Here is a 108,490-nt window from a genome sequence, read left to right on the forward strand (position 1 = left end):
ATGCGCCGCCTGCCATGGCGAGAAGCTGCAGGGGATCGCTACGGCGGGCGCGGCGGCGCTGGTCGGCGGCCGCGGCACGCTCGCGACGCCAAAGCCCGTGAAGACGGTCGAGAGCTACTGGCCCTACGCCACCACGCTCTACGACTATGTCTGGCGGGCGATGCCCTTCAGCGACCCCGGCTCGCTGACCCCCGACGAGGTCTACGCCGTCACCGCCTTCATCCTCGCCAAAGGCGGCGTCATCCCCGAAGACGCGACCCTGGACGCCAAGAGCCTCCCCAAGGTCGAAATGCCGAACGCGCGAAACTTCTACGACGGACGAGGCCCGGAGCTGGAAAGCTACCGACACGCCGAGAGGCGCTAGCTCCGCACCGTTCCGGAGGTCGGCTGCCGAGGCCTCCGGGAACCGCCGCGGCGGCGCGGGTTCGCCCCTGCGCCGCCGCGGCTCCCCTCGCGGGACATGACGACCGGCGCGATTCAGCTCGACGCGAACTGCGCTTCGTGCAGACGGCGGTAGACCCCGCCGCTCGCGACCAGCTCCTTATGCGCGCCCTGCTCCACGATGCCGGCGTCGTCGACGACGACGATCCGGTCGGCGTCGCGGATGGTCGCGAGCCGGTGCGCGATGACCAGCGTGGTGCGCCCTTTCGAAAGCTCCGCAAGGGCCTGCTGGATCGCGCGCTCGGTCTCGGTGTCGAGCGCAGACGTCGCCTCGTCGAGGATCAGGATCGGCGGGTTCTTCAGGAACATGCGGGCGATGGCGAGCCGCTGCTTCTGCCCGCCCGACAGCTTGACGCCGCGCTCCCCGATGATCGTGTCGAGGCCGTTCGGCACCCGCGACACCATCTCTTCGAGGCGCGCGCGCCGGACCGCCTCCTCGATGTCCGCCTCCGGCGCGTCGAGCCGGCCATAGGCCACGTTCTCGCGGATCGTGCCGGCGAACAGGAACACGTCCTGCTGCACGATGCCGATCTGACGACGGAGCGACGCCAGCGTCATGTCGCGGACGTCGACGCCGTCGATCGTGATGCGGCCCTCGGTCACTTCGTAGAAGCGCGGCAGCAGCGAGCAGATCGTCGTCTTGCCCGCGCCGGACGGCCCCACGAAGGCGACGGTCTCGCCTGCCCGGATCCTGAGATCGACGCCGTTCAGCACCCGCTTGTCCGCCGCGTAGCCGAAGCTCACGCCCTCATAGGCGATCTCGCCCTTGAGCCCCGAAATCTCGGTCGCGCCCGGACGGTCGACGATGTCAGGCTCGGTCGCGAGAAACTCCTCATAGCGGCCGAAGCCGGCCATGCCCTTGGGGTAGACCTCGATCACCGCGTTGATCTTCTCGACCGGCCGGAAGAACACGCCGATCAGCAGCAGGAAGCCGACGAAGCCGCCATGGCTGAGCTCCCCGGTGATCACGAAATAGCTGCCGGCGACCATCACGATCACCTGCGTCAGGCGCATGCTGAGATAGCTGAGCGAGGTGCTCGCCGCCATGATCCGGTAGGCCGCAAGCTTGGTCGTGCGGTAGCCGCGATTGGCTTCGGCGAACAGGCTGCGCTCGTGGTCCTCATTGGCGAAGGCCTGCACGACGCGGATTCCGCCGACATTTTCCTCGATGCGCGCGTTGAACGCGCCGACCCGGCCGTAGAGGTCGTGCCAGTTGCGCGTCATGCGCGCGCCATAGCGGCTGGTGAGCCACCCCGTCAGCGGCACCACCGCCGCGGTGATCAGCGCGAGCTCGACATTGACCGAGAACATCAACGCGAAGGCGCCGATCAGCGTCATGATGGCGATGAACAGGTCTTCCGGCCCGTGATGAGCGACCTCGCCGATCTCCTCGAGATCCTTGGTCAGCCGGCCGACGAGATGGCCGGTCTTCTGGTTGTCGAAGAAGCCGAAGGAGAGCTTCTGCAGATGGTCGAACGCCTTGCGGCGCATCTCGGTCTCGATGTTGATCCCGAGCATGTGCCCCCAATAGGTGACCACCACCATCAGCCCGGTGTTCGCGACATAGATCGCGACGAGGGCGATCGAGGCGAGGATCACCAGCGTCCAGTCCTGGCTCGGCAGCAGTTCGTCGACGAACAGCTTCACCGCCATGGGGAAGCCGAGCTCGAGCAGCCCGGACAGCACGGCGCAGCCGAAATCCAGCAGGAACAGACCGCGGTGCGGCCGGTAATAGGCGAAGAAGCGCTTGAGCATGGGTCCCGAGGGGGTGCGGCCTTCGTCGGAGCGGGGCGCCGGGAAGGGAGGAATGGCCCGTGTCGGGCGGGGCGTCAACGACCGCGCCCGTCCGACGGCCCGGTCTCGCCCGCGAGGCGCGGAGAACGCGGCGTCCCGCACGGCGATCCAGCCAGATTCAGGCGGCGGCCGTCTTGTCTTTTTTTGGCCGCGCGGTCGGCGACGGGCATAGTCGCCCGTCCTTGATGCGAAGGGAGCAACGGATCGCCATGCTGTACGCCATACTTTGCTACCACTCCGAAGCCGTCGTCGGCGCCTGGTCCAAGGCCGAGGACGAGGCCGTCATGGCGAAGATCATGGTGGTGAAGGAGAAGCTCGCGGCGCAGGGCAAGCTCGGCCCGAGCCTCAGGCTGCTGCCGACCACGACCGCGACGACGCTGCGCAAGGATGTCGACCCGCCGCTGGTGCTCGACGGTCCCTTCGCGGAGACCAAGGAGCAGTTGCTCGGCTTTTACATCCTCGATGTCGCCTCGCTCGACGAGGCGCTTGCGGCCGCGCGCGAGCTCGGCGCCGCCAATCCCGGCGGCTCCTACGAGATCCGCCCCGTCGGCTATTACGACCCGGTGAGCCTCGCGCCATGACCGACATCGCCTGGATCGACAAGGCGCTGGTCTCCGCCCGCCCCCAGGCGGTGGCGGCGCTGCTGCGGTATTTCCGCGATCTCGACGCGGCGGAGGAAGCGTTCCAGGAGGCCTGCCTGCGGGCGCTCAAGACCTGGCCTGCCAACGGCCCTCCCCGCGACCCGGCGGCTTGGCTGATCTTCGTGGGCCGCAATGTCGCGCTCGACGCGCTGCGCCGACGGGCGAAGCAGACGGAGCTGCCGGACGAAGACCAGCTCTCCGATTTGGGCGACGCCGAGGCCGACATCGCCGAACGGCTCGACCAGGCCGACTACCGCGACGACATCCTGCGCCTGCTGTTCGTCTGCTGCCACAGGGACCTGCCGTCGACCCAGCAGATCGCGCTGGCGCTCCGGATCGTCTCGGGGCTGACGGTGAAGCAGATCGCGCGCGCGTTCCTCGTGTCCGAGGCGGCGATGGAGCAGCGCATCACGCGCGCGAAGGCCCGGATCGGCGCGGGCGACGCGCCGTTCGAGGCGCCGGGCCCCGTCGAGCGCGCCGAGCGCCTCTCCACCGTCGTCGCGATGGTCTATCTCGTGTTCAACGAGGGCTATTCCGCGAGCGGGGACGACACGGCGATGCGCGCCCCGCTCTGCGAGGAGGCGATCCGGCTTGCGCGCCTCCTGATCACGCTCTTCCCCGCAGAGCCGGAGGTCATGGGCCTCGCCGCGCTCATGCTGCTCCAGCACGCGCGCGCGGCCGCGCGCTTCGACGCCTCGGGCGCGATCGTCCTGCTCGAAGATCAGGACCGTTCGCTCTGGAGCCGCCCGATGATCGCGGAAGGGCTTGCGCTCATTGACAAGGCCATGCGCCACCGCCGACCCGGACCTTATCTCGTGCAGGCCGCGATCGCCGCGATGCACGCCCGCGCGGCGCGGTTCGCCGACACCGACTGGGCCGAGATCAACGCCCTTTACGGCGCGCTGGAGCGCTTGGCCCCCTCGCCCGTGGTGACGCTGAACCGGGCCGTCGCCCTATCGAAGCTGCACGGGCCGGAAGCCGCGCTCGCGCTCATCGATCCGCTCGGCGAGCGTCTGTCGAACTATTTCTATTTCCACGGAGCGCGGGGGGCGCTCTATCTCGAGCTTGGACGCACGCGCGAGGCCCGGGAGGCGTTCGACCGGGCGATCGGACTCGCGACCAGCCCTGCCGAGGCCGCCCATATCCGCGCTCATCTCGACCGGCTGGCCAAGGACGGCGCAGACGCGCGCCCCCAGCCCGCATCCTGAGCCTATAGAAGGGCTTGAGATCAGCGCTTTTCGTTGCGCGCGTTCTTCAGCTCGTCGATCAGGGTCGACGCCTCCGCCTTTGTCAGGTCCGGCGTGTAGGCGGCGCTGCCTGTCTCTTCCGACAGGGTCTTCAGGTAGGACGCCTGCGCGCCCGTCATGGGCTCGCCGCCGGAGACCCAGTCGGACGGGTCCTTCTCGGCGTTGCTCTCGGGGTCCGGCGCGGTTTTCGGATTGGGATCGACGTGACGCGCGGCTTCGCCAGGATTGGGGGCGTCGGGGTCTGCGGCGCGACGGGCGTCCGTGCGGCTTTCAGGCGTGCTCTTGTCGGTCATGTCCCGTCCTTCGTTCTTCATTCGTTCGTCGTTGAAGAACGTTCGCGCCAGCCGGAGGTTCCTGGCGGGCCGAGAACGAAAAACCCCGGCGCTGAGGCCGGGGTTCGAAGGTCGGTCGCGACAGGGCGTCGCGAACCGTCAGGGGCAATAGGCGATCCGGCCGGGCGACGGGACATAGGTGCCGGTCCGGGGATTGTAGGTGCGATAGCGCTGGGCGCACCACTCGCGCGTCCGGTAGCCGGGGCGCGCCGAGCTTGCGATCGCTGAACCGATCACGAGTCCAGCCACGCCTGCGGCGACCGCGCCGCCGTAATTGCGGCCGTGACGGTAGCGGCGACCGCCATAGTAGCGCCGGCCATAATAGCGTCGGTTGCCGTAACGACGCCCGCCGCTCCAGCCGCGGCGGCCATAGTGGCGGCCGCCGCCATACGATCCGCGGCCACGGTATTTGCCCCGGCCGCGCTTGCCCACCTGCTCAACGTCGCCGGAGGCGAGCGCAGCCATCGCGCCGTCCCGCACCTGGTCCAGGCTCGAGGGCTTCGACGCCGCTTCGGCCGCGGAGGCAGGCGACATGCCCTCGGTCATTCCGACCACGCCGACGGCGGTCGACAAGGCTATGACGAACATACGGTTCATTTCGAACTCCTCGCGCAAAGGGGAGCCGCGTCGGGCTCCCGTTCATCCGCTCCCCTTCTCAACAAACGAAACGTGCACTCGTTGCAACAAATCCCACATGGGCGATCACGAAAGCGCACATCGTGGTGAAGCGATTGGCGCCGCGGCGGCACATTCACGAGGGCGTCCGATACGCGATCGGCGCGGCCGCCCACAGGCCGCCGCGCCGATCGGTTGCTCTGGGGCGGCCGATCCGGCCGCCGTGGTCAGTAGATGCCGAAGTAGATTCCCGGGCGATAGTGCCGGCGGTGGTAGTATCGCGGACCGTAGTAAGGCCGACGGTAGCCGTAGCGGCGGCCATAATACCGTCGACCGCCATAGTAACGATGGCCGTAGTGACGCCGTCCACGGTAATAGCGTCGCCCGCCGCCATAGTAGCGGCCGCTGAACGGGCCCTGGCTGTGGAAGCCGCGGCGATGTCCGCGCGATCCGCGATGGCGATAGCCGCGGTGGCCGACGGTCTGGACGTCGCCGGCGCTCAGGCTCCGAAGCGCGCTGGCGCGCACCTGCTCGACGGACGCCGGCTTCGCGGCCGACGCCGCCGCTGCGGGCGCGACGCCTTCCGACAGCCCGACCAAGCCGACGGCCGCCGACAGCGCGATGGCGTAAAGTTTTCTCATTGTGGTCTCCTTGGGTGGCGGCGAAGACGCTGAACCACGCCCCGCCCGTGAAGCCCCTCCCTCAGGCGCAGTCTAGTTCACACGAATGCGAACGCGCGGCCCGGCTTCCATATGCCGAACGTGCGATCACGTTTCCGTGACCGTGGGACCTCGAAATAAACGAGATGACGCTGTAGGTAGTCCTCGCCACCACCCGCAGGAGCCGCGATGCGACGACGAGTTCTCCTGATCGCGAGCTGGATCGCTGCTGCGACGTTCGGCGGCGCGGCGCCTGCCGTGGCGACCGACGTGACGTTCGAAAAATGGACGGCGTCCTGCGCTCAGCCGGAGAGTCAGTCGGACTGCCGGATCTTCACCGAGGCCCCCGCCTCCGGGGCGGACGCCGTGCGCGTCACGGTCATGAGGGAGGCGGCGAAGGACGCCGTGGCGCGCCTTATCGTGACGCTTTTGGCGCCCGCGAGCGCGGCGCCCCGCCCCCGTCTCGCGATCACGCTCGACGGCGGGCCGCCCGTGCGGCTCGCGTCGGGATCGGACCTGTCGAGCGGCCCGGGGAGCGACGCCCGGTCGGTCGACATCCGCCTGTCGGACGCCGCGACGAAGCGACTGTTGCCGTTCCTGCGGCGGGGCAGGACGCTCGACGTCATGGTCACCGGCGAAGGCGGCGAGCAGGTGTCCTCCGCTCTGCCGATCGCGGGTTTTGGGCCGGCGGTCAGCTTCATCGACATGCGTCAGGGTCGCGCAGATCGTCAGGACGCGCTCAGCGCCCTGATCGGAGGACAGACCCCGGCCGCCCGCGCCGGCCGCATCCGCGACGTCTCGCGCGACGCGGCGCCCGAGCCCTTGCGCAAGACGATGATCGAGCGCGATTGCCCCGTCTGGGACCAGAACGAGGGCGACCCTTCGTTCCTCGCCGAACAATCCTTCGCCGCCGAGCTCGGAGGCGGGCGCACGCTCTGGGCGATCGTGTGCGCCTCGGGATCCTACAACGCCGACTTCGCGATGTTCGTCGAGGACCCCTCCAAGGCCGCCAACCGGTTCGAACCGCTGCTGTTCGCAAACTTCGTGGAATCGATCGGCTGGACCGGCGTCGACACGCTCGCCAACGCGGAATACGACCCGGAAACCAAGCAGCTCACGGCCTTCGACAAGGGCCGCGGCGCCGGCGACTGCGGAACCTACGGGATCTGGGAATGGGTCGGCGCGGCGTTCCGCATGATCGAATACCGATCCAAGGAGGAATGCGACGGGGTCGGCGACAAGGCCAAGTTCCCGATCGTGTTCCGCGGCGAGCGGTAGGCGCTTCAGGCCATGCCGCGCCGCGGCTCTGTCGCGGCGAAGCCTTCGAGCCCCTCCACGGTTTCGAACGGCGTCGCGACCTCCACGAACTCGTCGGGATAAAAGCCGTTGAAGCGGGTGCGCAGCGCCAGGCTGTAGGCGCCGATATGGCCGATCTCGATCCAGTCGCCGGTGTCGACCGTGTCCGGCAGCCAGAACGGCCGGGACAGCACGTCGACGCTGTCGCAGGTCGCGCCGTACACGCGGAAGGGCGTGAGCTTCGGCTCCGACGTCCGCGTCGCCCGCCGGCGGGCGGGGTCGGGAATGAGCGTCGCCGGCAGCGTGATCTTTCCGGTCCAGGCGTCCGACAGCGAGCTCCAGATGCCGTCATTGATGTAGAGCCGCTGGCCCTTCTTGAGCATCACCCGGACGATGACGGAGAGCGAGCGCGCCACGATCACCCGGCCGGGCTCCGCGATCAGCGGCAGGTCGCCGAGCCCCCATTCGTCGACCTCGGTCTGCACGCGGGACACGAGCTCCCCGACTTCGGGCGTCGGCGGACCCGGCCGTTTCGGGTCGCGGCCGTAGGCGGCGGGAAAGCCGCCGCCGATGTCGAGGGCCGCGAGCTCCACGCCTGAGCGGCCCCGCACCCACGCCGCCGAGGCGACGCCGCGCTCATAGGTGGAGAGGTCCTCGACCTGGCTGCCGACATGGAACGCGAGGCCTGAGCGGAAGCCGACGCGGTCGATCCGCTGGAGCAGCTCCACGGCGGCCGAGGGCGTCGCTCCGAATTTCTTCGACAGCTCGTAAGCGGCGTGCCCCTTGGTGGCGAGGCGGACGAACAGAGTCACGTCCTCGGGGTCCAGATCCTGAGCGCGCACGATCCTGAGGATCTTCGCCACCTCGTCCTCATGATCGAGCGCGAGCGCGCGAATGCCGTAGGTCTCCAACGCCAACCGGATGTCGGACTGCGCCTTGACCGGGTGCATGTAGAACTGCCGGGCGCTGGCCGACGCCGCGCGGGCCGCCGCGAACTCCGCCGGGCTCGCGACGTCGAAGGCGTCGACCCCGGCGGCGACCAGCGTCTTCAAAACCATTGGCTCGCCATTGGTCTTGACGGCGTAGGCGGTCGTTCCGCGGAAGGCGGAGAGGAAGGCTTTGGCGTCGCTTTCGAGCGTCGCGGGACGGAACGCGTAGACCGGCCGGTCCGGCCGCAAGGCGAGCGCCGCCTCGCGCGCCGTATCGAAACGCTGCATTCTCGGATGAACTCCTGGGTCGGACGAAGCGATCGTCGGGACCGGAGACGCTATCGCCCCCGTGCGGCGATCCCAAGACGCAGGCGCCTGCCGTGTCTGGTCCGCGAGGCGCTCTCGGCCGGGAGGCTTTCAACCATGTCCGCGAAGCGCGCTTGATTTGGAGAGCCGACCGATCGATTGTCGCCGCAACCCACGCACAGCGGAGCGTTCGCCATGAGTCTCGGTCGAATCACGATCGGTCGGATCGCCTGCGCCGTCGCGGCAGGGCTTGGACTGGCGGCGTCCGGCGCGGCGGAGGCCGCGGACTACCGGGGGACCCGCGCCCAGGTCGTCGCGACCCACGGGCAGGGTTCGGCGCTCAACCGCGGCTATTCCGGCCGGCTGCCCTCCTGCGCCGATCCACGCGTGCACGGCACGATCGCGGGCTATTTCGCTCGCCGCGAGCGGGAATATTGGGGCTCGTCGCTCGAGCTCACCGCCTTCACGCGGCCGACTGAGCTCGGCTACGCCTCCTGGGGCGGCGAGTTCATTCCCCGCCGCTTCTGCTCCGCGCACACGGTGACGACGGACGGGCGCCGCCGCCAAATCTACTGGGTGATCGCGGAGGGCATGGCGCCCGGCAGCGTCGGACCCGGCTTCGACTGGTGCGTCACCGGCCTCGACCGCCACTACGCCTTCGCGCCGGACTGCAAGATGGCCCGTCCGTGAAGGGTCTCGGCGCGGCGCTGCTCGGCCTCGCGCTGATGGCCTCCCCCGGCCCCGCCGCCGCGCAGGGCGGCGACCGGCCGGGCGAATTCGATTTCTACGTCCTATCGCTGTCCTGGTCGCCGACCTATTGCGCCACCACAGGGCAGCGCCGCGGCGACGAACGACAGTGCGGCGCCGGTAAGGCGCACGGCTTCGTCGTGCACGGCCTGTGGCCGCAATATGAACGCGGCTTTCCAAGCGACTGCCGCGTCACTGGCCGCACCCCCACGCGCGCCCAGGTGCACGCCATGCTCGACCTGATGCCGAGCCCCGGCCTCGTCCGCCACGAATGGCGCAAGCACGGAACCTGTTCCGGGCTGGATCCCCAGAGCTACTTCGCCTTGGCGCGCAAGGCCGCCCGGTCGGTCGCGATCCCCGAGGCGTTCCAATCCGCCAGAGACGACCGCAGCACCTCTCCGGCCGACGTGGAGCGCGCCTTCATCGCGGCCAATCCGCGGCTACGGCCGTCCATGATCGCGGTCGGGTGCAGCGGCAGGATGCTGAGCGAGGTGCGGATCTGCATGACGAAGGACCTCGCCTTCCGCCCTTGCGCCGAGGTCGACCGCCGCGCCTGCCGGGCCGATCGGCTCGAGGCGCCCGCGCCAAGAGGACGATGAACCGATGACGGACGAGATCGATCCCGCGATGCGCCTCCATCGCCTCGACGTCGTGACCACGGAGCCGATCGTCGACGCCCCGCCGCCCGAGCGCGTCGTCGAGGGCGATCCCACCTTTCGCACGCAGGTCCATTACGAATCGCCGGACGGGCGGCTGGTCACGGGCCTTTGGGAGGCGACGCCCGGCGCATGGCGCGTCGCCTATGACGAGTGGGAGTGGTTCCGGATGCGATCCGGCCGCTGCGTCCTGACGCCAGACGGCGGCGAACCGGTGGCGCTCGGGCCCGGCGACGCGCTGGTGCTCGAGCCGGGATTCACCGGCGTCTGGGCCGTGCTCGAGCCCTGCGCGAAGGATTTCGTCGTGATGCTGCCGCCGCCGCCCGACGCCGAGTGACGCCCTCTTCCTCCCCGGCCGGCCGATGAACTACCGCCACGCCTTCCATGCCGGCAATTTCGCCGACGTGCTCAAGCACGTCGTGCTCGCGAAATGCGTCGAGCACCTCAACCTGAAGCCTGCGCCCTGGAGCTATCTCGACACCCATGCCGGCGTCGGCGTCTACGATCTCGCCGGCGACGAGGCGACGCGCACCGGCGAATGGCGCAACGGGGTCGGGCGCCTAAAAGGACGCCGGCTAAGCGAGGCCGCGGAGGCCCTGCTCGCTCCCTGGCGCGCCGCGCTCGCCGCGTTCGAGGACGGCGAGGCGCCCGGCCTGTATCCGGGATCTCCTGAGATCGTGCGCCGTCTCGCACGCGCGGGCGACCGGCTGCGGCTCTGCGAGATGCACCCGAAGGACCACAAGGCGCTGGTCGCCGCGATGGACCGCGATTCCCGCGTGAAGGCGGTCGAGATCGACGGCTGGACGGCGCTCGGCGCCTGGCTTCCGCCGCGGGAGAAGCGCGGGCTGGTCCTGATCGACCCGCCTTTCGAGCAGCCGGACGAGTTGGCGCGCATGGCGGCCGCCGCGGCGAAGGCCTACGCGGTGTGGCCCACTGGGACCTATCTCCTGTGGTTTCCGATCAAGACGGGACAGGAGGGGCGCACCCTGCTCACGCCGCTGCTCTCCGCCGGCCTCGGCAAGCTGTTGCGGGTCGAACTGCTGGTCCGGGCGGCCGGCGATCCGGGCGTTCTCGCGGGCTCCGGCCTGATCGTCGTCAATCCGCCGTGGACGCTGGCGGGCGGGCTGGCGGAGGGACTGCCGCACCTCGCCCAGGCGCTCGCCCAAACGGACGGCGCGCGAGCCGTCGTGGAGCCGATCGGCGACGCCTAGAAATGCGGCTGAAACGCCTCGAAACCTGCCTTTATTTCGCCTTGCCAGACGATCGCAGATGTATTTACCAAAGAGACGGCTCGATCGGCAGCGCGGCCGGCGAGAATGCCTTCGCGCGGATTGCCTGGCGAAGGCGTCCGGTCCAGCTCCTCGGTTCCCGCTTGCGCGACGGGCGGCCGCCGAGGGTCGGGGAGCATCTGGGGGACTGGCATGGCGCAGAGCGGAACCGTCAAGTTTTTCAACTCGGAGAAGGGCTACGGCTTCATCAAGCCCGATGACGGCGGCGCCGACATTTTCGTCCATGTCTCGGCCGTGACCCGATCCGGCCTGGCCACGTTGTCCGAAGGCCAGCACGTCTCCTTCGACGTCGAGCCCGACCGCAAGGGCAAGGGTCCCAAAGCCGTCAACATCCAGGTCGACTGAGGCCGAGCGGGCGTCCTTGCGCGCGCCGGCGGAACGAGCCACGTCCCGCTTTCCGACGCGGTCCCGGCGCTCGGGACGTTGCGGACGCCGGCCGGGATGATCTAGACAGCGGGCGTCGCGGGCTCCGCCCGCTGTGTTTCGAGGTCTCGCCCATGCTGATCCTGCGCTCGTCGCCCGCGTCGCCCTTCGGTCGCAAGGTGAAGATCGCGGCGCGCGTGCTTGGGCTCGACGACCGCATCGAGATCGTAAAAACCGACACGACCGCCGCCGACGACCCGATCCGGACCGTCAATCCGCTCGGCAAGATCCCCGCCCTCGAACTGGAAGACGGGACGACGCTGTTCGACAGCCGGGTGATCGTGGACTATCTCGACCATCTCGCTGGCGGCGGCCGGCTGATCCCCGCCGAGCCGAAGGCGCGCTTCGCGGCGCTTCGGCTCCAGGCGCTGGCCGACGGCCTGATGGATGCGGCGCTGCTGACGGTCTACGAGGGCCGCTTCCGGGACGAGGCGATGCGGTCGCAGACATGGCTCGCGCTGCAGGCCGGAAAGATCGACCGCGCCCTCGCGGCGCTCGAGGCGGAGCCTCCCAGCCGCGCCGTGGACGTAGGAGCGATCGCCGTCGCCTGCGCGCTTGGCTATCTCGACCTCCGGTTCCAGGGGACGTGGCGCGCGACGCATCCTCGCCTCGCCGCCTGGCTCGCGGATTTCGAAAAGGCCGTCCCCGCTTACGACGCGACGCGCCCGCACTGACGCGCGCGTCGCTCGTCCGGCTGGATCAGCCGGGGATGCGGAGCACCTGGCCGGGATAGATTTTGTCGGGGTGCTTCAGCATCGGCTTGTTCGCCTCGAAGATCTCGTTGTAGCGGCCGGCCTTGCCGAGCTGCGCCTGCGCGATCGCCGACAGGGTGTCGCCCTTCTTGACGGTGTAGAACTTCGACGGCGCCTCGTCGCTCGGGACCTTGATGTCCTCCTCGACCTTGGACGTTCCGAGCGTGTTGCCGGCGGCGAGGATGATCTTCTCGCGGATCTCGTTCGACGGCGCCGTGCCGGTGATCTTGATCGTGTCGCCGGAGACGTTGACCTCAAGATCCTTGGCGTCGAGCCCGTGCTTGAGAATTTCCTCCTTGACCTTGTCGGCGGGGGCCGCCTGGGCCTCGCTCGCGCCGAACAGCTTTTCGCCGACGTCCTTAATGAAGTCGAACACGCCCATGTCAGTTCCTTCCGTCGATGCCCCGTGCCCGTCGGTTTATAGCGCGGGCGGCGGCGGCAAACAGGAGACGGCGGAGGAGAGGCGTCAGAACCGGTAATTGAGCCCGACGCGAGCAAGCCCGCCTGACGGCGCGAAGGACGCGCCGCCGGCGGCGTCGAACCGGGCGCGGTCGAGATCGACATAGACATATTCGAGCCGCGCGCTGACGCCGCCCGCCAGCGCGACCTCGAGGCCGGCCCCCACCGTCCAGCCGAAATGCGTCTCGCGGTCGCTGTCCCCGGCGCGGGCGAACTCCGCGGACGCGAAGGCGACGCCGGCCGCGCCATAGGCGACGAAACGGTCGAAGGCGTATCCGATGCGCGCCCGAATGGCGCCCAAGGCCTCGACCTCGTAACGACCGCCGAAGCGCCGCGCATCGACGCCGCCGCCTGCGATTTCGCCGTCGACCCCGAGCACGACGCGGTCGAACTGGAACGTGTAGCCCGCGGCGACGCCGAGGAACGGCTCGTCTCCGGCGAGATCGCCGAGGCCGGTCTGAAGGCCGATCCACGGCCCGCTCCAGTCGAGAGCCGCGGAATCGACCGCGACGTCGCCCGCGCTTGCCGTCCCGACGCCGGCGGTCCACAGGAGCGCCGGCAGGACCAGTGAGGCGATCGAACGTCTCATGGGCGCGTCATGGGCGGGAAAACACTCTGGCGCGTCGGGCGGGTCCCGACCTATTCCGGCGTTTAACGCTATGGGACCGAGGCGCCGGGACGGTTAAGGAAACCTCTCCGCCCGACCTAAAAGTGCGCGCAGTCAACAAATCCTTAATGACGCGCGCACGACGAAAAAACCCCGCGGCCGTGAGGCCGCGGGGTCGTCGTCAGCATCGGTCTTGGAGCGTCGCGCTCAGAAGCCGCTGAACTTGTAGGCCACGCCGGCGGTGACGCGATTCTCGGTCAGGTCGGACTTCACGGTTCCGCCACCGACCTTGAATTTCTCCGTGCCGTAATCGTTGTAGCGATAGTCGACGCGGGCGGTCAGATTCTCGGACACGAGCGCCTCGACGCCGCCGCCGGCGGTCCAGCCGACGGCCGTCTTGCTGTCGGAGCCCGAGGCCGGCCCGACGCGCGCCGAGACCTTCTCTCCCGCGTAGGCGACGCCACCGGCGCCATAGACCATCACGCGGTCCATCGCATAGCCGATCTTGCCGCGGGTCGCTCCGGACCAGGTTTGCTCGTTCTTGATGCGCGCCGTGCCGCCCGCAAAGTTCCGCTTTGCGTCGGCGGTGTCGTAGTTGATGTCGGTGTCGACGCCGACGACGACCGGCGAATTGTCGAACTGCATGTTGTAGCCGGCGTAAGCGCCGACGGTCGGGCCGTCCGGATGGGTCTTGGGCGCGCCCGACTTGTTGTGGGCGTGGCCCCAGGAGTAGCCGGCCTGGGCGCCGACATAGCCGCCGGTCCAGGGCGACGACGCCGGGGCGGGCGCGGCGTAGGCCGGAGCCGGCTCGTACATCGGCAGGTCGGCGGCGAAAGCGGCGGGGGCGGCCAGAACGACGGCGGCGACGGCCGTGGAGGCGACGAGAAGGTTACGCATCACAGAAGTCCTCGATACTCAACAGCCCGGACGGGGGCATCCGGTACGCGACACAGGGGCGGTTTCAGACGCCGGCCGTCCTGCCCGGGGCGGCCATCGGCGTTGACGACGACCTTAGCGGGGGGAGTCTTAGCAAGACGTAAAGGTTGATCGACCCTAAAGAAAAACCCCGCGATTTTCATCGCGGGGTTCTTCCGTTCAACTAATTCGTCCCGAAGGACGAGTCGTCGCCTCAGAACGGCGAGTTGAACTTGTAGGCGACGCCGCCCATGATGCGGTGCTCGGTCGCGCCCGACTTGTAGGACACGCCGCTGACGTCGAACTTGTCCTTGCCGTAGTCGTTGTAGCGGTATTCCGCGCGAACCGTGACGTTGTCGGTCACAGCCGACTCGACGCCGCCGCCGACCGTCCAGCCGACCGCAGTCTTGCTGTCCTTGTCGCCGAAGCGCTTGAACTCACGGTCGGCGTAGGCGATGCCGCCGGCGCCGTACACGAGGAAGCGGCCGAAGGCGTAGCCGACGCGGGCGCGGGTGGCGCCGTTCCAGTCGCTGTTCAGCTTGGTCGTGAAGCCACGACGGCGAGCGTCGCCGTCGATGTCGGCGAAGTTCAGGTCCGTCTCGATGCCGAACACGACCGGCGAGTTGTCGAGCTGGACGTTGTAGCCGAGATAGCCGCCGACCATCCAACCGTTGTTCTTCATGTCGGACGCGCGACCCCAGCCGTAGCCGGCCTGGGCGCCGATGTAGGGGCCGGTCCAGGAGAAGGACGGCACCGGAGCGGCGATGGCGGGAGCCGGCTCGTAGGCCGGGAGATCCGCAGCCTGCGCAGCCGGGACGGAGAGAGCGAGAGCGGCGACCGAAGCAGCCCCGAGAACGATTTTGCGGATCATGACGTAAACCTCAATTCCTGTTTCTGGCCCCGATGTAACGCGTGAGCCGCGTACTCGATAGATGCGGATCGCTCTTAAGCCTGTTAAGTGACTTATCAGTCACACCCTTACTTAAGCGTGAACCCACATTTTGGCCACGATTACTAACCGCGACCTAAGAGATCACAAACCCGTGCGATCTCTCGACTCCCAGACAACTGACGCGCCGCGCTCACGCGAACGCGATCACCAGCCTGTTGAGAATTTATACCCGAGCCCCAGCAGAACCCGGTTGTCCGTGACGTCGGACTTCACGCGGCTGCCGGCCACGCTGAAGGAGTCGGTCCCGAAATCGGAATAGCGATACTCGACGCGCGCGCTGACATTGTCGGTGAGCGCCGCTTCGACGCCGCCTCCGATCGTCCAGCCTACGGCGATGGTGTCGTCCGAACCGCCGACGCCTTTGCCCTTGATCTCGTGCTCGGCGTAAGCGAGCCCGCCCGCGCCGTAGACCAGGAAGCGGTCGAAGGCGTAGCCGAGGCGGCCGCGCACGGCGCCGTTCCAGCCGATGTCGTTTTCGATGCCCGCCCCGCCGAAGGCGCGCGTGCCGCGGTCCGCCTTGGCGTCGGAATAGTTGATGTCGGCTTCGACGCCGAGAACGATCGGAGAGTTGTCGAACTGGTGGTTGTAGCCGGCGTAGCCGCCGATGGAGAACCCGTTCGGCTTGGTCCCGGGCGAGAAGCCGCCGACCTTGTTGTCCGCCTCGTACCAGTCATAGCCAGCCTGGACGCCCGCATAGGGACCGCTCCAGCTGAAGGACGGAACGGCGGCCGCGGGCGCAGGCTCATACGCCGACAGGTCGGCGGCCGAAGCCGTCCCTGCCGCCGTCAGCGCGATCGCCGCGCTCAAGAGCCACAATCCCCGTGTCATAACTCGACTCCCACAAACCGCCTGAAGCGGTCGGACCCCCAACGTCGGTCGGACGTCAAACGCGGATCCGCTGCGATTGGTTCCCGCGGTTGCGCGAAGCTTCCCGGTCACGTCGCAGTGAGCCCAATAACGGGGCGTTTCGCGCAGCAATGTGGCGACGCCTCGTTTGAAATATGGCCTGGCCGCGCGTGATCAATTGGCAACACCGGCCCGCAGCCCGTCGAGGACCGGCGCCGTGCTAGGATCGCCGTCCCCGCTCCTCCAGTGGTTTCCGCCCTTGCCGACAGACGTCGACGCGCCGATCCGCCAGCCCGGCGCAGCCCCCTCGAAGGCCGCTCTGGTCACCGGCGGCGGGCTGCGGATAGGGGCCGCGATCGCGCGCGCTCTCGGGCGCGCGGGCTATGCGGTCGCCGTTCATCGCCACGGTTCCGAGGCCGCCGCGGAGGCTGTGGCGGCGGCCATCGTCGCAGGCGGCGGACATGCGGTGGTGGTCCAGGCGGACCTCGCCGATCCCGAGGCGCCGGCGCGCCTGCTGGAGGACGCCGCGGCCGCCGTCGGGCCGCTCACGGCGCTGATCAATAACGCAGCTGTGTTCGAGCATGACGCCGTCGGCCGCCTCGACGCGGCGCTTTGGGACCGCCACATGGCGGTCAATCTGAGGGCGCCGGTGTTCCTGGCGGAGGCCTTCGCGGCGGCCCTGCCGGCGCAGGCGCGCGGCTGCGTCGTCAACGTGATCGACCAGCGGGTCCTGAAGCCGACCCCGCAGTTCCTGTCCTACACGGTGGCGAAGTCCGCTTTGCTCGCGGCGACCATGACCCTGGCGCAGGCGCTCAGCCCGCGCATTCGCGTGGTCGGCGTCGGGCCAGGCCCGACCCTGCCCAGTCGGCGGCAGAGCGCGGACGACTTCGCCCGCCAGTCGGCCGCCGTTCCCCTCGGCCGCGGCCCGACGCCCGAGGAGATCGCGGCCGCCGTCCTGTTCCTGCTCGAGGCCGAGAGCGTGACCGGAGTGATGCTGCCGGTCGACGGCGGACAACACCTCGCCTGGGCGACGCCCGACGTGGACGGCGTCGGCGAATGACCGCCCGGCGCCTCGCGAAGCGGCGCGCGCGCCCCTAGATTGGCGCGCGGCGACCGTGATTCCGGATCGCCGCCAGGGACCCATGACCGAACGCGACAGCCCGCCGTCCGCCACGGACGAGCCCGACGACATCAATGATCTCGAGACCGTCCTTCCCGACCCGGAGAACGACGGCGACGCCGCGCCCGAAGCGCTGAGGCGGGGGGTCGCGGCGATCCGCGCCCAGCTGAAGCACCTTCCGAACGGACCGGGCGTCTACCGGATGTTCGACGTCAAAGGCGACGTTCTCTATGTCGGCAAGGCGCGGTCGCTGAAGAAGCGCGTCACCTCCTACGCCCGAGGCCTCGGCCACAACACCCGCATCGCGCGGATGATCGCCGAAACCGCCTCGATGGAGTTCGTCTCGACCGAGACGGAGACCGAGGCGCTGCTGCTCGAGGCGAACCTCATCAAGCGGCTCAGGCCCCGCTTCAACGTGCTGATGCGGGACGACAAATCGTTCCCCTACATCCTGCTCGCGACCGACCATCCGGCGCCCCAGGTCGTCAAGCACCGCGGCGCGCGGACGCGGAAAGGCGACTATTACGGTCCCTTCGCCTCGGCCGGCGCGGTCGGCCGCACGATCGACGCGCTCGAGCGCGCCTTCCTGCTGCGCTCCTGCTCCGACAGCTATTATGAGGGCCGCGCCCGCCCCTGCCTGCTGTTCCAGATCAAGCGCTGCTCCGCGCCCTGCACCGGCGAGATCGCGCTCGACGACTACGCCGAGCTGGTGGCCGAGGCGCGCGACTTCCTGTCCGGCAAGAGCGGCAAGGTGAAGGACGAGCTGAACGAGGCCATGGCGGCGGCCTCCGACGCGCTCGATTTCGAGCGCGCGGCGGTCTATCGCGACCGCCTGGCCGCGCTGGCCGCCATCCAGTCGCACCAGGGGATCAACCCGCGCACGGTCGAGGAGGCCGACGTCTTCGCGATCCACGCCGAAGGCGGGCAGTCCTGCGTAGAAGCGTTCTTCTTCCGGTCGTTCCAGAACTGGGGCGCGCGCGCCTATTTTCCGAAGGCGGACAGGTCCCTGGAGCCGCGGGAGATCCTCGGGGCCTTTCTCGGGCAGTTCTACGACGACAACCCTCCGCCGCGTCTCGTGCTGCTCTCGGAGGAGACGGAGGACCGGGCGCTTCTCGCCGAAGCTCTCACGATCAAGTCCGGCCGCCGCGTCGAGGTCAGCGTCCCCATGCGCGGCGAGAAGCGGGATCTCGTCCTCCGGGCCCACGCCAACGCCCGGGAGGCGCTCGGCCGCCGGCTTGCGGAGAGTTCGAGCCAAAGCAAGCTGCTCGCGGGCGTCGCCGAGGCGTTCGGCCTCCCCGCCCCGCCTCAGCGGATCGAGGTCTACGACAACAGCCACATCATGGGGACGGCGGCGGTCGGCGGCATGATCGTCGCCGGTCCGGAGGGCTTCACCAAGAACCAGTATCGCAAGTTCAACATCCGGCCGGAGGATCTGACCCCGGGCGACGACACCGCCATGATGCGACAGGTGATGCGCCGGCGATTCGCCCGGCTGCAGAGGGAGTCGCCGCGCGACGCCGAAGGCCGGGCGGCGGGCGACGCCGCGCCCTGGCCGGACCTCGTGCTGATCGACGGCGGCGAAGGCCAGCTGAAGGTGGCGCGCGAGGCGCTGGCCGAGCTCGGGATCGAGGGCGTGCCGCTCGTCGGCGTCGCCAAGGGCATGGACCGCGAGGCCGGCCGCGAGACCTTCTTCGTCGCAGGCAGGTCGCCGTTCCGGCTGCCGCCGCGCGACCCCGTGCTGTACTATCTCCAGCGCCTGCGCGACGAGGCGCATCGCTTCGCGATCGGCGCCCACCGGGCCAAGCGCTCGAAGGAGTTCGTCGCCAACCCCCTCGACGAGGTGCCGGGAATCGGCCCGACCCGCAAGCGCGCGCTGCTCGGCCATTTCGGAACCGCAAAGGCGGTGGCGCGGGCCGGCTTGACCGATCTCGAGAAAGCGCCCGGCGTCAGCAAGACGATGGCGAAGGCGATCTACGACTTCTTCCACGAGCGCGGGTCGTGACGCGCGGCCGCCGCCGCCCGGTTCTCAAGGCGTCGTGCGTGGGGCTTGGCCGCGGCGGCCGCGGCGTTGCGCGATCTCGTGTTGACGCGCGGAGGGTCGCGTGGTCACGTCGCGCGGACTTGACCGCAGTGACGCGACTGAGCCCCGCATGAGCTCCGAGAGCCATCTCGAACCGATCGGCGGCCGCCGCATGAGGCGCGCGCCAAATCCGTCACGCGTCCATGCGCTGAGCCTGCCGAACATACTGACCTACGGCCGGATTTTCATCGTGCCGCTGGTGTGCGGCTGCCTGTTCGTGGGCGGCGACACGGCGCGCTGGACCGCGCTCGGCCTGTTCACGGTCGCCGCCGTCACCGATTTCCTCGATGGGTATCTTGCGCGCATCTGGGCGCAGTCCTCGCCGCTCGGACGCATGCTCGACCCGATCGCCGACAAGCTGCTGGTCTCCGCCTGCCTGCTGATGCTCTGCGCGGTGAACACCATCACCGGCTGGTCGCTGTGGGCCGCCGTGGTGATTCTCTGTCGCGAGGTTCTGGTCTCGGGGCTCCGCGAGTTCCTGGCGGAGCTGCGCGTCAGCGTGCCGGTCACCCAGCTCGCCAAATGGAAGACCACGGCGCAGCTGGTCTCGATCGGCTTCCTGCTGGCGGGGCCTGCGGGAGACGGCGTGCTGCCGCACAACACCGACATCGGCCTCGCGCTGCTGTGGTTCTCCGCCCTCCTTACGCTTTACACCGGCTATGATTATTTCCGGGCGGGCCTGCGCTACGTGCTCGAGGATCCGCCGGAATGAAGCTCAAATATTTCGCCTGGGTGCGCGAGCGGGTCGGCCGCGCCGAGGAGGAGACCGAGGCGCCGGCGACGGTGACGACGGTCGCCGACCTGGTCGCATGGCTCCGGACCCGGGGTCCCGAATATGAGCACGCCTTCGAGGCCGGCCCCTCGATCCGCGCCGCGATCGACAAGCGGCACGCCCGGCCGGACCAGCCGATCGCCGGCGCCGGCGAGATCGCCTTCTTTCCGCCAATGACCGGGGGCTGAGCGCCCCATGGCCGTGAGGCTGCAGCGCGAACCGTTCGATCTCGGCGCCGAAGTCGCCGCGCTGACGAACGGGCGGACCGACGCGGGCGCCGTCGTCACATTCTCCGGGCTCTGCCGCGACCGCGCCGATTCCGGCGCGAAGCTCATCGCCCTGACGCTCGAGCACTATCCCGGCATGGTCGAGGACGAGCTCGGCCGCATCGAGGCGGAGGCGCGCGTGCGCTGGCCGCTCGCCGATCTCCTCGTCATCCATCGCCATGGACGCATTCTGCCCGGCGAGCCGATCGTCCTCGTGGTCGCGCTGTCGGCCCACCGCGCCGCGGCCTTCGAGGCGGCGTCCTTCATGATGGACTACCTCAAGAGCTCCGCGCCGTTCTGGAAGAGCGAGGAGACCGAAGAGGGCGCCGCCTGGGTGGCCGCGAAAGGCTCCGACGATGAGGCGGTCAAGCGGTGGGCCCACGACTGACGCGTGTGGCGGCGAACACCACGCCAACCGTTAACCCTAACGAAACATCAACGTCGCCGCGGCGCCCGCTCCGCCCTAGGATCGCGCAATGAGCCGCGGATTCACGTTCCGGACGACCACTGGCCTGATCGTCGGCGCTTACGCGGTGATCGCGGCCGTGCTGGTGGTCGGGGCGGGACGCGACCTCAGCCAGGTCGTCGGGGCCTACGCTCCTCAGGTGTCCTGGCTGATGCAGGGAACGACCGACGCGCGGGTCGAAGCTCTGCTGGGCGCCGGCCGGCCCGAGACCGCCTCGCTCTACGCCTTCGTGGTCGCGATCTCCTGGAGCATGATCTCGGCGCTGACGGCGGCGGGCTTCGCCTGGGGCGTGCTGAACAAGGGCGCGACCGAGCTCGGCGTCGACAAGGCGATGAACTACCTGACGGCGCTTGCGGGTCTCTACGCGCTCGCGACCTGCACCGAGATCGCCCTGCACGCGCTGCATCTCAACATCCCGCAGGCCGGGCTGCACGCCATTCCCGGCGTCTGGTTCGGGACGATGATCCCGAGCGCCGCGATCCTGGCGCGCATCGGCGCGCTGATCGCGCATGACGCCGGTTCGCTGATCGCGATCGCGATCGCCGCCGAGCCGAAGCGGCTCGCCGAACTCGTCGCGAACGCCGAAGCCGTCCGCGGCGCCGAGAGCATGGAAGCCCGCCTCGCCCGGCTCATCGCGGCCCGGAGACGGCCGGGCTGACGGCGCGGCGCCAACCGCAGCCGCTTTCCCCCGACGCCCGTTCCGACGGCGCTTTTACGCCGACCCCGCGTCAGGCCGCGGCGACTTCCGCGGTTTTGGCCGGCGGACGCACGGCCGCGGCATAGTCGTTCATGAGAGTCTTGGTGATCTCGCCGACGGTGAAGCGCCACTGAGCGATCTCGGAGACCGGGGTGACCTCGGCGGCCGTGCCGCAGATGAAGCACTCCTCAAAGGAGGAGAGCTCCTCAGGCAGGATCGCGCGCTCGATCACCTCGATCCCGCGGGCCTTGGCGAGGCCGATCACCGTGCGGCGCGTGATGCCGTCGAGGAAGCAATCCGGCGTCGGCGTGTGCAGCTTGCCGTCCTTCACGAAGAACACGTTGGCGCCGGTGCATTCCGCGACCTGGCCGCGCCAGTCGAGCATCAGCGCGTCGGCATAGCCCTTCCGCTCGGCGGCGTGCTTCGACAGCGTGCAGATCATGTAGAGGCCGGTCGCCTTGGCCTTGGAGGGCGCGGTCCGCGGGTCGGGCCGGCGCCACTCGGCGAGGTCGATCCGGATGCCTTTCAGGCGCTCGGCCGGGTCGAAATAGCTCGGCCACTGCCACACCGCGATCGCGAGGTGGATCGTGTTGTTCTGGGCCGCGACGCCCATCATCTCGCTGCCGCGCCATGCGATGGGTCGAACATAGGCGTCCTCGAAGCCCTGCTTCGCCAGCGTCTCGACGCAGGCCCGGTCGATCTCCTCGACCGTGTAGGGAATGTCGAAGCCGAGCAGCTTGCCGGAGTCGATCAGGCGCTGATTGTGCTCGCGCATCTTGAAGATGACGCCGCCATAGGCCCGCTCGCCTTCGAACACCGCGCTCGCATAGTGCAGGCCGTGCGTCAGGACATGCACCTTGGCGTCAGCCCAGGGCGTGAACGCCCCGTCGAACCAGATGAACCCGTCGCGCTGGTCGAAGGGCTGGGCGGCGTCGGCCATTTTCGGCTCCTGAAAGCTTCGGCGCCGGAAGCGGGCTTCCGACGCGGCGTGATGTCCAATGGCGTCTTGCGCCTACGATCCAGCGATCGCGGGACGGACGCAACCGCGCAGTGCGTTTTGCGTCGCCGCCCCGGAGCCGGTATCGTCCCGGCTCGACGTCGGGGCTTGCGCGGACGATTCCGCGCATCTCCCGCGCCGACCGACGCGCGAGCGGCCGGCACTGTGACGACAGGATCGAATTAAGTCAACATGACTGACGTAATTTCGGTTGACGCCCGCATGGCTCGCCCGAATGGCGAGGCGAATCCGGACGAGGAGGCGGCCGCTCCCGCCTTCGACGTCATCGAGCTCCTGTTCTTCGCCTATCGCGACTTTGTCCGCGACCCGGACGAGGCGCTGATCGGCTACGGCTTCGGCCGGGCGCACCACCGAGTGCTGCATTTCGTGGACCGCAATCCCGGCCTCCGGGTCACCGAGCTGCTCGACATCCTGAAGATCACCAAGCAGAGCCTCGGCCGCGTGTTGCGCGAGCTCGTCGAAAAGGACTTCATCGTGCAGCGCGAAGGCGCCGCCGACCGCCGGCAGCGGCTGCTCTACGTGACCGAGCGCGGCGATCGTCTCGCCCGGCAATTGGCGCAGCTGCAGACCCGTCGCGTCTCCCGAGCGTTGGCGCATTGCGACAAGCAGGAGGCCGACGCGATCCGCCGATTCCTGTTCGAGATCATCGACCCCGAGGAGCGCCCCAAGGTCGCGAGGCTGACCGGCGCGCGCCCGCCGACCGGGCGGAGCTGAGCCGATGGCGCTCGCCGCCGCCAGCATGCAGCCGCTCGCCGACGACGCGCCGCATCTCCTCGTCGTCGACGACGACAGCCGCATCCGCACGCTGCTGCACAAGTTTCTGGGCTCGAACGGCTACCGCGTGACGGTGGCGGCCTCGGCCGCGGAGGCGCGTCAGAAGCTCGACCAGCTCGCCTTCGACCTGCTGGTGCTCGACGTCATGATGCCGGGCGAGAACGGCCTCGACCTCGCGCGCGCGGTGCGGGCGCGTTCGCCGGTGCCGATCCTGATGCTGACGGCGCGGACCGAGACCGACGACCGCATCGCAGGTCTCGAGAGCGGCGCGGACGACTATCTCGCCAAGCCCTTCAACCCGCGCGAGCTGCTGCTGCGGGTCGGCGGCATCCTGCGCCGGGCGGGCGCGGGACCTTCGGGCGCCGCGTCCGCGCCGGAGGTCCGCTTCGGCCCCTTCAGCTTCCACCGCGGGCGCGGCGAGCTGAAGCGCGGCGACGAGGTGGTGCGGCTCACAGACCGCGAACGCGACCTGCTGGCGGCCCTCGCCGAGCGACCGGGCCAGACCGTGCCGCGCTCGGCGATCGCCGGAGACGACGCCGCCCCCGGCGATCGCGCGGTCGACGTGGTCGTGACCAGGCTTCGCCGCAAGATCGAGGCGGACCCGGCGAACCCGATCCTGCTGCAGACCATGCGCGGGCTCGGCTATCGCCTGCTCGCCGACGAATGAACCTGCCCAAGACCGGTCCGATCGGCTGGCTGCGCCGCCGGATTCCCCGCGGGCTCTACACGCAGTCGCTGATCATCATCATCGCGCCGATGGTGCTGCTGCAGGGCATCCTCGCCTTCGTGTTCATGGAGCGGCACTACGAGCAGGTGACCAAGCGCCTCTCGACCGCCGTGGGTCAGGACATCGCCGCGCTCATCGAGCTGAGGCTCGCGAACCGCTCGGCGGAGAACGAGGCGCAGCTCGTGCGCATCGCCCGCGAGCGACTGTCGCTGAACGTCGAGTTTCTGCCGGGACAGACGCTGCCGCCCGCCCGTCCCCGCCCGTTCTTCTCGATCCTCGACGAGCAGCTTTCGAAGCAGATCTCCGACGAGGTGAAACGGCCGTTTTGGATCGACACGGTCGGCCGCTCCAATTTCGTCGAGATCCGCATCCAGCTCGACGACGCCGTCATGAAGGTGCTCGCCAAGCGCAACCAGACCTACGCCTCCAACAGCCACATCTTCATCCTCTGGATGGTCGGCGCCTCGCTCGTGCTGATCGTGATCGCGATCCTCTTCCTGCGCGCGCAGATGAGGCCGATCCTCGCGCTCGCCGACGCGGCCGACGCCTTCGGCAAGGGCCGCGAAGGGCCGGAGTTCCAGGTGCGCGGCGCGCGCGAGGTGCGGCTCGCCGCTGCCTCCTTCATCGCCATGCGCGACCGCATCGAACGCTCGATCGAGCAGCGCACCACCATGCTCGCCGGCGTCAGCCACGATCTCAGGACCATTCTGACCCGCTTCCAGCTCGAGCTCGCGCTGCTCGGCGACGGACCGGAGGTCGCGGATCTCAACAGCGACGTCGAGGAGATGTCGCGGATGCTGGAGGCCTACATCGCCTTCGTGCGCGGCGACGCCGGCGAGGCGGCGGAGCCGACCGACGTGCCGCAGCTTCTCGAAGACCTGAAGCGCGCGGCCGAGACCCACGGCGCGACCGCGAGCGTCGAGGCTCATGGCGAGCCGCTCGCCATCGTGCGCCCCCAGGCCTTTCGCCGCTGCCTGCAGAACCTCGTCGCCAACGCCTCCCGTTACGCCACCCGCATCGTCATCACCGCGATCCATGACGGCCGCAGACTGGAGATCCGCATCGACGACGACGGGCCGGGCATTCCCGCCGACAAGCGCGAGGAGGCGTTCCGCCCCTTCCTGCGTCTCGACGAGGCCCGCAGCCAGGACAAGCATGGCGGCTCGTCGGGCCTCGGCCTCGCCATCACCCGCGACATCGCCCGCAGCCATGGCGGCGACGTCACGCTGGAATCGAGTCCGCTGGGAGGATTGCGCGCGGTGGTGTCCGTCCCGGCGTGAGCGTCCGCAAGCGCGGCGCCCCGCCCCCTTTCCGTCATCCTGGGCTTGTCCCAGGATCCATAAACGCCTCGCGCCAGGTCGATCGCCCGCGGCGGCAATGGGTTCCGGGACGAGCCCGGAACGACGGCGCGTCTCAGAACATCCGCCCTCCGGCCGGAACCTCGAGGGTCGGGGACAGCAGGACCACCTCGCCGTCGGAATCGGGCACGCCGAGCGTCAGCACCTCGGACATGAACTTGCCGATCTGCCGCGGCGGGAAATTCACGACCGCCACGACCTGTTTTCCGACCAGCGTCTCCGGCGCGTAGTGCTTCGTGATCTGCGCGGAGGACCGCTTCACCCCGATCTCCGGGCCGAAATCGATCCTGAGCTTGAGCGCGGGTTTGCGCGCCTCGGGGTAAGGCTCCGCCTCGACCACCACGCCGACGCGGATGTCGACCTTCAGGAAATCGTCGAAGCCTATGGGCGCGACGGGGCCAGCCTCGCTCATGCGGCGGTCGCGACGTCGTCGTCCGGCGTCGAGCGCCGCCCGGTCGCGCGGCCGAAGACGCGCCCGACGGCGTCGCGGAACGGAGCGGTCATTCGCTCGACGTCGCCTGCGGCGCGCGCCACGCGTTCGGCCGTGCGCAGCTCCTCGTCGAGCGCCTTCATCGTCCGGGCGAGGCCCTCGTCGTCGTCGTTCAGGAACGTCTCGAAGACGCGCGCAGTCACGAGCACCAGCCCCTGCGCCCGCGCCGTCCCGAGCGGCCCGGCTTCCGGCACGCCGGCTGCGGCCAGCATCCACTGCATCGAGGACACCGCGACCTGGTTCATCGCGGCCGCGCCCATCGGGTCCATGCGCAGACCGCTTCGGATCGACCTCAGCGCGTCGCGATAGGGGGCGAGCGCCTCGAACCGCCGCATCAGCACGTCGAACAGGCGCTCGCGCGCCGGCTCGTCCGCCATGTCCTTGACGTCGTGGCTGAGCACGTCGAGGTCGATCTTGCGGACGAAGCCCGCCACGATCGCGCCCTTGGACGGAAACAGCCCGCGGAGCTCGGCGAGCGACACGCCGGCCCGCTCCGCGATGTCGAACAGCCCGATCTCCGACCAGCGCCGCTCGGCGAGCAGCGCGAGCAGCGCGTCGACGATCGCGTCGCGCGGATCGCCGGCCGCGGCCTTCGCCGCCTTGGGGGCGGCGGCCGCCGCGGAGGGCTTGGGCTCGTCGGCGTCGGAGACGGCGGCTTTGGGCGGGCGCGGCGCCATGGCGGAGCTCCTCGGAACGATGGGCGTGGCGTCGAAGAAGATAGGGCGCAAACGGCGTCGCTTCCAAGGCGAGTCGCGTCGCGACGCGGGCGGCGTCAGCCTGCGAGCTCGCGCGCCCGTTTGGTGGCGGCCGCGACGGCGCGAGACATGAGGGGCCCGAGCCCGTCCTCGGCCATCAGCACGTCGAGCGCCGCGGCGGTCGTGCCGTTGGGCGAGGTGACGTTGCGGCGCAGGATCGCCGGCGGCTCGGCCGATCGCCGCAGCAGCTCCCCCGAGCCCTCGACGGTCTTGCGGGCGAGCGTCTCGGCGAGCTCGGCGGGAAGGCCGGCGGCGACCCCCGCCTTAGCCAACTCCTCGACGAGCAGAAAAACATAGGCCGGGCCGGAGCCGGACACGCCGGTGACCGCGTCGATCAGCTCCTCGCGATCGACCCAGATCACGTCGCCGGCGGCCTTGAGCAGGCGCTCGGCCAGGGACCGCTGCGCCTCGGTCGTCGCCGGACCGGCGAAGCAGCCGGTGACTCCGCGGCCGATCGCGGCCGGCGTGTTCGGCATCGCCCGGACGATCGCCTGACCCTCAGGGAACGCCGCGCCGAGAGTGGCGAGCGTCGTGCCGGCCATGATGGAGATGACGACCGTCTTCGGTCCCGCGAAGGCCGCGGCCGGCGGCAGCGCGGCGTCCGCCATCTGCGGCTTGACCGCGAGCACGATCGCGGCGGGGCCGGAGAGGTCGCCGGACTGGGGTCCGAGCGTGCAGCCGATCTTCCGGAGCCTGTCGACGCTCGGGTCCGGCAGCGCGGGATCGATGACGAAGACGGATTTCGGATCGAGCCCGCTCGCGAGCCAGCCGTCGAGCAGCGCGCCGCCCATCTTGCCCGCGCCGATCAGCAGAACCGGGCCGCCCGCCTCGAGCGGCCCGGAGTAATGCGCGTTCACTTAGGGTTCGTGGTCGTCACGCCTCCCCCACCGTTTCGAAGGCCACCACCTCCATGGCCTCCTTTGCGGTCTTGCCCGCCCAGACCACGAACTGGAACGCCTGGTAATGGCGTTCGCAGGCCTCGATGGCGGCCTCGAGCAGCGCTTCGCATTGCGGGGCGCTCGCCTCCGCGCCGCCGGACAGCAGAAGGGTATGGCGATACGCGATCACCCCCTCCTGGCTCCACAGATCGAAGTGACCGAGCCACATCTGCTCGTTCACAAGCGTCAGCAGTTGAAGAACCTCCGGTTTGCGGCGATCGGGGACTTTGAGATCGAAGGCGCAGGCGAGGTGAAGGGACTCCAGGTCGCCCATCCACGTGAGAGACACGTGGTAGTCGGACCATGACCCGTCGACGGAGATCGTGATCTCGTCGTCGCCCGACCGGTCGAAGGACCAGTCGTTCAACGTCGCGATGCGTTCGATCGTGTCGACAGGATGGGCCTGGCGATCGGCGTCCACGTCGATGAGAGCCATGAGCTCCTCCCGGGGTGAGGCCCGCTGCGCGGGCGTGGGAACGACGTTACGCGTGACGGACGGGCCAGGACGGCCCGCCAACCGCGGCTCCGAGGCGCGCCGGGTCAGAGTCCCGGCGATTCGAGCCGCCACATTCAGTATAGGGCGCGAATTGCCGCGCTGCACACCGGGGATTTGTGGCCCCGGCGCAACTAATCCCCGACCGTGTCATCAAATCCCTTCGGGGCCCCGTCCGGAGCGGGCTCCTGCGCCGGTTCGGCGGCGTCGAGCCGCGCCTCGAGCGCCGCGATGCGGGCTTCGAGACGCTCGTTCTCTTCCCGGGCGCGGCTCGCCATCGCCTTGACGGCCTCGAACTCGTCGCGCCGGACCAGATCGAGATCGGCGATGATCCGGGCGACCTGCTGGCGGCCCAGGGTCTCGATCTCGCGCCGGACGCCGGCGGCTGCGCCCGCGGCGTCCGTCATCAGGCGTCCGAGTTCGTCGAACACGCGGCCGCGGGTCTCGGTCATCGGTGTCTCCGGAGTTGCCAAATTCACGGCTTTGAGATGGCGCCCCCGGAGGCCGGGCGCAAGCGCGGCCGAGCGGGACGCTCACGGTCCGATCAAACTGAATTGAGGCCATGGAACAATCAAATACCGCCCGCGCGTCCTTAGCTGAACGCTCGACCGCCGCGACATGCGCGGCTTTGCAGCCTCACAGGAGCACGACAATGAAGACTTTGATCGCAGTCGCCGGCGCGCTGGCGCTCACGGCGAGCGTCGCTCAGGCCGAGACCATGTACCGGACCACCGAGCCCGCCCCGGTGCGGATGGACGCGATGGGCGCGGCCGCCCCTTCCTCCGCCGGCTACAGTCCGTCCGCGAGCTACTACGAGAGCCCGAGCGCCGGCACGGCCCATCCGGCCCTCGGCGAGAGCCCGGCGGCGGGCTTCGAATATCAGAATTCGACCGAGGCGCGCGACAGGACGCCGAACATCGGCGCAGGCACGAGCCGCTCGTCGGACGCCAACAACGGCTGATCGCCGTCAAGTTGGCGGCGGGGGGCCGAGCCGCTCCCGCCCTCGTGGCGTCGCTCATAATCCGCCTGTCTCCGGAAGTTCCGTGCGCGACGCGCAGGGCAGCGAGCTTGAAACGTCCGGTTCTCCGCGGCGATGCACGTCACATCTGTACCGTCACCGAAGGACGCTGCATTCCTGCAACGCCCATCCTTGATGGGAGACGGATATGAAGACGCTCATCTACGCCGTCGGCGCGCTCGCGCTGGCCGCCACCGCCGCCGAAGCGGCCCCGGTCGACAAGTACACGATCACCGGCTACGCCGCCGCGTCGGCCGTTGAGCGCGGCGTGCCGCTGGAGCAGTCCAGGGCGCCGCAGGACGCGGGCTATGTGGCGGCCGTCGCGGGCGGCGCCGACGTCTATCGCGGCCGTGGCGCGAACGTTCGCGATCGCGCGACCAACCAGGGCGCCGGCTCCAGTCGCAGCAGCGACGCCAACCAGGGCTGACGCCGGGCCGATCGGCCGCCGATCTGAAAGAGCGCCGGGGCCCGTCCCCGGCGCTTTTTTGTGTGGCGGCGCCCTGCCCGGTCGCCATGCGTCAGGCGGCGACGCTTGACACCCCTTCCCCCTCCGCCCATCACGCCGCGGCCCGTCCGGAGCCGCAGATGCCCCTGTTCGCGATCCCGTTTCCCATCGTCGACCCGGTCGCCGTCGCCATCGGGCCGCTCGCGATCCGGTGGTACGCGCTCGCCTACATCGCCGGGCTGCTGATCGGATGGTGGCTCGCCAAACGGATCGCCGGCGCCGACGCGCTCTGGGGTCCGGTCCGTCGGCCCGAGCCGGTCGCGATCGACGACCTCATCATGTGGGTCGCCTTCGGCGTCATCCTCGGCGGACGCCTCGGCTACGTGCTGTTCTACGACCCCGCGCACTACCTCGCCGAACCAGTCGAAGCTCTGAAGGTCTGGCACGGCGGCATGAGCTTCCATGGCGGCTTTCTCGGCGCGGCGCTGGGCGTCGCCCTGTTCGCGCGGTCGCGGCGGCTTCCGGCCCTGCCGATCTTCGACATCGCCTGCGCGGTCGCGCCGGTCGGCCTGTTCTTCGGGCGGATCGCGAACTTCATCAATGGCGAGCTGTTCGGCCGGGCGAGCGACGTCCCCTGGGCCATGGTCTTCCCGGCCGGCGGCTCGGAGCCGCGCCACCCGAGCCAGCTCTATCAGGCCGCGCTCGAAGGCCTCGTGCTGTTCGTCCTCGTGCAGATCGTCGTGCGCGGCGGAGGGCTGAAGCGGCCGGGGCTGGTCTCGGGCGTCTTCGTCGCGGGCTACGGCGTGGCGCGGATCGTGGGCGAGCGGTTCCGGGAGCCCGACGCGCAGATCGGCTTCCTCGCCGGCGGGCTCACCATGGGCATGCTGCTGTCGATCCCGATGGTTCTGATCGGCCTCGCGCTGATCGGGCTCGCGCTCCGGCGTCGCAGCGCGGGATGACCCCGCTCGGGCGCGAGATCGCGTCTCTGATCGCGGTCGAAGGACCGATCTCCGTCGCCCGCTACATGGCGCTCTGCCTCGGCCATCCGACGCTCGGCTATTACGCGACCCGCGATCCGTTCGGCGCCGACGGCGACTTCACGACCGCGCCCGAGATCAGCCAGATGTTCGGCGAGCTGATCGGCCTGTGGTGCGCCGAGGCTTGGGCGGCGATGGGCGCGCCGCCGCGGGTCGTTCTGGTCGAACTCGGCCCCGGCCGCGGCACGCTGATGGCCGATTTGCTCCGCGCCGCCCGCGCGGCGCCCGGCTTTCGCGAAGCGCTCGACGTGACGCTGGTCGAGACCAGCCCGACGCTGCGCGCCGTCCAGGCACGGACGCTGGAGGGGGCGGGCGTTCCTGTCCGCTGGGCGGACTCGGTCCATGAGTCGCTGGACGCCGCCCCCCCCGAGGGCAAGCGCCCCCTCCCCCTCCTCGTGGTCGCGAACGAGTTCTTCGACGCCCTGCCTGTCCGCCAGTTCGTGCGCATCGCCGACGGCTGGCGCGAGCGGGTGGTGGGGCTCGGCCCCGGCGGCGAGCTCGGCTTGGGGCTCGCGCCGGATGCGCCGACCGACGTCGCCCTGCCGGATTGCCCGGAGGGCGACCTGCGCGAGCTCTGCGCGCCGGCGCTCGACATCGTGGCGAGCCTTGCGGACCATATGGCGCGCCATGGCGGCGCGGGGCTCGTCGTCGACTACGGCTATGTCTCCGGCGCCGGCGACACGCTGCAGGCGATGGCGCGCCACGCCTTCGTCGATCCGCTGGCGGCGCCCGGCGAGGCCGACCTCACCGCCCATGTCGATTTCGCGGCGCTCGCGCTTGCGGCGCGTGGTCGCGGCGCGGCCGTGAGCCGCCCGATCGCGCAGGCCGATCTGCTCGAGCGGCTCGGCCTCGCCGCCCGCGCGGAGCGGCTCTCGGCGCAGGCGACGGCCGACCAGCGCGCAGGAATCGCCGCCGCCGTCGCGCGCCTGACGGACCGCGCGCCGACCGGCATGGGCGCCCTGTTCAAGGCGCTCGCCTTCGCCGATCCTCGCCTCGGCGCGCCGCCCGCCTTCGACCTCGCCGACCCGCGCCCCGCCTGAGCCCAAGGAGACGCCCGATGGACGCCGCGACCCCGACCGTGCCCGTCGTCGAATCGGCCGCCCTCGCCGCCCTGCCCGGCGTCGCGCACGCCTTCTTCACGCGGCAGGGCGGCGTGTCGCAGGGCCTCTACGCCAGCCTGAACGGCGGATTGGGATCGCGGGACGATCCGGAGGCCGTGCGCGAAAACCGGCGGCGGATGCTGGCGGCGCTCGGGCTCGCGCCCGGCCGGTTCGCGATTCCCTGGCAGGTGCACTCCGCCGACGTCGCGGTCGCGACCGGCCCCTGGACGCGCGACGACAGCCCGCATGTCGACGCCGTCGTCACCGCGACGCGCGGGCTCGCCGCCGCCGTCACGGTCGCCGATTGCGCGCCGGTGCTGTTCGCGGACGTCAACGCCGGCGTCGTCGGCGCGGCGCATGCCGGCTGGAAGGGCGCGTTCGGCGGGGTGCTGGAGGCGACGCTGGACGCCATGGAGCGGCTCGGCGCGCGCCGGGGGGACGTGGTCGCGGCGCTCGGGCCCTGCATCCGGCAGCCGAGCTACGAGGTCGGGCCGGAATTCGCCGCCCGCTTCACCGCCGCCGACCCTGACAACGCCCGCTTCTTCGCGCCCTCGGCGCGGCCCGGCCATGCGCTGTTCGACCTCGGCGGCTACGTCGTCGCGCGGCTTGAGGGCGCCGGCGTCGGAACCGTCGACGATCTCGGCCTCGACACCTATTCCGACGAGGCGCGGTTCTTCAGCTTCCGCCGCGCGACCCACCGCGCCGAGCCGGACTATGGGCGGCTGATCGCAGCCGTCGCGTTGACCGAACCTTAGGCTTGAATCCGGTCCGCGCCGCCGCGAGGGCCGTCGTTAATCCGTCGCTTAACGCCTCGGCCGCCATGTTGAGGCTCATTTGAATCGCTGTTAAGAGCGCAGCGCTCCGGGCCGGACCTTACGCCTCCTCCCCGCCCTGGACCTACGGGACACGTCGCATGAAGGTCGTCGCCGGCAACTCCAACCGCGCGCTCGCGGAGGCGATCGCCGCCTATCTCGCGACGCCGCTGACCCGCTGCAACGTGCGGCGCTTCGCGGATATGGAGGTGTTCGTCGAGATCCTCGAAAACGTCCGCGGCGAGGACGTGTTCGTGGTGCAGTCGACGTCGTTCCCCGCGAACGACCATCTGATGGAGCTGCTGATCATCATCGACGCGCTGCGCCGCTCCTCGGCGCGGCGGATCACCGCGGTGATGCCCTATTTCGGCTACGCCCGTCAGGACCGGCGCTCCTCCGGCCGCACGCCGATCTCGGCCAAGCTCGTCGCGAACATGATCACCCAGGCCGGCGCCGACCGGGTGCTGACGCTCGACCTGCACGCCGGCCAGATCCAGGGCTTCTTCGACATCCCGACCGACAATTTGTTCGCCGCCCCCGTGATGGTGCGCGACATCCAGGAGCGGCTGCCGCTCGACAACGTCATGGTGGTGTCGCCCGACGTCGGCGGCGTGGTGCGCGCGCGCGCGATCGCGAAGCGCATCGGCGCCCAGCTTGCGATCGTCGACAAGCGCCGCGAGCGCGCCGGCGAGAGCGAGGTGATGAACGTCATCGGCGACGTCGAGGGCCATTCCTGCATCCTCGTCGACGACATCGTCGATTCCGGCGGCACGCTGGTGAACGCCGCCGAGGCGCTGATCGCGCAGGGCGCGAGCGACGTCTACGCCTATCTCACCCACGGGGTGCTGTCGGGCGGCGCGGTCGCGCGCATCACCGCGAGCCGCATCAAGGAGCTGATCATCACGGATTCGATCCAGCCGACGGAGGCGGTCCGCGTCGCCCGCAACATCCGGGTGATCTCGATCGCGACCCTGATCGGCGAGGCGATCGCCCGCACGTCGAGCGAAGAGAGCGTGTCGAGCCTGTTCGACTGAGACAGAGCGCTCGGGGGCTCGCCCCTCAACGCGCGCGCTCCACGTCTGTCATCCCGGGCTCGTCCCGGGATCCATTCCCGCTCACGCCGCCCTGCCCTGCGACACGCCGAGGCAATGGGTTCCGGGACACGCCCGGAACGACGGCCGCGGCGGTCCGGGCGCCATCACCCTCCCCCGTCATCCCGGGCCCGTCCCGGGATCCATTCCCGCTCACGCCGCCATGCCCTGCGATACGCCGAGGCAATGGGTTCCGGGACACGCCCGGAACGACGGCCGCGGCGGTCCGCCCGCCCTCACCCCTCCGCGATCTTCGCGCGCAGGCGCTCCTCCTGGCTGGCGAGCTCGGGCGTGAAGGCCTCGCCGAAATCCTCGGCCTCGAACACCGGCCGAATCTCGATCTCGCTCGGCCCCGGCATCGGGTTCGGGCAGCGCCTCGCCCATGCGACCGCCTCGTCCATGTCCTTCACCCGCCAGAGCCAGAAGCCCGCGATCAGCTCCTTGGTCTCCGTGAACGGCCCGTCGGTCACGACGCGCGAGGCGCCGTCGAAGGCGACGCGCTTGCCCTTCGAGGAGGGATGCAGCCCCTCGCCGGCGAGCATGATCCCGGCCTCGACCAGCAATTCGTTGTACTTGCCCATCGCCTCGAGCAGCTCGGTCGAAGGCATCGCCCCCGCCTCGCTGTCGGCGGTCGCCTTCACGATCACCATCACGCGCATGTCAGTCCCTCCGATCGAACGGGCCGTGTGCGGCCGTTTCCGATCCTAGGACGAACGGGAGGGCGGGGAGCCGACAAGGGGAGACGACGCCCTCACGCGTTCTGTGACGCGCACTGCGCGGTGCCTCCGTCGCGCCGGCTCAAGACGGGCGCGTCATGCCGCCTTCATGGGCATCCAGACTTGGCCTCAGTAGGAAGGTCCGCTGCCGCCAAGCAATTCGCCGCGCCTGTGGCGGCCGCGGATGCTTGATGGATCTCGACGTCGATTCCATCGCACCGTCACCCTCTCTTTGCGACATTATCCGCCCCCCAGTCGCCAAGAACTGAGGGCCCGCGTTCGACGAAAGTGGCCTGGGGGCTACCATGCCGCTGGCCAGCGATGGTCGTGCTGCAGCTTTGGCCGACACCACTTTAACGAGTTAGCGCACACAAGTATGGGACCATTTGTGGGATGCTTCGTTACAGAATAGCGAGCTGATAAGCAGTTGTACTTATAGCGACAGATGCACCTATACGCAATAATAACTCGGCGGCTTGGTTGCCTTGGATGAGATAATGCGGACGCTCTCGGTCGCTACAGTGCTAATGATGGGCATCGCGGGGCAGTCTGCGACGTCTACGGATGCTTCGGCTCAGACTATCCCAAACGCCCCGCCCTGTAACGCGCCGAACATTCAAACTGGTCATGTCGTTCCTGTCCAAATGATGATTGGACCCTCTCCTTTCTACGCCCACGCAAGTTGGACGTCGTTCGGGCACCCCGTAATAACATTTGGACAAACGTACTTTATGCTGCCACCGCTAATCCAGTTGTTTACTGCATCACATGAGTGTGGGCACCTCGTACTCCAGAACGGTAACGAATTTATGGCGAACTGCTTCGCGCTTAATTCGTTACAACTTCCTATTCCTATTATAATGCAAATTGCACAGCATCACATCAACATCGGCCCACTCCCGCCTCAGTATGGTGGAAGCGGACTTGCTTTTTGGAACGGGACACGGGCGCAATGCCCAGCGCTAGTGCCATGACGATGCGTCTTTATTCGATTCTCGCATTAGCTTTTGCACTCGCGGCGTCCCCGGCGTTAGCGCAGGAACCGGTAGATCGGCCAGGTAAAGGTGACTGGTGTTACAATCCCGTCCGCTCACCAAGTCGTGCCGATCGAATAGCTTTCATCAAGGACATTTCTCCGGGGGCTATTAGAGCAGAACGAAGGTGGGGCGTCCCGGCTCCTATCATTGCGGCAATGGGCATCGTTGAGTCTGGCTTCGGAACGACACGGATAGCCATAAAGTCGAATAATATATTTGCCTATAAATGGCCTGGCGCCACAATAGCTGCAGGGCTTCAGCGGTTTGTTCTTTGGTGTCAGCCGGATTGGGACAAAGGAAATGTATATCCGGCGTTTAAGACACGTGCGGACGCTGTCGAATTTGTCGGATCTCGTCTTCGCAAGTCTAAATATTATTCACGAGCGACGAAGTCATACATGTCTGATATTGTTGATGGAAAGGACAGAAAAAACGCTGCCCTATCATGGCTTGCCACGATAGCGCCGACGTATAATCATAATGGCAAGGAATACTTTAAGGTAGTAGCCGCCTTTGCTGACAATCCCGTCGGCGATTACAGCATGTCTCTATGGGACCTAAAGCCATGAATTCAGCGGCTCGGCTCTTCGCGGCAGTTACATTGACTTTCTCTTCTTACATTCTTGAGACGAGAGCGGCGTCTGCGGAATTCAGTTGCAGTCCGAACGGGATCAACTTGCAAGTCAGTTCCGATTTATTGGTGACTTCGGAAGCCTTGATCTGGTCCAATACAACTCGTCGCCGCTATCTTGAGGGTAATGGAGACTGCGAGAATGTGACTGTAAAGGAATACGAAGAGTATCCTGTCAAGAAATGCACCTATAGAAGTAAAGATGCGGGCGTGGAAAACTTGTCCGCTCAAGTCGCACTTCTCAATCCTTCTGCGATGCAATTGTCGAACTGGGCAGTAGATGCATGCAAGGTGAACGGCGCACGTGGAAGCAAAATGGCCTCGTGTGCCGCAAAGGTTCGCAAGTATGTAATCGGCGCGAATGGAGCTCAATTCCCGGTGGCCGGCAGTGTCGTCGAGAGCTACTGTAACTCTTCGCGCAAGTATAAACCTTGTAAGACACTTCCGTTGACAGATCCAGGTCGTAAAGCTCGTAATACATGGTTTCGGGATGGGATCTCTGTTGACTACAAGCCATATATAGACGTCCGGTGGGATTCCCGCGAGTATAGCAATGCTAAGTATACGGAAATATTTGACGTTGAAAGATCAGATATCGGGCTGCAAACTACGTATTCGAGTTCCCGGGTCTCAGGAGCGAGCCCTGCCGACTGGCTCGCTTGGTATAACAGAGGTGTGGAGCGTGAAGGTGGAGCTAGGCGGACGTTTGCGCCCAAGAACGGGGAGTGGCGAGAAATTTCCAGAAAAGCTCATAAAGATGCTTGCTCGGGCACATCCCATGAGCTTTTTAGAGCTCTGATTTTTAGACAAAAATGGGCTCTATAGTATCACAATGTAACATTCCCGTCCACATGGTACACATTCGCTAGAGGTATAAGCTAATTTTTGGGGGACGAATTTTAAGAGCGCTTCTGAGCGCCTAGCAGGGATCAACTTCCACTCTACCGACTCGAGCACGACCAATGATCGGAATAAATTCCTTGACATCCGCCCCTCTGCGTGCCAGCCTCCCCTCACCTTCCCCCGTGAGGGAGGCGTGGCCGGACCGGCCGACCGCGCGGGGGTTAAGGGCGGCGCCTGCGCCGTGGGCCTCCGGCGGTCCGCGTCCCGGGACGTCGGTCACGGGCGGGACGATCGAGCACGGCCGATGAGGCCGGAGGCGGTCGTCCCGTAACAACCGCCCGTCCCGCATTACGACGGGGCTGCGCCTTCGGGGCGCCTTAAGGCGGCGGATCGGGCTCTGCGGGGTCCGGGCGCGTTCGGGCTTTTCGGTCCGGAACGCTCGGCTCCCAAGCGGTCCGAGGGCCTGACGCGGGCGGCGCCGCCCCCGCATGAGGTCCGCCCGCCGGCCGGAGAGCGGTTCCGCGACCGTCGCGAAAACGCCGCGCGCGGGGCGCCGGGCGACCGGTTGCCGCTGATACGGCTGACAGGTCTCCCGGCGCCCCCGCCTCCCGACCGCAGTCTTCTTGCCCCAAAACTTCGCGCGGGCGGCCGCGGCGGGACGCTTTCGCGCGCGCCGCTCGCGGCGCCTGCCCCCGGCCGAAGGAGCCGCCATGATCGAGATCGTCACCGGCGTCATTCCGCAGTTCCGCGCCTCGCCCGCGGGGCGCAAGACCCGCCCTCCGCGCAGGGTCGCGCCGCCCGAGGCGGCGCCCCCGCCCTGCGGGGCGCAGGCTGACGCCGATGCGCCGGACGTGCCCCCGGCGGAGACGCGGCCCGCGGGGGCTAGGTTCATTTCGACCGACGCCGTGCCGGCGCCGGGCTCGCCGCACCGCCTCATGTTCGAAGCGGTCTCGCCGGAAGGGCTGGTCGCGCGCCGGAAGCTCGCGAACGCGGCGGGACTTTCGGAAATCTGCGGCCTCGCCTCCTGCCGCCGGGCGCGCGCCTGCCGCGGCGTGCACGGCGCGATCTGCCTGCTCGAGCACCGCGAGCGGGCGCGCGAGGTGTTTCTCAAGCTGGTCGCAGCGCTTGCGCCCGGCGAGGGCGAGGAGGACTGAGGGCGGAGAGATTGTCGGGATGGGAGGCGTCGCATTTGCCTCGCCGCGGGCTTTCGGCTATACGCGCTCCGCGCCGGCGTCCCACACCCCTGGAGGGGTTCGCCGCGGCAGGCCGCCCATGACGGGCGGCCGTTTCATTTCGGAGAACGAACCCATGTCCGCGACCAAGGCTCTCAAGGCCGAGGCGCGCGAGAAGGCCGGTAAGGGGGCCGCCCGCGCGCTACGCCGTGAAGGAAAGATTCCAGCCGTCATCTATGGCGGCAAGAAGCCGCCTGTCGGCATCGCGCTCGACCGGCGCGAGCTGTCCCTGCTGCTGCACGCCGGCGGCTTCAAGACCACCGTGTTCGAGATCGACGCCGGCGGCGCCGTCGAGCGCGTCATCCCGCGCGACTACCAGCGCGACCCGGTCAAGGACACGCTGATCCACATCGACTTCTTCCGCGTGACCGCGAAATCCGTGGTCGACGTCGAGGTGCCCGTGCACTTCGTCAACGAGGAGAAGGCGCCCGGCCTCGTGCGCGGCGGCGTGCTGAACGTCGTGCGCCACACGGTCGAGGTCTCGGCCGGCGTCGACAACATGCCGGACAGCATCGAGGTCGACCTCACGGGTCTCCAGATCGGCGACATCGTGCACGCCTCGGCCGTCAAGCTGCCGAAGGGCGTCGAGTTCACGATCGAGGACCGCGACTTCACGATCGCGACCATCGCCGCGCCGACCGTCGTCGCCGAAGAGCAGGCCGAGGAGCAGGCGGGAGCCGAAGCCGAGAACCGCGGCGAGACCGTGGAGCCGGACGAGGGCGCCGAAAGCGAGGCCGCGGAGGCCGACGCTTCCGACGAGGCCGACGCCAAGCAGGACGAGGACAAGAAGTCCGAGAGCCGCAAGTCTCAGGACTGAATTCCGCGTTTCGGAGCGACCGCGATGCTGCTCCTGGTCGGCCTCGGCAATCCGGGGCCGAAATACGCCGGAAACCGGCACAATATCGGTTTCATGGCCGTCGACCGCATCGCCGCCCGCCACGGCTTTTCGCCCTGGCGGGCGCGCTTCCAGGGCGCGGTCGCCGAAGGGTCGCTCGGCGGCGTGAAGACGCTGCTGCTGAAGCCCGGCACGTATATGAACGAGAGCGGCCGCGCGGTCGCGGAGGCCGCGCGCTTCTTCAAGATCGCGCTTGCCGACGTCGTCGCCTTCCACGACGAGCTCGACCTCGCGCCCGGCAAGCTTCGGGTGAAGGTCGGCGGCGGCGACGCCGGGCACAACGGGCTGCGGTCCATCACGGCGCATATGGGCGCGGGCTACAAGCGGGTGCGGCTCGGCATCGGCCATCCCGGCCGCGACGCCGTGCTGTCCTATGTGCTGAACGACTTCGCCAAATCCGAGCAGCCCTGGGTCGACACGCTGGTCGACGCCGTCGCGGAGGCCGCCGACCTGCTCGGAAAAGCGGAGGACGCGAGCTTCCAGAACAAGGTTCATCTCAGGATGGAGGCGGCAGGCTTCGGCGACCCGCCCCGCGTCGGCGAGGCTCGCCCCTGATCCGGCGCGCGTGCTAGAAGCCCGCGCGATCCCTAATCTCCTGCGACGGACACTTTCACGCCATGGGCTTCAAATGCGGCATCGTCGGCCTGCCGAACGTCGGCAAGTCGACGCTTTTCAACGCGCTCACGCAGACGGCTGCGGCCCAGGCCGCGAACTATCCGTTCTGCACGATCGAGCCCAATGTCGGCGAAGTCGCGGTGCCCGATCCGCGGCTGTCCGCGCTCGCCGCCATCGCCGGATCGAAGGAGATCATCCCGACGCGCCTGACCTTCGTCGACATCGCAGGCCTGGTGCGGGGGGCGTCGAAGGGCGAAGGACTCGGCAACCAGTTTCTCGCCCACATCCGCGAGGTCGACGCGGTGGCCTATGTGCTGCGCTGCTTCGAGGACGACGACGTCACGCATGTCGAGGGCCGGGTCGACCCGCTCGCCGACGCCGAGACGGTCGAGACCGAGCTCATGATCGCCGATCTTGAGAGCCTCGAGAAGCGCGTCGTCGCGCTGGAGAAGCGGGCGCGGGGAAACGACAAGGAGGCAAAGGAGCAGCTCGAGATCGTCAATCGCACGCTGCCCCTGCTGCGCGAGGGAAAGCCCGCGCGGCTGGCGAAGATTTCCGACGACGAGCGGGAGGCCTTCGACGCGCTGAACCTGCTGACCTCGAAGCCCGTGCTCTACGTCGCGAACGTCGACGAGGCGTCGGCCGCGACCGGCAACGCCTATTCGGCCGAGGTGGAGCGGCGCGCGAAGGAGGAAGGCGCGGTCGCGGTCGTGATTTCCGCAAAGATCGAATCGGAGGTGGCGACTCTGCCTCCGGAGGAGCGCGCCGAATATCTCGACGCCCTCGGCCTGCACGAGACCGGGCTCGACCGGCTGATCAACGCCGGCTACCGCCTGCTCGGCCTCGTGACGTACTTCACCGTCGGCCCGAAGGAAGCGCGCGCCTGGACCATCGAGCGCGGCACCAAGGCCCCCAAGGCGGCGGGCGTGATCCATAGCGATTTCGAGAAGGGCTTCATCCGCTCGGAGACGATCGCCTACTCCGACTTTGTCGCGCTGAAGGGCGAGACGGGGGCGAAGGACGCCGGCAAGATGCGGCTGGAAGGCAAGGAATACGTCGTGGCCGACGGCGACGTGCTGCATTTCCGCTTCGCGAACTGAGAGACGCGCCGTGGCCGACCCCCGCTTCATGTTTGAGGATTTCAAGCCCGGCGATCTGCTCGACTATGGCGGCATGGTCGTCGACCGCGACGACATGGTCGCCTTCGCGCGCGAATACGATCCGCAGCCGATGCATCTCTCGGAAGCCGCGGCGCAGGGCAGCATGCTGGGGGAGTTGATCGCCTCGGGCTGGTACACTGCGGCGCTGCTGATGCGGATGAGCTGCGATCACATGATGGTCGACTCCTCCTCGCTCGGATCGCCAGGGGTCGAGCGCCTCGAATGGCGCGCGCCGGTGCGCGCGGGTGACATCCTGAGGGTCCGGGGCGAAGTGCTCGACGCCCGCGTCTCGAAGAGCCGGCCCGAGATCGGGATCGTTTCGTTCCGCTTCGAGGTTCGGAACCAGGACGACGTCGTCGTGATGCGGCAGGAAAATGCGGTCATGTTCGGCCGCCGCAGCGGCGGAGCGAGCTGATGCATCTCGAGGATTACGAGATCGGCCTCAAGGTCGAACTGGGTTCGCACAGCTTCACGGCCGAAGAGATCGTGCGCTTCGCGTCGAAATACGATCCGCAGCCGTTCCATCTTTCGGAGGAAGGCGGCAGGGCCGGCCCGTTCAAAGGGCTCGCCGCCTCCGGCTGGCACACCTGCGCAGTCTGGATGAAGCTGATGATCGCCTTTCAGATCCGCACGGCGAAGGAGCGTATGACCGCGGGATTGCCCGTCGGCCGCGCCGGGCCGTCGCCGGGCTTCGAAAAGCTGAAGTGGAAGCGTCCGGTCTACGCCGGCGACACGCTGACCTACTTCGCGGAGGCGATCGAAGCCCGGCCCAGCGAGAAGCGCCCGGCCTGGGGCGTGCTGCGCGCCCACAACACCGCCCTCAATCAGGAGGGCGTGGAGGTGTTCGAGTTCACGAGCGCGGTGCTTGTCGAGCGCCGCCCGACGACCTGAGAGGGGTCTGCCCGCAGCGGTCGAGGGCCTGGACATGCGGGCGAACGCGGACGGGTGGACGCCCGCCACGCGCAGCTTCCGCGGCCCTTTCATCGCCGCCGGCGCTTTTCGTCAGCTGCTGAGCTTGAGACGGGGTGGCGCTCCCCTACCCTTCTTGCGGAAGCGAGGGGCCTCGCCGCTGGAGCTACATGATGCCTGCACCTGCTCTGTCCACCACCTTCCTGTCGCTGTCCACGCTGCAAACGCTCAGGCTTGAGGCGCAGTTCGCCGCCTCCGCCTATTCTGACGGGACCGTCCCCGCGGGATATCGCGACGTCGACCTCACCAAGATCGGCATCGACGACGACCACATCAGCGGCGCCTTCTACGACAACGGCGACGCCGGCGCCCGGCTGATGCGCAAGGGCGACGACTTCTACCTTGCGTTCCGGGGCACGGATTCGAACGACGACCTCGTCGACTACCTCCGCGACGGAGACGACTACATCGACCGGTTCGACGATCTGCTCGACGCCGTCTCCCAGCTCGACGGCCGGGTCTTCGTCACCGGCCACAGCCTCGGCGGCGCGGCGGTGCACCAGCTGCGCGACTCCATCTCGGACTATGGCGGCACGTTCCGCTCGGCCAAGTTCTACTCTTTCGCGTCGCCGATCTTCGAGCAGGCGTCTCAGGTCGCCTCCTTCGGCTACGCCAACGACCAGATCTACGGGCTGCAGGAGGACGGCAGCCCGCCCTTCGTCGACAACGTGTTCTGGTACACGTCCGACAACGGCATCGACCGGCCGGACGATCTGGACTTCGAGGACACCGAGGCTCACGCCATCCTCAACCAGATCGAAGGCCTCGGCCGGATGACGCGCGCCGACGTGTTCAAGCCGGATTACGGGCTCGTCGACGAGCGCGGGATCAACCTCTCCGACAACGTGATCCTCAGCGGGGTCTACAAGACGCTTAACGTCGACGACGACGTCTCAGGGCGAACCGTCGTGCTCGGCGTCGACGGACGCCTGCCCGGCGAGGCGGCTCTCAACAACAGCGACCGCATCATCGGTCGCGACGGCGCAAGCGCGGACTGGATGGACGGCATGCGCGGCGACGACGTGCTGATCGGGCTTGGCGGCAGTGACCGGCTCATCGGCGGCGCCGGCTATGACACGCTCGGCGGCGGCGACGGCGCGGACGTGCTCTACGGCGGCAATCTCCGCGACGAGCTCAAGGGCGGCGCGGGCGTGGACCGCTTCGTCTTCGCGGATCCGGCGGGCCGACCGGATCTCGTGCTGGACTTCCACGCCATCGCCGATACGAGCGTCGCCAGCCAGCGCGATAAGATCGCGATCGACGCCTCGGCGTTTGGAGTGGGTGCGAATGAGGAGTTCGACGTCATCAGCGGCGCGAGGCCGCCCGTCGCGGAGCGCGTTGGCGTCGCCACCGTCCTCTATTCCAGCAACAGCGGCTATCTCTTCTTCGACGCCGACGGACGAGGCGGAGACGACGCAGTGACGATCGCGCGGCTGGGAACCACGCCCTCCGAAATCCGCGAAAACGACGTCACGCTGATCTGAGCGGCCTCATGGCGCGCCGAGGACGCGCCCCGCGACCGCGTCGAGCTTGGCGACCAGCGCCGGGTCGCGCTCGTTCGGCGCGGTGACGAGGGCGAACTCGAGCGCGCGATCCGAGCCGATCGGACAGGGCTCATGCTCGGCCGGAAAGTCTGCCGCAAGCCGAGCCACGAGCCGGCTCGCGGCGTCGCCGTTGGCCCGCATCACGGCGAGGATCGCCGGCACTTCCGCCCCTCCTTCATGCGGCCGCCAGGCGTCGTAGTCGGTGACCATGGCGACGCTCGCGTAGGAGATCTCGGCCTCGCGGGCGAGCTTCGCCTCGGGCATGTTCGTCATCCCGACCACCGACGCCCCCATCGCCTTGTAGGCGACCGACTCCGCCCGCGTCGAGAACTGCGGCCCCTCCATGCAGACATAGGTCCCGCCGACGACGTGCGGCACGCCTTCCGCTTCCGCAGCCTGCCTGAGGCGCTCCACGAGCCGGGGAGCGACAGGGTCCGAGAAGCCCACATGAGCCACGCAGCCGGCGCCAAAAAACGAGGTCTCTCGACGGAATGTGCGGTCGATGAACTGATCGACCAGCACGAATGTCCCCGGCGGCAAGTCCTCGCGGTAGGATCCGCAGGCCGACAATGAGACGAGATCCGTAACCCCCGCCCGCTTGAGCGCGTCGATGTTGGCGCGATAATCGATGTCGGAGGGCGCCAAGCGGTGACCCGCCCCATGCCGCGGCAGAAAGAGCACGCGGGTCTCACTGATCCAACCCTCTCTCAACGACGCCGACACGCTCCCCCAAGGGCTCGTGATCGCAAGGTCTCGGGCGTCTTTAAGGCCCGGCAGGTCGTAGATCCCGGATCCGCCGATCACGCCGAGCGTCGCTGTCGTCACGCGTGCCTCCATATGAAAACGGCGGGCCCGAAGCCCGCCGTCGCAGTGTATCCGGCATTCGACCGCCGGCCTCTAGGCCGGGATGTGCTTGGCTTGCTCCCAGACGCGCTTCTTCGTCGCATACATCATGCCGGCAAACACGACGAGGAAGAAGATCACCACGAAGCCCATGCGCTTGCGCTCGGTGAGATGAGGCTCAGCCGCCCACATCATGAAGGCCGCGACATCCTTGCCGTATTGATCGACGGTGGTGGGAGATCCGTCGGGATACTCGACCTGGCCGTCCTGGATCGGCTGGGCCATCCCGATCCAGTGGCCGGGGAAGTAGGCGTTGTAGTGCAGGCCTTCGCGCGGCGGCTTGTCGCCATGCTCCGGCTCCTTGTAGCCGCCAAGCAGCGCGTGGATGTAGTCCGGCCCCTGTTCCTGATACTGGCCGAAGATGTCCACCAGAAACAGAGGGAAGCCACGCTCGTAGGTGCGCGCCTTGGCCAGGGTCGAGAAGTCAGGCGGATAGGCTCCGCCGTTCGCGGCGCGGGCCGCCTCCTCATTCGCGAACGGGCTAGGAAAATAGTCCGAGAGCCGTCCCTTGCGCTCGAACATGTCGCCGCTCTCGTTCGGCCCGTCCTTGACCATGTATTCGGAGGCGACGACCTCGGCCTGATCTTCGCTGTATCCGGGGCCGCCCTTCTCGGCGAGATTGCGGAAGGCGACCATCGAAAGCGCATGGCAGTTCGCGCAGACCTCGCGATAGACCTTGAGGCCACGCTGGAGCTGACCGGCGTCGAACTTTCCAAACGGGCCCCAGAAGGACCAGCTCTGCCGCGGCGGGTGAACCTGTTCCGCCGCCGACGCTCGGCCAATGTCGGCCGCCGCGATTCCGAGACCCACGCCGGCGATCAGCGCCGCCGCGCGGGCGGCGCGGGCGATCGCGCCAATCATCCTGCCGTCCGCGAACCGGATCATCGCCGTCTCGATCATCCGCGTGACTCCGGAGACGCCGCCGCAGCGGGCGGCGCGAGGCCCGGATTGCCGGGAACCGAACTTTTCGCGAGCCCGAGAACGGAGTCCGCGATCGAGGCGGGCAGAGGCCTCGTCTTTTCGAACCGGCCGAGCAACGGCAGGATCACAAGAAAGTGGATAAAGTAGTAGGCCGTCGCGAGCCGCGACAGGATCACGTAGACGCCTTCCGGCGGCTTGGAGCCGAGCCAGCCGAGCAGGATGCACACGGCGACGAACACCCAGAAAAACTGCCGGAACAACGGCCGATAGTTGCCGGAGCGTACGCGCGAGGAGTCGAGCCAGGGCAGCACGAACAGCACGGCGATCGCGCCGAACATGAACAGCACGCCGCCGAGCTTGGAGGGGATGGCGCGCAAGATCGCGTAGAATGGCAGGAAGTACCATTCCGGCACGATGTGCGCCGGCGTCACCAGCGGATTCGCCTGAATGTAGTTGTCGGCGTGACCGAGATAGTTCGGAATGTAGAACACGAAATAGGCGAACACGACGAGGAAGCAGATCAGCCCGACCGCGTCCTTCAGCGTCGCGTAGGGGGTGAAGGGCACCGTGTCCTTCCGGATGTCCTTGACTTCGACGCCCGTCGGATTGTTCTGGCCGACATGGTGCAGCGCCCAGATGTGCAGTCCGACCACGCCCGCGATCATGAACGGCAGGAGATAGTGAAGCGAGAAGAAGTGCTTCAGCGTCGCGTCGTCGACTGAGAAGCCCCCCCACAGCCACGTCACGATCGACGGCCCGACCAGCGGGATCGCCGAGAACAGGTTGGTGATGACGGTCGCGCCCCAGAACGACATCTGACCCCAGGGAAGAACGTAGCCCATGAAGGCGGTCGCCATCATCAAAAGCAGGATGAGCACGCCGAGGATCCACAGCACTTCCCGGGGCGCCTTGTAGGACCCGTAATACATGCCGCGGAACATGTGGATATAGACCGCGATGAAGAACATCGACGCGCCGTTGGCGTGCAGGTAGCGCAACAGCCAGCCGTAGTTCACGTCGCGCATGATCTTCTCGACCGACTCGAACGCCTTGGTCGCATCGGGCACGTAGTGCATCACGAGCACCACGCCGGTCAGGATCTGGGCCACGAGCATGAAGGTGAGAATGCCGCCGAAGGTCCAGAAGTAGTTCAGGTTGCGCGGCACCGGGTAGGCGACGGCGGAGGAGTGGAGCAGCCCCACGATGGGCAACCGGTCCTCCAGCCATTTCGCGACGCCGCCCTTAGGCTGGTACGTCGAATGTCCCTGCATGCGTTCGTCTCCCGGGCGCCCGTTAGGCTATGATCGTCGGCTGAGCCGATCTTGATCTTGTCAGTCGCGCCGGCTTGGGCCGGCGCCAGTCGCGTCGAAGCGTCAGCCGATCTTGATCTTGGTGTCGGAATCGAAGGCGTAGGGGGGCACCGGGAGATTCTCCGGCGCCGGTCCGCGGCGGATGCGCCCGGAGCTGTCGTAATGGGAGCCATGGCAGGGGCAGAGCCACCCGCCGAAATCACCGGAATTCGAGATCGGCACGCAGCCGAGATGCGTGCAGACGCCCACGACGACGAGCCAGTTCTCCTTGCCCTTGGCCGCACGATTAACGTCGGAGGCGTCGGCGCCGGGCATGTTCTCGTTGCGAGCCTGTTTATCCGGCAGGTCGGAGAGCGGGACGCTCTTGGCGGTTTCGACCTGATCCTTGGTGCGGTTCCAGACGAACACCGGCTTGCCCCGCCACTTCACCGTGACGACCTGGCCTTCGGCGATCTGCGAGAGGTCGACCTCGCTGGACGCGAGCGCGAGCGCGGCCCTGTCCGGGTTCATCTGCGCGATGAAAGGCCAGGCGAGGAAGCCAGCTCCTATGGCCGCCGTCGCGCCCGTCGCGATGTACAGAAAATCGCGCCTGGACGGCTCTTGAGCGTCATGGGTCGCTGTCACGTCGGCGTCTCCCCCATATGGGTTGCGCCGGCCGTTCCCGGCGCCGTGGCTGAGCCCTTTGGAATGGCTCTTAAACCAACGGCTACTTCGCACCCGACTTTTGGACTGTCCACCCGTCCGCCGCGATTAAGACACGATGTCGCATCGCGGTACGGTCAAAGAAATTTGTGATCGACTGCCGAAGCCATGCGCCTTGCCCTCTATCAGCCTGACATTCCCCAGAACGCCGGCACGCTGCTGCGGCTTGCCGCCTGCCTCGGGATCGCCGTGGACATCATAGAGCCTGCGGGCTTTCCCGTGACGGACCGCGCCTTCCGTCGGGCAGCGCTCGACTATCTCGATCATGTCGCGATCGAACGTCACGTCTCCTTCGCAGCCTTCGATTCCAATCGCCTGTCCGCCGGCCGACGGCTCGTTCTGCTGTCCGCGAGGGGCGCGACGCGTCATCTCGACGTCGTTTTCGAAGATCGCGACGTGCTGATGCTCGGCCGCGAATCGGCTGGCGTACCCGCGCAGGTCCACGATGCCGCGGATCTGCGCGTCGCCGTGCCGATGCGCCCCGAATTCCGCTCTCTCAACGTGGCGGTCGCCGGGGCGATCGTGTTGGGCGAAGCGCTCAGGCAGACCGACGGATTTCCCAAGGCGCCCGGAACCGCTTAGACGGATCGTCCGCTTCGCCCGGAAGGCCGACAATGATCCCGTCACTCGTCGACATCGACGGCAAGAAAGCCGCCGCAAAAGCATGGTTCGAGACGTTGCGCGACCGCCTTCACCGGGCGTTCGAGGCGATCGAGGCCGAGGCCGGGGGCGACGCGCCCCCCGGCCGCTTCGAGCGCACGCCATGGAGCCGGACCGATCACGCGGGCGGCGACGGCGGAGGCGGCGTCATGGGGCTCATGAAGGGTCGCGTGTTCGAGAAGGTCGGCGTCCATGTCTCGACCGTGTTCGGGGAGTTTGCGCCCGAATTCCGCAAGGATATTCCGGGCGCTATGGACGCGCCGGGCTTCTGGGCCTCCGGGATTTCGCTGATCGCTCATCCCCTGAACCCGAACTGCCCCACAGTTCACATGAACACGCGCTTCGTGGTCACGAGCCGCGCGTGGTTCGGCGGGGGCGCCGACCTTACCCCCGTCCTAGACCGGCGCCGCACGCAGGAGGATTCCGACGCCAAGGCCTTCCACGCCGCGATGGCGCGGGCCTGCGAGGGCCACCCGGTGGCGGACTATCCGAAATACAAGGCTTGGTGCGACGAGTACTTCCATCTCAAGCACCGCAACGAGCCGCGCGGAATTGGCGGGATCTTCTACGATTGGCTGGATAGCGGCGACTTCGACGCCGATTTCGCCTTCACCCGCTCGGTCGGCGAGACGTTTTGCGACGTCTATCCCGAAATCCTGCGGTCGAACCTCGCGACGCCCTGGACCGAAGCCGATCGCGCTGAGCAACTCGTGCGCCGCGGCCGCTATGTCGAGTTCAATCTGCTCTACGACCGCGGCACGATCTTCGGGCTGAAGACCGGGGGGAACGTCGCCTCAATCCTGTCCTCGCTGCCGCCGCACGCGGCGTGGCCGTGAGATTACTCGGCGCCTGAAATCGCCCCCTCGATCAACTTGTTCAGCGACCCGGGGTCGTCCGGAAAACCGGCCGCGATCCACGCCGCCTCGATCGCCCTGAGCGTTCGTCCCATTCGCGGGCCGGCGGGCACGCCACGCTTCAGCAGCTCCGCCGCGCTGACCGGCTGCTTCGGCCTGGACCATCGGTCGGGAAGCGTCAGCAATTCCTGCCAGGAGTTATCGTCTGATCCGGCGCCATCCTCGGCCCATCCCAGCCGGACCCGATCGCGGAACGCTTCAGCCCCAAGAACGTAGATTTGCCGTCGCGCCGCCGCCTCTTCCGTCGCCGGCGAGAGAAACGGCGTCCGATCGCCGATCGCGTCGAGGCGTCGGCCCTCGGCGTTGGAGAGCCGCAACCGCTTCCGCAGCCGCGCCGCGTCCTCTGAAGTCGCCTGTGCGAGCGCTGAGAGGCGCAGCAGCGCGTCGGGCGCGGCGCCGTCCCGCGCGACGAAAGCGGCGAACCGGCTGGGCCGCGGCACGCCGCCGATCAGAATGGCGAACAGGCCGGCGCCGGCCATCGTCTCGACGGTCTCGGCCGCACGAGGCGCGACCAACAGTTTCAGGAGCTCGGCGCGAACGCGCTCCGCCGACAGCGTCGCCAGGCCGTCTCGCTCGGCGATGGCCGCGGCGAAGCCCTGGCGATCAATGGGTCCCTCTGCGTAGCGGGCGTGGAACCGGAAGAAGCGGAGCGCTCGGAGATAGTCCTCGCGGATTCGCTCGCGAGCGTCGCCGATAAAACGAACGCGGCCTGCGCGAAGATCCGCGAGGCCGCCGACATGATCGTAGACGCGGCCTTCGCGATCGGCGAACAGGCCGTTGATCGTGAGGTCGCGCCGTCGGGCGTCCTCTGCCCAATCGCGGGTGAAGGCGATGGTCGCGCGCCGCCCGTGGGTGGCGACGTCGCGGCGCAGCGTCGTCACCTCGAACGGTCGGCCGGAGATCACCACGGTCACGGTGCCGTGGTCGATCCCGGTTGGGACCGTCCTCCAGCCGGCGGCGGCTGCGCGGGCGACCACGACATCGGGGGTCGCGGTCGTCGCGAGATCGACGTCGCCGCGTGGCAGTCCCAGCAACGCGTCACGTACGGAGCCGCCGTTGATCCGGGTCTCCTCGCCGCCGCCGTCGAGCGTTGCCAGAAGGGCCGATAACGGGGGTTCGGCGAGCCAGTCGACGTCGGGAAGACGGGCGACGATCGCCGTCATTTCGGTTCGGGTTCGTACAGTCTGCCCGGCACGAAAACGCCGTTCTCCATATGCGCGGGCTCATAGATCGCTCTCGTCGATCCGCCGGTCGTGAGCGCGAGCGCGGCGAGGCTCGCCAGCGTCAGCGCGCCGCCGGCTACGAACAGCCAGATCAGAGGTATGCCCCGCCAATGCTCGGGAGCCCGCCAGCCGCGCGCGGTCAGATGCAGCCACACTGCGTAGAGCGCGAAGGGCAGCAGAAACAGTAGCAGCTGAAACGCGATGCGGCTCATGAGGCGTACAGCCTGTCGTAGAGGTTCATCAGCAATCCTGCGGTCACGCCCCAGATATGGCGATCCTGCCAAGGCATGTGATGAATTTCGCGCATCCCTCCCTGCCATTCCCGCATCTCGACGCGATGGTTCTCCGTCCGCATCAAAAAGTCGAGCGGGACCTCAAAAGCGTCGGCGACCTCCCCCGGCGACAACGTCAGCTGGTAGCCGGGATCGATTTCGGCGACCACGCCGATGATGCCGAAGCCGGAATTGGTCACGTAGAGGTCGAGATAGCCGAGCGGGCGGACGAGCGCTCGGTCGAGTCCGACCTCCTCCTCAGCCTCCCTCAGGGCGGCGTCCAACGGGGAGGCGTCGAAGGCCTCGCGCTTGCCGCCGGGAAAAGAAACCTGGCCGGCGTGGACGGGCAGGTCCTCGGCGCGCCTGGTGAATAGGAGGCGCGGCTCGTCGCGCGCCACCACGCCGACCAGCACCGCCGCCTCGCGCGGGACATGATCGGGGGCGAGCAACGCATATTCCCCGACCACTACCGTCTCGGGGTCATCCGGATGAGGCGGTGACTTCAGCAGCCCAGCCGCCGCCCGGCGGCGGAAGTCGACGAGCGACGTCGCACGTTCCGCGATCTGCGCGTCGCTGGTCTTCATCAGCTGCGCCACGCCGCGGCCTCGCCCATTGGGAAGAAGACGCCCCCCGCCCACACACCGAACACGCCGGGGCGACGCTCCTCGCCGAGATCGACGAGATCGTAGACCGCCGAGCGCGCCACCAGCGCCCAGAGGTCGGATCGAACATGCAGGTAGGGCCGGAAACCGCCCGCGGCGTCCTCTTCGAACCTCAGGGGATGTTCAGGGCCGACGTCGACCACCTCGTCGACGTTGGTGCGAAACCGCAAAGAGCGTTCGGCGCCGTCGCCCTCGCTCGCCATCTCGACGGCGACGAAGGGCGCGTCCTCAACGGTGATGGAGAGCTTTTCGGCGGGCGTCACGAGCACATAGCCTTCGCGATCGCGCCGAAGCACCGTCGAGAACAGCTTGACCAGCGCCGGGCGACCGATCGGCGTTCCCTCATAGAGCCAGGTCCCGTCCGCCTTGATCACGAGATCGAGCGCGCCGCAACGTTCGGGTTTCCAGAGATGGACGGGAGCTGGGCCCCGTGCGCACGCTTCGCTCGCCGCCGCCGCGAGGGCGCTCATGCGATTGCCGGCAGGCTCGGCTGCGGGCCCCGTGTCAGCCTCGTCGGACATGGCGTCGGGGAAACTCCTTCGATCCGGTCGCAGCAGGGCCATCGTCTCGCCCCTTTGTGCACTTTGCGTGATCCAGCAGGGCCGATCGAACTTATGGCGTCCGACGGGCGGGGATAAGGGCTGCGATTCACCGTCTTCGGCGGCGGGTCGGGGCCTGCGACTTGCATCGCACGTCATACGGTCGTCCGATGCGCCCTAGTCCTGAGATCGCGCGTCGCGCCTCGAGGAGAAATGGAATGACCCAGGCTGCGAACGAAACCGCCACCGATCTCGACGCCGCCATCGTGCGCGGGGCCGAGGCGATCGGCGGTCACGTCGCGTCCGCGCGCGCCGCCATCGGCGAGATCATCTTCGGGCAGGACAAGGTGGTCGACCAGGCGCTCCTGACCATCCTCTGCGGCGGGCACGCCCTGCTCGTCGGCTTGCCTGGCCTCGCGAAGACCAAACTCGTCGAAACCATGGGCACGGTTCTCGGTCTCGATGCGAAGCGGGTCCAGTTCACGCCCGACCTGATGCCGTCCGACATTCTCGGCTCCGAGGTGCTGGAAGAGGACGCGCACGGCAAGCGCTCGTTCCGCTTCATCTCGGGCCCAGTCTTCGCGCAGTTGCTGATGGCCGACGAGATTAACCGCGCGAGCCCACGCACCCAGTCGGCGCTGCTGCAGGCGATGCAGGAATACCATGTTACGGTCGCCGGCCAGCGCCACGACCTACCGCGCCCGTTCCACGTGCTCGCCACCCAGAATCCGCTGGAGCAGGAGGGCACCTATCCCCTGCCTGAAGCCCAGCTCGACCGCTTCCTGCTGCAGATCGACGTCGACTATCCGTCGCGCGACGCGGAGCGCCGTATTCTGCTCGCGACCACCGGCTCGGAGGAGATCAAGGCGCGCCAGGCCATGACCTCCGACGACCTCATGAGCGCCCAGCGTCTGGTCCGGCGGCTGCCCGTCGGCGAATCCGTAGTCGAGGCGATCCTCGACCTCGTGCGCTCCGCCCGCCCCGAGACGGCCGAGACCTCGGTCGCCGAGAAGATCGCCTGGGGGCCGGGTCCCCGCGCCAGCCAGTCGCTCATGCTCGCCGTGCGCGCCCGCGCGCTGCTTGACGGGCGATTTGCGCCGTCGATCGACGATGTCGCCGCGCTGGCCGCCCCCGTCCTGAAGCACCGCATGGCGCTGACCTTCTCCGCGCGCTCCTCCGGGGACACCCTGGAAGGCGTCGTGGCGAAGCTCGTCGAGCGGCTCGGCTGATCCGGATGGCGGTTCGCGCCGAGTTGATCGAATCAGACGACACGCGAGTTTCCGCGCGCCACGAGGAAGCGGCGCTCGATCTCGCCGGCTCGCTGCCACGCCTACTCGTGGCCGCCCGCCGGGCGTCGGCGACAGTCGTCCACGGTCTCCACGGACGCCGTCGCTCCGGCGTCGGAGAGAACTTCTGGCAGTTTCGCCGCTTCGACATGGGCGACGCGGCAGCGCGGGTGGATTGGCGGCGTTCGGCCCGGGACGATCATCTCTACGTCCGTGAGCAGGAATGGGAGGCGGCGCACACCGTCTGGATCTGGATCGACCGCTCCCGCAGCATGGCGTTCCGCTCGAGCCTCGCGGAGACTCCGAAGATCGAGCGCGCCGTTGTGCTTGGGCTTGCGCTCGCCGACCTGCTCGTGCGCGGCGGCGAACGCGTCGGGCTGCTCGGCGTAACGCGGCCGACCGCGAGCCGCCTCGCCATTGAGAGGCTCGCGGAGTCTCTGGCTTTCGCAGGGAGAGACGACAGCCACCTCCCACCCGCCGATGCGCCGATCGCCCGCCTCGCCGAAGCGGTGCTGATCGGCGACTTGCTGGCGCCGGAGGAGGAGACCGCGAAGGTGGTCGCAAGCCTCGCGGCGCGCGGCGGCCGAGGCCACATGGTGATGATCACCGACCCCATCGAAGAGAGCTTCCCCTTCACCGGACGCACCGAATTCCTTGACCCCGACGGCGGCATGACGATCACGGCCGGCCGCGCTCAAGACTGGCGTCAGGGCTACGCCGAGCGACTCGCCCGCCATCGCGCGGCGCTCGCTGAAACCGCTCGCCGTCACGGCTGGAGCTTCATCATTCACCGCACCGACCGCCCGGCGACCGAGCCCCTGCTCGCGCTCCACCAGCGCCTGGGCGAGGCTCTCCGATGAGCGCGCTGCCGCTGGCGTTTCTGAGCCCCTGGCTGCTGACGGCGCTGCTTGCGCTGCCGGCCCTGTGGCTTCTGTTGAGGATCGTGCCTCCGCGGCCGCGCAAAGTCCCGTTTCCGCCGATGCGACTGCTGCTCGATGTCGTCGCCAAGCGCGAGACGCCGGTCAAGACGCCGTGGTGGCTTTTGCTGCTGCGCCTGGCGCTCGCCGCTTTGATCATCGTGGCGCTGGCCAAACCGGTCTGGAATCCGACGCTCAGGACGACGGAAGGCTCCGGACCCTTGCTGGTCGTCCTCGACAATGGCTGGGCGTCGGCTCCGGACTGGGAAGCGCGACGCGACGCCGCCGACGCCGCGATCGCCGCCGCGCGCGACGCCGAGCGTCCGGTCGCGGTCGTCGCCTCCAGCGACCGCCCGCGCGACATCGGGCTCTCGACCGCCGAAGACGCGCGCGCGCGTCTTCGCGTCATCCAGCCCGAACCCTATGCGCCGGAGCGCCGCCCGCTGCTTGCGCCGATCGAGGCGTTCCTCAGGGCGAACCCGCAGGCCGAGGCCCTCTGGATCGCCGACGGTCTGGCGCAGGGCGACGCGCGCGCCTTCGCGGAAGGTCTGAAGGCGTCGCTCGGCTCCCGGCCGCTCGCCGTTCGCATCGATCCGAGCCGCACCGCGCGCGGCCTCGCCGCCGCCGAGAACGCCGCCGCCGGCCTGACGGTCAAAGCCCTTCGCGCCGAGGCGGCCGGCGCCGAGCCGTTTCGCGTTCGCGCCTCCGATCTGCGGGGCCGGCCGCTCGCGGAGGTCGACGCCGGTTTCAGCCTCGGCGAACGGGAGGCGGTGGCCACGTTCGACCTGCCCGTGGAGCTTCGCAACGACATCGCACGGCTCGAAATCGCCGGAGCGACCACCGCCGGCGCGGTGCAATTGCTCGACCAGCGATCGCGGCGGCGGACGGTCGGCCTCGTGACAGGCGCGACCACCGATGTCGCCCAGCCCCTGTTGTCGCCGACCTTCTACGTCGCCCGCGCGCTGAAGCCCTTCGCGGATGTCCGGGAGGCGCGGGCCCAGGGTGCGAGCCAGGCGGTCGAAGCCTTCGTGGCCGACAAGTTGCCCGTAATCGTGCTCGCCGACGTCGGCGCGCTTACTGCGGAGGCGCATGGCAAGCTCGCCGAATGGGTCAGGAACGGCGGCGTGCTCATCCGCTTCGCAGGGCCACGCCTCGCTGGCGCGCCGGAGGATGACCTGTCGCCTGTGCGCCTCAGGCAGGGGGGCCGCATCCTGGGCGGAGCGCTCGCTTGGGAGACGCCTCAGCCGCTCGCAAGCTTTGCCGCCTCCGGCCCCTTCGCGCCGCTCGCCGCCCCCAAGGACGTGCTGGTCAACCGTCAAGTGCTAGCCGAGCCCGACGCCGACCTGCCAGATCGGGTCTGGGCGACGCTCGGAGACGGCACGCCGCTCGTCACGGGAGCGCGGCAGGGCAAGGGAATATCCGTGCTCTTCCACGTGACGTCCGACACCCGCTGGTCGAACCTTCCTCTGTCGGGCGTATTCGTCGATATGCTGAAACGCGTCGTCGATCTGTCGGGATCGGGACCCGCGCCGAAATCCTCTGAAGGATCGAGCGCGAGCGAGGCCGGCGCGCCGACCGGGAAGCCCGCCACAGCGTCTCCGACCCGCACGCTCGACGGCTTCGGCGCGTTCCGCAGCCCGCCGGCGACCGCTCGTCCCGCGCCGTCCGAAGGTCGGCCCGCGGCGACCGGCGACAACCCGCCGGGCTTCTACGGCGCGCTGGACGCCGGAGTCGCGATCAACACGCTTCCCGCCGACGCTCGGCTCCAGCGGCTCGATCTCGCGGGCTTGGACGCCGTTGTCTCGGGCGTGACGGCGGCCGAGCCAACGCCAATCGCGCCCTGGCTGTTCACGGTGGCGGCCCTGGCGGCGATTCTCGACAGTCTGATCGTGTTCCTTCTTGCAGGCGGCGCCGCGCTGATCGGCCGCCGGCGGAGCGCAGCCGCTGTCGCTCTGATCGGGATGGGACTTGCGCTCACCATGTCCGCCTCGCCGGGGCTTGCGCAGCAGGCGCCGTCGAGGCCCGAGATCGACGAGCGGTTCGCGCTGGAGTCGACGCTCACCACGCGGCTCGCCTATGTCTCGACCGGCGATTTCGAGACCGATCGGATCAGCAAGGCGGGGCTAGAAGGGCTGACGCAGACCCTCGCTACCCGGACCGCTCTGGAGCCCGGCTCGCCCATGGCGATCGACCCCTCGCGCGATGAGCTCTCTTACTTCCCGCTGCTCTACTGGCCGGTTGTGGACGGCGCCGAACCGCCCTCCCCCGAAACGCTGGCGCGCGTCGACGCGTACATGAAACAAGGCGGCACCGTTCTGTTCGACACCCGCGACGCCCTCACGGCGACGGCCGGCGCCCAGAACGAGACGTTGAAACGGCTGCTCGCGGGCCTCGACGTGCCGGCGCTGGAGCCGGTGCCGCCCGACCATGTGCTCACGAAGGCCTTCTACCTGTTGGACGAGTTTCCCGGCCGATACTCGGGAAGCCCGCTTTGGGTCGAGTCGCTGCCGCCGGCAGATGAGGGAGAGGAACGTCCGGCGCGCGCGGGCGACGGCGTCTCGCCGATTCTGATCACCGCGGCCGACCTCGCCGGCGCATGGGCGGTCGGCTCGGACGGACAGCCGCTATTCCCGACCTCGAGCGACGAGCGCCAGCGCGAAATGGCCTATCGGGTGGGCGTCAACATCGTGATGTACACCCTGACGGGGAATTATAAGGCGGATCAGGTCCACGTCCCGGCGCTGCTCGAAAGGCTCGGACAGTGAGGGCCTCCAGCTCATGATAGACGTCGCCTTCGCGCCTTTGATCCCCTGGCCGGCGTTGGCCGCGCTCGCCGTCGCGGGTCTCCTCGCGGTCGCGCTCTGCGTGCTGGGAAAGACCCGCGGCGCGTGGCTCAGAGCGGGCGCCATCGGCTGCCTGCTGCTTGCTCTCGCGAACCCCTCCTTCACCCGGGAGGATCGGGAGACACTGACCAGCGTGCTGCCGGTGGTCGTCGACCGTTCGGGCAGCCAGACCCTCGATCGGCGCAAGGAGCAGACCGACGAGGTTCGCCGTCAGATCGAGCAGAGGCTCGCCGACCTGCCGGACACCGAGGTGCGATGGATCGAGGCTGGCCAGGACGGAGCGTCTGCGACGGACGGCACCGAGCTGTTCGCCGCGCTGCGCAACGCGATCACCGACGTGCCTCCGGAGCGTCTCGCGGGCGCGCTGTTCGTGACCGACGGCGTGATTCACGACGTGCCGCCCGACATGCGCGATCTCGGTTTCTCCGCCCCTCTGCACGCGCTGATCACGGGCCGACCGGACGAGCGAGACCGGCGCGTCGCGCTGACGCTGTCGCCGCGCTTTGGCATTGTCGGCCAGACGCAGCGCATCGGCTTCCGGGTGGATCAGGTCGGCCGCGGCCTTGGCGCGCCGATCCCGGTCGTCGTGCGGCGCGACGGCGAGGAGATTCAGCGGCTCGAAGTCCTTCCCGGCGAGGTCGCGACCATCGACGCGCCGATCGCGCACGCCGGGGTCAACTTCATCGAGATTGAGGCCGAGGACGCCGGCCAGGAGATCACCACCGTCAACAATCGCGCCGTGCTGCCGATCGACGGCGTGCGGGAAAAGTTGCGCGTGCTGCTGGTCTCCGGCGAGCCGCATGCGGGCGAGCGGACCTGGCGCAATCTCCTGAAGGCCGACGCCAGCGTGGACCTCGTGCACTTCACCATCCTGCGTCCGCCGGAGAAGCAGGATGGCACGCCGATCAACGAGCTGTCGCTGATCGCCTTCCCGACCCGCGAGCTGTTCGCGCAGAAGATCGACGAGTTCGACCTGATCATCTTCGATCGCTACGCCCGCCAGGGCATCCTGCCGATCATCTATTTCGAGAACATCGCCCGTTACGTGCAGAACGGCGGCGCCGTGCTCGTCGCCGGCGGTCCGGACTATTCCGAGCCCGGCTCGCTCTACGAGACGCCGCTTGCCCAAGTGCTGCCGGCCGAGCCGATGGGCGGCGTTGTCGAACGGCAGTTCAAGGCCGAACTCTCCGCCGTCGGGCGCAAGCATCCCGTCACGCGCGGCCTGCCGGGCGCCGGTCCCGCCAATGGCCAGCCGACATGGGCGCCGTGGTTTCGCATGGTCGATTCGCGCCTGCGCGAGGGCGAGGCCGTGCTGAACGGGCCCGAGGAGAGGCCGCTGCTCGTGCTCGCGCGCGAAGACAAGGGCCGGGTCGCCCTACTGCTCTCCGACCACGCCTGGCTGTGGGCGCGAGGTTTGGCGGGCGGCGGCCCGCATGTCGACCTGTTGCGCCGTCTCTCGCACTGGCTGATGCAGGAGCCAGACTTGGAGGAGGAAGCGCTGCGCGCCAAGGCCACAGGCCGCACCGTTACCATCGAACGTCAGACCCTCAAGGATGAAGCGGCGCCAGTCACCGTCACCCTGCCGTCGGGCGCGACCCGCGAGGTGACCCTGACGCAAGCGGAGCCAGGCCTGTGGCGCGGCGTCCTTGAGACGCCCGAATTGGGGCTACACCGCGCGGCCGACGGCGTCTTCTCGACGCTCGTCAATGTCGGTCCCCCCAACCCTCGCGAGTTCGCGGAGGTCGCAAGCACGGCCGCGCGCGTTGGACCAATCGCAGCTGCGACTGGAGGCGTCGCCCGTCGGGTTGTTCCCGAGGCCGACGGCGAACTGGACCTTCCACGAATCGTCGCCGTCAGCGCCGGGTCGCGCGCTTTCGGCGCCGACTGGATCGGTTTCCGCAAGGCCGAGACCACCGTAGTGCGCGGCATCGGGATATTGCCGGTCTTCGCCGGCGTCCTCGGCCTGCTTCTGCTCATTGGCGCCTTCGCCGCGACCTGGGCGCGCGAAGGGCGATGACCGCGGCTCATTGAGGTTCCGCGCCATGGAGTGGTGGCTCGACGTCGTCCAAAGCTTCCTGCTGACGGGATCCGCGCTGTTCTCCATCGTCAACCCGATGGGCGGCGCGCTCATCTTTTCGCAGGTGACGGCGGACCGCACCCACGCCCAGCGGCTGGTGCTGGCGCGCAGGATCGGCGTTTACGCCGCACTGGTGATGCTCGGCGCCCTCTGGCTTGGCGTCTACGTCCTCAACTTTTTCGGCATCACCATCGAAGCGCTCAGAATAGCGGGCGGGCTAGTCGTGGCGACCAGCGCCTGGACGCTGCTGTTCTCCAGCGAACGGAACGAGGCGCGCAAGCAGAGCCAGGCCGGCGAGGCCATGGGCTCGGAGGACGTCGCGTTCTTTCCGCTGACCATGCCGCTGACGACCGGTCCCGGCACCATCTCGGTCGCGATCGCGCTCGGCGCGAGCCGCCCGGAAGATCCGGTCGAGTTCGCGTCCTTCGCTCTCGGGGCATCGACCGCGGCTCTGGCGATTTCGGCGTCGATCTGGCTGTCCTATGGCTGGGCCGACTGGATCACGTCGCTACTTGGCTCGTCTCGGGTGAGAGTGATCGCCCGGCTCGCCGCCTTTCTGCTGCTGTGCGTGGGGGTGCAGATCATGCTGATCGGCGTCACAGACGCGCTGCGATTGGGCTTCGCGGACGCGCGGTGACGCGCCGGCCCTCGCTCGCGAGCTTGTCATCCGCGCGCCGAAGCGCGAAGACCCTTCGGAAATTCAGGAGAGGTCACCCCATGCTTCGACGGAACGCCGCGGTCCTGCGCGTCCTCGTCTGCCTTCTCGGCCTTGCGCTCTCCGGTCTCCCGCAGCCGGCGCCCGGCGTCGGAACCGCCTCGGCGGCGCCGGCCTCGCTCGCGTGGCTGAGCGCTCAGGACAAGGACGAGCCCTCCTGCGGGCAAGGCAAGGCCACCAAGGAGTTCGGTTGGAAGGTCGTGGACTTCGGAATCTCGACCCTGAAGTACCTCATCGGCCTGTTCATCGTTCCGGTCGGCCTGTTCCTCGTCGTGATCGGCGCGCTTCTTGAAATGGTCGAGACGCTCGCCTGCTGAGCATGGCCCTTCACCAGGCCTGGCGCGCCTCCCCCAGCACGCCCTGCTCCGCGCCGTCTACGAGCGGACGCCACAGCATCCGCTCTGGATCGACCGGCCCCGGCAGCGTCACGACGCCGGTCGGGATGCGCGAGAAGCCGAGGCGCCCATAATAGGGCTCGTCGCCGACCAGCATCACGAGTCGATGGCCGTGGGAGACGGCCGCGTCCAGCGACGCGTCGATCAGCGCGCGTCCCACGCCGCGGCTGCGGAAGGCTGGGTCGACCACCAGAGGGCCGAGCAACAGCGCCGGAGCGTCTCCGATCTCGATCGGCCACATCCGGTTCGAACCGACAAGAAGGGTCCCCACTCGCGCGACAAAGGACAGCGCGGCGATCGGGACCGAGCGCTCCCTCAACCGGTAGGCGGAACGTGCGAACCGGCCCGGCCCGAAGGCGCGCTCCTGGAGGCGGTCGATCGCCGGCGCGTCGCCGGGCTGCTCGTGGAGGATGGCAAGCGGAAGAGAGGTCATGGCGGCGCTCAGGACAGGCAGGTCATCGAGAAGGCGAACCGCGCGCCCGCCGCTCGCCCCTCAGGCGCGCAAGGTCAGACGGCGCGGGCTGGCGCTGGTGAGCGCCGGCCGCCGCTTCGTCGCGTAGGAGCGTCGAACGAGAACCTCATGACGGCGGCCGCATAGCATGGCGCCCGCCTTCCCGCCAGCGCTGATCGTCTCGGCGCCGGATCGCCCTAGGTCATCGGGCCTGACAGGAGAAGAGCTTCATGGGTCTGCTGGTCGACGGCGTGTGGCGGGACGCATGGTACGACACGTCGAAGACCGGGGGGCGCTTCGAACGTGACGCCTCGCAGTTCCGAAACTGGGTCACGCCCGATGGCGCGCCAGGACCCTCTGGCGAGGGTGGCTTCCCGGCGGAAGCGGGGCGCTACCGGCTCTATGTTTCGCTGGCCTGCCCCTGGGCGCACCGCACGCTGATCTTCCGCGCGCTGAAAGGGCTGCAGGGGCTCATCCCGGTCCATGTCGTCGATCCCCGTATGGGCGACGAAGGCTGGATCTTCGGCGACTTTCCCGGCGCGACGCCGGACGAGACCAACGGGGCGCGGCGGCTCTACGAGGTCTATCTTAAGGCCAAGCCGAATGTGACGACCCGCGTCACCGTTCCCGCGCTCTGGGACTCGCGGCGATCGATGATCGTCTCGAACGAATCCGCCGACATCATCAGGATGTTCAATTCGGCTTTCGACGCGCTGACGGGCGACGAAGCCGACTTCTACCCGCAGGCCCTGAGGCCCGAGATCGATGCGCTGAACGACCGCATCTACGACCGAGTCAACAACGGCGTCTACAAGGCCGGCTTCGCGACGTCGCAGGGCGCCTATGAGGAAGCCTTCGCCGCATTGTTCGAAGAGCTCGACGCCTTGGACGCGCGCCTCGGGTCGAGCCGCTTCCTGATCGGCGACCAGCCGACGGAGGCGGACTGGCGGCTGTTCACCACGCTCGTGCGCTTCGATCCGGTCTATGTCGGCCACTTCAAGTGCAACCTGCGGCGGATCGCTGACTACGTCCACCTGTCGGGCTATCTGCGTGAGCTTTATCAGTGGCCGGGCGTCAAGCCGACCATCGATTTCGCGCATATCAAGGCGCACTATTACTGGTCGCATCCGACGATCAACCCGACCCGGATCATCCCGATCGGGCCCCAGATTGACCTCGACGCGCCCCATCGCCGCGACCCGGTGGGCTAACGGACTAGGCTCACCACCAGCCGGTCGGCTCAGCGCCGTCGAACAGCTCGGCGAGCCGGCGGCGGGTCGCGGGCGTCGCGCCGTCCGGCAGGTCGTCGCGCGCGAACCACCCGCTCTCGACGATCTCCCGGGACGAGGCCGGCTTCGGCCCAAGCGAGAAGCGCTCGATCCGGAACAAGGCGACATGGTCGCGACCTCCGAAAGCCGGATTAAAGAACAGGCCGAGCAGCCGCGGCTGGCTCTCGGCGACGACGCCCGTCTCCTCGAGCAGTTCGCGCGCCGCGGCGGCTTCGGCGAGTTCGCCGATCTCCACCGAGCCCCCGGGAAAGTGCCAGCCCGGCTCGTAGCCGTGACGCACCAGCATGACCCGGTCGGCCTCGTCGATCGCGAGCGCCCGTGCGCCCAGCGTCATGCCGCGAAGGGCCCGCACCGCGCGCGCGATCAGGGCCCGCCTCATGCGGACGCTGCGCGACGCCATGGCCTGCCGCCCGTCGCCTTCCGGTCGTGGGCGAGTCGTCTCAGGGCCGCTATAAAGCGGGGCATGACCGTCGTCGCTCACCTTTCCGATCCCCATCTCGGGCCCCTCCCACAGTTTTCGCCGTTCGACATGATGTCGAAGCGGGGACTCGGCGCGATTAATTATTTTCGCCGTCGCCGCCGCTGGCACGACATGTCGGTGCTTGACCGGCTGGTCGCCGACCTCGTCGACGAGCAGCCGGATGCGGTTGCCGTCACCGGCGATCTGACCAATCTCGGGCTCGATGCCGAATTCGTGCCGGCCGCGGTGTTCCTCGGGCGTCTCGGACCGCCCGAGAGAGTCGCGGCGATCCCCGGCAATCACGACGCCTATGTCCGCAACGTCGCAGGCGCGCCGGGGCGGGTATGGGGCGCGCATATGTCGAGCGACGATGGGCGGGTCGGCTTTCCCTTCATCCGGCGTCACGGGCTGGTCGCGCTGATCGGCCTCTCCTCGGCCGTCCCGACCGCGCCGCTGGCGGCGACCGGCGAGGTCGGCCCGATCCAGCGCGACGCGCTGGGGCCGATGCTCCGCGGACTGAAGGAAGAGGGACTGTTCCGGATCGTGCTGGTGCATCATCCCGTCGCCGAGGACGGCACGCCCTGGCTGCGGCGGCTGCGGGACGCCGCGGAACTCCGCGCCATTCTCGCGCGCGACGGCGCGGAACTCGTGCTTCACGGGCACAATCACGAGCCGGCCCAGGCGAGCGTGCCGGGACCGGACGGCGCCATACCGGTCGTGGCCGTGCCCTCCTGTTCAACCGGACCTATGAGCCACGAACCGCCGGCCGCGTATAATCTCTACGACGTCGGCGGCGCGCCCGGCGCCTGGACCTGCGAGGCGACGGCGCGAGGGCTGCAGGCCGACGGCGCGGTCGGCGAGTTGGCGCGGTTCCGGATCGCCTGAACGCCCTCAGCCCAGATTGGGCAGCATTCCCTTCGCGGCGGCGACGATGACGCCCGCGACCACCGCAGCGCCGAGCGCGCCGCCGAGACCGAACGCGAACAGGATGGCCAGCGCCCGCAGCCAGCGGCTGCGCGGCTTCGGAGCAGTCATCGCGGCCGGCGAAGGAACCGGATCCGACACAGGCGCGACAGACGGCTGCGCCCGGAGCGGGTGACCGCCGGCCGACCTCTCCGCCGGAGTCTCGGCCCCGGCGGTCGCGATGGCGACGGTCATCGGGAGGGAAAACCTCTCCTGATCGACGAGCAGGCGCTCGCGCTCGACCAGACGGCGCGCGACATAGTCGGTCACCGCCTCGACAATCGGCCCAACCTGCTCGCTCTCGGCGACGACGACCCGGCCGTTCCGGCCGTCCCGCATGAAGCGATAGGATCTGCGATCGCGGCCCATTTCGACGAACGCCACCATATCGACGAACAGGCGCGGCCGCTCTCCCGGCACGAGGCCGACGTCGAACAGATCCACGTCCGACGGCACGGACGCAAACAGCGGCGCGAGCGCGTCGCGCATAATCTCGAGCCGGGCGATCTCCGCTTGCCGCAAATCGATCACCACATCGGTCCGTTCCGCGGCCTCGGCCCGCGCGCGCCGCAGCGCGTCGCGCAGCGCGCTCCCGCTCCGCGCCGCTGGGACGTCGTCGGTCTTCGAAGTCTCGTCAGACATCATGGCAGAATAGCGCATGGGCGCGGCGCCAGTGAGTCGGGCGCGCTCGTCATACACGTCTCCGTCCTTGCTACGTAGCGCTACTGATATCGCGTCGGCGCCCGAACCCGCTACACTGTTCGAAGACGGCTTCGCCGCCGGCGCGATCGGAGACTGGTATCCATGGCCTTCGCGGCAGCACGTTTCGCCCCGCTGCGCCTGACCTCGGCGGCGCTCCTTTGCGGCCTTGCCTTGTGTCTCTCCAGTCTCGCCGCCGCACAGGCCCCGCCTGCGCACCCTTTCGGAGGTCACAGCCAGCGTTACGCTGCAGGGGCGATCAAGCCCGCCGTTCCGCAGGCGACGCTCGATGCGCAGACGGCCGCCTTCTACGATCTCTGGAAGGCCTCCTACCTGAAGAGGGGCTGCGCCGCGGGCCAGTATTACGTCAAAGCCGACACGGACCGCGGCGCCATGGTCGTGTCGGAAGGCCAGGGCTACGGCATGCTGATCGTGGCGATGATGGCCGGCCACGATCCGCAGGCGCAGACGCTGTTCAATGGGCTGCACCGCTACAATCTCGCCCATCCCAGCCACATCGACCGCTGGCTGATGGCCTACGCGCAGGACGCGGATTGCAAGAGCATCTTTGGGACGGACTCTGCGACCGACGGCGACATGGACGTCGCCTACGCGCTTCTGCTCGCCCACAAGCAGTGGGGCTCTTCTGGCGACATCAACTACCTTGTCGCCGCCAAGCGCATCATCGCAGCCATCAAGCGCAGCAACATCAACGAGTCGACCAAGCTCACCAATCTTGGCGACTGGGTGACGACGGTGGGGGAGAGCTCGAAGTACTTTTATGCGACGCGCTCTTCGGACTGGATGCCGGACCATTTTCGGGCCTTCGCCCGCAAGGCCTCCCGGGCGGCCTGGACCCCAGTCCTCGACGCGCATCTCTACGCCATCGACTATGTGCAGAACGCCTACGCGCCCGAGACCGGGCTCCTGTCCGACTTCTACGTCAATTCGAACGTCCGCCCGCGGCCCGCGCCGCCGCGCTTCCTCGAAGGCGACCACGACGGACGCTACTCCTACAACGCCTGCCGCGACCCCTGGCGCATCGGCCTCGACGCGGCCATCAGCGGCGATCCGCGCTCGAAGGGCCCCGCCCGGCGCATCAGCGAGTGGATCCGCGAGCGCACGGACGGCGACCCCGCCGGGATCCGCGATGGCTATACGCTCGCCGGACGGCAGCTCGTCGGCTACCAGACCATGTCTTTCGTGCCGCCCTTCGCGGTGGCCGCGATGAGCGATCCGAACGCGCGCGGGTGGCTAACCGCATTATGGCGGCGAATGGTGAAGGCGCCCCAGGACGGCTACTATCCCGACAGCCTCAAGCTGCTCTCGATGCTGGCGGTGTCCCGAAACTGGCTGACGCCATAACGCGGCGTCATTCCGCGATCACGACCAGAAGATCCTTGGCGTCCACCGGGGTGCCCGCCGTGACGAGCACCTCCTTGACCGAGCCGGCGCATTCCGCGTGCAGCGCCGTCTCCATCTTCATCGCCTCGATCGAGCAGATCACGTCGCCCTGCGCGACCTGCTGGCCGGGCTTGACGGCGACCGTGGAGATGACGCCAGGCATGGGCGCCGCGACATGGCTCGGATTGCCCTCCTCCGCCTTGCGTCGGGCCTCACGGACGTTCGCGGCCGAGCGGTTCGGCACCTTGATGATCCGCGGCTGGCCGTTCAGCTCGAAAAAGACCTTCACCTGGCCTTCCTCGTCGGTCTCGCCCACCCCCACGCAGCGGACGATGAGGGTCTTGCCGCGCTCGATTTCGACCGAGATCTCTTCCCCAGGCGTGAGACCGTAGAAAAACACCGGCGTGGGCAGCGTGGAGACGGGCCCATATTTTTTCTCTGCGGCGGCGAAATCGACGAAAACCTTTGGATACATTAGATAAGAGTCGAGTTCTACGTCCGATACCTTACGCTCGATCTTCTCCTCAACTTCGGCGCGCACGGCGTCGAAATCCGCGGGCGGCATCAGCGAACCGGCCCGTTCCGTCAGCGGCTTCTCGCCCTTCAGCACCTTGTTTTGGATCTTCTCCGGAAAGCCGCCGGGCGGCTGGCTAAGCTCGCCCTTCATGAGCTGGACGACGCTTTCGGGGAAGGACACCTCGACCGCCGGATCTTCGACCTCGGCGCGGGTCAATCCAGCCGAGACCATGACGAGCGCCATGTCGCCCACGACCTTAGAGGTGGGCGTCACCTTCACGATGTCCCCGAACATGTCGTTGACGTCTCGATAGGTTTTCGCGACCTCGTTCCAGCGGCCCTCCAGCCCCATGGAGCGGGCCTGCTCCTTGAGGTTGGTGAACTGCCCGCCCGGCATCTCATGCAGATACACTTCCGAAGCGGGCGCCAGCAGATTGCTTTCGAATGCGGCGTATTGCGCGCGAGCGGCCTCCCAGTAGAGCGAGATTTCGCGAATCGCCTCGGCGTCGAGCCCGGTATCGCGCGGACCGCCTTTCAGCGTAGCCACGATCGAGCCGAGACACGGCTGCGAGGTCATCCCGGACAGCGAGTCCATCGCCGCGTCGACGGCATCGACGCCGGCCTCGATCGCGACCAGCAGCGTCGCCGCGGAGAGTCCCGACGTGTCGTGAGTGTGCAGGTGCACGGGGAGCCCAACCTCTTCCCGCAGCGTCCGGATCAGGAGGCCGGCGGCGGAGGGCTTCAGCAATCCGCCCATGTCCTTCACGCACAGCACATGCGCGCCGGCCTTCTCCAGCTCCAGGGCGAGGCCGACATAGTACTTCAGGCTGTATTTCACCCGCGCCGGATCGAGGATGTCTCCGGTGTAGCAGATCGCGGCCTCGCAGATCCGGTCGGCCTCGCACACCGCGTCGATCGTGACGCGCATGTTCTCGACCCAGTTGAGGCAGTCGAACACGCGGAACAGGTCCATGCCCTGCGCGGCCGACTGCTTCACGAAACGCGCGACGACATTGTCTGGATAGTTCGCGTAGCCGACGCCGTTCGATCCGCGCACCAGGCACTGCAGCAGCAGGTTTGGCGCGTCCTCGCGGATTTTCGCGAGCCGTTCCCAAGGGTCTTCGGTCAGGAAGCGCATCGCGACGTCGAACGTCGCGCCGCCCCAGCATTCGAGGCTGAGCAGATTCGGCAGCCCTTGCGCATAGGAGCCGGCGACCGCGGCTATGTCGAAGGTGCGCATGCGAGTGGCGAGCAACGACTGATGCGCGTCGCGCATCGTCGTGTCGGTGACGAGCACGCGCTTCTCGGCGCGCATCCACTCGCCAAACTTCTTCGGTCCGAGCTTCTCGAGCTTCTGGCGCGTGCCGGCCTCGAGCTTGCCCGCGCCCGCTCCGACCTCGAGCGGGGGGGCCGATCTGCCGCTCGCCGGCCCGTCGTCCGCGTCGGGCGAACGCGACGTCTTCGCTTCGGCGAAGCGCGGCGGCGAGGGAACGCGCGCGCCGGCCTTCGGCCGGACGCGGTCCTTGGTCTCGGGGTGCCCATTTACGGAGACGTCCGCGACATAAGTCAGCAGACGCGTGGCGCGATCCTGCTTCCTATCAAAGGCGAACAGCTCCGGCGTATCGTCGATGAAGCGGGTGATCGTCTCGCCGGCGAGGAAGGTCGGATGCTCGACCACGTTCTCGAGGAAGGCGAGGTTGGTCGCGACGCCGCGGATCCGGTATTCCCGCAGCGCCCGGCTCATTCGCAGGCACGCCTCCTCGGCGGTCGGCGCCCAGGCGGTCACCTTCTCCAGCAGCGGGTCGTAGAAGCGGGTGATGACCGCGCCGGAATAGGCGGTGCCACCGTCGACGCGGATGCCGAATCCCATCGCGCCGCGATAGGCCGACATGCGGCCGTAGTCCGGGATGAAGTTGTCCTCCGGATTCTCGGTGGTGATGCGGCACTGCAGGGCGTGGCCGTTGAGTCGGATGTCGGCCTGAGCCGGAACGCCGGACGCCGGCGTTCCGATCGCGGCCCCCTCAATCACCTTGATCTGGGCCTTCACGATGTCGACGCCGGTGACGACCTCGGTCACCGTATGTTCGACCTGGATGCGGGGATTGACCTCGATGAAGTAGAAGTCGCCGGTGTCGGCGTCCATGAGGTACTCGACCGTGCCGGCCCCGACATAGTCGGTGGCCCTCGCGATCCTGAGGGCGCTCTCGCAGAGCTCCGCGCGTCGCTCGGCGTCGAGATAGGGCGCAGGCGCGCGCTCCACGACCTTCTGATGGCGTCGCTGCACCGAGCAGTCGCGCTCGAACAGATGGACGACGTTGCCATGCCGGTCGCCGAGGATCTGCACCTCGACATGCCGGGCCCGCTCGACGAGCTTTTCGAGATAGACGTCGTCCTTGCCGAAGGCGGCTTTGGCCTCGCGCTTGGCGTTGGTCACTTCGCCGGGCAGTTTCGCGATGTCGCGGATCACGCGCATGCCGCGCCCGCCGCCGCCCCAGGACGCTTTGAGCATCACAGGCAGCCCGATCGCCTCCGCCGCCGCGACGTTGGCGTCCTTGTCGTCGGTCAGGGGTTCGGTCGCCGGCATGACCGGCACGCCGCAACTCTCCGCCAGATTGCGCGCGGCGACCTTGTTGCCGAGCTTGCGCATGGTGTCCGGCGAGGGGCCGATGAACAGGATCCCCGCCTCGGCGCAGGCCTCCGCGAACTCCGGGCTTTCGGAGAGGAAGCCGTAGCCGGGATGGATCGCGTCGACGCCCGCGTCAATCGCGACCCGAATCACTTCGGGAATCGACAGATACGCCTCGAGCGGACCCATGCCGCGGCCGACCTGGTAGGCTTCGTCAGCCTTGAAGCGGTGAAGCGAGAGCTTGTCCTCTTCCGCATAGACCGCGACCGTTCGAATGCCGAGTTCGGCCGCGGCCCGGAAGACGCGGATCGCGATTTCGGAACGATTCGCGACGAGCAGCTTGGTGATCGTGCGGGGCGCGGGCGATACGCTAGCGTTCATGGGCGCGGCGATCCTCGACGAAGCAGACGACGGCCAGGACCCTGACCATGTCCCAGTCTTCGCATTTGCGTACCCCACGCAAGCGCGCGCCGCGGCCTGCGACGTTTGAGACGACGGCATCGAGCAGAGCGCGGTCTTCAGGCGCGCCGAGGCGCGTCCGGGAACGCGGCTCAGCGCGAGGGCGCTGGCGCGAGGTCACACGCGGAGACGCTCGTTTCGGGGGCCTTTCTCGGCGCCCTGTTCGGGCCCGAGGCCGCGCCGCCCCCGCCGCGGGTGGCGCGGCCCAGCGCATCGGCGATAACCGCGAGGCCGACCAGCACGCCCGCCATTCCGACCGAATAGGCGATCTGGACCGGGGCGGACTTGCCGAACCAGTCGAACACGCCGTGGCTCATAGCGGCGAAGACCGTCGAGATCACGAACAGCGGCAGGCTGCGGCGGCCAATCAGCACCATCCACCGCCCGAAAGTGGAGCTGCCCAGCGGATGGTCGCGCTTGACCAGCACCGTCGCAAGATGGGCGAGCGCGAGGAAATGGATCAGGCGGATCGGCGAGGCGTTGGCCTTGTCTGCATAGTCCGTGATGAGGCTCAGCGGCCGCCACGGCAGGAGGCCGAGCGTCGCCCAGGGGGCAGCCGCGACGAAGCCGACGGTCACGATCGTGATCGAAAGCGCGACCGTCACGGGCGACTCGACGACGCGCCTGAGCCAGGGCTCGTCGCGCGCTACGCATGTGACGAAGCCGACCAGGAACACCGCCTGCCAGGCGAAAGGATTGAAGGTCCACAGGCGCGTGTCTGGATAGGACGAGAGCGTCACGCCCGTCACCATCGCGAAGGCCCAGACCACAGCGGCGAAGATTAAGTAGTAGCGCCAGCTGTCTCGAAACGCGAAAAACAGTACGCCCACGAGCAGCGTCAGCAGGATGTAGAGCGGCAGAATATCGAGCAGCGGCGGCAGGTAGGCGAGCATGGCGAGTTTCGGCAGCACGGTGTTGGTGGCCCCGAGAAACGGGCGGATGAACAGATCTCGCTCCATCACGCTCGATCCGAGATACTCGCGATAGAGAGCCGCCAGCGTGGCGATCACGATGAAGGCCGCGAGGTGGTGCAGATAGAGCGTGAAGGCGCGGCTCACCGCATAGGGCATGGCCATCACCGGCCGGCTCAGGAACTTGGCGAGGAACATGCTCGCCATCGCGTAGCCCGAGAGGAACACGAACAGCTCGGCAGAGTCCGACAGGCCCAGATACTTCGTCGTGAACCAGCTCATGACATTGTCGACGGAGTGGTTCCAGAAGATGAAGACGATCGCGAGCCCGCGCCAAAAATCGATGCGCCAGTCGCGCAGCGACGTCGCGGGCGCGGCGTCGGGCACGGCGTTCGAGGATTCGGCCTGCGCCATTCGAGCTCCGTCGGGATTCGGGCGGTCGCCACGGACGGCGTCTGTTCAAGACTAACGGATCGCGCTTCCGCGGCGCGCGGCCCTAACGCGAAATTGCGGCGAAGGTTGCGGCGCGACGTTTCGTCATTCTGCGCTCGACAGAGGAGCGGCGACGTCTTCAAGCGCTCGGCCCTCCGCGTCAATCCCATAAAGCAGCGCCGCGAGGCCGGCGGCGATCATGAGCCCGGCCGCGAACGCGTAGCCCCAGAAAATCGGCCAGGGATCTCCGCCGCCGATCAGCATCCCGAAGATGGCGGGCGCGACGACGCCGCCGAGCGCGGTGCCGAGGGCGTAGAACGCCGCGATCGCGAGCGCCCTGACCTCAAGCGGGAAGGCCTCGCTCGCCGTGAGATAGGCCGAACTCGCAGCCGAAGAGGCGAAGAAAAAGATCACGCACCAGGCGGCGGTCTGGGAGAAAGCGGTTAGGGCCCCGGTCGCGAACAGCCAGCCGGTGGCCAACAGGAGCGCGCCGGACAGCGCGTAGGTCAGGAAGATCATCTTGCGCCGCCCGACCGTGTCGAACAGCGGCCCCAGCACGATCGGACCGATCACGTTGCCGATCGCGAAAGGCACGAGGTAGAGGCCGACATGCGCCGCCGGCACGGCGTAGAACTTGGTGAGCACCAGGCCGTAGGTGAAGAAGATCGCATTGTAGAGAAACGCCTGCGCGACCATCAGCGTGAGCACAAGCGCCGAGCGCCCGCGATAGGGGCCGAACATCGCGGCGAAGATCTGGCCGAAACCAAAGGTCCTTTGCGGCCGAATGGTCAGCCGGGGACCGTCGGACCGGGGCAAGGGGGCGCCTTTGCCGGCCTCGACCTTGCGCTCGATCTCCGCGGTCACCCTTTCGCCCTCGTCGATGCGATCGTGGCAAGCGAGCCATCGCGGACTTTCGGGCACGAAGCGGCGGGTGAAGAGGATGAGCAGACCGAGCGCCGCTCCGACGCCGAAGCCGACCCGCCAGCCAACATCCGGCGGGAACAGCGTCGTGTCGAGCAACACGACCGTCGCCACCGCGCCGAGGCCGGCGCCCGCCCAGAAGCTGCCATTGACTATGAGCGCGATGCGGCCGCGCAGCCGCGCGGGCATCAGTTCGTCGATGGCGGAGTTGATGGCGGCGTATTCGCCGCCGATGCCGAGCCCTGTGATCACGCGGAACAGCGCCAGGCTCCAGACGTCCCACGCAAAGGCGGACAGCAGGACGCCGACGATGTAGACGCCCAGCGTCAAGAAGAAGATCGGGCGCCGGCCCACTCGATCGGTCAGCCATCCGAAGCCGAGAGCGCCGGCGACCGCCCCGATCAGATAGGCCGAGGCGAGACCGCCGATCTCGGCTTCGGTAAGGCCCAGCGCCGCGGGGTCCTGGAGCCGAGGCCCCAGCGCGCCGACGATCGTGACCTCGAGCCCGTCGAGCACCCAGGTGACGCCGAGCGCAAGAACGACCAGCAGATGAAACCGCGACCACGGGAGCCTGTCCATACGGGCCGGGATATCGATCGAAACGGTCCGCGCGGGCTCCGCGCGCGCGCCAGCGTCCGCCATTCAAGCCGTGGCGTCGCGCTCGGCGAGCCGCCGTTCCCAGGCGAGCGCGTGAGCGACGATCTCGTCGAGGCCGTCGTGCTTCGCCGTCCAGTTCAAGGTCGAACGGGCGCGGGAGGGATCGGCGACCAGCGAGGCGGGGTCGCCGGCGCGCCGCGGCGCCATGTCGACGCGGAAGTCGACGTCCGACACCCGCTTGACGGACTGGATCACCTCGAGAACCGAAGCGCCGCGGCCGTAGCCGCAGTTCGCGACCAGGGTCCCGCCCCCCGCCGCCAGATGATCGAGCGCAAGCACGTGGGCGGCCACGAGATCGCTGACATGAATATAGTCGCGCACGCAGGTGCCGTCCGGCGTGGGGTAATCGGCGCCATAGATCTCGAGCCGGTCGCGCTTGCCCAGCGCCGCCTGTGACGCGACCTTGATCAGATGGGTCGCGCGATGGCTCGACTGTCCCGCGCGCCCCGCGGGGTCGGCGCCCGCGACGTTGAAGTAGCGCAAGGCGGCGTAGGCGAGCCCGTAGGCCTGGGCGGAATCGGCGAGCATGCGCTCCGTCATGAGCTTCGAGGCGCCGTAGGGCGACACCGGATCAAGCGGCGCGGCCTCGCTCAAGGGATCCGAGGACGCCTCGCCATAGACGGCGGCGGTCGACGAGAACACAAAACGCTTGACGCCATTCTCGACGGCCGCGGCGATCAGAGCGCGCGACCGGACCGTGTTGTTGAGGTAATAGCCGAGCGGGTCAGCGACGGAATCGGGGACCACGATCGATCCTGCGAAATGCACGATCGCGTCCACCTCGTAGCGCTTCAGCGTCTCGCCGACGAGCACGGCGTCGCCGACGCAGCCCTCAACGAAAGGAACGTTCTGCGGCACGGCGGAGCGAAAGCCGGTCGAGAGATCGTCGATCACCACGACATCGCGCCCGGCGTCGGACAGCGCGAGGACCATGTGGCTGCCGATGTAGCCGGCGCCGCCAGTGACGAGTACGGACATAAAGCTCCCCACCGCTTCGGCGCATCCTGCGGCCCGCTGCGCCTTTCAGCGGGGGAACATTGGCCGGGGAGAACCAGGGTCAAGCGCAGCGGACCGTCCGGTCACAGAAGTGGCCGCGGCGCGGGCTCCTTCTCGAAATGCTGCGCGAGTCGGCTCACCGCACGCCGATTGATAAGCGTCAGCTTCCCGTCACGGATCGAAAACAGGCCGAGCGTCTTGAGCCGCGCCAGCGTCTTGTTGGTGTGCACGAGGGACAGTCCCAGCGCGTCGGCGATGTGCTGCTGGGTCAGGGGGAAGTCGAGCACGCCGTTGCGCACAAGATCGAGCGTCTCGGCGCGGCGGTAAAGCGTCGCGATCAGCGAGGCGATCCGCTCCGCCGCGTTTCGACGGCCGGCGGTCAGCAGATTCTCGTCGACGATCGCCTCCCCGCTCGCGCCCAGCCAAGTCACGTCGAACGCCAAGGGCGGCATCCGCTCGAACAGCTTGAACAGACGCCGCCGGGGTATGACGCACAGCTCGACGTCGGTCAGCGCGATCGCGCCGTAGAGCGCCTTGTCGAACAGCGACGCCTGCAAGCCGATCAAGTCGCCCGGTAGAGCGAAGTTGAGGATTTGTCTACGCCCGTCCACAAGCTCCTTGTAACGAAACGCCCAGCCGGAAAACAACGTGAACAGCTCAGCGTCCGTCTGCTCGAGATGGATGAATTCCGTTCCGGCGACGAGCCGAAGATGATCGCTTTTCATACTATCGATGAAGGCGACTTCTTCGTCGGACTTTGACAGAAACGCGCGCATAGGGCGCAGCGGGCAATTTGTGCAGCGTACGTACATCGATGGGCGGCCGAGGAGCAGGGTCCTAAAGGGAGTTTAATCTGACGATCAAGGGGGCGATAGCCCGCACAGATTCACCAGTTCGACGCCGAAGGCTATGTCGAAACACGTAGCCGATCGGGAGAGGGCGGGATAAATCCCTTCCCCATGGAACCTAGTCGCACGCACGAGGATGGAGACGGAGCCACGTCCGCAGCCTTAGTGGCGGCGGCCTCCGCGGCGCTGTCGGGCGCCGGCGGGGATGTCGACATTCTGCGGCACAGCGATCTTGCGATGTGCGTGGTCGCCGCTGTCCCGGAGCTGCCGATCGTATACGCCAATCCTGCTTTCCTGACCGTCACCGGCTATTCTGCCGAGGAGACGCTCGGCCAAAGCTGCCGCTTTCTGCTGGGGCCAGACACCGATCCGCGCGACGTTCAGCGTTTCCGCAAGAGCCTCGCAGACGGCAGGCCGTTCCAAACGTCGATCGTCAGTCGCCGCAAGGGCGGCGGCGGCTTCCGCAACTCCCTCTTCGTGACGCCGGTGCGGGATGATGAGGGCGCCGTGGGTCGTTACATCGGGATTCTCGTTCCGGAGGCCCCGCCGGTCGACGCGGGGGACGTAGAAGCGCGCATCGGCGCTCTCCGCCACAAGTTCAGAAACCAGCTTCAATCCATGACGAGTCTTGTAGGCCTGCTGGGCCAGCGTTTACCGCCGGGCGACGGCCGCGAGGCGTTCGTGGACCTGCGCGCGCGTTTCGAGGCGACCGCCCTCGCCCAATCGGACTCGTTCGCGCTGGACGACGGCGAGAGGTCGCGCGCGCTGTCGCAACTCGCCCACCGCCTCGCTCAACTCTACGACACCGCGGGACGACACAAGGTGACGATCGCGGCAGGGCCGGTGAAGGCGACCGCGCGACGGGCGGAGTCGCTGGCTCAGATCCTGACGGAGCTGATCATCGACCTCTTCCGCAACGGCTTCGGCGACGGACCTCCGGCCACCGGCCGCATCGAAGTCGCGGCGAACGACGACGGCGGCGTGCGGCTCAGAGTCTTCCACCCCGGCCCGGTGGCCGAGTCGGGTCCAGCCGGCTCCACCGAACTGGGTCTGGCGATCGCGCAGTCGCTCGTTCGAGGCCTGGGCGGACAGTTCCTGCGCCGAAGGGACAAGTCCCTCACCAGCGAGGCTGTCCTACCGGCTGAGGGAGAGGGCCGTTGACTTCCGACCGTGGGGCTTGCTCATTGGTCCTGACGCGCCATGTCGCCACGGCGAGGTCCACGCTGGCCCGCGTCTCGTAACCGAAACCGATCCGCACGCTCTGGAACGACATCGTCATGGCGCTCGCCGACACCATCGCCCCTCATCTTCCGTTTCTCCGCCGCTACGCTCGCGCGCTCACCGGGCGCCAGGACAGCGGAGACGCCTACGTCGCCGCTGTGCTCAAGGCGCTGATCGCCGATCCCTCGATCTTTCCGAGCGGAACGGAGCCGCGGGTCGGGCTTTACGAGATTTTTTCGCGCATTTGGTCGTCGGTCGCTCTCAACGTCGAAACGGGTCTCGAGGCGGCGCAGTCGGAGCGCACGATCGAAGCGCTCACCCCGCGCTCCCGCCAGGTGTTCCTGCTCGTGTCGGTCGAGGGATTCAGTCCCTCCGAGGCCGGGCAGATCCTGGGCATGTCTGAAGCGGAGATCGGCCGCGCGATCGACGACGCGGGTCGCGAGATCGCCGAACAGGTCGCGACGGACGTCCTCATCATCGAGGACGAGCCAATCATCGCCATGGACCTCGCCAAGCTTGTCGAGGGATTGGGGCACCGCGTGGTCGGCACCGCCCGCACCCACACAGAGGCCGTGGCTCTCGCCGCGCGCACCGGCCCTGGCCTCGTGCTGGCGGACATTCAGCTCGCCGACGGAAGTTCGGGCCTTGACGCAGTCCGCGAGATGCTGCCGAACCTCGAGGTTCCCGTGATCTTCATCACGGCCTATCCTGAGCGCCTGCTGAGCGGTGAGCGGCCGGAACCGGTCTTTCTGGTGACCAAACCGTTCCAGGCGTCAACGGTGAAGGCGATCGTGAGCCAGGCCCTGTTCTTCGGCGCGCGCGCGCGCAATTCGGACGAGCGCGCGACCGCCTGAAGCAGTCGAACTCCGTAGTAATACGGATATCTCGGGAATTACGAAACCTTCCGCCCTTTGCCGCGTTGTCGTCGCGAAGCTCGAATGAGCACCGGGGGCGCGCACGTCGTGCGCTCGCGTAAAAAGCGATGACGGGTGCGCGATGTCGACAGCTACCGGCGTACTGAACGTTAGGCCTATCGTTGAGCACGTCGATACCGGCCTCGGCTCCGCCGACCGTCGGGTAATTGCTGAGATATTGAGCGATATCACGGTCCAGACGTATAGGACGCTTCTCCGATCACAGGTTGTTCACTGGAATGTGGTCGGACCGTTATTCCAGCCCATCCACGTTCTTACTGAGCAGCATTACAATGATCTTTTCTCGGCGATAGACGTGATCGCCGAGCGAATTCGTGCGCTCGGTCACACCGTGCCGACCGGCAAGGCGGCGGTCGGCCTCGACAAAGCCATGTCGCTCGGCGCCAAACTGACGGCGAAGTCGATGGTCGAGGAACTGGTCGAAGATCACGAGACGCTCGCCCGTCTTGTGCGCGAAGGCGCGGCGCAGGCCGAGGATCTGAAAGACTTTGTCACCCATGACCTTCTGACTGAACGGCTCGCCTTCCACGAGAAGGCCGTCTGGATGCTGCGCGCCATCGTGGCGGATTAAGTCACGCTGAACGAAACGGCGATCGGAGAGGCTCAATCATGGCCTATATCAGCCACAGTCCGCATCGAGCGTATTGGACCGAAGCCCGCGCACATGCCGTCGCTCCTGCTCTTTGGATCAAGTCGGCGCTCGTCGCAGTGGCGGCCGCGGGCGTGATGGTGGCCTTGTCAGGCGCGTCGCCAACGGGGCAACCCATTGCGGCCAAGGGTGATCGGCTCGCCGCGGCTGCTCCCGTATCGACCGCGATGAATTCGGGCGCGGATGAGATCGCAGCGTCCGTCGGCGCGGATGTGCGGCGGGACGGAAATGGGCGCGTCGTGTACGTCAACGATCCGGTCTCCGGGACAACGACGGTGAGCCGGGGCGCGTCCGCCGATCTGAGCCCGGACTCACCGCTACGCTCGACGGCCAAATGACCCGATGGACGAGAACGGCGGGGCAGGAAAAGGCCTGCGACAATCGGCTCCTCGTGAACCGATCGGACATATCGTTAGCAGATCGTCAATCGAGATTGACGAAACTTCCTCGGGGCGGTCGGTCGCGCGCGCATTTGGCGCCGTGTTGCCTATCAGCGCGGAAGCGGATCGTGATGCTTGGCCGGCGGGAGCGCCGCGAGAAGGTGCAGGAATGAATCATCGGAAACCGGACGCGACGAGGCTGGATTCCGACGTCCAGGCGCATATCGGCCGTCAGTTGAGGGCCGGCTATGTTGATATTCTGAACCAGCCAGTCCCAGATCGCTTCTTGGAGCTTCTCGCGGAACTCGATCAAAAGCAGGAAGAGTTCGGGGCCACCGAGGAAGACCTGCGACAGAACGGATCGCGATGAGCGAACCGCAGTCTCGCGCTCCGCGCGACGAAATGCTCGTGCATATTCCGAGCCTGCGCGCGTTCGCCGTCTCGCTGTCGGGACAGATGGACCGCGCTGACGATCTCGTCCAGGAAACTCTTGTCAAGGCGTGGCGCAACCTCGGAAGCTTCACCGAGGGGACGAACATGCGGGCGTGGCTCTTCACCATCTTGCGCAACGTGTACATCTCGGAAATCCGCCGTCGACGGCGCGAGGTCCAGGACACCGATGGCGTGTTCGCGGAAAACGTGGCGGTCGCGCCGCAGCAGAACGGCCATATGGACTTGGCCGACTTCCGTAACGCGCTCGCCGACCTGCCGGAGGAGCAGCGCGAGGCGTTGATTCTCATCGGCGCGGCCGAATTTTCTTACGAGGAGGCCGCCGAGATTTCCGGCTGTGCCGTCGGCACGGTGAAGAGTCGCGTGAACCGGGCGCGGACGGCGCTTGCGCGCCGTCTCAATCTGGAGGTCGGCGAGATCGGCTTGGATCCGACACTGCGCGCAGCGCTTGGCTCCCCGACCCACTCCGGGACGGGGTGACGGGCCCGGCCCCAGCCAGATGATTTCCCGCTTCAAGACTTTGCGTGGCCGGATCGCCTTCCTGTTGATAGCGGCCAACCTGCCGATGGTCGGGCTCTCGGTGTGGATCGCCAAGCATGAGTTCGCTGACGCAGGGCGCGCCCATCGCGATCGGCTCGTGCAGGCGGCCGAGCTGCTCGCGGCGCGGGCTGGCGGATTTCAGACCGGCGGAGCCGGGCCGACTGATGCGATGCGCCAAGCGATCTTCCGTGATCGCGGATCCCGTGGCGAGATCGCGGCGGGAATCATCGCCCGAGACGGTCGTCCCTTTGCTCTTGATGACGAGGAGCGCCCCTACGGCGCGGACTGGCTGCCGAAGGACACGGCGCCGAACACGCCCCTTTCGGACGATCCCCGCATCCTGAAGGCGCGCGGCGCAGACGGACGCGCCTATCAGTATGCGGTGGCGCCCATCAAAGGCAGCGACGCCCGGGCCGTGGTCGCCGCCCCGTTCGACCTTTTGGGACGCAGCCAGGCCCAGTGGCTGCTGCTCGCCGTCGGCTTTCCGGCGCTGATGATCCTGTTGTGCGTCGGCATGGTGCTTTTCGGCATCGAACGCTTCGTGCTGAGATGGATCCGCACCTTGAGGGGCGCCGCCGCCAGTTACGACGGCGGGCGCCTCGACGCCAAGGCCACGTCGCTCAAGGGGGCGCCGACCGAGATCGCCGAGCTCGGAGACGCGCTGGAGGCGATGTCCCTGCGTGTCCAGGATCGCTCGACCGCGCTGGAAGCGGCGATCGAGGAGCGTGACCGCCTGCTCCGCGAGTTGCACCACCGGGTGAAGAACAATTTTCAGATGATCGCGAGCCTGCTCGCCCTGCAGCGCCACGAGGCTCCGGAGTCGATGAGCGCGGCGCTGCGGGCGCCGGAGGACCGCGTGCGCGCGATGGCGGCCGCCTACAAGGTGTCCTATGCCTCGGGCGAGATCGGGCATGTCGAAGTCTCCGAGCTCATTCGCGACGTCGCGCAGCAGGCGCGCCAGACCACTAATGGCCGCTCCTTTGAGGTCGCAGCGCATTTTCCGGAGGACGCGGGCGAGGTGGATCTCGACCGCGCGGTTTCGCTGGCTCTGCTGATGATGGAGTTGCTCAACGCCGCGGCCGGCGCGACGGAGAAGGCTTCTGTGTCCGCCTCGCCGTCGGTCGATGGGAGGATCGCCCTCACCATCGGCGGCCCGAAGGTGGCCTGGCTGCCGACCTCCGGCCTGTCCCAGCGCCTCATCGGCGCCTATGCTGACCAGCTTTCCACCAAGATCGAGCAGGAGGCTGGGGGATCCGTCCGCATCTCCGTCGCGCTCGCTTCCGAGAAGCCTTCGATCGGCATGCGACCGCCCGGCTCCGCGACGCACTGAGAGGCGCGCGGTCAAGCCGCCTTGCCGTCGCCGTCTTCTCCGGACTATCACCGCGCGATGGCCCCTCCTCTGCTTCTTCTGAAAGACGTCCGCCTGACTTTCGGCGGCCGCCCCCTGCTCGACGGGGCCGAAATCTCGGTCTCGGCCGGCGAACGCTTGGGACTGGTCGGGCGCAACGGTTCCGGCAAGTCGACGCTGCTCAAGATCGCCGCCGGCGTGGTGGAGGCGGATGACGGCACGCGATTCCTGCAGCCGGGCGCGACCGTGCGCTACCTCGCCCAGGAGCCCGACTTCGCTGGCTTCGCCACCGTGCGAGCCTATGTCGAGGCGGGCCTTGCGCCGGGCGACGACGCCTATCGCGCCGCCTATCTGCTGGGCGCGCTGGGGCTGACGGGCGAAGAGGCGCCGGCGACGCTGTCGGGCGGCGAGGCGCGACGCGCGGCCCTCGTCCGCGCATTGGCCCCCGAACCCGACATCCTGCTTCTGGACGAGCCCACCAACCACCTCGACCTCCCCGCGATTGAATGGCTGGAGGCGGAGCTCAAGAGCCTGCGCTCGGCGCTCGTTCTGATCAGCCACGACCGACGGTTCCTCGAAAACCTGACTCGCGCCACCTTGTGGCTCGACCGCGGACGGACCCGCCGCCTCGACCAGGGCTTCGCCGCGTTCGAGGCCTGGCGCGACGACGCCCTCGCCCAGGAGGAGCGCGACCGCCACAAGCTCGACCGCAAGATCGAGATGGAGAAGAACTGGGTTCGTTACGGAGTCACCGCGCGGCGCAAACGCAACCAAGGCCGCATGCGGGCGCTCGAAGGCCTGCGCGAGACACGCCGCAACGCTCGCCGCGCCCAAGGTTCGGTCAAGATGGCCGTGACGGAGACGGAGTCGTCCGGGGCGCTGGTCATCGAGGCGAAGCATGTCTTCAAAGCCTATGACGGCCGCCCGATCGTCGCCGATTTCTCGACGCGGATCGCGCGCGGCGACCGGATCGGTCTGGTCGGCGCCAACGGCGCGGGCAAGACGACGCTGATTGGCCTCCTCACTGGCGCCTTGCCGCCCGATGAGGGCGTCGTGAAGGTCGGCGCCAATGTCCAGATCGCGACCATCGACCAGAAGCGCGCGAGCCTCGACCCGGATATGAGCCTGCGCGACGCCCTGACCGGGGGCGGGAGCGACACGGTCGACGTCGCCGGCGGGACGAAGCATGTCGTGGGCTACATGAAAGACTTCCTGTTCACGCCCGAGCAGGCCGGCTCGCCCGTGCGCGCCCTGTCGGGCGGCGAGCGCGGACGTCTGCTGCTCGCCCGCGCGCTCGCCGTCCCGGCCAATCTTCTGGTGCTGGACGAGCCGACCAACGACCTCGACCTGGAGACTCTAGACCTGCTGCAGGAGATGGTGGCTGATCACCCCGGCACGGTGCTGCTCGTCAGCCACGACCGCGATTTCCTCGACCGCACCGTCGACGCGGTGATCGTCGCCGAGGGAGACGGGCGGTGGACGGAATACGCCGGCGGCTACTCCGACATGGTGGCCCAGCGCGGGGCCGGCGTGGAGGCGCGGGCTATCGCCTTGGCGACGACCGCGGACCGACCGAAGTCCGCGACGTCCGTCGCGACGCCCGGCGCAGCGCGCCGAAAGCTGTCGTTCAAGGATCAGCATGCTCTCGACACGCTGCCTGCGCGCATCGCCCAGCTCGAAGCTGAGATCGCGCGGCTGGAGGAACGTCTCGCGGACGCCGCGCTCTACGCGCGAGATCCCAAGGCCTTCGACACGGCGACTGCGGCTCTGACCAAAGCGCAGGCGGAGCGGGCGGCGGCGGAAGACCGCTGGCTCGAACTGGAGATGATGCGCGAGGAGCTTGCGGCCGGGTGACGCCGATCCGCGTCGAGGACGCCAACGACCCTCGCATCGCCGCCTACCGCGCCGTGCGCGAGAAGGATGTCGTCGGGCGCGGCGAACGCTTCGTGGCGGAGGGCGAGGTCGTCCTCCGGCTGCTCCTGGGCGAGCGCTGCCGGCACGGCGTCGAAAGCGCGCTGATCTCGGAACGACGCTACGAGGCGTTGGCGCCTTTGCTCGAACGAATGCCGCATCATGCGCCCCTCTACGTCGCCGGGCAGGCCGCCATGGACGCGATCGTCGGCTTTCACATCCACCGCGGCGCGTTGGCGATCGGTCTTCGCGCGCCGGCGATCGACGCGTCGGAGTTGGTCGCCGTGCTTGGCCCGAACGCGCTGGTCCTCGGGCTGATCGGCGTCTCGAACCACGACAATGTCGGCGGCGCGTTCCGCAACGCCGCGGCCTTCGGCGCCGACGCCGTGCTGCTCGACGCCGCGAGTTGCGATCCCCTCTATCGCAAGGCGATCCGTGTCTCCGTCGGCGCCAGCCTGATCACGCCGTACGCGCGCGGCGGATCAAGCGAGACGATGCTGGAGACGCTGCAGAACCGGGGATTCGCCACTTATGCGCTGAGCCCGGCCGGCGCGATCCGGCTGGACGAGGTCCGCGCCACCGGCCGGAGGGCGCTGCTACTCGGCGCGGAGGGACCAGGCCTTCCCGCCGCGCTCATGGCGCGGACCAGGACGGTCCGCATCCCGATGGCCGCTGGCTTCGACAGCCTCAACGTCGCGACCACGAGCGGCGTGGCGCTCTACGAGATGACGCGCGCCCACACATAGGACGCAGCGCCTCAGCCCTCGTTCAGCGCCTTCAGGAACGCGTCGCCGAAGGACTGCAGCTTGGCGGCCCCCACGCCCTTGACGCGAGCGAGGTCGTCCGCGGTGCGTGGGCGGGTCGCCGCCATCTCCACCAGCGTGCGGTCTGCGAACACCACATAGGCCGGCACGGCGCGGGCGACCGCGATTTCGCGGCGCAACGCCTTGAGCCTCGCGAGCAGGGCGCCGTCGACTTCGTCAGGCAGCGCCTCCGCGACCATACGCCTGCGCTCACGCGCTTTCGGCCGCGGCTTTGCGATCGACAGCCGTTCGCCGTCGTCGAGCACCCGCTCGCCCTTCGGCGTGAGCGACAACCCGCCATAGGGGCCGGTCTCGACCTCGAGGGCCCCGACGGCGACGAGCTGGCGCAGGATCGCGCGCCATTCCGCCGTCGGCCGGTCTGCGCCCTTGCCGAAGCCGGGCAGCTTGTCATGGCCGCGGGCCTCGACCGTCTCCGATGTGTGTCCGACGGCGAGCGCCACGATGTGGGCGGCCCCGAAACGCTGCCCGGTCGCTGCGACCAGCGACAGCAGCAGCCGCGCCTCCGCCGTGCCGTCGACGACCTCCGGCGGATCGAGGCAGACGTCGCAATTGCCACAGGGCGCCGAGGTCTCTCCGAAATAGGACAGCAGCGCCTGGCGGCGGCATTGCGTCGTCTCGCAGAAGCCCACCAGCGCATCGAGCCGGCGCGCCTCGACCCGCTTGCGTTCCGGCGCGCTGTCCTGCTCGTCGATGAAACGGCGGCGGGTGCGGATGTCCTCCAGCCCATAGAGCATAAGCGCTTCGGCCGCGGCTCCGTCACGGCCGGCCCGGCCGATCTCCTGGTAATAGGACTCCAGCGATCCCGGCGCGTCGCCATGGACCACGTAGCGCACGTCCGACTTGTCGATCCCCATGCCGAAGGCCACCGTCGCGACCATCACGACGCCCTGTTCGGCCAGAAAGGTCTCCTGCGCGGCGGAGCGGGCGGCGGCGTCCATGCCCGCATGATAGCCGAAGGCGTTGTGGCCGGCCGCTTTCAGCCGCGCCGCGGTCTCCTCGACCTTCTTGCGCGAGATCCGGTAGACGATGCCGCTCTGGCCCTTCCGGTTCGCGACATAGCGTTCGATCATCGCAGATCCGTCGCGCTTCTCGGCCACGGCGATCGAGATGTTCGGCCGGTCGAAGCCGGCGACGAACACCTCCGCCCGGCCTCCAAACAGCTTCTCGACGATGTCGTCGCGGGTCGCCTGGTCGGCGGTCGCGGTGAGCGCGACCAGGCGCGCGCTAGGCAGCGCCTGGCGCGCGTTCCCGAGCAGCAGATATTCCGCGCGAAAGCTGTGGCCCCATTGGGAGACGCAGTGCGCCTCGTCGATCGCGAGCAATGAGACCGGGAGGCGCGACAGCGCGCCGAGCATGCGCTCAGTCATCAGCCGCTCCGGCGCGAGATAGAGGAGGCGCGCCTCCCCCGACGCCACCCGTCGCCAGGCGGCGACGTTCTCGTCACGGGACTTGCCCGAATGGATCGCCTCCGCGACGACGCCGTCGAGCCTGAGGCCCGCCACCTGATCGTCCATCAGCGCGATCAGCGGCGAGACCACGAGGGTCAGGCCGCCGGTCACCAGCGCCGGAACCTGATAGCAGAGCGACTTGCCGGCGCCGGTCGGCATCACGGCCAGCACGTCGCGACCCGCGAGCAGGGAGTCGACGACGCGCTCCTGGCCTGGTCGGAAAGCGTCGAAGCCGAAGGCGTCCTTCAGCACCCGACGCTTCGCGGCCTCGAGCTCGGGAGGAAGCCCTCCCCCCGATCCCGCTTCGTCGCTCACATCCCTCATCCCGTGGGTCTTAGGGGATTCGGCGGCGCGGCGCGACAGACCCCGCGGCGACCGCCCACCCCTTTTCAGTGATGTGCGTGATCGTCGACCGCGGGCGTCTTGCCCGGCGTCGCGCCCGCCGCCTCGACGGCGAACTCAATCTCGACCTTGCCAGCTTTCTCGAAGGTCAGTTCGCCCTTGACCTTCTGGCCTTTGACGAGGGGCGCGCCCAGTCCCACGAACATCAGGTGCTTTCCGCCGGGAGCGAACTCCACCGTCTCGTTCGGCCGGATCTCGACCCCGTTCTCGAGCGGCCGCATGCGGGCGACGCCGTTCTCCACGGAGCTCTCGTGGATCTCGGCCTTGTCCGCGAAGGGCACGGAGACGCCGATCAACCGGTCAGGGGCGACGCCGTGATTTTCGATCTGGAGGAAGCCGCCCGCGACCTTGGCGCCGGGAACTGTGGCGCGCGACCAGGGGTGGTCGATCTGGAGGTCGCCGGCCTTGTAGTCATGAGCGCCGGCTGCGCCGACGACGAGGACGCCGGCTGCGAGCGCCGCGGCGAAACGAGGAGAGTGCATGGAAATGGCTCCGATGGCGGCGGGCGTGACGCCGCGCCGCAGGGCATGACGATGTCGGGGTCGAGCGTCGTCACGCCGGCGGGCCGCGAGCCGAAAGAGCGATCGAAGGCTCCCGGACCGGCGGAGGAGCCGTGGAGGCCGCTTCGGCGACCCACAGCCGCTCCGCCGGCGACGCGACCGACGCAAGGGCCGGCCCGTCGAGCGTCGAGAGAGCGGCGATCCGGCAGATATCCGCGCAGGGAACAGTGTGGGCCGACGTTCCGTCTTGGGCGGGGAGGTCGCGGATGCAGAGCTCGAAACGACCATCGAGACCCGCGGCCGCCCGCGCGGCGTGCGCGCCGAAGGCGGCCGCGGCCAGCACGGCATAGACCGCGAGGACATAGGCGACGGCGATCGGCAGGCTCTTGCTGGCGCGGATCCGAGCGAACATGCGGCTTCATAGCTCCGCGGACGTCCGGGCGCCATGCGCCCTTCGCGGCGGCGCGGGCGCCACGACGACGGTCCCGCCTGAATTCCACGCGACGCGCGCTCCGGCCAGCGTGCCGACCCCCGACGGCTCGCAGAACACGCGTCCCGCCAGACGTTCGAGACGCTCCAGCCGCATCCGTCCGCCGCCAGCCCGCTCGATCGCCTGCCCGAGCAGGCGGAGCCGGATCTCGTCGGGCAGCGCCGCCGCCGCCGGGCCGATCACACAGCGCGCGCCTTCGACGCGAAGATGCTCCGCCGCCGCCTGCGCCGTGGCCTCCTCCAAGGCGTCCTCGACGCGCGCCAGTCGTCTGGCGAGCCGGCCGAGCCGTCTGGCGGTGAGGCCCTCGCGCGCCAGCGTTCTCCGCGCGGCGCGCAGACGGGCTCGGGCGAAGCGCCGGTCGCCGTTCATGTCGTCCTCAGCCCAGCCGAGCCCGCGTTCCCGCAGGCACGCCAGAAGGCGCGCCTTGGGGATGTCGAGAAACGGACGGAGATGGATGAGGTCGCCTTTGAGCGCGCTCGGCCGCATCGCGGCGAGCCCGCCGGGTCCGCTGCCGGCGGCGAGCCGCATCAGCACCGTCTCGGCCTGGTCGTCCAGCGTGTGGGCGGTCGCGAACGCGTCCGCGCCGAGATCCGCAGCGTGTCGGCACAACGCGGCGTAACGAGCGTCGCGCGCGCGCGCCTCGACGCCTGGAAGCGCCCCGTCGATCGGCGCGAAAAGCCTGCCATGCGGCAGACCGAAGCGCGCCGAGAGCGCCGCCACGGACGCCGCCTCGACGGAGGATTGAGCCCTCAGGCCGTGATCGACCGTCGCCACGAAGAGAGCGGGCCGCGCCTCGCCGGTCCCGGCCCATTCGGCTGCGAGCGCGAGCAGCGCGGTCGAGTCCGGTCCGCCGGACACCGCGAGCAGGACGCTGCGCGCGCCGGCGAAGGACGCGTCGAACAGCGCGTCGGCCTCGGCCCCCGAGAGCGCTGCGCCGTTATCGAAGATCGAAGTCTCGCGCATCGCAAGAGCCGCCGCTTGTGGTCCGCCGTCGGAGCGGCGGGGTCCGCCATGCCGAGGTTCGGGACGTTCAAGCCGGGACTTCGCCCGTCGAGCGCCGTCAGCAGGAGAGCCGCTTCAGCTCGCGGTCGGACTGCGCCTTGATGCGCGAGTATTTCCGGCCGGCCTCGGCGATGGTCGCGCAGGCCTGTTCCTTCTCGCCCATGCCGTTGAGCGACATGCCGAGCTTCAGCATGCTTTCCGGCGCCTTCGGAGACTGGGGAGAGTCGCGATAGGTCGTCAGGAAGGCGTCGGCGGCGTCGGTGTACTTCTTGCGCTGGTAGAAGCTTTCGCCCAGCCAGTACCGCGCCTCCGGCACCTTAGCGTCCTTGGGATTCTGACTGATGAAGTCCCGGAACGTGGCTTCGGCCTGCCCGTAATCGCGGCGCTGCACGAAGCCGACGCCGAGATCGAACTGGTCCCGCGCGCTGCCCGTGCCTGCAGTGACGCCGCCATAGGAGCCCGCGTCCCGCGACGCCATGCGGCCCGCGTCTCCCGAGTCGCGGCCAACGCCCGGCGGGCGGATGCTCATCGGGGCGTTCGGGTCGTCGCCCGGCTCGTCGATCAAACCGCCGATCGAATCGCCGTCGCCCGAACGGGAGGCGCCGAGCGTGCTTGGAGGAGCGCCGAGGCTACTGTCGGAGCTCCGCGAGGCCCCGGACGTGGACGACGACTCGCCGGCGTCGCCGCGGCGCGACTTGGACGCGCCGCCAGCCTTGCCGCTCTCCAGATCCTGAATGCGAAAGTCGACGTCGCCCTGGAAGCGCTTCAGCGCGTCGTCGTTCCGCTTCACCTGGAACTGCATCTCTTCGATGCGGCCGTTGAGCTGGCGCATCTGGTTCTCGAGCCGGTCGAGCCGGACGGCGATGTCGGCGAGCGACGAGGACTGCGCCGGCTGGACGTAGGTTTGCGGGGCGCGCTCCTCCCGGCCGCCAAAGAAGGCGAGGCCGCGCTCGAGGCCGTCGACCCGGCGCTCCATCCAGCTTGGCGCGGGATCGGCGGCGGATTGCGCAAGCGCCGGCGCGGCGCCTCCGCAAAGCATCGCGGCGCCGAGCGCGAGGCGTCGGACCAGAGCGGGCTTACGAGCGATGGACATGAACCTGAACGTTCCGTGCCGAGACGGTGGGCCTCAGCAAGTAGCTGTGGAGTTCGACCGAATTTTGTCCGATTCCGGCGGCCGGCGCCAGTTTTGGCCGCCGACCGCCGGGTCTGCGCTCGTTCAGGAGCCGCTGGCGCCGCCGAGCGCGGTGACCGCGCGCCGGTTCTGCGACCAGCAGGAGATGTCGTCGCACACCGCCACCGGACGCTCCTTGCCGTAGGAGGTGGTGCGTATGCGGCCCGCGCTCACGCCGCGGGCGGCGAGATAGTCGCGGGTGGTCTGGCTGCGACGGGCGCCAAGCGCGAAGTTGTATTCGCGCGTGCCGCGCTCGTCGGCGTGACCTTCGATGAGGATCGAATATTTCGGGTATCTCGACAGCCACTGGGCCTGCTTGTCGAGCGTCGAACGGGCGGTGGAGGTAAGCTCGGTCGAGTCCGTCTCGAAGAACACGCGGTCTCCGACGTTCACGACGAAGTCCTGCTGGCTGCCGGGAGGGCCGCCGCGGCCGCCGCCTGCGCCGTATCCGTCGGCGCCGTCCATTCCCGAACCCTTCTTCGCGCAGGCTGCGAGCAGCAGCGTGGCGCAGATGGCTGCGGCGAGCTTGCCGCCCGTGGCGATACGCATGGTACGCAACATCCCCGATGACTCCTTGTGGCTGTCGGTTGCGAAATCCATAGCAGTCTCCCCGTTAACCGAAGGTTCCGTTAGGCTTAAAGAAGGCTTTATTTCGCGATGTTCCCGTCGCTCCGGGATGACCCGGCAAGGCGGCGCAAACAAGGCCGGCGCGCGCCGCTCGCCGGTTTCACGAAGAGGTGAGTCGGATCCGCCACATGAGGGCGACGTCCGCATCCTTCGGGCGGGACGCTCGAAGTGGGACGTTCGTCAAGCCGTTCGTGGACGGGGGCCAGGCTTGCGAGGCGTCAGTTCAGCAGCGGGGACCAAGCGGGGTCGGAGCCGAAGCCGGGGGTCTGAACCAGCTGCTCGTTGCGGCCGGTGATGTCGATCGAATAGATCTTCGGGCCGGCGCCCTGATCGCGGAAGAACATCAGCACGCGGCCGTTCGGCGCCCAGGTCGGGCCTTCGTTGTGGAAGCCCTCGGTGAGGATGCGCTCGCCGGAGCCGTCGGGGCGCATCACGCCGATCGCGAACTTGCCGGCGTGCTGCTTGGTGAAGGCGATGAGGTCGCCGCGCGGCGACCAGACCGGCGTCGAGTAGCGCCCCTCTCCGAAGGAGATGCGCTGCGCGCCGCCGCCGCCGGCGCTCATTTTGTAGATCTGCTGGTTGCCGCCCCGGTCGCTTTCGAACGCGATCTGCGTCCCATCGGGCGAATAGGACGGCGAGGTGTCGATCGCCCCCGAGTCCGTCAGTCGGGTCGTCGCTCGCGAACGCAGGTCCATGCTGTAGAGGTTGGAGTCGCCGCCCTGCTGCAGGCTCATGATCACCTTCTGGCCGTCGGGCGAGAACCGCGGCGAGAAGGTCATGCCGGGAAAATTGCCGACCTGTTCGCGCTGGCCGGTCTCGATGTTCAGAAGATAGACGCGCGGGTCGCCCCGCCCGAAGGACATGTACGTGATCTCTTGCGAGGTCGGGCTGAAGCGGGGGGTCAGCACCAGTTCGTCGCCGGCGGTGATGTAGCGCGAGTTGAAGCCGTCCTGGTCCATGATGGCGAGGCGCTTGATGCGCTTGTCCTTCGGGCCGCTCTCGGCGACGTAGACCACCCGGGTGTCGAAATAGCCCTTCTCGCCGGTCAGCCGCTCATAGATCATGTCGGCGATCAGATGCGCCACGCGCCGCCAGTTCTTGTCGGTGAAGAACTGCTGCCCGTCGAGCTGGTTGCCCACGAACACGTCCCACAGCCGGAACTCGGTGCGGATCCGTCCGTCGCTCTGCCGGACGACCTGCCCGGTCACCAGCGCCTGCGCGTTGATGATGCGCCAGTCGCCGAAGCGTGGCGGCGCGTCGAAGTTCGAGATCTTTTCGATGAAGGCGCGCTTGTCGATCGGCGCGAACAGACCCGAGCGCTTGAGGTCGGCCTCGATCACGCCGGCGATGTCGCGCGCAAGCTGAGGATCGCCGCCATTCGCCAGAAAGTCCGGGATCGCGATCGGCAAAGGCTGGACGTTGCCCTGGTTGATGTCGATCGACACCTCCGCGCGGGCCGGCTCCGCCAACGGCGCGGCGACGGCGGCGAACGCGAGGGCCGCGAGGGCGGCGGCGCGGATCAGAGGGCGGATCGAAAGCGTCATCGGGCTCTTCCGGATGGGGCGCGGGGCTTCGCCGGTGGACGGACGAAGCCAGGAAAATCACGAGGGGCGGCGCCGCCGACGGTCTGCGCAGTGCCTGCCCAGTGCGGCGAAGCCAAGGCGACGTTCATCCGCCGATCATGTCCTTGGGATCGAAATTGATGTTGACCGTTCGCCAGTAGTCATAGGCGTCGGCCGGCAGCCTCAATGGCGCGCAGCGGCGAACCGCGCGGGTCGCCGCGTCCGCCGCGGCTCGGAACGCCGGGTTCGACGAAGAGTTCGTGACCTTCGGGCCGGCCTCGATCTCGCCGTCGGGCGTCAGCGTGAACTGCACTTTGACCGCGAGGCTTTCGGCGTTCGAGGAGCCGACGGGCGGGTTCCAGCACTGCATGACCTGCTCGCGCACCGCGTTGTCGATTCCGACCCGCGCGGACATGGAGAGCTTGCTCGCCGTTCCGCGGCTGGTGCCGGCTGTCGTCTCAGGCGCGGCCTCGCGGCCGGTCGCGGCCTTGCGGCTGGGCTCGCGGATGTCCTTCAACGCGCTTTGACTCGCAGACTTTTTCTCGCCGAGCAGGCTTGCGATCTTGGACGGGTCGAACTTGCGCTCCGCCGCCTTGGCCGCTTCGGCCTTAGCCAGTTTCTCGGCCTTCTCCTTGGCGGCCTTCTCGGCCTCCGCCTTCGCGAGCTTTTCGGCTTCCGCCTTTTCCTTGGCCGCCTTCTCGGCTTCGGCCTTCGCGAGTTTCTCGGCCTTCTCCTTGGCGGCCTTCTCCGCTTCCGCCTTGGCGGCCTTTTCAGCGGCGGCCTTCGCCTGCGCGTCCTTTTCCGCCTCGGCTTTGGCGAGCTTCTCGGCCTCGGCGGCCTGGGCGAGCTTCTCCGCCTTCTCAGCCGTGGCTTTTTCGGCGGCGGCCTTGGCCGCCTTTTCAGCGACCGCCTTCTCCTGCGCCGCCTTCTCGGCCTTTTCCGCCTTCTCGGCCTTCTCGGCCTTCTCCGCTTCAGCTTTCGCGGCCTGCGCGGCCTTCTCGGCCGCGACCTTCGCGGCGTCGGGCTCGGCGGGCTTGGGCTTCGGAGGCGCTTCGGCCTGCGCGGGCGCGGGAGCCGGCGGAGGCGGAGGCGCCTTCACCTCTTCCTTGGCGACGGGCGTGTCGTCGTCGACGGGATCGGACTCGGCGGCCGCGACCTCCTCGGTCTTCTGTTTCGGCGCATCGACCGTCTTCGAGGTCTTCGACCCCTTGGTCATGGCGTCGAATTCCTGAGGGGTCAGGATCTCGATCGGCAGCGCCTCGGTCGGCGCCACTTCGAAGGGCGTCGCAGAACTCAGATTGAGGAATCCCCATGCCAGCACGAGGACGTGCGCGGTGGAGGAGACGACGAGCCCGGGACGCACCTTCAAGGCGTCAGCTCCCCTGCTCCAGCTCGCTGATGAGCGCGACGCGGCGGAAGCCGGCGCCGTTGAGCGCGCCCATTACCTTCATCACCTGGCCGTAGTTCACGTTGCGGTCGCCCCGGACGTAGATCCGTTCCTCGTAGCCAGAATTCGTGATGGCAATGAGGCGCGGCGCGATCTCGTCGATGGCGATCGGCGTCTCCTGCAAGAACACTTCGCCCTGCGTGTTGATCGAGATCGTCAAAGGCTCCTTCTCTTCGTTCAGCGGGTTCGCCGACGTCTGGGGAAGGTCGACCGGGACGCCTACGGTCAGCAGCGGCGCCGCCACCATGAAGATGATCAGCAGGACAAGCATGACGTCGACCATCGGCGTCACGTTGATCTCGGACATGACGTTGGTGCGGCGGCGCCGGCGCGCGCCGTGAGATCCCGATCCGCCGCCTCCCGCGCTCATGCCCATGGGTCAGGCCCGCTCGTCGATCTGGCGCGACAGGATCGCGGAGAACTCGTCGGCGAAGCCCTCCATACGGCTCGCCTGGCGCGTCACCTGGTTGGAGAACTTGTTGTAGAAGATCACGGCCGGAATGGCGGCGACGAGCCCGATCGCGGTCGCGAACAGCGCCTCGGCGATGCCCGGCGCGACCACCGCGAGCGAGGTGTTTTTCGAGGCGGCGATCGACTGGAACGACGTCATGATGCCCCAAACCGTGCCGAACAGACCGATGAAGGGGCCGGCCGACCCAACCGTGGCGAGCACGAGCAATTTGGATTCCAGCCGCTCGACCTCGCGGGCGATGGTGACGTCGAGCACCTTGTCGATGCGCTGCTGCAGGCCTGCGATCGACTTGCCGCCGCTTTCGTAGGAGCGCTTCCACTCCCGCATGGCGGCCACGAACAGCGCGGCCATCGCCGAGTTCGGGCGGTTCAGCAGCGAGCGGTACAGCTCCTCGAGGCTCTGGCCGGACCAGAAGATTTTCTCGAACTTGTCCATGTTGCGCTTGTTGCGCGTAAACAGCAGCTGCTTGTCGACGACGATCGCCCAGCACCACACCGAGGACGCCAGAAGTCCGAGCATGACGAACTTCACGACGAAATGGGCCTGCAGGAACAGGCCCAACAGGGACATGTCGGGCGTGGGCATCGTCAGGTCGTCTCCCGTCTTCGCGACCGAAGCCGCAATCGCCGACCACGCGCGCCGCGGCTGTCGGCCGCCGGCGCCGCACGTCTCGACCCAAGGCTCGGAGCGACCGCGCTACTGGCGCGCCAATGTGTTGAAACTGCGACCCGATCCCGCAGGGCTTGCTTGTTCATGGCTCGTCAAGGTTAAGACGGCGTTACCGAGCGGCGCTGTGGCCCGGACGCACCATATGCCCGGACCCATGTGCGCCAGGGTCCGGCCGGAGGCTATCGATGACTGACGCGTGGACCGGTTGCCGGCCGCAGCTGATCGCGGGGCTGGCGAGCCTTGCGATCATCCTCGCCGCCGCGCCCGCCGTCGCGCAAACCGCTTCGACGGTCGCGGTCCAGGCGGTGACTCCGACGGGCGACGGGCGGGCCAAGGTCGCGGAATGCTCCGGCGTCGCGATCGCGCCGGACCTCGTGCTGACCGCGGGCCACTGTCTCGACGCCATCACTCAGCCGTCGCAGGTCGCGGTGTTCGCCTATGACGGCGCGGCGCCGAAGCCGCCCTTCGTGGCCGTCGCGGCCTTCGCGCGCCGGCCCGGCCATGTCATCGGCTGGCGAAGGCAGGCTGGGGACCCCTCGACGCGGCGCCGCGAGATCGCGGCCGACCTCGCGCTGCTGAGGCTCGGGCGTCCGTTGGCGACCGGCTCCGCGCCCCTCGCCGAAACGCCGAAGGAGCCGATTGCAGGCGGTTCGTTCTCGGGCGTCGGCGCCTCGGCGGCCGGCGGCCGGGGCGGCCGCATGAAGCGCGTCACCCTGTCGTCGATCCGGCTCGCGACCGGCGAAGGCGCGCAGGTCGCCTTCGCGAGCGCCGCGGCCACCGTGTGCGGCGGCGACAGCGGCGGTCCGGTCTCCGCCGGCGACGGCCGCGTCTGGGGGATCGTCGCGGCTGTGCTGCAGCCCAAGGGCGGATGCGGCGCACGCATCGTGATCGCGCCGGTCGACCCGCAGTCCGAGGAGTTCCGGCGGATGCGAGCCGCCGTCCAAGCGCGCTGAAACCCTCGTTGTCGCTCGACGGACACAGACGGCGTCCCGCCTTGCGTCGCCTCCCTCCCCCGCAGGACGGGTCGGCGCCCGGCGTGCCATGGTGCGGACGAGTTCTGCGTCGCGACTGCGGGGAAGACGGGTGAGGCGAATGCGATCAAGCTTATGGCGTATCGGCGCGGCCGCGATACTATCCGTCGGTCTCGGCGCTCCTGCGTCGGCGCTGGTCGGCGGCTCCCCCACGCGCAGGAGCGACCCCCTGGCGCGCGCGACCGTGTTCATCACCGCTCTCACGCCGTCGGGGCACAACCGCGCGCAAGTCGGCAACTGCACCGGGGTGCTGATCGCCCCGGATCTCGTCCTGACCGCTGGTCATTGCCTCGCTGACCTCACCGGACCCAGCCTCGTCGTCGCTCAGTTTTTCGACCGGTCGAATCGCATCGCCGGGACCATTCAGGTTCAGGGCGGCGCGCTGCATCCCGACTTTTCCGGCCGCGCGCCGGCCGACGATCCCCGCCCCGAAATGCTGGGCGCGGATCTCGCGATCCTGAAGCTGGCAGAGCCCGCTCCGGCCAACCGATCGCCGGTCGCCATCGCCCGAAACCCGTTGGAGGCGGCCAAGCGGAGTTCAGTCCTATTGGGAGCTGGCCTGCATGTCGCCGCCGACGAGAACACCAGCGGTCAGCTCCGCGTCGCGCGGGTGGCCGCGGAAGTGGTGTCCGACGGGCCGACGGCGGTCGCTCTCGGCGTCGCCAAAGGGGCCATCTGCCGCGGCGACAGCGGCGGCCCGGTCGCCTCGTCCTCCGGCCTTTGGGGCGTGGTCATCGCGATCGTGCGGAAGAAGAACCTCTGCAACACGACCGTGTTCATGGCGGTGCTCGATCCGGACTCGCGCGCCTTCCGGACCATGCTTTCGCGCGCGGCGCAGCCTGAGTTCGCGCCGATCGACGACAGTCAGGCGCTCTGGACTGGAAACCACAACAACGGCTGAGCCAGCTAGGACAGCGTCCCGCCGGTCCCAGCTGGCGCGGCTGACGTCGAGCGCGTCATTCCGTCCGGAGCATCTGCTCGCGCATGCGGGCCGGCATGCGCGCCGGCCGGCCCTCGCGAAGATAGGCGCAAAGCACGCGCGCGGACGCGAGCGTCTCCCCGTCACGCGTCACCGTCTGGACGAGCGTAAGCGACGCAGCCTTGACGGATTCCGCCCAGGTTGTGACCGCGATCACGTCGTCCATGCGGGCCGGCCTGAGATAGTCGATCGTCAGGCTGCGGACGACGAAGCCTTCGGCGACCGTCTCGGCCAGGCGGCGATGGTCGAAATCGATCGCCCGCAGGATTTCGGTGCGCCCCCGCTCCATGAAGCGCAGGTAGCTCGCGTGATAGACCACGCCCGAAAAATCCGTGTCTTCATAGTAGATCCGCAGCGTGAGCACGTGGCGCACGCCCTCCATCCGGCCTCCGAGGCCGTCGGTCAGGCTTGCCGTCAAAGGATCAGTCCTCATCCCCGTCGAAAAGCGGCATCTGGGCTGCGGAGGTCGGCGCCGCAAGCCCGAGATGGGCATAGGCGCGCGCCGTCAGCATGCGGCCGCGCGGCGTCCGCTGGATGAACCCCTGCTGCAGCAGATAGGGCTCGATGATCTCCTCGATCGCGTCCCGCGGCTCCGACAGCGCCGCCGCCATGGTTTCGACGCCGACCGGCCCGCCGCCATAGTTCATGGCGATCGAGGCGAGGTAACGGCGGTCCATGGCGTCGAGCCCCAGGTCGTCGACGTCGAGCAGCTTCAGCGCGCGATCGGCCGCGGCGCGATCGACCTTGCCGTCGCCCTCGACCGAAACGAAATCGCGCACGCGCCGCAAGAGCCGACCTGCGATCCGCGGCGTGCCGCGCGCCCGCCGCGCGATCTCGCGCGCGCCGTCCGTCGTCATCGGCAGGCCAAGCACCCGGGCGCCACGCGCGACGATCAGCTCCAGCTCTTCGACGGTGTAGAAATTGAGCCGGATCGGAATCCCGAAGCGGTCGCGCAACGGCGTGGTCAGCAGACCGGCGCGGGTCGTGGCCCCGACCAGAGTGAACTTCGACAGATCGATGCGCACGGAGCGCGCAGCAGGGCCTTCGCCGATGATCAAGTCGAGCTGGAAATCCTCCATCGCGGGGTAGAGGATTTCCTCGACCGCCGGGTTGAGGCGATGGATCTCATCGATGAACAGGACGTCGCGCTCCTCCAGATTGGTGAGCAGCGCCGCGAGGTCGCCGGCCTTGGCGATGACGGGCCCGGACGTCGCGCGGAACCCGACGCCGAGCTCGCGCGCGACGATCTGCGCGAGCGTGGTCTTGCCGAGGCCGGGCGGCCCTGCGAACAGCACGTGATCGAGCGCTTCTCCCCGCGCTCGCGCGGCCTTGATGAACACCGCGAGATTTTCGCGCGCCTGCGCCTGACCGGTGAAGTCGGCGAGGGTCTGCGGCCGGATCGACGCGTCGAGCGCGTCGTCCTCGCGGATGCCGGGGTCGCGAAGCGGGCTTACGGTCATGCGGCCTTCGCGTGGCTGGATACGGCTTCGTGATACGGTATCGGAGGCCGAGTGGAAACCGGCCGCCGCCGACGCTCCAGGCGCCCCGGCAGCCTCCCGAACCAGCATTCCACCGGTCTGACGCCTTGCGCTCCTGCCTCCTCCACATCGGCACGCCGAAGACCGGCAGCACGACGATTCAGGGCTTTCTCGCCAGCTGCCTCGCGGCGCTCGCCGCGCGTGGCGTGGACGTGCCCGACCTCGGCTATCCCGACATCGTCCGGGCCCATCGGAAGCTCGCCGACGGCCTGCGAGGCGAAACCGATCCCGCGCAGCCGGCGACCGAACCCTGGATCGCGCTCGACCGCCGGCTCGCTGAAACCGAGGGCGATCTCTGCCTGTCGCGTGAGACGATCTGCCAGCATCTCGCCGCCCCGCCGCGGCTCGCCTTCGTGCGCGGTTTCTTCGCCCGCCGCGGCATGCGCCTGCACGTGGTCTCCTATGTCCGCGACCACCCGAGCTTTCTCAGCGCCCTCTACGCCCAGCACGCCAAGAACATGCGGATGACGGAGGAGTTCGACGCCTGGCTGGAGCGGATTCTGAGCGATCCGCCGGCCCGCCTCTCCTATCGCCTGATGTTCCGGAACCTGCTCGCGGCGAATGATCTCAGGTTTACCCTCCGGCCGCTCGAGGCCGTCGGCGGCGACGCGCTCGTGGCCGACTTCTGCGAACTCCTCGGCCGTCCGGACATCGACCGTTCGGGCTTCGATCCGAAGCCCTTCCGCAACGCGACGCCGGGGCCGAAGGCAATCGCCGCCGGCGTGCTCGGCGCCCGGACGCTCGCGGCGCGTGGCGTCGAGGCCTATGGAGACCCTCGGTTCGCCCAGGCGCTCGAAGCCGTTGCGGCCGAGCGCGGCTGGTCGGAGCGACCGTTCTTCGGTCCCGACGAAACGGCCGCGGCGCGCATCGAGCGCCGCTTCGCGGCCGGCGACGACGAGGTGGCGCGCCTCGCCTGGGGCGGGCGCTGGTCCGATCACGTCTCCCGCGCGCCTCGGACGCGCCATGCGATGACGATCGCGGACGTCCCGAAGCGGGACCGCGACGAGATCGAGGACGCGGCGCGCGACGCCGTCGACCGCGTCCTGGGCCGCTCTTTGCTGCAGCGGCTCGGTTTGGGACGTCGCGGCGGCGCCTGACGGGTCGCTCACCCCTTGGCGAGCTCCTTCAGCCCGCCTCGGATCAGCGTCTCAGTCGTCGCTCCGTCGCCCTGCGCCTTCATCGCCGTCGCGATCGCGGCGCTCGCCTGCGGACCGCCATAGCCGAGATTGACCAGCGCCGAGACCGCGTCGCGCGCCGGCGCCGGGCCCCTCGCCTCGGCCATGTCGCCGGCGAGCCGCGCGAAGCCGGGATCGACATCGGCGAACAGCGGGGCCTTGTCGCGAAGCTCGGCGGCGATCCGCGCGGCGACCTTCGGGCCGACGCCCGGGGCGCGCGCGATCGCAGCCTTGTCCTGCAGGGCGATCGCGGTCGCGAGGTCGGAGGCGTCCAGCGTCGACAGCACGCCAAGCGCGACCTTGGTCCCGACGCCCTGGACGGTGTTCAGCAGCCGGAACCACTCGCGCTCGAGATCGGCGACGAAGCCGAACAGCTGGATCCGATCCTCGCGGACATGGGTCTCGATCGACAGCCGCGCAATCTCGCCCGCGTTAGGCAGACGGCCCAGCGTCTTCGACGAGCAATGCACGACATAGCCGACGCCGCCGACGTCCAGGATGACCCAGTCCGGACCGACGGAGTCGACCGTTCCGGTGAGCTTTCCGATCATGCGGAGACCCTCAATGCGGCGAGCCGCGCCGCCGCGCCGCGGTGCTGGGCGTGGCAGATGGCGATGGCGAGCGCGTCGGCGGCGTCAGGTCCCTTCACGATCGCCTTCGGCAACAGCACCGCGATCATCGCCTGGATCTGGCGCTTGTCGGCGTGGCCGGCGCCGACGACGGTCTTCTTGATCAGGTTCGGCGCGTATTCCGCCACGCTAAGGCCCGCGAGCGCCGGCACGAGCATCGCGATCCCCCTCGCCTGCCCGAGCTTCAGCGTGGAGGCGGCGTTGACGTTGACGAAGGTCTCCTCCACGGCCGCTTCGTCAGGGACGTGCTCCGCAAGCACCGCGACGAGGCCGGCGTGGAGCCCGGCGAGACGGACGGCGAGAGGCTGCGTCTCGTCCGTCACGATCACGCCGGCGGCCACGAAGGACAGCCGCGTCCCCTCGGCGATCACGACGCCCCATCCGGTCCGCCGAAGTCCGGGATCGACGCCAAGGATACGAATCGGACGCGCGCTCATGCCGCGATCTAGCGATCCAAAGCTTAAGGAACACAAGTGGAACGCGGGTCTCGGGCGCGAATTCCGTCGTGGGCGCCGTCAGCCGTAGCGGCGCATCGCTTCGATCGTGAGGCCGGAACCGACGGCGCCGAAGATGTCGCCCTCCACCACCGGTGCGTCCGGAACGGTTCTCACGATCGCCGCGCGGACATGCGGCAGCCGCGTCGAGCCGCCGGTGAGGAACACGGCGTCGATCGCATCCGCGCCGACGCCGGCGGCCGCGAGGCAGCGGATGATGCGGTTCTCGATCTTCTCCGCAAGCGCCGCCGTATCGCGCTCCATCCGGGCGCGGGTCATCACCGCCGAAAGCCCCGGCTCGAGCCAGTTCAACGCCAGCGCCGTCTCGCTGTCATCCGAGAGGCGGATCTTCGCCGCCTCGACCTCGGCCGCGAGCCCGTGGCCGCGTTCGTCCTCGACCACCCGGATCAGCCGGTCGATCAACTCGGGATGGGCGGATTCGCGGCGGACCTCGCGGATCTGGCGCACCGAGCGGCCGTCATAGAGGCGGTTGATCTCCGACCAGGTCGACAGTTCATGGAAGTAGCTCGAAGGCGCCTCGAGCTCCCGCCGCTTCATCGGCGAGCGGTATCCGAGCAACGGCATCACGGCGCCGAGGCTGAGCCGACGGTCGAAATCGACCCCGCCGACGCGCACGCCTTCATTGGCGAGGATGTCCGCGGAGCGGTCCTCGCGAGCGTGGCGGTCTGGCCCGAGCCGCACCACGGAGAAATCCGACGTGCCGCCCCCGATGTCGGCAATCAGCGCAAGCTCTTCGCTGGCAAGCGTCCGCTCATAGTCGAGGGCGGCCGCGACCGGCTCATACTGAAACGAGACGTGCCGATAGCCGAGCGCATGCGCGACGTCCCGAAGGACGGCTTCAGCCCGCGCGTCGCCCTCCGGATCGCCGTCGACGAAATGCACCGGCCGGCCATGGACGACGGCGTCGAGCTCCTGGCCGCTCGCGGCCTCCGCGCGGCGCTTCACCACGGCGAGGTAGCGGGCGATGACCTCGCGGAACTTGACGCGCTCGCGCCCGACCTGGGTCGCCTCGTCGATGAGAGACGTGCCCAGCACGGATTTCAGGCTGCGCATCAACCGGCCGGGCTCGCCGTCGAGATAGGCCGACATTGCGGCGCGCCCGATCTTTGGCGCGGCCTGAGGGGCGAAGAAGATCGCGCTCGGGACGGTGGATTCGTCGCCCTCGAGCCGCGCGAGCTCGGGCCGGCCGTCGACGGCGACGCCGAGCGTGGTGTTGGACGTGCCGAAATCGAGGCCGCAGGCGGTCATGGGAGTCGGAGCTCTTAAGGGGGCGGACCTCCTAGCCGGACGAAAACCTCGGCGTCTAGTCCGGGAGGATCAGGATTCAGGATCAACGCGGCTTGAGCTTGCGATCGGACCAGCCGCCCGCCACTTCACATCAGGCGTCCGACTCGCGAGGCGAAGAGGCATGACAGAGACGCTGTCGCTTGTCGGACTATGCGTCGTCGGGCTGTTGATCTGGGCCGTGGCGGAAATCCTCGGCGAGGCCTTTCTCGGTCTTGTCGGCTATTGGACGGCGCGTCTTCTGCTTCCGCTGCTGACGGGCGGTCGCGTCCGTGCGTCCGGATTGCGGGATCAGCCCAAGGGCCTCGACGCCGCCGGCAAACGCGCTCGAGAGGACGGCTGTATCATCCTCAGCATTGAATTCACGGCAACCGCAGGCTTGGCGATCTGGATATCGGCGCTGGCGATGCTGATCGTCATCGCCTTCGGGCGGTCCGGTTTTGCGACCGGTTGCTGATCGGCCGCACGCGCCAGTGGACGAAGCGCCCCGCGGTTGCGCAACTCAGTCGGCGCCAACCGTCGTAGAGCCCTGCGGGAAAGATTCGATCGTCCTGCGGCGCAATGCTAGATCAGCGCGTGGTCTCACCCGGCATCGACGCGACGCTCGCCCTCGCTATCGGCATCGCGCTGCTGTCAGGAGTCGTGCGCGGTTTCTCGGGCTTCGGCAGCGCCCTGATTTTCGTGCCGTTGATCTCGGCTCTGTATGATCCCGCCCGCGCCACGCCGGTTTTCTGTCTCATCGACGCCGCCCTGATGGCCCCGATGGCTGTCGGCGCGTTCAAGCGCTGCAGCTGGGGCGAGGTCGCGCCGATGGCGTTGGCTACGGCGGCCTTCACGCCGGTCGGCGTCTATGCGCTGGTCGTGATCGATCCAGTCGCGTTGAGATGGGCGATTTCGATCGCGGTCGCCGCCGCCCTTGCGCTGCTCGCGAGCGGGCTGCGGTACCGGGACCGTCCCCACATCGCACTGACGCTCGGGGTCGGCGCAGTCGCGGGCGTGCTCGGAGGCTCGGCGCAGATCTCCGGCGCGCCGATCGCCGCCTATTGGTTGGCCGGACCCGGCGAGCGCGGAGCGATCCGCGCCAACATGATCGCGGTGTTCGCCCTGGTGTCCTTCGCGACCTTCGCGTCCCTGCTCAAGGCCGGACTCCTGACGGCGGAGGTCCTGCGACTCGCGATCTGGTTGGGTCCCGCCTACGGGCTCGGCATCGTTCTGGGCGCCCGCCGGTTCGTCGGCGCCACCGACGCCGGCTACCGGCGCGCGGCCTATGGGGTGATCTTCCTCGCCGCCGCGCTGTCGACGCCGCTTTGGGACGCCCTCTGGCGTTAGTCCGCTGGGCGCACGCCCGCCGGACTTCCAGCCCACGCGCCGTCCTGACAAGCGGACCGCGCTCGGGCTCAGACGCTCAGGCCTCCAGCTTCGCCATCACCTCGTCGGAGATCTCGTAATTGCCATGGACGTTCTGGACGTCATCGTCCTCGTCCAGCGCGTCGATGAGCTTCATCAGGCTCGCCGCCTTGTCCTCGTCGAGGGGGGTCGTCGTCGTCGGGCGCCACACGGCCTTGACGCTCTCGGCCTCGCCGAGCGTCGCCTCCAGCGCCTTCGACGCCTCGTTCAGATCCTCGAAGGCGCAGGTGATGACGTGGGCCTCGTCGTCGGAGGCGACGTCCTCGGCCCCGGCCTCTATCGCGGCCTCGAGCACGGCGTCTGGGGTGCCGGCCTTGGCGGGATAGACGATCTCGCCCACGCGGTTGAACATGAAGGCGACCGAGCCGGTCTCGCCCAGCGCGCCGCCGGACTTCGTGAAATAGGAGCGGACCGCCGACGCCGTGCGGTTGCGGTTATCGGTCAGCGCCTCGACGATGAGGGCGACGCCGCCGGGGCCGTACCCCTCATAGCGGACCTCTTCGTAATTCTCGCCGTCGGCGCCCGACGCCTTGTTGATGGCGCGCGAGATGTTGTCCTTCGGCATCGACTGCGCCTTGGCGGCGTTGATCGCGAGCCGGAGGCGCGCGTTCATGTCCGGATCCGGCAGACCGGCCTTGGCGGCCACCGTGATCTCGCGCGCGAGCTTCGAGAACAGCTTCGCCCGGACCGCGTCCTGGCGGCCCTTGCGGTGCATGATGTTCTTGAACTGGGAATGGCCTGCCACGGCGGGGCTCCGGCTGGTCCGGACGCCCGGGTCGCCCTTCGGGCGCGCGCGGCGGGACGTCCGCTGATGAGAAGCCGGCCTTATAAAGACGCCGACGGACGAAAGAAAGCCGTCTCCGAGTTGCTTTCCGGCCGCGTCCGCCATGGCCCAGCCATGCACACAGCGCGGACGCGCCATGCTGCGCCGCGATATCACGAGCACAAGACGAGTGCGCCGCGATCGGACTCCCCTTTCGGAGGCCACAGCGATGCCCAAGAGAATGATCGCCATTTCTGATCGCTCTGGCGTTGCTCCAATTTTAGATCCCAGCGCTGATCGCAAGCTTCGATCAAGCCATGCGCTGTCATTATCAGTCATTTACCAGTGCATAAGAGGGTTTGCATGCGTATCTCTGGTTCGCACCGCGTCGCCACGCCCCGCGCGAAATCAATCGAGATTATCTATGACGCAAGTCGCGCCACCACTGAAGAAGTCCAAGTCCGCCGGCGGCTGGGGCGCCCTTCGCAGTTGCGGCAAACACCTGCTGGCGAGCGGCTCGGCGCTGACCGGCGCCAAGGCGCTTCTCAAGGCCAATCAGCCGGACGGATTTGATTGTCCGGGCTGCGCTTGGGGAGACCCTGAGCACGGCTCCTCTTTTGAGTTCTGCGAGAACGGCGTGAAGGCCGTCGCGTGGGAATCGACGGAGAAGCGCGCGACCCCCGCCTTCTTCGCCGATCACACCGTGAGCGAACTTCGCGGCTGGAGCGATTACGAGCTCGAGAACCAGGGCCGCCTGACCCAGCCGATGCGCTACAACCCGGTGACAGACCGCTATGTGGCGGTCGGCTGGCATCAGGCGTTCGCCGAGATCGGCGCTGAACTGCGCGCCCTGGCGAGCCCGAACGAGGCGGAGTTCTACACGTCGGGCCGCGCCTCGAACGAGGCCGCGTTCCTTTATCAGCTGTTCGCGCGGGTCTACGGCACCAACAATTTCCCGGACTGCTCGAACATGTGCCACGAGGCGAGCGGCATCGGCCTCGTCCAGGCGATCGGCGTCGGCAAAGGCACCGTCGAGCTCGAGGATTTCGAACACGCCGACGCCATCATCGTGATCGGCCAGAACCCCGGCACCAACCATCCGCGGATGCTGGGCGACCTGCGCCGGGCGGCCCAGCGCGGCGCACGGGTGGCGGTGCTGAATCCCGTGCGCGAGCGCGGGCTCGAACGCTTCTCCGACCCCCAGGCCAAGATCGAGATGCTGCGCGGCGGATCGACCTCGATCGCGAGCCACTACTTCCAGCCCAAGCTCGGCGGCGACATGGCCGCGATCCGCGGCGTCGCGAAGATCGTGTTCGAGCGCGACGCCGCTATGCAGGCCGCAGGCGAGCCGAGCCTGCTCGACGAGACGTTCATCGCCGAGCACACGATCGGCCTCGACGCCTGGCGCGCGATGGTGGACGCGACCGGCTGGGGCGACATCGAGGACCAGTCCGGCCTGACGCGCGACGAGATCGAGACGCTGGCCGAGGTCTATCTCGGCGCCGAGCGGGTGATCGCCACCTGGGCGATGGGCGTCACCCAGCACCGCCATTCGGTGGCCACGGTGCGCGAGATCGCGAACCTGCTTCTGCTCCGCGGCCATATTGGCCGGCCGGGCGCGGGGCTCTGCCCCGTGCGCGGCCACTCGAACGTCCAGGGCGACCGCACCGTCGGCATCAACGAGCAGGCGCCCGAGTGGTTTCTGGCGGCGCTCGAGCGGGAGTTCGGCGTCTCCCTGCCGCGCGCGCCCGGCCACAATGTGCTGGCCGCCATCACGGCGATGGTCGAGGGCCGCTCGAAGGCCTTCATCGGCCTCGGCGGCAATTTCGCGCGCGCGACGCCCGACACGGCGGTCGTGACGGAGGCTCTCCGCCGCTGTCGCCTGACAGTGCAGATCGCCACCAAGCCGAACCACAGCCATCTCGCGGTGGGCGAGGTCGCCTATCTCCTGCCCTGCCTCGGCCGCACCGAGATCGACCGCAACCCGGCGGGCAAGACGCAGATCGTGACCGTCGAGGATTCGATGAGCATGGTTCACGGCTCGGGCGGCATCAACAAGCCGGCCTCGCCGCATCTGCTGTCGGAGGTCGCCATCATCGCCGGCATCGCAGCGGCGACGGTGGGCGGCGACGCGATCGACTGGGCGGGCATGGCCGCCGACCACGACGTCATCCGCGACCACATCTCGCGCGTGCTCCCCGGCTTCGAGGACTACAACGTCCGCGTCCGCCGGCCGCGCGGCTTCCGGCTGCGCAACCCCGCCGCCGAGCGGATCTGGGAGACGCCGTCGAAGCGCGCCGAATTCCTGGATTCCGCGCTTCCCGTCGAGATCGAGCATCAGGCGGCCCGGCGGCGCCCGGGCGCCTATGTGCTGCAGACGTTCCGCAGCCACGACCAGTACAACACCACCATCTACGGCCACGACGACCGCTACCGCGGCGTCTATGGCGAGCGTCGCGTCGTGTTCGCGAACGCCGAGGACATCGCGGCGATGGGCGCGGAGCCGAACGGTCGGGTCGACGTGGTCGGCCTGCACGATGACGGCCGCTACCGCGTCGCCGAGGATTTCCGGCTCGTGGCCTACGACATCCCGCGCGGTTGCGTCGCCGGCTACTATCCCGAGCTCAATACGGTCGTGCCGTTCTCGGAAGCGGGCGACCAGTCCGACACGCCGCTCTCGAAGTCCGTGATGGTGACGTTCCGCCCCCGGGAGATCGCGGCGTGAGCGTCGATCCCGAGCTCGACGCCGACGACTTCATGGCGGCGGTCCAGGCGGTCGTCGCGCGTGCGCCGGCGCTGTCGCCGCTCGACGCTGGTCTGCTGGTCGCGCTGGGCCATGGCGTCATCGCCGACACGCGCGCCTTCGCGAAGGCGTTCGGGATCGCCCACGCGCTCGCGCTGCGCGCGGCGAGCGAGCTCGCCGAAGGCGCCGGATATGTCGAGGCGACTGCGCGTGACCCGCGGACGCAACGCACCCGGCTCACGCTGACCGAGTCCGGCCGCCGCCTGCTCGCCGGCGAGCGAACCCTGATCGCCGCTTGAGCTCAGAATTCAGGAACTCAAGCGCCGCCCCTCTCCGAAGGAAGGCGGCGGACCCTACCCCTGTTCCCAAAACTCCGGCAGGGCCTGGCTGAGGCAGCCACCGATCCTGACGGGCGCGATGCGGCTCGCCAGACCCCGCCCGTCGAGCTCGACCGCAAGGCCGGAGAGCGTCGCTTCGCCCTCAGCCGGCTCGAAGCGGCCGGACGGGAGCTTCGCCAGAAAGCGTTGAAGCGGCTCGTCCTTCTTCATGCCGAGCACGCTGTCGTAGTCCCCGCACATGCCGGCGTCGGACATATAGGCCGTGCCGCCCGGCAGGATGCGCTCGTCCGAGGTCGGCGTGTGGGTGTGGGTGCCGACCACGAGACTGGCGCGGCCGTCGAGGAAGGCGCCGAAGGCCTGCTTCTCGCTCGTCGCCTCCGCATGGACGTCGACGATCACCGCGTCGGCCGCGATCCCGAGCGGGCAGGCCTCCAATTCGGCGTCGACCGCGCGGAACGGGTCGTCGAGCGCCGGTCCCATATAGACCTGCCCCATGACGTTGACGACGAGCACGCGCATTCCGTTCCGCGCCTCGACCAGCGCCGCCCCGCGGCCCGGAGTGCCCTTGGGAAAGTTGACCGGCCGGATGAGCCGGTCGGCGCGCTCGATGAAGACCAGCGCCTCGCGCTGGTCGAAGGAGTGGTTGCCGAGCGTGACGGCGTCGCAGCCGGCGTTGATCAGCTCGTCATAGATCGCCTCGGTGATGCCGAAGCCGCCGGCCGAGTTTTCGCCGTTGATGACGACAAGATCGAGCCTCCAGCGCTCGCGCAGCGCCGGCAGGCGTTGAAGCACCGCCGTGCGGCCAGAGCGGCCGACGATGTCGCCGAGAAAGAGAAGCCGCATCAGGCCTGCGCCCGTCCGACGGCTCGATAGCCGTGCTCGGTCAGCAGGCCGTCCAGCGGCTGGTCCCACGCTTCGGTCGGAACGTGCTCGACTTCCTGCGCCGCGAAGGCGAGACCGACCGCGAGCGTGGGTCGCCGGGCGCGGAGCTTTTCGAGCGTGCGGTCGTAGAAACCGCCGCCATACCCGACCCGCCGGCCTGCGCCGTCGAAGGCCGCGAGCGGCACGAACAGGAGGTCGGGCTCGACCTCCGCCGCTGTCGGGGGCGGCTCCTTCAGGCTGAAGGGACGGTCGTCGAGCGGATCGCCCGGCCGCCAGTCGCGGAACATGAGTGGGTGGCCTTTGGCTGCGATCACCGGGAGGCAGAGGGGCACGCCAAGCGCGGCCAGAGCGTCCGCGAGCGGGGCGGTGTCGATCTCGCCCTTGACCGAGATGAACAGCGAGACCCGGGCCGGCTTCTCGCGCGCGACGACCTCGGCCCCCGCCGCGGCGACCGCTGCGCCCGCCGCCTGCCGCGTCTCGACCGACAGCGCGGCGCGGGCGGCCAGAGCCCGGCTCCGCAGCGCCGCCTTATCGGCGTCGGCTGCGGGCGTTGCGCGGGCGGGCTGGGTCATGAAGGACCGAAAGAAAAGTGCGGAGCCACGATGGCCGTTGGAGTTTCGATCCCGGGACACCTACAGAGTAGGTGGGCGCCGTTTTGATCAAGACCACGGTCGAGACCAGGGACAGCTCCCGTTCGGAATCGTAAGGGCCCGGGGATTCAAGTTTCCTGACGCACCCCGCAGCACCGCTCGACCAAGATAGGCGAGCCGCGCGCGTCGCGCCAGTGGCGAAAGCGTCGCCGTCGACGCTTACTCGCGCCGCGTTCCCTCCGCGAGCTCCGCCGCCATCCGCTCGAGCCGGGCGGCGGCGTTGGCGATCTGCTCCGCGACGTCGGTGTGACGGGCGTCGAAGGCCTGCACCGCGTCCTGGTCGGCGGCCTTGAGGGCGACGATCTCGGATTCCAGCGACGCCTGGCGACGCCCGGCCTCCTTGAGCTCGTCGGCCATCATGATCGAGGTCATGACCGCGAGGCGGATGTCGCCGACCTCGCCGAACTGCGCCTTCAATTGCGTGTGGCGTTCGTCGACCGCCCGGCCGAGCGCGAGCAGGTGCTCCTCCTCGCCCTCGCCGCAGGCCATCTTGTAGTCGCGTCCGCCGATCTGGACCGTCACCTGCGCCATGCCGATCAGGCCTCTGCTTCTGCGAGCACGCTCTCGACAATCGCGATCGCGCCGTCGAGCCGCCGGCCGATCTCCTCCGCGGTTTCCTGTCGCGTCCGTTCCGCGGCTTCGGCCTGGGCGGCGGAGACGTCGAGAAGCTCGGCGAGCCGCTGCCGGTCGTCGGAAAAGGCCGTGAGTTCCTGCTCGCGGGCGCGGGCGGCGTCGGCGGCGTCCAGCGCGCGCACGACCGCCGCCTCCGCCGCCCCCAGCGCCTGGTCGAGACGCCGCAGCGCCTGATCGAGCTCGCTCACACCCAAACTCCCTTGCACGCCCGGCCTGACCGTCGGAAATCCGCGTCCAGGCAATGCGTTGCGCGGCCGACTTTAAGAGAAAGCCCAAAAATCCGTCAATCCGCCGGGTTTCGTCCTCCACCGGCGAATTGGATGGCGAGACCGCCATCGGTCGGCGGCGCCGCGTATTGACTTGCCCCGGCGCGCCCTTAAACGTCCCCGCCCGGACACGAAGGATCGATCTCCCGCCATGACCGAAGCGATTACGCCCCGCCGGATGGCGAACGCGATCCGCGCGCTCGCCATGGACGCGGTTGAGAAAGCGAATTCCGGCCACCCCGGCATGCCCATGGGCATGGCGGACGTGGCGACGGTGCTGTTCACCAAGATCCTGAAATACGACGCGACCGACCCCTTCTGGATCGACCGCGACCGCTTCGTGCTGTCGGCCGGCCACGGGTCGATGCTGCTCTACGCCCTCCTTCACCTCATCGGGTCGAAGGAGATGACGATCGAGCAGATCAAGAACTTCCGGCAGGTGGGGTCGAAGACGCCGGGCCATCCCGAGCGAGGCCACACCGAGAGCATCGAGACCACCACCGGTCCGCTCGGCGCCGGCATCTCGAACGCCGTCGGCTTGGCGCTCGCCGAGCGCATCCTCGCGGCCGAATACCCGACCGTGTTCAACCATCGCACCTTCGCGATCTGCTCCGACGGCGACCTCATGGAGGGCGTCAGCCAGGAGGCGATCGCGATCGCCGGGCACTACCGGCTGAACAAGCTCGTCTTCCTCTACGACGACAATTCGATCTCGATCGACGGCGCCACCTCGCTGTCGGACTCGGTCGACCAGATCGCGCGGTTCAAGGCGTGCGGCTGGAACGCGGTGCGCATCGACGGGCACGACCCCGAGGCGATCGAGGCGGTGCTCAAGACCACCGAGGGCGTGAGCCGCCCGACGCTGATCGCCTGCAAGACCACGATCGGCTTCGGCGCTCCGAAGAAGGCCGGCACGGAAAAGGCGCACGGCTCCCCGCTCGGCGCGGAAGAGATCGAGGGCGCCCGCAAGGCGCTCGACTGGCCCTACCCGCCCTTCGAAATCCCCGATGACGTCCGTGACGCCTGGCTTCAGGCCGGCGCCCGCGGCCAGCCGGCCCGCAAGGAGTGGGAGAAGCGCTTCGCGGCTCTCGACGAGGCCGTCCGCTCCGACCTCGAGCGCCGGCTGCATGGCGACCTGCCTGAGAGCTTCGGCAAGGCGATGGCCGACTACAAGGCGAAGCTCTACGCCGAGCCCAAGGAGATGGCGACGCGCAAGGCCGGCGAGGCCGCGCTCACGGTCGTCAGGGGCGAACTGCCCGAGCTCGTCTCCGGCTCCGCCGATCTCACGCCGTCGAACAACACGCTCACCAAGAACATGAAGGTCATCACGCCGGACGACTACGCCGGCAGCTTCATGCATTGGGGCATCCGCGAGCACGGCATGGCCGGCGCCGTGAACGGCATGGCGATCCACGGCGGCATCTTGCCGGTCGGCTCGACCTTCCTGGTGTTCTCCGACTATTGCCGCCCGCCGCTGCGGCTTGCCGCGCTGATGCGGATCCGGGTGATCCACGTGTTCACGCACGACTCGATCGGCGTCGGCGAGGACGGCCCCACGCATCAGCCCGTCGAGCACCTCGCTTCGCTGCGCGCCATTCCGAACCTCAACGTCTTCCGCCCCTGCGACACGATCGAGACCGCGGAGACCTGGGAGCTCGCGGTCGCCAGCAAGACGCGGCCGAGCGTGATGGCGCTCACCCGCCAGAACCTGCCGCAGCTGCGCCTGAAAGACGCCGGCGAGAACCTGACCGCCAAGGGAGGTTACGAGCTCGCCGCGGCCGAGGGCGTCGCGGAAGTCAGCCTGTTCGCCTCCGGCTCGGAAGTCAGTCTCGCGATGGAGGCGAAGACCGCGCTTGACGCGGCGGGGATCCCGACGCGCGTCGTCTCGATGCCGTGCTTCGAGCTGTTCTTCGACCAACCCGGCTCCTACCGCGCCGAAACGATCGGCACGACCCCCGTCAAGATCGCCGTCGAGGCTGCGATCCGGCAGGGCTGGGATGCGATCGTCGGCTCCGACGGCGGCTTCGTCGGCATGTCGAGTTTCGGGGAAAGCGGACCTTACAAGGAAGTCTACGCGAAGTTCGGAATCACGGCCGAGGCGGTGGTCGCGCTCGCCAAGGAGATGCGTGGTTCAGCGGCGTGAATGGACGTTGTGAACAATAGTCATGCGCAATTGCGAGAGCGCGCCGCCATATAGGACGCGGACGTCTTAAAGTCGGTCAGGAAGGCGGCGCTCAACGCCGCGGACCCAAAAGAAGGGAAGAAACGAAAATGGCGGTGAAGGTCGCGATCAACGGCTTCGGGCGCATCGGACGGCTGGTGCTCCGGGCGATCGTAGAATCCGGGCGCAAGGACATCCAGGTGGTCGCGATCAACGACCTCGGCCCGGTCGAGACCAACGCCCATTTGCTGCGCTACGACAGCGTGCATGGCCGTTTCCCCGCCGAAGTGACCGTCAATGGCGACGTCATCACGGTCGCCGGCCACGGCGACATCAAGGCGACCGCGATCCGCAATCCGGCCGAGCTGCGGCATGGCGAGCTCGGCGTCGACATCGCGCTCGAATGCACCGGCCTCTTCACCTCGAAGGAGAAGGCGTCCGCCCATCTCCAGGCCGGGGCCAAGCGCGTCAT

Annotated in this window: 115 protein-coding genes and 1 other RNA gene (1 of these 116 cut by a window edge); 62 read left to right on the top strand and 54 right to left on the bottom strand. The window is 68.5% G+C overall.

Going from position 1 to position 108,490, the window contains the following annotated elements:
• On the top strand, window positions 1-364 hold a 364-nt coding region (locus tag ACO2RJ_RS15450; protein WP_423269003.1), incomplete at its 5' end, for a c-type cytochrome.
• A gap of 113 nt (window positions 365-477) precedes the next feature.
• On the opposite strand, the gene ACO2RJ_RS15455 is transcribed toward ACO2RJ_RS15450, so the two are convergent.
• Window positions 478-2,196 (bottom strand): ABC transporter ATP-binding protein, encoded by a 1,719-nt coding sequence (locus ACO2RJ_RS15455; protein ID WP_423269004.1) that lies wholly within the window; start codon window positions 2,194-2,196, stop codon window positions 478-480.
• A gap of 248 nt (window positions 2,197-2,444) precedes the next feature.
• On the opposite strand from ACO2RJ_RS15455, the gene ACO2RJ_RS15460 reads away from it, so the two are divergent.
• Both ACO2RJ_RS15460 and ACO2RJ_RS15465 read left to right on the top strand, forming a co-directional pair.
• Window positions 2,445-2,816, top strand: a complete 372-nt coding sequence (locus ACO2RJ_RS15460) for a YciI family protein (protein ID WP_423269005.1) — start codon at window positions 2,445-2,447, stop codon at window positions 2,814-2,816.
• Complete coding sequence (locus ACO2RJ_RS15465) at window positions 2,813-4,084, top strand: RNA polymerase sigma factor (protein WP_423269006.1); 1,272 nt, start codon at window positions 2,813-2,815, stop codon at window positions 4,082-4,084. Before ACO2RJ_RS15460 ends, ACO2RJ_RS15465 begins: the two co-directional genes overlap by 4 nt.
• 20 nt (window positions 4,085-4,104) lie before the next feature.
• On the opposite strand, the gene ACO2RJ_RS15470 is transcribed toward ACO2RJ_RS15465, so the two are convergent.
• The 3 genes from ACO2RJ_RS15470 to ACO2RJ_RS15480 form a co-directional block, all read right to left on the bottom strand.
• Window positions 4,105-4,416, bottom strand: a complete 312-nt coding sequence (locus ACO2RJ_RS15470; protein ID WP_423269007.1) for a DUF3072 domain-containing protein — start codon at window positions 4,414-4,416, stop codon at window positions 4,105-4,107.
• 138 nt (window positions 4,417-4,554) lie between these two features.
• Window positions 4,555-5,052, bottom strand: a complete 498-nt coding sequence (locus ACO2RJ_RS15475; RefSeq protein WP_423269008.1) for a BA14K family protein — start codon at window positions 5,050-5,052, stop codon at window positions 4,555-4,557.
• A 245-nt stretch (window positions 5,053-5,297) separates the two neighbouring features.
• On the bottom strand, window positions 5,298-5,711 hold the full coding sequence (locus ACO2RJ_RS15480; RefSeq protein ID WP_423269009.1) for a BA14K family protein: 414 nt from the start codon (window positions 5,709-5,711) through the stop codon (window positions 5,298-5,300).
• A gap of 207 nt (window positions 5,712-5,918) precedes the next feature.
• Here ACO2RJ_RS15480 and ACO2RJ_RS15485 point away from each other — a divergent pair, with 207 nt between their 5' ends.
• A complete protein-coding gene (locus ACO2RJ_RS15485; RefSeq protein WP_423269010.1) occupies window positions 5,919-7,007 on the top strand; it encodes a DUF1176 domain-containing protein in 1,089 nt (362 codons plus the stop codon).
• Between the two features lie 5 nt (window positions 7,008-7,012).
• On the opposite strand, the gene ACO2RJ_RS15490 is transcribed toward ACO2RJ_RS15485, so the two are convergent.
• Window positions 7,013-8,242, bottom strand: a complete 1,230-nt coding sequence (locus ACO2RJ_RS15490) for an ornithine decarboxylase (protein WP_423269011.1) — start codon at window positions 8,240-8,242, stop codon at window positions 7,013-7,015.
• A gap of 213 nt (window positions 8,243-8,455) precedes the next feature.
• Between ACO2RJ_RS15490 and ACO2RJ_RS15495 the strand changes: the two genes are divergently transcribed.
• The 6 genes from ACO2RJ_RS15495 to ACO2RJ_RS15520 all read left to right on the top strand — a co-directional run bounded on the left by ACO2RJ_RS15495 (window position 8,456) and on the right by ACO2RJ_RS15520 (window position 12,049).
• Entirely contained in the window at window positions 8,456-8,950 is a 495-nt protein-coding gene (locus tag ACO2RJ_RS15495) for a hypothetical protein (RefSeq protein ID WP_423269012.1), read from the top strand.
• Window positions 8,951-8,985: 35 nt separating this feature from the next.
• Window positions 8,986-9,606, top strand: coding sequence for a ribonuclease T2 family protein (locus ACO2RJ_RS15500; RefSeq protein WP_423269407.1), 621 nt, complete (start codon window positions 8,986-8,988; stop codon window positions 9,604-9,606).
• 4 nt (window positions 9,607-9,610) lie between these two features.
• Window positions 9,611-10,000, top strand: coding sequence for a cupin domain-containing protein (locus ACO2RJ_RS15505; RefSeq protein ID WP_423269013.1), 390 nt, complete (start codon window positions 9,611-9,613; stop codon window positions 9,998-10,000).
• Window positions 10,001-10,025: 25 nt separating this feature from the next.
• Window positions 10,026-10,874 (top strand): 23S rRNA (adenine(2030)-N(6))-methyltransferase RlmJ, encoded by an 849-nt coding sequence (locus ACO2RJ_RS15510; protein WP_423269014.1) that lies wholly within the window; start codon window positions 10,026-10,028, stop codon window positions 10,872-10,874.
• Window positions 10,875-11,084: 210 nt separating this feature from the next.
• Window positions 11,085-11,297, top strand: coding sequence for a cold-shock protein (locus ACO2RJ_RS15515; RefSeq protein ID WP_423269015.1), 213 nt, complete (start codon window positions 11,085-11,087; stop codon window positions 11,295-11,297).
• 152 nt (window positions 11,298-11,449) lie between these two features.
• Entirely contained in the window at window positions 11,450-12,049 is a 600-nt protein-coding gene (locus ACO2RJ_RS15520; protein WP_423269016.1) for a glutathione S-transferase N-terminal domain-containing protein, read from the top strand.
• Window positions 12,050-12,074: 25 nt separating this feature from the next.
• Here ACO2RJ_RS15520 and lysM read toward each other — a convergent pair whose 3' ends face one another.
• The 5 genes from lysM to ACO2RJ_RS15545 all read right to left on the bottom strand — a co-directional run bounded on the left by lysM (window position 12,075) and on the right by ACO2RJ_RS15545 (window position 15,867).
• A complete protein-coding gene (gene lysM / locus ACO2RJ_RS15525; RefSeq protein WP_423269017.1) occupies window positions 12,075-12,509 on the bottom strand; it encodes a peptidoglycan-binding protein LysM in 435 nt (144 codons plus the stop codon).
• Window positions 12,510-12,593: 84 nt separating this feature from the next.
• A complete protein-coding gene (locus ACO2RJ_RS15530) occupies window positions 12,594-13,175 on the bottom strand; it encodes an outer membrane protein (RefSeq protein ID WP_423269018.1) in 582 nt (193 codons plus the stop codon).
• A gap of 225 nt (window positions 13,176-13,400) precedes the next feature.
• The gene (locus ACO2RJ_RS15535; RefSeq protein ID WP_423269019.1) at window positions 13,401-14,090 is read right to left on the bottom strand and encodes an outer membrane protein; all 690 of its coding nucleotides are present in this window, start codon (window positions 14,088-14,090) and stop codon (window positions 13,401-13,403) included.
• Window positions 14,091-14,322: 232 nt separating this feature from the next.
• Window positions 14,323-14,979 (bottom strand): outer membrane protein, encoded by a 657-nt coding sequence (locus tag ACO2RJ_RS15540; protein WP_423269020.1) that lies wholly within the window; start codon window positions 14,977-14,979, stop codon window positions 14,323-14,325.
• Window positions 14,980-15,204: 225 nt separating this feature from the next.
• Window positions 15,205-15,867 (bottom strand): outer membrane protein, encoded by a 663-nt coding sequence (locus ACO2RJ_RS15545; RefSeq protein ID WP_423269021.1) that lies wholly within the window; start codon window positions 15,865-15,867, stop codon window positions 15,205-15,207.
• Between the two features lie 298 nt (window positions 15,868-16,165).
• On the opposite strand from ACO2RJ_RS15545, the gene ACO2RJ_RS15550 reads away from it, so the two are divergent.
• From ACO2RJ_RS15550 to ACO2RJ_RS15575, 6 genes are all read left to right on the top strand, one after another.
• The gene (locus ACO2RJ_RS15550; RefSeq protein ID WP_423269022.1) at window positions 16,166-16,966 is read left to right on the top strand and encodes an SDR family oxidoreductase; all 801 of its coding nucleotides are present in this window, start codon (window positions 16,166-16,168) and stop codon (window positions 16,964-16,966) included.
• Window positions 16,967-17,048: 82 nt separating this feature from the next.
• Complete coding sequence (gene uvrC / locus ACO2RJ_RS15555; protein ID WP_423269023.1) at window positions 17,049-19,028, top strand: excinuclease ABC subunit UvrC; 1,980 nt, start codon at window positions 17,049-17,051, stop codon at window positions 19,026-19,028.
• 190 nt (window positions 19,029-19,218) lie between these two features.
• Window positions 19,219-19,818: a CDP-diacylglycerol--glycerol-3-phosphate 3-phosphatidyltransferase gene (pgsA, locus tag ACO2RJ_RS15560; RefSeq protein WP_423269408.1), complete on the top strand. Its 600-nt coding sequence runs from the start codon at window positions 19,219-19,221 to the stop codon at window positions 19,816-19,818.
• Window positions 19,815-20,066: a molybdopterin converting factor subunit 1 gene (moaD, locus tag ACO2RJ_RS15565; RefSeq protein WP_423269024.1), complete on the top strand. Its 252-nt coding sequence runs from the start codon at window positions 19,815-19,817 to the stop codon at window positions 20,064-20,066. The genes pgsA and moaD overlap by 4 nt, the downstream gene beginning before the upstream one ends.
• 7 nt (window positions 20,067-20,073) lie before the next feature.
• Complete coding sequence (locus ACO2RJ_RS15570) at window positions 20,074-20,532, top strand: molybdenum cofactor biosynthesis protein MoaE (RefSeq protein ID WP_423269025.1); 459 nt, start codon at window positions 20,074-20,076, stop codon at window positions 20,530-20,532.
• Window positions 20,533-20,620: 88 nt separating this feature from the next.
• Window positions 20,621-21,268 carry a hypothetical protein gene (locus ACO2RJ_RS15575; protein WP_423269026.1) on the top strand — a complete coding sequence of 216 codons (648 nt, stop codon included), beginning with the start codon at window positions 20,621-20,623 and terminating at the stop codon, window positions 21,266-21,268.
• Between the two features lie 70 nt (window positions 21,269-21,338).
• Here ACO2RJ_RS15575 and ACO2RJ_RS15580 read toward each other — a convergent pair whose 3' ends face one another.
• Window positions 21,339-22,247, bottom strand: coding sequence for a branched-chain amino acid aminotransferase (locus ACO2RJ_RS15580; RefSeq protein ID WP_423269027.1), 909 nt, complete (start codon window positions 22,245-22,247; stop codon window positions 21,339-21,341).
• A gap of 249 nt (window positions 22,248-22,496) precedes the next feature.
• Between ACO2RJ_RS15580 and ACO2RJ_RS15585 the strand changes: the two genes are divergently transcribed.
• Genes ACO2RJ_RS15585 through ACO2RJ_RS15595 form a run of 3 tightly spaced genes read left to right on the top strand, consistent with a single transcriptional unit; the run spans window position 22,497 to window position 25,106 of the window.
• Window positions 22,497-23,039, top strand: a complete 543-nt coding sequence (locus ACO2RJ_RS15585; RefSeq protein WP_423269028.1) for a MarR family winged helix-turn-helix transcriptional regulator — start codon at window positions 22,497-22,499, stop codon at window positions 23,037-23,039.
• Between the two features lie 4 nt (window positions 23,040-23,043).
• A complete protein-coding gene (locus ACO2RJ_RS15590; RefSeq protein WP_423269029.1) occupies window positions 23,044-23,766 on the top strand; it encodes a response regulator in 723 nt (240 codons plus the stop codon).
• A complete protein-coding gene (locus ACO2RJ_RS15595; protein WP_423269030.1) occupies window positions 23,763-25,106 on the top strand; it encodes an ATP-binding protein in 1,344 nt (447 codons plus the stop codon). Before ACO2RJ_RS15590 ends, ACO2RJ_RS15595 begins: the two co-directional genes overlap by 4 nt.
• A 133-nt stretch (window positions 25,107-25,239) precedes the next feature.
• Here ACO2RJ_RS15595 and ACO2RJ_RS15600 read toward each other — a convergent pair whose 3' ends face one another.
• The 5 genes from ACO2RJ_RS15600 to ACO2RJ_RS15620 all read right to left on the bottom strand — a co-directional run bounded on the left by ACO2RJ_RS15600 (window position 25,240) and on the right by ACO2RJ_RS15620 (window position 28,312).
• Window positions 25,240-25,596, bottom strand: coding sequence for a tRNA-binding protein (locus ACO2RJ_RS15600; protein ID WP_423269031.1), 357 nt, complete (start codon window positions 25,594-25,596; stop codon window positions 25,240-25,242).
• Window positions 25,593-26,351 (bottom strand): TetR/AcrR family transcriptional regulator, encoded by a 759-nt coding sequence (locus tag ACO2RJ_RS15605; RefSeq protein ID WP_423269032.1) that lies wholly within the window; start codon window positions 26,349-26,351, stop codon window positions 25,593-25,595. Before ACO2RJ_RS15605 ends, ACO2RJ_RS15600 begins: the two co-directional genes overlap by 4 nt.
• Window positions 26,352-26,446: 95 nt before the next feature.
• Complete coding sequence (proC, locus tag ACO2RJ_RS15610; RefSeq protein WP_423269033.1) at window positions 26,447-27,286, bottom strand: pyrroline-5-carboxylate reductase; 840 nt, start codon at window positions 27,284-27,286, stop codon at window positions 26,447-26,449.
• A 16-nt stretch (window positions 27,287-27,302) separates the two neighbouring features.
• Entirely contained in the window at window positions 27,303-27,803 is a 501-nt protein-coding gene (locus ACO2RJ_RS15615; RefSeq protein WP_423269034.1) for a YbjN domain-containing protein, read from the bottom strand.
• Between the two features lie 191 nt (window positions 27,804-27,994).
• Window positions 27,995-28,312 (bottom strand): accessory factor UbiK family protein, encoded by a 318-nt coding sequence (locus ACO2RJ_RS15620; RefSeq protein WP_423269035.1) that lies wholly within the window; start codon window positions 28,310-28,312, stop codon window positions 27,995-27,997.
• A gap of 200 nt (window positions 28,313-28,512) precedes the next feature.
• On the opposite strand from ACO2RJ_RS15620, the gene ACO2RJ_RS15625 reads away from it, so the two are divergent.
• The 6 genes from ACO2RJ_RS15625 to ACO2RJ_RS15650 all read left to right on the top strand — a co-directional run bounded on the left by ACO2RJ_RS15625 (window position 28,513) and on the right by ACO2RJ_RS15650 (window position 33,306).
• Window positions 28,513-28,821, top strand: a complete 309-nt coding sequence (locus ACO2RJ_RS15625; protein ID WP_423269036.1) for a hypothetical protein — start codon at window positions 28,513-28,515, stop codon at window positions 28,819-28,821.
• Window positions 28,822-29,026: 205 nt separating this feature from the next.
• Window positions 29,027-29,305: a hypothetical protein gene (locus ACO2RJ_RS15630; RefSeq protein WP_423269037.1), complete on the top strand. Its 279-nt coding sequence runs from the start codon at window positions 29,027-29,029 to the stop codon at window positions 29,303-29,305.
• 158 nt (window positions 29,306-29,463) lie between these two features.
• Window positions 29,464-30,282: a prolipoprotein diacylglyceryl transferase gene (gene lgt, locus ACO2RJ_RS15635; RefSeq protein ID WP_423269038.1), complete on the top strand. Its 819-nt coding sequence runs from the start codon at window positions 29,464-29,466 to the stop codon at window positions 30,280-30,282.
• Window positions 30,279-31,400, top strand: coding sequence for a class I SAM-dependent methyltransferase (locus ACO2RJ_RS15640; RefSeq protein ID WP_423269039.1), 1,122 nt, complete (start codon window positions 30,279-30,281; stop codon window positions 31,398-31,400). The genes lgt and ACO2RJ_RS15640 overlap by 4 nt, the downstream gene beginning before the upstream one ends.
• A gap of 17 nt (window positions 31,401-31,417) precedes the next feature.
• Entirely contained in the window at window positions 31,418-32,215 is a 798-nt protein-coding gene (gene pgeF, locus ACO2RJ_RS15645) for a peptidoglycan editing factor PgeF (protein WP_423269040.1), read from the top strand.
• A 158-nt stretch (window positions 32,216-32,373) separates the two neighbouring features.
• Window positions 32,374-33,306: a ribose-phosphate pyrophosphokinase gene (locus ACO2RJ_RS15650; protein WP_423269041.1), complete on the top strand. Its 933-nt coding sequence runs from the start codon at window positions 32,374-32,376 to the stop codon at window positions 33,304-33,306.
• A 293-nt stretch (window positions 33,307-33,599) separates the two neighbouring features.
• On the opposite strand, the gene ACO2RJ_RS15655 is transcribed toward ACO2RJ_RS15650, so the two are convergent.
• Window positions 33,600-34,022 (bottom strand): YciI family protein, encoded by a 423-nt coding sequence (locus ACO2RJ_RS15655; protein WP_423269042.1) that lies wholly within the window; start codon window positions 34,020-34,022, stop codon window positions 33,600-33,602.
• 1,027 nt (window positions 34,023-35,049) lie between these two features.
• On the opposite strand from ACO2RJ_RS15655, the gene ACO2RJ_RS15660 reads away from it, so the two are divergent.
• The 8 genes from ACO2RJ_RS15660 to ACO2RJ_RS15695 all read left to right on the top strand — a co-directional run bounded on the left by ACO2RJ_RS15660 (window position 35,050) and on the right by ACO2RJ_RS15695 (window position 42,945).
• Window positions 35,050-35,685 carry a glucosaminidase domain-containing protein gene (locus ACO2RJ_RS15660; RefSeq protein WP_423269043.1) on the top strand — a complete coding sequence of 212 codons (636 nt, stop codon included), beginning with the start codon at window positions 35,050-35,052 and terminating at the stop codon, window positions 35,683-35,685.
• A 1,615-nt stretch (window positions 35,686-37,300) separates the two neighbouring features.
• Entirely contained in the window at window positions 37,301-37,744 is a 444-nt protein-coding gene (locus ACO2RJ_RS15665) for a hypothetical protein (protein ID WP_423269044.1), read from the top strand.
• Between the two features lie 154 nt (window positions 37,745-37,898).
• Window positions 37,899-38,639, top strand: coding sequence for a 50S ribosomal protein L25/general stress protein Ctc (locus ACO2RJ_RS15670; protein ID WP_423269045.1), 741 nt, complete (start codon window positions 37,899-37,901; stop codon window positions 38,637-38,639).
• A 24-nt stretch (window positions 38,640-38,663) separates the two neighbouring features.
• On the top strand, window positions 38,664-39,272 hold the full coding sequence (gene pth, locus ACO2RJ_RS15675; protein WP_423269046.1) for an aminoacyl-tRNA hydrolase: 609 nt from the start codon (window positions 38,664-38,666) through the stop codon (window positions 39,270-39,272).
• Window positions 39,273-39,334: 62 nt separating this feature from the next.
• A complete protein-coding gene (gene ychF / locus ACO2RJ_RS15680) occupies window positions 39,335-40,432 on the top strand; it encodes a redox-regulated ATPase YchF (protein ID WP_423269047.1) in 1,098 nt (365 codons plus the stop codon).
• 10 nt (window positions 40,433-40,442) lie between these two features.
• A complete protein-coding gene (locus ACO2RJ_RS15685) occupies window positions 40,443-40,907 on the top strand; it encodes a MaoC family dehydratase (protein WP_423269048.1) in 465 nt (154 codons plus the stop codon).
• Window positions 40,907-41,383, top strand: coding sequence for a MaoC family dehydratase (locus ACO2RJ_RS15690; protein WP_423269049.1), 477 nt, complete (start codon window positions 40,907-40,909; stop codon window positions 41,381-41,383). The genes ACO2RJ_RS15685 and ACO2RJ_RS15690 overlap by 1 nt, the downstream gene beginning before the upstream one ends.
• 188 nt (window positions 41,384-41,571) lie before the next feature.
• Window positions 41,572-42,945: a hypothetical protein gene (locus tag ACO2RJ_RS15695; protein ID WP_423269050.1), complete on the top strand. Its 1,374-nt coding sequence runs from the start codon at window positions 41,572-41,574 to the stop codon at window positions 42,943-42,945.
• A 6-nt stretch (window positions 42,946-42,951) separates the two neighbouring features.
• Here the strand turns inward: ACO2RJ_RS15695 and ACO2RJ_RS15700 are convergent, their stop codons facing one another.
• The 4 genes from ACO2RJ_RS15700 to petA form a co-directional block, all read right to left on the bottom strand.
• On the bottom strand, window positions 42,952-43,830 hold the full coding sequence (locus ACO2RJ_RS15700; RefSeq protein WP_423269051.1) for an S-methyl-5'-thioadenosine phosphorylase: 879 nt from the start codon (window positions 43,828-43,830) through the stop codon (window positions 42,952-42,954).
• Between the two features lie 72 nt (window positions 43,831-43,902).
• The gene (locus ACO2RJ_RS15705) at window positions 43,903-44,808 is read right to left on the bottom strand and encodes a cytochrome c1 (RefSeq protein WP_423269052.1); all 906 of its coding nucleotides are present in this window, start codon (window positions 44,806-44,808) and stop codon (window positions 43,903-43,905) included.
• Entirely contained in the window at window positions 44,805-46,100 is a 1,296-nt protein-coding gene (locus tag ACO2RJ_RS15710; RefSeq protein ID WP_423269053.1) for a cytochrome b, read from the bottom strand. Before ACO2RJ_RS15710 ends, ACO2RJ_RS15705 begins: the two co-directional genes overlap by 4 nt.
• A gap of 102 nt (window positions 46,101-46,202) precedes the next feature.
• Window positions 46,203-46,763: a ubiquinol-cytochrome c reductase iron-sulfur subunit gene (gene petA, locus ACO2RJ_RS15715; RefSeq protein WP_423269055.1), complete on the bottom strand. Its 561-nt coding sequence runs from the start codon at window positions 46,761-46,763 to the stop codon at window positions 46,203-46,205.
• A gap of 186 nt (window positions 46,764-46,949) precedes the next feature.
• Here petA and ACO2RJ_RS15720 point away from each other — a divergent pair, with 186 nt between their 5' ends.
• A complete protein-coding gene (locus ACO2RJ_RS15720; protein ID WP_423269056.1) occupies window positions 46,950-47,423 on the top strand; it encodes a tRNA (cytidine(34)-2'-O)-methyltransferase in 474 nt (157 codons plus the stop codon).
• A 32-nt stretch (window positions 47,424-47,455) separates the two neighbouring features.
• Window positions 47,456-48,337 (top strand): oxygen-dependent coproporphyrinogen oxidase, encoded by an 882-nt coding sequence (hemF, locus tag ACO2RJ_RS15725; protein ID WP_423269057.1) that lies wholly within the window; start codon window positions 47,456-47,458, stop codon window positions 48,335-48,337.
• A gap of 2 nt (window positions 48,338-48,339) precedes the next feature.
• Here the strand turns inward: hemF and ACO2RJ_RS15730 are convergent, their stop codons facing one another.
• Genes ACO2RJ_RS15730 through ACO2RJ_RS15745 form a run of 4 tightly spaced genes read right to left on the bottom strand, consistent with a single transcriptional unit; the run spans window position 48,340 to window position 51,093 of the window.
• Window positions 48,340-49,578, bottom strand: coding sequence for a CCA tRNA nucleotidyltransferase (locus ACO2RJ_RS15730; RefSeq protein ID WP_423269058.1), 1,239 nt, complete (start codon window positions 49,576-49,578; stop codon window positions 48,340-48,342).
• The gene (locus tag ACO2RJ_RS15735) at window positions 49,575-49,850 is read right to left on the bottom strand and encodes a DUF6111 family protein (protein WP_423269059.1); all 276 of its coding nucleotides are present in this window, start codon (window positions 49,848-49,850) and stop codon (window positions 49,575-49,577) included. The genes ACO2RJ_RS15730 and ACO2RJ_RS15735 overlap by 4 nt, the downstream gene beginning before the upstream one ends.
• The gene (locus ACO2RJ_RS15740; protein ID WP_423269060.1) at window positions 49,847-50,506 is read right to left on the bottom strand and encodes an NUDIX hydrolase; all 660 of its coding nucleotides are present in this window, start codon (window positions 50,504-50,506) and stop codon (window positions 49,847-49,849) included. Before ACO2RJ_RS15740 ends, ACO2RJ_RS15735 begins: the two co-directional genes overlap by 4 nt.
• Window positions 50,494-51,093 (bottom strand): DUF1285 domain-containing protein, encoded by a 600-nt coding sequence (locus tag ACO2RJ_RS15745; protein ID WP_423269061.1) that lies wholly within the window; start codon window positions 51,091-51,093, stop codon window positions 50,494-50,496. Before ACO2RJ_RS15745 ends, ACO2RJ_RS15740 begins: the two co-directional genes overlap by 13 nt.
• A gap of 236 nt (window positions 51,094-51,329) precedes the next feature.
• On the opposite strand from ACO2RJ_RS15745, the gene ACO2RJ_RS15750 reads away from it, so the two are divergent.
• The 6 genes from ACO2RJ_RS15750 to ACO2RJ_RS15775 all read left to right on the top strand — a co-directional run bounded on the left by ACO2RJ_RS15750 (window position 51,330) and on the right by ACO2RJ_RS15775 (window position 59,266).
• A complete protein-coding gene (locus tag ACO2RJ_RS15750) occupies window positions 51,330-52,340 on the top strand; it encodes an AAA family ATPase (RefSeq protein ID WP_423269062.1) in 1,011 nt (336 codons plus the stop codon).
• Window positions 52,341-52,345: 5 nt separating this feature from the next.
• Window positions 52,346-53,257, top strand: coding sequence for a DUF58 domain-containing protein (locus ACO2RJ_RS15755; RefSeq protein WP_423269063.1), 912 nt, complete (start codon window positions 52,346-52,348; stop codon window positions 53,255-53,257).
• Complete coding sequence (locus ACO2RJ_RS15760) at window positions 53,254-56,079, top strand: DUF4159 domain-containing protein (RefSeq protein WP_423269064.1); 2,826 nt, start codon at window positions 53,254-53,256, stop codon at window positions 56,077-56,079. The genes ACO2RJ_RS15755 and ACO2RJ_RS15760 overlap by 4 nt, the downstream gene beginning before the upstream one ends.
• 13 nt (window positions 56,080-56,092) lie before the next feature.
• Complete coding sequence (locus tag ACO2RJ_RS15765) at window positions 56,093-58,174, top strand: hypothetical protein (protein ID WP_423269065.1); 2,082 nt, start codon at window positions 56,093-56,095, stop codon at window positions 58,172-58,174.
• Window positions 58,175-58,199: 25 nt separating this feature from the next.
• On the top strand, window positions 58,200-58,871 hold the full coding sequence (locus ACO2RJ_RS15770) for a MarC family protein (RefSeq protein ID WP_423269066.1): 672 nt from the start codon (window positions 58,200-58,202) through the stop codon (window positions 58,869-58,871).
• Window positions 58,872-58,951: 80 nt separating this feature from the next.
• A complete protein-coding gene (locus ACO2RJ_RS15775) occupies window positions 58,952-59,266 on the top strand; it encodes a hypothetical protein (protein ID WP_423269067.1) in 315 nt (104 codons plus the stop codon).
• A 10-nt stretch (window positions 59,267-59,276) separates the two neighbouring features.
• Here the strand turns inward: ACO2RJ_RS15775 and ACO2RJ_RS15780 are convergent, their stop codons facing one another.
• Entirely contained in the window at window positions 59,277-59,777 is a 501-nt protein-coding gene (locus ACO2RJ_RS15780) for a GNAT family N-acetyltransferase (RefSeq protein WP_423269068.1), read from the bottom strand.
• 248 nt (window positions 59,778-60,025) lie between these two features.
• Here ACO2RJ_RS15780 and ACO2RJ_RS15785 point away from each other — a divergent pair, with 248 nt between their 5' ends.
• Complete coding sequence (locus tag ACO2RJ_RS15785; protein WP_423269069.1) at window positions 60,026-61,006, top strand: glutathione S-transferase family protein; 981 nt, start codon at window positions 60,026-60,028, stop codon at window positions 61,004-61,006.
• A 10-nt stretch (window positions 61,007-61,016) separates the two neighbouring features.
• Here the strand turns inward: ACO2RJ_RS15785 and ACO2RJ_RS15790 are convergent, their stop codons facing one another.
• A complete protein-coding gene (locus ACO2RJ_RS15790; RefSeq protein ID WP_423269070.1) occupies window positions 61,017-61,484 on the bottom strand; it encodes an NUDIX domain-containing protein in 468 nt (155 codons plus the stop codon).
• 63 nt (window positions 61,485-61,547) lie between these two features.
• On the opposite strand from ACO2RJ_RS15790, the gene ACO2RJ_RS15795 reads away from it, so the two are divergent.
• A complete protein-coding gene (locus ACO2RJ_RS15795; protein ID WP_423269071.1) occupies window positions 61,548-62,429 on the top strand; it encodes a metallophosphoesterase family protein in 882 nt (293 codons plus the stop codon).
• A gap of 6 nt (window positions 62,430-62,435) precedes the next feature.
• On the opposite strand, the gene ACO2RJ_RS15800 is transcribed toward ACO2RJ_RS15795, so the two are convergent.
• Window positions 62,436-63,167 carry a hypothetical protein gene (locus ACO2RJ_RS15800; RefSeq protein WP_423269072.1) on the bottom strand — a complete coding sequence of 244 codons (732 nt, stop codon included), beginning with the start codon at window positions 63,165-63,167 and terminating at the stop codon, window positions 62,436-62,438.
• 144 nt (window positions 63,168-63,311) lie between these two features.
• Here ACO2RJ_RS15800 and ACO2RJ_RS15805 point away from each other — a divergent pair, with 144 nt between their 5' ends.
• Complete coding sequence (locus tag ACO2RJ_RS15805) at window positions 63,312-64,571, top strand: glycosyl hydrolase family 8 (protein ID WP_423269074.1); 1,260 nt, start codon at window positions 63,312-63,314, stop codon at window positions 64,569-64,571.
• Between the two features lie 7 nt (window positions 64,572-64,578).
• On the opposite strand, the gene pyc is transcribed toward ACO2RJ_RS15805, so the two are convergent.
• The 5 genes from pyc to ACO2RJ_RS15830 all read right to left on the bottom strand — a co-directional run bounded on the left by pyc (window position 64,579) and on the right by ACO2RJ_RS15830 (window position 72,853).
• Window positions 64,579-68,133, bottom strand: a complete 3,555-nt coding sequence (gene pyc, locus ACO2RJ_RS15810; protein ID WP_423269076.1) for a pyruvate carboxylase — start codon at window positions 68,131-68,133, stop codon at window positions 64,579-64,581.
• A gap of 170 nt (window positions 68,134-68,303) precedes the next feature.
• Window positions 68,304-69,536, bottom strand: a complete 1,233-nt coding sequence (locus tag ACO2RJ_RS15815) for an OpgC family protein (protein WP_423269078.1) — start codon at window positions 69,534-69,536, stop codon at window positions 68,304-68,306.
• A gap of 123 nt (window positions 69,537-69,659) precedes the next feature.
• Window positions 69,660-71,054 (bottom strand): MFS transporter, encoded by a 1,395-nt coding sequence (locus tag ACO2RJ_RS15820; protein ID WP_423269080.1) that lies wholly within the window; start codon window positions 71,052-71,054, stop codon window positions 69,660-69,662.
• A gap of 63 nt (window positions 71,055-71,117) precedes the next feature.
• Window positions 71,118-72,110: a UDP-glucose 4-epimerase GalE gene (gene galE, locus ACO2RJ_RS15825; RefSeq protein ID WP_423269082.1), complete on the bottom strand. Its 993-nt coding sequence runs from the start codon at window positions 72,108-72,110 to the stop codon at window positions 71,118-71,120.
• A gap of 101 nt (window positions 72,111-72,211) precedes the next feature.
• Window positions 72,212-72,853, bottom strand: coding sequence for a Crp/Fnr family transcriptional regulator (locus ACO2RJ_RS15830; protein ID WP_423269084.1), 642 nt, complete (start codon window positions 72,851-72,853; stop codon window positions 72,212-72,214).
• 234 nt (window positions 72,854-73,087) lie between these two features.
• On the opposite strand from ACO2RJ_RS15830, the gene ACO2RJ_RS15835 reads away from it, so the two are divergent.
• The 9 genes from ACO2RJ_RS15835 (at window position 73,088) to ACO2RJ_RS15875 (ending at window position 81,156) form a co-directional block, all read left to right on the top strand.
• The gene (locus ACO2RJ_RS15835; RefSeq protein WP_423269086.1) at window positions 73,088-74,137 is read left to right on the top strand and encodes a PAS domain-containing protein; all 1,050 of its coding nucleotides are present in this window, start codon (window positions 73,088-73,090) and stop codon (window positions 74,135-74,137) included.
• A gap of 116 nt (window positions 74,138-74,253) precedes the next feature.
• The gene (locus tag ACO2RJ_RS15840) at window positions 74,254-75,051 is read left to right on the top strand and encodes a response regulator (protein WP_423269088.1); all 798 of its coding nucleotides are present in this window, start codon (window positions 74,254-74,256) and stop codon (window positions 75,049-75,051) included.
• 142 nt (window positions 75,052-75,193) lie between these two features.
• The gene (locus ACO2RJ_RS15845; RefSeq protein ID WP_423269090.1) at window positions 75,194-75,703 is read left to right on the top strand and encodes a Dps family protein; all 510 of its coding nucleotides are present in this window, start codon (window positions 75,194-75,196) and stop codon (window positions 75,701-75,703) included.
• Between the two features lie 38 nt (window positions 75,704-75,741).
• Window positions 75,742-76,119: a hypothetical protein gene (locus ACO2RJ_RS15850; protein WP_423269092.1), complete on the top strand. Its 378-nt coding sequence runs from the start codon at window positions 75,742-75,744 to the stop codon at window positions 76,117-76,119.
• A 4-nt stretch (window positions 76,120-76,123) separates the two neighbouring features.
• Window positions 76,124-76,531 carry a NepR family anti-sigma factor gene (locus ACO2RJ_RS15855; RefSeq protein WP_423269094.1) on the top strand — a complete coding sequence of 136 codons (408 nt, stop codon included), beginning with the start codon at window positions 76,124-76,126 and terminating at the stop codon, window positions 76,529-76,531.
• Complete coding sequence (locus tag ACO2RJ_RS15860; RefSeq protein WP_423269095.1) at window positions 76,528-77,091, top strand: sigma-70 family RNA polymerase sigma factor; 564 nt, start codon at window positions 76,528-76,530, stop codon at window positions 77,089-77,091. The genes ACO2RJ_RS15855 and ACO2RJ_RS15860 overlap by 4 nt, the downstream gene beginning before the upstream one ends.
• 19 nt (window positions 77,092-77,110) lie before the next feature.
• Complete coding sequence (locus ACO2RJ_RS15865) at window positions 77,111-78,481, top strand: sensor histidine kinase (RefSeq protein ID WP_423269096.1); 1,371 nt, start codon at window positions 77,111-77,113, stop codon at window positions 78,479-78,481.
• A gap of 57 nt (window positions 78,482-78,538) precedes the next feature.
• Window positions 78,539-80,353, top strand: a complete 1,815-nt coding sequence (locus ACO2RJ_RS15870; protein ID WP_423269097.1) for an ABC-F family ATP-binding cassette domain-containing protein — start codon at window positions 78,539-78,541, stop codon at window positions 80,351-80,353.
• Window positions 80,350-81,156, top strand: coding sequence for a TrmH family RNA methyltransferase (locus ACO2RJ_RS15875; RefSeq protein ID WP_423269098.1), 807 nt, complete (start codon window positions 80,350-80,352; stop codon window positions 81,154-81,156). Before ACO2RJ_RS15870 ends, ACO2RJ_RS15875 begins: the two co-directional genes overlap by 4 nt.
• Before the next feature lie 11 nt (window positions 81,157-81,167).
• On the opposite strand, the gene recQ is transcribed toward ACO2RJ_RS15875, so the two are convergent.
• The 10 genes from recQ to tolQ form a co-directional block, all read right to left on the bottom strand.
• On the bottom strand, window positions 81,168-82,997 hold the full coding sequence (recQ, locus tag ACO2RJ_RS15880; protein WP_423269099.1) for a DNA helicase RecQ: 1,830 nt from the start codon (window positions 82,995-82,997) through the stop codon (window positions 81,168-81,170).
• 74 nt (window positions 82,998-83,071) lie between these two features.
• On the bottom strand, window positions 83,072-83,566 hold the full coding sequence (locus ACO2RJ_RS15885) for a copper chaperone PCu(A)C (RefSeq protein WP_423269100.1): 495 nt from the start codon (window positions 83,564-83,566) through the stop codon (window positions 83,072-83,074).
• A gap of 70 nt (window positions 83,567-83,636) precedes the next feature.
• Window positions 83,637-83,996: a hypothetical protein gene (locus ACO2RJ_RS15890; protein ID WP_423269101.1), complete on the bottom strand. Its 360-nt coding sequence runs from the start codon at window positions 83,994-83,996 to the stop codon at window positions 83,637-83,639.
• Window positions 83,997-84,002: 6 nt separating this feature from the next.
• Window positions 84,003-85,037, bottom strand: a complete 1,035-nt coding sequence (gene tilS / locus ACO2RJ_RS15895; RefSeq protein WP_423269102.1) for a tRNA lysidine(34) synthetase TilS — start codon at window positions 85,035-85,037, stop codon at window positions 84,003-84,005.
• Between the two features lie 97 nt (window positions 85,038-85,134).
• Entirely contained in the window at window positions 85,135-86,169 is a 1,035-nt protein-coding gene (gene ybgF, locus ACO2RJ_RS15900) for a tol-pal system protein YbgF (RefSeq protein WP_423269103.1), read from the bottom strand.
• A 123-nt stretch (window positions 86,170-86,292) separates the two neighbouring features.
• Complete coding sequence (gene pal, locus ACO2RJ_RS15905; RefSeq protein WP_423269104.1) at window positions 86,293-86,796, bottom strand: peptidoglycan-associated lipoprotein Pal; 504 nt, start codon at window positions 86,794-86,796, stop codon at window positions 86,293-86,295.
• A gap of 296 nt (window positions 86,797-87,092) precedes the next feature.
• Window positions 87,093-88,418 carry a Tol-Pal system beta propeller repeat protein TolB gene (tolB, locus tag ACO2RJ_RS15910; RefSeq protein WP_423269105.1) on the bottom strand — a complete coding sequence of 442 codons (1,326 nt, stop codon included), beginning with the start codon at window positions 88,416-88,418 and terminating at the stop codon, window positions 87,093-87,095.
• 124 nt (window positions 88,419-88,542) lie between these two features.
• Window positions 88,543-89,799, bottom strand: a complete 1,257-nt coding sequence (gene tolA / locus ACO2RJ_RS15915) for a cell envelope integrity protein TolA (RefSeq protein WP_423269409.1) — start codon at window positions 89,797-89,799, stop codon at window positions 88,543-88,545.
• 10 nt (window positions 89,800-89,809) lie between these two features.
• Window positions 89,810-90,259, bottom strand: coding sequence for a protein TolR (gene tolR / locus ACO2RJ_RS15920; RefSeq protein ID WP_423269106.1), 450 nt, complete (start codon window positions 90,257-90,259; stop codon window positions 89,810-89,812).
• Between the two features lie 3 nt (window positions 90,260-90,262).
• A complete protein-coding gene (gene tolQ / locus ACO2RJ_RS15925) occupies window positions 90,263-90,940 on the bottom strand; it encodes a protein TolQ (RefSeq protein WP_423269107.1) in 678 nt (225 codons plus the stop codon).
• Between the two features lie 269 nt (window positions 90,941-91,209).
• Here tolQ and ACO2RJ_RS15930 point away from each other — a divergent pair, with 269 nt between their 5' ends.
• Together ACO2RJ_RS15930 and ACO2RJ_RS15935 are read left to right on the top strand one after the other, a co-directional pair.
• The gene (locus tag ACO2RJ_RS15930; protein WP_423269108.1) at window positions 91,210-91,977 is read left to right on the top strand and encodes a trypsin-like serine protease; all 768 of its coding nucleotides are present in this window, start codon (window positions 91,210-91,212) and stop codon (window positions 91,975-91,977) included.
• A 139-nt stretch (window positions 91,978-92,116) separates the two neighbouring features.
• Window positions 92,117-92,956: a S1 family peptidase gene (locus ACO2RJ_RS15935; protein ID WP_423269109.1), complete on the top strand. Its 840-nt coding sequence runs from the start codon at window positions 92,117-92,119 to the stop codon at window positions 92,954-92,956.
• Window positions 92,957-93,011: 55 nt separating this feature from the next.
• On the opposite strand, the gene ybgC is transcribed toward ACO2RJ_RS15935, so the two are convergent.
• Window positions 93,012-93,452 (bottom strand): tol-pal system-associated acyl-CoA thioesterase, encoded by a 441-nt coding sequence (ybgC, locus tag ACO2RJ_RS15940; protein WP_423269110.1) that lies wholly within the window; start codon window positions 93,450-93,452, stop codon window positions 93,012-93,014.
• Between the two features lie 4 nt (window positions 93,453-93,456).
• The gene (ruvB, locus tag ACO2RJ_RS15945; RefSeq protein ID WP_423269111.1) at window positions 93,457-94,494 is read right to left on the bottom strand and encodes a Holliday junction branch migration DNA helicase RuvB; all 1,038 of its coding nucleotides are present in this window, start codon (window positions 94,492-94,494) and stop codon (window positions 93,457-93,459) included.
• A gap of 125 nt (window positions 94,495-94,619) precedes the next feature.
• Between ruvB and ACO2RJ_RS15950 the strand changes: the two genes are divergently transcribed.
• Window positions 94,620-95,669: a hypothetical protein gene (locus ACO2RJ_RS15950; RefSeq protein ID WP_423269112.1), complete on the top strand. Its 1,050-nt coding sequence runs from the start codon at window positions 94,620-94,622 to the stop codon at window positions 95,667-95,669.
• An 8-nt stretch (window positions 95,670-95,677) separates the two neighbouring features.
• Here ACO2RJ_RS15950 and ruvA read toward each other — a convergent pair whose 3' ends face one another.
• From ruvA to ACO2RJ_RS15965, 3 genes are all read right to left on the bottom strand, one after another.
• Window positions 95,678-96,298 (bottom strand): Holliday junction branch migration protein RuvA, encoded by a 621-nt coding sequence (ruvA, locus tag ACO2RJ_RS15955; protein ID WP_423269113.1) that lies wholly within the window; start codon window positions 96,296-96,298, stop codon window positions 95,678-95,680.
• Window positions 96,295-96,813 (bottom strand): crossover junction endodeoxyribonuclease RuvC, encoded by a 519-nt coding sequence (ruvC, locus tag ACO2RJ_RS15960; protein ID WP_423269114.1) that lies wholly within the window; start codon window positions 96,811-96,813, stop codon window positions 96,295-96,297. Before ruvC ends, ruvA begins: the two co-directional genes overlap by 4 nt.
• 78 nt (window positions 96,814-96,891) lie before the next feature.
• Window positions 96,892-98,139: an Hsp70 family protein gene (locus tag ACO2RJ_RS15965; protein WP_423269115.1), complete on the bottom strand. Its 1,248-nt coding sequence runs from the start codon at window positions 98,137-98,139 to the stop codon at window positions 96,892-96,894.
• Window positions 98,140-98,299: 160 nt separating this feature from the next.
• Between ACO2RJ_RS15965 and ACO2RJ_RS15970 the strand changes: the two genes are divergently transcribed.
• Window positions 98,300-98,632, top strand: a complete 333-nt coding sequence (locus tag ACO2RJ_RS15970; RefSeq protein WP_423269116.1) for a hypothetical protein — start codon at window positions 98,300-98,302, stop codon at window positions 98,630-98,632.
• Window positions 98,633-98,751: 119 nt separating this feature from the next.
• On the top strand, window positions 98,752-99,504 hold the full coding sequence (locus ACO2RJ_RS15975; protein WP_423269117.1) for a TSUP family transporter: 753 nt from the start codon (window positions 98,752-98,754) through the stop codon (window positions 99,502-99,504).
• Between the two features lie 76 nt (window positions 99,505-99,580).
• Here the strand turns inward: ACO2RJ_RS15975 and ACO2RJ_RS15980 are convergent, their stop codons facing one another.
• Window positions 99,581-100,327: a YebC/PmpR family DNA-binding transcriptional regulator gene (locus tag ACO2RJ_RS15980; RefSeq protein WP_423269118.1), complete on the bottom strand. Its 747-nt coding sequence runs from the start codon at window positions 100,325-100,327 to the stop codon at window positions 99,581-99,583.
• Between the two features lie 442 nt (window positions 100,328-100,769).
• Between ACO2RJ_RS15980 and ACO2RJ_RS15985 the strand changes: the two genes are divergently transcribed.
• Window positions 100,770-103,070, top strand: a complete 2,301-nt coding sequence (locus tag ACO2RJ_RS15985; protein WP_423269119.1) for an FdhF/YdeP family oxidoreductase — start codon at window positions 100,770-100,772, stop codon at window positions 103,068-103,070.
• Window positions 103,067-103,387 carry a hypothetical protein gene (locus tag ACO2RJ_RS15990; RefSeq protein WP_423269120.1) on the top strand — a complete coding sequence of 107 codons (321 nt, stop codon included), beginning with the start codon at window positions 103,067-103,069 and terminating at the stop codon, window positions 103,385-103,387. The genes ACO2RJ_RS15985 and ACO2RJ_RS15990 overlap by 4 nt, the downstream gene beginning before the upstream one ends.
• Window positions 103,388-103,441: 54 nt before the next feature.
• On the opposite strand, the gene ACO2RJ_RS15995 is transcribed toward ACO2RJ_RS15990, so the two are convergent.
• From ACO2RJ_RS15995 to ACO2RJ_RS16015, 5 genes are all read right to left on the bottom strand, one after another.
• Entirely contained in the window at window positions 103,442-104,269 is an 828-nt protein-coding gene (locus ACO2RJ_RS15995) for a TIGR00282 family metallophosphoesterase (protein WP_423269121.1), read from the bottom strand.
• Window positions 104,269-104,880, bottom strand: a complete 612-nt coding sequence (locus tag ACO2RJ_RS16000; RefSeq protein WP_423269122.1) for a 5-formyltetrahydrofolate cyclo-ligase — start codon at window positions 104,878-104,880, stop codon at window positions 104,269-104,271. The genes ACO2RJ_RS15995 and ACO2RJ_RS16000 overlap by 1 nt, the downstream gene beginning before the upstream one ends.
• Window positions 104,881-104,898: 18 nt before the next feature.
• Window positions 104,899-105,057: non-coding RNA, 6S RNA (gene ssrS / locus ACO2RJ_RS16005), on the bottom strand.
• Between the two features lie 60 nt (window positions 105,058-105,117).
• Window positions 105,118-105,489: a cell division protein ZapA gene (locus ACO2RJ_RS16010; RefSeq protein WP_423269123.1), complete on the bottom strand. Its 372-nt coding sequence runs from the start codon at window positions 105,487-105,489 to the stop codon at window positions 105,118-105,120.
• Window positions 105,490-105,494: 5 nt separating this feature from the next.
• A complete protein-coding gene (locus tag ACO2RJ_RS16015; RefSeq protein ID WP_423269124.1) occupies window positions 105,495-105,779 on the bottom strand; it encodes a DUF4164 family protein in 285 nt (94 codons plus the stop codon).
• 229 nt (window positions 105,780-106,008) lie between these two features.
• Here ACO2RJ_RS16015 and tkt point away from each other — a divergent pair, with 229 nt between their 5' ends.
• Window positions 106,009-108,000, top strand: a complete 1,992-nt coding sequence (gene tkt / locus ACO2RJ_RS16020) for a transketolase (protein ID WP_423269125.1) — start codon at window positions 106,009-106,011, stop codon at window positions 107,998-108,000.
• A gap of 128 nt (window positions 108,001-108,128) precedes the next feature.
• A protein-coding gene (gap, locus tag ACO2RJ_RS16025; RefSeq protein WP_423269126.1) for a type I glyceraldehyde-3-phosphate dehydrogenase crosses the window boundary here: on the top strand, window positions 108,129-108,490 show its beginning. It continues 649 nt past the right edge of the window; only the first 362 of its 1,011 coding nucleotides appear in the window; the start codon lies at window positions 108,129-108,131; its stop codon lies beyond the right edge, outside the window.

The sequence above is a fragment of the Hansschlegelia sp. KR7-227 genome (genome assembly GCF_049446035.1).
In the GTDB taxonomy this organism is placed as follows: Bacteria; Pseudomonadota; Alphaproteobacteria; order Rhizobiales; family Methylopilaceae; genus Methylopila.

Bases quoted from the DNA above. Each gene is read 5' to 3' on its own strand.
- ACO2RJ_RS15455 (WP_423269004.1), bottom strand. From the start codon at position 2,196: ATGCTCAAGCGCTTCTTCGCCTATTACCGGCCGCACCGCGGTCTGTTC.
- ACO2RJ_RS15460 (WP_423269005.1), top strand. From the start codon at position 2,445: ATGCTGTACGCCATACTTTGCTACCACTCCGAAGCCGTCGTCGGCGCC.
- ACO2RJ_RS15465 (WP_423269006.1), top strand. From the start codon at position 2,813: ATGACCGACATCGCCTGGATCGACAAGGCGCTGGTCTCCGCCCGCCCC.
- ACO2RJ_RS15470 (WP_423269007.1), bottom strand. From the start codon at position 4,416: ATGACCGACAAGAGCACGCCTGAAAGCCGCACGGACGCCCGTCGCGCC.
- ACO2RJ_RS15475 (WP_423269008.1), bottom strand. From the start codon at position 5,052: ATGAACCGTATGTTCGTCATAGCCTTGTCGACCGCCGTCGGCGTGGTC.
- ACO2RJ_RS15480 (WP_423269009.1), bottom strand. From the start codon at position 5,711: ATGAGAAAACTTTACGCCATCGCGCTGTCGGCGGCCGTCGGCTTGGTC.
- ACO2RJ_RS15485 (WP_423269010.1), top strand. From the start codon at position 5,919: ATGCGACGACGAGTTCTCCTGATCGCGAGCTGGATCGCTGCTGCGACG.
- ACO2RJ_RS15490 (WP_423269011.1), bottom strand. From the start codon at position 8,242: ATGCAGCGTTTCGATACGGCGCGCGAGGCGGCGCTCGCCTTGCGGCCG.
- ACO2RJ_RS15495 (WP_423269012.1), top strand. From the start codon at position 8,456: ATGAGTCTCGGTCGAATCACGATCGGTCGGATCGCCTGCGCCGTCGCG.
- ACO2RJ_RS15500 (WP_423269407.1), top strand. From the start codon at position 8,986: ATGGCCTCCCCCGGCCCCGCCGCCGCGCAGGGCGGCGACCGGCCGGGC.
- ACO2RJ_RS15505 (WP_423269013.1), top strand. From the start codon at position 9,611: ATGACGGACGAGATCGATCCCGCGATGCGCCTCCATCGCCTCGACGTC.
- ACO2RJ_RS15510 (WP_423269014.1), top strand. From the start codon at position 10,026: ATGAACTACCGCCACGCCTTCCATGCCGGCAATTTCGCCGACGTGCTC.
- ACO2RJ_RS15515 (WP_423269015.1), top strand. From the start codon at position 11,085: ATGGCGCAGAGCGGAACCGTCAAGTTTTTCAACTCGGAGAAGGGCTAC.
- ACO2RJ_RS15520 (WP_423269016.1), top strand. From the start codon at position 11,450: ATGCTGATCCTGCGCTCGTCGCCCGCGTCGCCCTTCGGTCGCAAGGTG.
- lysM (WP_423269017.1), bottom strand. From the start codon at position 12,509: ATGGGCGTGTTCGACTTCATTAAGGACGTCGGCGAAAAGCTGTTCGGC.
- ACO2RJ_RS15530 (WP_423269018.1), bottom strand. From the start codon at position 13,175: ATGAGACGTTCGATCGCCTCACTGGTCCTGCCGGCGCTCCTGTGGACC.
- ACO2RJ_RS15535 (WP_423269019.1), bottom strand. From the start codon at position 14,090: ATGCGTAACCTTCTCGTCGCCTCCACGGCCGTCGCCGCCGTCGTTCTG.
- ACO2RJ_RS15540 (WP_423269020.1), bottom strand. From the start codon at position 14,979: ATGATCCGCAAAATCGTTCTCGGGGCTGCTTCGGTCGCCGCTCTCGCT.
- uvrC (WP_423269023.1), top strand. From the start codon at position 17,049: ATGACCGAACGCGACAGCCCGCCGTCCGCCACGGACGAGCCCGACGAC.
- pgsA (WP_423269408.1), top strand. From the start codon at position 19,219: ATGAGGCGCGCGCCAAATCCGTCACGCGTCCATGCGCTGAGCCTGCCG.
- moaD (WP_423269024.1), top strand. From the start codon at position 19,815: ATGAAGCTCAAATATTTCGCCTGGGTGCGCGAGCGGGTCGGCCGCGCC.
- ACO2RJ_RS15570 (WP_423269025.1), top strand. From the start codon at position 20,074: ATGGCCGTGAGGCTGCAGCGCGAACCGTTCGATCTCGGCGCCGAAGTC.
- ACO2RJ_RS15575 (WP_423269026.1), top strand. From the start codon at position 20,621: ATGAGCCGCGGATTCACGTTCCGGACGACCACTGGCCTGATCGTCGGC.
- ACO2RJ_RS15580 (WP_423269027.1), bottom strand. From the start codon at position 22,247: ATGGCCGACGCCGCCCAGCCCTTCGACCAGCGCGACGGGTTCATCTGG.
- ACO2RJ_RS15585 (WP_423269028.1), top strand. From the start codon at position 22,497: ATGACTGACGTAATTTCGGTTGACGCCCGCATGGCTCGCCCGAATGGC.
- ACO2RJ_RS15590 (WP_423269029.1), top strand. From the start codon at position 23,044: ATGGCGCTCGCCGCCGCCAGCATGCAGCCGCTCGCCGACGACGCGCCG.
- ACO2RJ_RS15595 (WP_423269030.1), top strand. From the start codon at position 23,763: ATGAACCTGCCCAAGACCGGTCCGATCGGCTGGCTGCGCCGCCGGATT.
- ACO2RJ_RS15600 (WP_423269031.1), bottom strand. From the start codon at position 25,596: ATGAGCGAGGCTGGCCCCGTCGCGCCCATAGGCTTCGACGATTTCCTG.
- ACO2RJ_RS15605 (WP_423269032.1), bottom strand. From the start codon at position 26,351: ATGGCGCCGCGCCCGCCCAAAGCCGCCGTCTCCGACGCCGACGAGCCC.
- ACO2RJ_RS15615 (WP_423269034.1), bottom strand. From the start codon at position 27,803: ATGGCTCTCATCGACGTGGACGCCGATCGCCAGGCCCATCCTGTCGAC.
- ACO2RJ_RS15620 (WP_423269035.1), bottom strand. From the start codon at position 28,312: ATGACCGAGACCCGCGGCCGCGTGTTCGACGAACTCGGACGCCTGATG.
- ACO2RJ_RS15625 (WP_423269036.1), top strand. From the start codon at position 28,513: ATGAAGACTTTGATCGCAGTCGCCGGCGCGCTGGCGCTCACGGCGAGC.
- ACO2RJ_RS15630 (WP_423269037.1), top strand. From the start codon at position 29,027: ATGAAGACGCTCATCTACGCCGTCGGCGCGCTCGCGCTGGCCGCCACC.
- lgt (WP_423269038.1), top strand. From the start codon at position 29,464: ATGCCCCTGTTCGCGATCCCGTTTCCCATCGTCGACCCGGTCGCCGTC.
- ACO2RJ_RS15640 (WP_423269039.1), top strand. From the start codon at position 30,279: ATGACCCCGCTCGGGCGCGAGATCGCGTCTCTGATCGCGGTCGAAGGA.
- pgeF (WP_423269040.1), top strand. From the start codon at position 31,418: ATGGACGCCGCGACCCCGACCGTGCCCGTCGTCGAATCGGCCGCCCTC.
- ACO2RJ_RS15650 (WP_423269041.1), top strand. From the start codon at position 32,374: ATGAAGGTCGTCGCCGGCAACTCCAACCGCGCGCTCGCGGAGGCGATC.
- ACO2RJ_RS15655 (WP_423269042.1), bottom strand. From the start codon at position 34,022: ATGCGCGTGATGGTGATCGTGAAGGCGACCGCCGACAGCGAGGCGGGG.
- ACO2RJ_RS15660 (WP_423269043.1), top strand. From the start codon at position 35,050: ATGACGATGCGTCTTTATTCGATTCTCGCATTAGCTTTTGCACTCGCG.
- ACO2RJ_RS15665 (WP_423269044.1), top strand. From the start codon at position 37,301: ATGATCGAGATCGTCACCGGCGTCATTCCGCAGTTCCGCGCCTCGCCC.
- ACO2RJ_RS15670 (WP_423269045.1), top strand. From the start codon at position 37,899: ATGTCCGCGACCAAGGCTCTCAAGGCCGAGGCGCGCGAGAAGGCCGGT.
- pth (WP_423269046.1), top strand. From the start codon at position 38,664: ATGCTGCTCCTGGTCGGCCTCGGCAATCCGGGGCCGAAATACGCCGGA.
- ychF (WP_423269047.1), top strand. From the start codon at position 39,335: ATGGGCTTCAAATGCGGCATCGTCGGCCTGCCGAACGTCGGCAAGTCG.
- ACO2RJ_RS15690 (WP_423269049.1), top strand. From the start codon at position 40,907: ATGCATCTCGAGGATTACGAGATCGGCCTCAAGGTCGAACTGGGTTCG.
- ACO2RJ_RS15695 (WP_423269050.1), top strand. From the start codon at position 41,572: ATGATGCCTGCACCTGCTCTGTCCACCACCTTCCTGTCGCTGTCCACG.
- ACO2RJ_RS15705 (WP_423269052.1), bottom strand. From the start codon at position 44,808: ATGATCGAGACGGCGATGATCCGGTTCGCGGACGGCAGGATGATTGGC.
- ACO2RJ_RS15710 (WP_423269053.1), bottom strand. From the start codon at position 46,100: ATGCAGGGACATTCGACGTACCAGCCTAAGGGCGGCGTCGCGAAATGG.
- ACO2RJ_RS15720 (WP_423269056.1), top strand. From the start codon at position 46,950: ATGCGCCTTGCCCTCTATCAGCCTGACATTCCCCAGAACGCCGGCACG.
- hemF (WP_423269057.1), top strand. From the start codon at position 47,456: ATGATCCCGTCACTCGTCGACATCGACGGCAAGAAAGCCGCCGCAAAA.
- ACO2RJ_RS15730 (WP_423269058.1), bottom strand. From the start codon at position 49,578: ATGACGGCGATCGTCGCCCGTCTTCCCGACGTCGACTGGCTCGCCGAA.
- ACO2RJ_RS15735 (WP_423269059.1), bottom strand. From the start codon at position 49,850: ATGAGCCGCATCGCGTTTCAGCTGCTACTGTTTCTGCTGCCCTTCGCG.
- ACO2RJ_RS15745 (WP_423269061.1), bottom strand. From the start codon at position 51,093: ATGTCCGACGAGGCTGACACGGGGCCCGCAGCCGAGCCTGCCGGCAAT.
- ACO2RJ_RS15750 (WP_423269062.1), top strand. From the start codon at position 51,330: ATGACCCAGGCTGCGAACGAAACCGCCACCGATCTCGACGCCGCCATC.
- ACO2RJ_RS15755 (WP_423269063.1), top strand. From the start codon at position 52,346: ATGGCGGTTCGCGCCGAGTTGATCGAATCAGACGACACGCGAGTTTCC.
- ACO2RJ_RS15760 (WP_423269064.1), top strand. From the start codon at position 53,254: ATGAGCGCGCTGCCGCTGGCGTTTCTGAGCCCCTGGCTGCTGACGGCG.
- ACO2RJ_RS15765 (WP_423269065.1), top strand. From the start codon at position 56,093: ATGATAGACGTCGCCTTCGCGCCTTTGATCCCCTGGCCGGCGTTGGCC.
- ACO2RJ_RS15770 (WP_423269066.1), top strand. From the start codon at position 58,200: ATGGAGTGGTGGCTCGACGTCGTCCAAAGCTTCCTGCTGACGGGATCC.
- ACO2RJ_RS15775 (WP_423269067.1), top strand. From the start codon at position 58,952: ATGCTTCGACGGAACGCCGCGGTCCTGCGCGTCCTCGTCTGCCTTCTC.
- ACO2RJ_RS15780 (WP_423269068.1), bottom strand. From the start codon at position 59,777: ATGACCTCTCTTCCGCTTGCCATCCTCCACGAGCAGCCCGGCGACGCG.
- ACO2RJ_RS15785 (WP_423269069.1), top strand. From the start codon at position 60,026: ATGGGTCTGCTGGTCGACGGCGTGTGGCGGGACGCATGGTACGACACG.
- ACO2RJ_RS15790 (WP_423269070.1), bottom strand. From the start codon at position 61,484: ATGGCGTCGCGCAGCGTCCGCATGAGGCGGGCCCTGATCGCGCGCGCG.
- ACO2RJ_RS15795 (WP_423269071.1), top strand. From the start codon at position 61,548: ATGACCGTCGTCGCTCACCTTTCCGATCCCCATCTCGGGCCCCTCCCA.
- ACO2RJ_RS15800 (WP_423269072.1), bottom strand. From the start codon at position 63,167: ATGCGCTATTCTGCCATGATGTCTGACGAGACTTCGAAGACCGACGAC.
- ACO2RJ_RS15805 (WP_423269074.1), top strand. From the start codon at position 63,312: ATGGCCTTCGCGGCAGCACGTTTCGCCCCGCTGCGCCTGACCTCGGCG.
- pyc (WP_423269076.1), bottom strand. From the start codon at position 68,133: ATGAACGCTAGCGTATCGCCCGCGCCCCGCACGATCACCAAGCTGCTC.
- ACO2RJ_RS15815 (WP_423269078.1), bottom strand. From the start codon at position 69,536: ATGGCGCAGGCCGAATCCTCGAACGCCGTGCCCGACGCCGCGCCCGCG.
- ACO2RJ_RS15820 (WP_423269080.1), bottom strand. From the start codon at position 71,054: ATGGACAGGCTCCCGTGGTCGCGGTTTCATCTGCTGGTCGTTCTTGCG.
- galE (WP_423269082.1), bottom strand. From the start codon at position 72,110: ATGTCCGTACTCGTCACTGGCGGCGCCGGCTACATCGGCAGCCACATG.
- ACO2RJ_RS15830 (WP_423269084.1), bottom strand. From the start codon at position 72,853: ATGAAAAGCGATCATCTTCGGCTCGTCGCCGGAACGGAATTCATCCAT.
- ACO2RJ_RS15835 (WP_423269086.1), top strand. From the start codon at position 73,088: ATGGAACCTAGTCGCACGCACGAGGATGGAGACGGAGCCACGTCCGCA.
- ACO2RJ_RS15840 (WP_423269088.1), top strand. From the start codon at position 74,254: ATGGCGCTCGCCGACACCATCGCCCCTCATCTTCCGTTTCTCCGCCGC.
- ACO2RJ_RS15845 (WP_423269090.1), top strand. From the start codon at position 75,194: ATGTCGACAGCTACCGGCGTACTGAACGTTAGGCCTATCGTTGAGCAC.
- ACO2RJ_RS15850 (WP_423269092.1), top strand. From the start codon at position 75,742: ATGGCCTATATCAGCCACAGTCCGCATCGAGCGTATTGGACCGAAGCC.
- ACO2RJ_RS15855 (WP_423269094.1), top strand. From the start codon at position 76,124: ATGGACGAGAACGGCGGGGCAGGAAAAGGCCTGCGACAATCGGCTCCT.
- ACO2RJ_RS15860 (WP_423269095.1), top strand. From the start codon at position 76,528: ATGAGCGAACCGCAGTCTCGCGCTCCGCGCGACGAAATGCTCGTGCAT.
- ACO2RJ_RS15865 (WP_423269096.1), top strand. From the start codon at position 77,111: ATGATTTCCCGCTTCAAGACTTTGCGTGGCCGGATCGCCTTCCTGTTG.
- ACO2RJ_RS15870 (WP_423269097.1), top strand. From the start codon at position 78,539: ATGGCCCCTCCTCTGCTTCTTCTGAAAGACGTCCGCCTGACTTTCGGC.
- ACO2RJ_RS15885 (WP_423269100.1), bottom strand. From the start codon at position 83,566: ATGCACTCTCCTCGTTTCGCCGCGGCGCTCGCAGCCGGCGTCCTCGTC.
- ACO2RJ_RS15890 (WP_423269101.1), bottom strand. From the start codon at position 83,996: ATGTTCGCTCGGATCCGCGCCAGCAAGAGCCTGCCGATCGCCGTCGCC.
- tilS (WP_423269102.1), bottom strand. From the start codon at position 85,037: ATGCGCGAGACTTCGATCTTCGATAACGGCGCAGCGCTCTCGGGGGCC.
- ybgF (WP_423269103.1), bottom strand. From the start codon at position 86,169: ATGTCCATCGCTCGTAAGCCCGCTCTGGTCCGACGCCTCGCGCTCGGC.
- pal (WP_423269104.1), bottom strand. From the start codon at position 86,796: ATGCGTATCGCCACGGGCGGCAAGCTCGCCGCAGCCATCTGCGCCACG.
- tolB (WP_423269105.1), bottom strand. From the start codon at position 88,418: ATGACGCTTTCGATCCGCCCTCTGATCCGCGCCGCCGCCCTCGCGGCC.
- tolR (WP_423269106.1), bottom strand. From the start codon at position 90,259: ATGGGCATGAGCGCGGGAGGCGGCGGATCGGGATCTCACGGCGCGCGC.
- tolQ (WP_423269107.1), bottom strand. From the start codon at position 90,940: ATGCCCACGCCCGACATGTCCCTGTTGGGCCTGTTCCTGCAGGCCCAT.
- ACO2RJ_RS15930 (WP_423269108.1), top strand. From the start codon at position 91,210: ATGACTGACGCGTGGACCGGTTGCCGGCCGCAGCTGATCGCGGGGCTG.
- ACO2RJ_RS15935 (WP_423269109.1), top strand. From the start codon at position 92,117: ATGCGATCAAGCTTATGGCGTATCGGCGCGGCCGCGATACTATCCGTC.
- ruvB (WP_423269111.1), bottom strand. From the start codon at position 94,494: ATGACCGTAAGCCCGCTTCGCGACCCCGGCATCCGCGAGGACGACGCG.
- ruvA (WP_423269113.1), bottom strand. From the start codon at position 96,298: ATGATCGGAAAGCTCACCGGAACGGTCGACTCCGTCGGTCCGGACTGG.
- ruvC (WP_423269114.1), bottom strand. From the start codon at position 96,813: ATGAGCGCGCGTCCGATTCGTATCCTTGGCGTCGATCCCGGACTTCGG.
- ACO2RJ_RS15965 (WP_423269115.1), bottom strand. From the start codon at position 98,139: ATGACCGCCTGCGGCCTCGATTTCGGCACGTCCAACACCACGCTCGGC.
- ACO2RJ_RS15970 (WP_423269116.1), top strand. From the start codon at position 98,300: ATGACAGAGACGCTGTCGCTTGTCGGACTATGCGTCGTCGGGCTGTTG.
- ACO2RJ_RS15985 (WP_423269119.1), top strand. From the start codon at position 100,770: ATGACGCAAGTCGCGCCACCACTGAAGAAGTCCAAGTCCGCCGGCGGC.
- ACO2RJ_RS15995 (WP_423269121.1), bottom strand. From the start codon at position 104,269: ATGCGGCTTCTCTTTCTCGGCGACATCGTCGGCCGCTCTGGCCGCACG.
- ACO2RJ_RS16000 (WP_423269122.1), bottom strand. From the start codon at position 104,880: ATGACCCAGCCCGCCCGCGCAACGCCCGCAGCCGACGCCGATAAGGCG.
- ACO2RJ_RS16010 (WP_423269123.1), bottom strand. From the start codon at position 105,489: ATGGCGCAGGTGACGGTCCAGATCGGCGGACGCGACTACAAGATGGCC.
- tkt (WP_423269125.1), top strand. From the start codon at position 106,009: ATGACCGAAGCGATTACGCCCCGCCGGATGGCGAACGCGATCCGCGCG.